118 protein-coding genes, 3 tRNA genes and 1 pseudogene (1 of these 122 cut by a window edge) are annotated in these 109,384 nt (G+C 62.9%); 54 read left to right on the forward strand and 68 right to left on the reverse strand.

From position 1 onward, the window contains the following. The 3 genes in view from fabG to ACZ1G8_RS00540 are tightly spaced (at most 40 nt apart) and all read right to left on the reverse strand, a layout consistent with a single transcriptional unit that may run on beyond the window. Positions 1-724, reverse strand: the 5' portion of a protein-coding gene (fabG, locus tag ACZ1G8_RS00530; RefSeq protein WP_472681270.1) for a 3-oxoacyl-[acyl-carrier-protein] reductase. Its footprint begins 29 nt before the window's first position; 724 of the gene's 753 nt are visible here — the first part of the coding sequence; its start codon is at positions 722-724; the stop codon falls past the left edge of the window. Then, a complete protein-coding gene (fabD, locus tag ACZ1G8_RS00535) occupies positions 724-1,662 on the reverse strand; it encodes an ACP S-malonyltransferase (protein ID WP_472679924.1) in 939 nt (312 codons plus the stop codon). The genes fabG and fabD overlap by 1 nt, the downstream gene beginning before the upstream one ends. Positions 1,663-1,702: 40 nt before the next feature. Then, positions 1,703-2,539 carry an LD-carboxypeptidase gene (locus ACZ1G8_RS00540; protein WP_472679925.1) on the reverse strand — a complete coding sequence of 279 codons (837 nt, stop codon included), beginning with the start codon at positions 2,537-2,539 and terminating at the stop codon, positions 1,703-1,705. 42 nt (positions 2,540-2,581) lie between these two features. Between ACZ1G8_RS00540 and ACZ1G8_RS00545 the strand changes: the two genes are divergently transcribed. Further along, positions 2,582-4,009 carry a glutamate ligase domain-containing protein gene (locus ACZ1G8_RS00545; protein ID WP_472679926.1) on the forward strand — a complete coding sequence of 476 codons (1,428 nt, stop codon included), beginning with the start codon at positions 2,582-2,584 and terminating at the stop codon, positions 4,007-4,009. Between the two features lie 9 nt (positions 4,010-4,018). Here the strand turns inward: ACZ1G8_RS00545 and ACZ1G8_RS00550 are convergent, their stop codons facing one another. Both ACZ1G8_RS00550 and ACZ1G8_RS00555 read right to left on the reverse strand, forming a co-directional pair. Beyond that, positions 4,019-5,695, reverse strand: coding sequence for a sensor domain-containing diguanylate cyclase (locus tag ACZ1G8_RS00550; protein WP_472679927.1), 1,677 nt, complete (start codon positions 5,693-5,695; stop codon positions 4,019-4,021). Positions 5,696-5,815: 120 nt separating this feature from the next. Then, complete coding sequence (locus tag ACZ1G8_RS00555; protein ID WP_472679928.1) at positions 5,816-6,772, reverse strand: DUF808 domain-containing protein; 957 nt, start codon at positions 6,770-6,772, stop codon at positions 5,816-5,818. A gap of 209 nt (positions 6,773-6,981) precedes the next feature. Between ACZ1G8_RS00555 and rpsF the strand changes: the two genes are divergently transcribed. The 4 genes from rpsF (at position 6,982) to ACZ1G8_RS00575 (ending at position 9,800) form a co-directional block, all read left to right on the forward strand. Beyond that, positions 6,982-7,347 carry a 30S ribosomal protein S6 gene (gene rpsF / locus ACZ1G8_RS00560; protein WP_221428258.1) on the forward strand — a complete coding sequence of 122 codons (366 nt, stop codon included), beginning with the start codon at positions 6,982-6,984 and terminating at the stop codon, positions 7,345-7,347. Continuing rightward, positions 7,347-7,571 (forward strand): 30S ribosomal protein S18, encoded by a 225-nt coding sequence (gene rpsR / locus ACZ1G8_RS00565; protein WP_006832330.1) that lies wholly within the window; start codon positions 7,347-7,349, stop codon positions 7,569-7,571. The genes rpsF and rpsR overlap by 1 nt, the downstream gene beginning before the upstream one ends. A 12-nt stretch (positions 7,572-7,583) precedes the next feature. After that, on the forward strand, positions 7,584-8,234 hold the full coding sequence (gene rplI, locus ACZ1G8_RS00570; RefSeq protein ID WP_472679929.1) for a 50S ribosomal protein L9: 651 nt from the start codon (positions 7,584-7,586) through the stop codon (positions 8,232-8,234). A gap of 126 nt (positions 8,235-8,360) precedes the next feature. After that, a complete protein-coding gene (locus tag ACZ1G8_RS00575) occupies positions 8,361-9,800 on the forward strand; it encodes an AMP nucleosidase (protein ID WP_472679930.1) in 1,440 nt (479 codons plus the stop codon). Here ACZ1G8_RS00575 and ACZ1G8_RS00580 read toward each other — a convergent pair. The 13 genes from ACZ1G8_RS00580 to ACZ1G8_RS00640 form a co-directional block, all read right to left on the reverse strand. Then, complete coding sequence (locus ACZ1G8_RS00580; protein ID WP_472679931.1) at positions 9,793-10,701, reverse strand: lysostaphin resistance A-like protein; 909 nt, start codon at positions 10,699-10,701, stop codon at positions 9,793-9,795. The two genes, ACZ1G8_RS00575 and ACZ1G8_RS00580, sit on opposite strands and share 8 nt — an antisense overlap. Positions 10,702-10,743: 42 nt before the next feature. Next, positions 10,744-11,139, reverse strand: coding sequence for a RidA family protein (locus ACZ1G8_RS00585; RefSeq protein ID WP_472679932.1), 396 nt, complete (start codon positions 11,137-11,139; stop codon positions 10,744-10,746). A gap of 23 nt (positions 11,140-11,162) precedes the next feature. Beyond that, positions 11,163-12,068, reverse strand: a complete 906-nt coding sequence (gene rimK, locus ACZ1G8_RS00590; protein WP_472679933.1) for a 30S ribosomal protein S6--L-glutamate ligase — start codon at positions 12,066-12,068, stop codon at positions 11,163-11,165. Continuing rightward, the gene (locus ACZ1G8_RS00595) at positions 12,065-12,529 is read right to left on the reverse strand and encodes an ATP-dependent zinc protease family protein (protein ID WP_472679934.1); all 465 of its coding nucleotides are present in this window, start codon (positions 12,527-12,529) and stop codon (positions 12,065-12,067) included. The genes rimK and ACZ1G8_RS00595 overlap by 4 nt, the downstream gene beginning before the upstream one ends. Next, on the reverse strand, positions 12,526-13,554 hold the full coding sequence (locus ACZ1G8_RS00600) for a YncE family protein (protein WP_472681272.1): 1,029 nt from the start codon (positions 13,552-13,554) through the stop codon (positions 12,526-12,528). The genes ACZ1G8_RS00595 and ACZ1G8_RS00600 overlap by 4 nt, the downstream gene beginning before the upstream one ends. Then, positions 13,554-15,416 carry a M2 family metallopeptidase gene (locus ACZ1G8_RS00605; protein ID WP_472679935.1) on the reverse strand — a complete coding sequence of 621 codons (1,863 nt, stop codon included), beginning with the start codon at positions 15,414-15,416 and terminating at the stop codon, positions 13,554-13,556. The genes ACZ1G8_RS00600 and ACZ1G8_RS00605 overlap by 1 nt, the downstream gene beginning before the upstream one ends. Positions 15,417-15,483: 67 nt before the next feature. Further along, positions 15,484-16,002, reverse strand: a complete 519-nt coding sequence (locus ACZ1G8_RS00610; RefSeq protein WP_472679936.1) for a hypothetical protein — start codon at positions 16,000-16,002, stop codon at positions 15,484-15,486. Then, complete coding sequence (locus ACZ1G8_RS00615) at positions 15,999-16,754, reverse strand: alpha/beta fold hydrolase (protein WP_472679937.1); 756 nt, start codon at positions 16,752-16,754, stop codon at positions 15,999-16,001. The genes ACZ1G8_RS00610 and ACZ1G8_RS00615 overlap by 4 nt, the downstream gene beginning before the upstream one ends. 1 nt (position 16,755) lies before the next feature. Next, positions 16,756-17,454 carry a hypothetical protein gene (locus ACZ1G8_RS00620; protein WP_472679938.1) on the reverse strand — a complete coding sequence of 233 codons (699 nt, stop codon included), beginning with the start codon at positions 17,452-17,454 and terminating at the stop codon, positions 16,756-16,758. Beyond that, positions 17,451-17,855: a GFA family protein gene (locus tag ACZ1G8_RS00625; RefSeq protein WP_472681273.1), complete on the reverse strand. Its 405-nt coding sequence runs from the start codon at positions 17,853-17,855 to the stop codon at positions 17,451-17,453. Before ACZ1G8_RS00625 ends, ACZ1G8_RS00620 begins: the two co-directional genes overlap by 4 nt. 33 nt (positions 17,856-17,888) lie before the next feature. Beyond that, positions 17,889-18,542 carry a DsbA family protein gene (locus ACZ1G8_RS00630; protein WP_472679939.1) on the reverse strand — a complete coding sequence of 218 codons (654 nt, stop codon included), beginning with the start codon at positions 18,540-18,542 and terminating at the stop codon, positions 17,889-17,891. 27 nt (positions 18,543-18,569) lie between these two features. Next, the gene (locus ACZ1G8_RS00635) at positions 18,570-19,121 is read right to left on the reverse strand and encodes a hypothetical protein (RefSeq protein ID WP_472679940.1); all 552 of its coding nucleotides are present in this window, start codon (positions 19,119-19,121) and stop codon (positions 18,570-18,572) included. Then, complete coding sequence (locus ACZ1G8_RS00640) at positions 19,118-20,143, reverse strand: aspartate-semialdehyde dehydrogenase (RefSeq protein WP_221425257.1); 1,026 nt, start codon at positions 20,141-20,143, stop codon at positions 19,118-19,120. The genes ACZ1G8_RS00635 and ACZ1G8_RS00640 overlap by 4 nt, the downstream gene beginning before the upstream one ends. Positions 20,144-20,238: 95 nt before the next feature. Between ACZ1G8_RS00640 and ACZ1G8_RS00645 the strand changes: the two genes are divergently transcribed. Then, the gene (locus tag ACZ1G8_RS00645; protein WP_472679941.1) at positions 20,239-21,090 is read left to right on the forward strand and encodes an alpha/beta fold hydrolase; all 852 of its coding nucleotides are present in this window, start codon (positions 20,239-20,241) and stop codon (positions 21,088-21,090) included. Positions 21,091-21,093: 3 nt separating this feature from the next. Here ACZ1G8_RS00645 and ACZ1G8_RS00650 read toward each other — a convergent pair whose 3' ends face one another. The 6 genes from ACZ1G8_RS00650 to ACZ1G8_RS00675 form a co-directional block, all read right to left on the reverse strand. After that, positions 21,094-23,340: a S9 family peptidase gene (locus tag ACZ1G8_RS00650; protein ID WP_472679942.1), complete on the reverse strand. Its 2,247-nt coding sequence runs from the start codon at positions 23,338-23,340 to the stop codon at positions 21,094-21,096. A 376-nt stretch (positions 23,341-23,716) separates the two neighbouring features. After that, on the reverse strand, positions 23,717-24,085 hold the full coding sequence (gene rplS / locus ACZ1G8_RS00655; protein ID WP_472679943.1) for a 50S ribosomal protein L19: 369 nt from the start codon (positions 24,083-24,085) through the stop codon (positions 23,717-23,719). Positions 24,086-24,097: 12 nt separating this feature from the next. After that, positions 24,098-24,823: a tRNA (guanosine(37)-N1)-methyltransferase TrmD gene (trmD, locus tag ACZ1G8_RS00660; RefSeq protein WP_472679944.1), complete on the reverse strand. Its 726-nt coding sequence runs from the start codon at positions 24,821-24,823 to the stop codon at positions 24,098-24,100. Beyond that, positions 24,820-25,242, reverse strand: a complete 423-nt coding sequence (locus ACZ1G8_RS00665; protein WP_472679945.1) for a hypothetical protein — start codon at positions 25,240-25,242, stop codon at positions 24,820-24,822. The genes trmD and ACZ1G8_RS00665 overlap by 4 nt, the downstream gene beginning before the upstream one ends. Beyond that, positions 25,239-26,189, reverse strand: coding sequence for a carbon-nitrogen hydrolase family protein (locus ACZ1G8_RS00670; protein ID WP_472679946.1), 951 nt, complete (start codon positions 26,187-26,189; stop codon positions 25,239-25,241). Before ACZ1G8_RS00670 ends, ACZ1G8_RS00665 begins: the two co-directional genes overlap by 4 nt. A 50-nt stretch (positions 26,190-26,239) precedes the next feature. Next, positions 26,240-26,536, reverse strand: a complete 297-nt coding sequence (locus tag ACZ1G8_RS00675; protein WP_472679947.1) for a hypothetical protein — start codon at positions 26,534-26,536, stop codon at positions 26,240-26,242. Positions 26,537-26,680: 144 nt separating this feature from the next. Here ACZ1G8_RS00675 and ACZ1G8_RS00680 point away from each other — a divergent pair, with 144 nt between their 5' ends. Beyond that, positions 26,681-27,595 (forward strand): NAD(P)/FAD-dependent oxidoreductase, encoded by a 915-nt coding sequence (locus ACZ1G8_RS00680; protein WP_472681274.1) that lies wholly within the window; start codon positions 26,681-26,683, stop codon positions 27,593-27,595. On the opposite strand, the gene rimM is transcribed toward ACZ1G8_RS00680, so the two are convergent. The 5 genes from rimM to ACZ1G8_RS00705 form a co-directional block, all read right to left on the reverse strand. Beyond that, complete coding sequence (gene rimM / locus ACZ1G8_RS00685; protein WP_472679948.1) at positions 27,592-28,077, reverse strand: ribosome maturation factor RimM; 486 nt, start codon at positions 28,075-28,077, stop codon at positions 27,592-27,594. The two genes, ACZ1G8_RS00680 and rimM, sit on opposite strands and share 4 nt — an antisense overlap. Before the next feature lie 8 nt (positions 28,078-28,085). Next, on the reverse strand, positions 28,086-28,586 hold the full coding sequence (gene rpsP, locus ACZ1G8_RS00690; protein WP_472679949.1) for a 30S ribosomal protein S16: 501 nt from the start codon (positions 28,584-28,586) through the stop codon (positions 28,086-28,088). A 39-nt stretch (positions 28,587-28,625) separates the two neighbouring features. Further along, complete coding sequence (gene ffh, locus ACZ1G8_RS00695; RefSeq protein ID WP_472679950.1) at positions 28,626-30,128, reverse strand: signal recognition particle protein; 1,503 nt, start codon at positions 30,126-30,128, stop codon at positions 28,626-28,628. Positions 30,129-30,305: 177 nt separating this feature from the next. Continuing rightward, positions 30,306-30,381 (reverse strand) — tRNA-Ala (locus ACZ1G8_RS00700). 91 nt (positions 30,382-30,472) lie between these two features. Further along, positions 30,473-30,817, reverse strand: a complete 345-nt coding sequence (locus ACZ1G8_RS00705) for an FYDLN acid domain-containing protein (protein ID WP_472679951.1) — start codon at positions 30,815-30,817, stop codon at positions 30,473-30,475. A gap of 122 nt (positions 30,818-30,939) precedes the next feature. On the opposite strand from ACZ1G8_RS00705, the gene aroA reads away from it, so the two are divergent. From aroA to ACZ1G8_RS00740, 7 genes are all read left to right on the forward strand, one after another. Beyond that, on the forward strand, positions 30,940-32,289 hold the full coding sequence (gene aroA, locus ACZ1G8_RS00710; protein ID WP_472679952.1) for a 3-phosphoshikimate 1-carboxyvinyltransferase: 1,350 nt from the start codon (positions 30,940-30,942) through the stop codon (positions 32,287-32,289). A 20-nt stretch (positions 32,290-32,309) separates the two neighbouring features. Then, positions 32,310-32,543 (forward strand): CBU_0592 family membrane protein, encoded by a 234-nt coding sequence (locus ACZ1G8_RS00715; protein ID WP_221548272.1) that lies wholly within the window; start codon positions 32,310-32,312, stop codon positions 32,541-32,543. Next, a complete protein-coding gene (cmk, locus tag ACZ1G8_RS00720; RefSeq protein WP_472679953.1) occupies positions 32,540-33,157 on the forward strand; it encodes a (d)CMP kinase in 618 nt (205 codons plus the stop codon). Before ACZ1G8_RS00715 ends, cmk begins: the two co-directional genes overlap by 4 nt. Positions 33,158-33,320: 163 nt before the next feature. Next, a complete protein-coding gene (locus tag ACZ1G8_RS00725; RefSeq protein WP_221428229.1) occupies positions 33,321-33,692 on the forward strand; it encodes a hypothetical protein in 372 nt (123 codons plus the stop codon). A 253-nt stretch (positions 33,693-33,945) separates the two neighbouring features. Continuing rightward, positions 33,946-35,649, forward strand: a complete 1,704-nt coding sequence (rpsA, locus tag ACZ1G8_RS00730) for a 30S ribosomal protein S1 (protein ID WP_472679954.1) — start codon at positions 33,946-33,948, stop codon at positions 35,647-35,649. A gap of 131 nt (positions 35,650-35,780) precedes the next feature. Next, positions 35,781-36,536 carry a hydroxyacylglutathione hydrolase gene (gene gloB / locus ACZ1G8_RS00735; RefSeq protein ID WP_472679955.1) on the forward strand — a complete coding sequence of 252 codons (756 nt, stop codon included), beginning with the start codon at positions 35,781-35,783 and terminating at the stop codon, positions 36,534-36,536. Positions 36,537-36,540: 4 nt separating this feature from the next. Beyond that, positions 36,541-37,515, forward strand: coding sequence for an NADPH:quinone oxidoreductase family protein (locus tag ACZ1G8_RS00740; protein WP_472679956.1), 975 nt, complete (start codon positions 36,541-36,543; stop codon positions 37,513-37,515). A gap of 55 nt (positions 37,516-37,570) precedes the next feature. Here ACZ1G8_RS00740 and ACZ1G8_RS00745 read toward each other — a convergent pair whose 3' ends face one another. The 9 genes from ACZ1G8_RS00745 to ACZ1G8_RS00785 all read right to left on the reverse strand — a co-directional run bounded on the left by ACZ1G8_RS00745 (position 37,571) and on the right by ACZ1G8_RS00785 (position 44,212). Then, positions 37,571-38,152: a F0F1 ATP synthase subunit B family protein gene (locus ACZ1G8_RS00745; protein WP_472679957.1), complete on the reverse strand. Its 582-nt coding sequence runs from the start codon at positions 38,150-38,152 to the stop codon at positions 37,571-37,573. Continuing rightward, entirely contained in the window at positions 38,145-38,639 is a 495-nt protein-coding gene (locus ACZ1G8_RS00750; RefSeq protein ID WP_472679958.1) for a F0F1 ATP synthase subunit B family protein, read from the reverse strand. The genes ACZ1G8_RS00745 and ACZ1G8_RS00750 overlap by 8 nt, the downstream gene beginning before the upstream one ends. An 80-nt stretch (positions 38,640-38,719) precedes the next feature. Continuing rightward, on the reverse strand, positions 38,720-38,947 hold the full coding sequence (locus ACZ1G8_RS00755; RefSeq protein ID WP_040964046.1) for a F0F1 ATP synthase subunit C: 228 nt from the start codon (positions 38,945-38,947) through the stop codon (positions 38,720-38,722). Between the two features lie 39 nt (positions 38,948-38,986). Then, complete coding sequence (locus ACZ1G8_RS00760) at positions 38,987-39,745, reverse strand: F0F1 ATP synthase subunit A (RefSeq protein WP_472681276.1); 759 nt, start codon at positions 39,743-39,745, stop codon at positions 38,987-38,989. A gap of 84 nt (positions 39,746-39,829) precedes the next feature. Further along, a complete protein-coding gene (locus ACZ1G8_RS00765; RefSeq protein WP_472679959.1) occupies positions 39,830-40,150 on the reverse strand; it encodes an AtpZ/AtpI family protein in 321 nt (106 codons plus the stop codon). Positions 40,151-40,337: 187 nt separating this feature from the next. Further along, on the reverse strand, positions 40,338-40,730 hold the full coding sequence (locus tag ACZ1G8_RS00770) for a YdbL family probable chaperone protein (protein ID WP_472679960.1): 393 nt from the start codon (positions 40,728-40,730) through the stop codon (positions 40,338-40,340). 11 nt (positions 40,731-40,741) lie between these two features. Further along, on the reverse strand, positions 40,742-40,996 hold the full coding sequence (locus ACZ1G8_RS00775) for a YnbE family lipoprotein (protein ID WP_472679961.1): 255 nt from the start codon (positions 40,994-40,996) through the stop codon (positions 40,742-40,744). Positions 40,997-41,001: 5 nt separating this feature from the next. Beyond that, complete coding sequence (locus tag ACZ1G8_RS00780) at positions 41,002-43,296, reverse strand: intermembrane phospholipid transport protein YdbH family protein (RefSeq protein ID WP_472681277.1); 2,295 nt, start codon at positions 43,294-43,296, stop codon at positions 41,002-41,004. Continuing rightward, entirely contained in the window at positions 43,265-44,212 is a 948-nt protein-coding gene (locus tag ACZ1G8_RS00785) for an intermembrane phospholipid transport protein YdbH family protein (RefSeq protein WP_472679962.1), read from the reverse strand. The genes ACZ1G8_RS00780 and ACZ1G8_RS00785 overlap by 32 nt, the downstream gene beginning before the upstream one ends. Positions 44,213-44,305: 93 nt before the next feature. Between ACZ1G8_RS00785 and radC the strand changes: the two genes are divergently transcribed. Next, entirely contained in the window at positions 44,306-44,983 is a 678-nt protein-coding gene (radC, locus tag ACZ1G8_RS00790; protein ID WP_472679963.1) for a RadC family protein, read from the forward strand. 10 nt (positions 44,984-44,993) lie between these two features. Here radC and ACZ1G8_RS00795 read toward each other — a convergent pair whose 3' ends face one another. The 3 genes from ACZ1G8_RS00795 to ACZ1G8_RS00805 are packed head-to-tail and all read right to left on the reverse strand — an operon-like array spanning position 44,994 to position 48,331. Continuing rightward, complete coding sequence (locus tag ACZ1G8_RS00795) at positions 44,994-46,109, reverse strand: acyltransferase (RefSeq protein WP_472679964.1); 1,116 nt, start codon at positions 46,107-46,109, stop codon at positions 44,994-44,996. Then, positions 46,106-47,428, reverse strand: a complete 1,323-nt coding sequence (locus tag ACZ1G8_RS00800; RefSeq protein ID WP_472679965.1) for a hypothetical protein — start codon at positions 47,426-47,428, stop codon at positions 46,106-46,108. Before ACZ1G8_RS00800 ends, ACZ1G8_RS00795 begins: the two co-directional genes overlap by 4 nt. Positions 47,429-47,470: 42 nt before the next feature. Then, the gene (locus tag ACZ1G8_RS00805) at positions 47,471-48,331 is read right to left on the reverse strand and encodes a UbiA family prenyltransferase (protein ID WP_472679966.1); all 861 of its coding nucleotides are present in this window, start codon (positions 48,329-48,331) and stop codon (positions 47,471-47,473) included. Between the two features lie 406 nt (positions 48,332-48,737). Here ACZ1G8_RS00805 and purB point away from each other — a divergent pair, with 406 nt between their 5' ends. Genes purB through ACZ1G8_RS00830 form a run of 5 tightly spaced genes read left to right on the forward strand, consistent with a single transcriptional unit; the run spans position 48,738 to position 52,295 of the window. Then, positions 48,738-50,048, forward strand: coding sequence for an adenylosuccinate lyase (purB, locus tag ACZ1G8_RS00810; protein WP_472679967.1), 1,311 nt, complete (start codon positions 48,738-48,740; stop codon positions 50,046-50,048). Between the two features lie 57 nt (positions 50,049-50,105). Further along, positions 50,106-50,465, forward strand: a complete 360-nt coding sequence (locus ACZ1G8_RS00815; protein ID WP_472679968.1) for a hypothetical protein — start codon at positions 50,106-50,108, stop codon at positions 50,463-50,465. After that, positions 50,462-51,136 (forward strand): orotidine-5'-phosphate decarboxylase, encoded by a 675-nt coding sequence (gene pyrF / locus ACZ1G8_RS00820; protein WP_472679969.1) that lies wholly within the window; start codon positions 50,462-50,464, stop codon positions 51,134-51,136. Before ACZ1G8_RS00815 ends, pyrF begins: the two co-directional genes overlap by 4 nt. After that, complete coding sequence (locus ACZ1G8_RS00825) at positions 51,133-51,642, forward strand: GNAT family N-acetyltransferase (RefSeq protein ID WP_472679970.1); 510 nt, start codon at positions 51,133-51,135, stop codon at positions 51,640-51,642. Before pyrF ends, ACZ1G8_RS00825 begins: the two co-directional genes overlap by 4 nt. 11 nt (positions 51,643-51,653) lie before the next feature. After that, positions 51,654-52,295: a phosphoribosylanthranilate isomerase gene (locus ACZ1G8_RS00830; protein WP_472679971.1), complete on the forward strand. Its 642-nt coding sequence runs from the start codon at positions 51,654-51,656 to the stop codon at positions 52,293-52,295. A gap of 66 nt (positions 52,296-52,361) precedes the next feature. On the opposite strand, the gene ACZ1G8_RS00835 is transcribed toward ACZ1G8_RS00830, so the two are convergent. Further along, positions 52,362-52,832: an outer membrane protein gene (locus ACZ1G8_RS00835; RefSeq protein WP_472679972.1), complete on the reverse strand. Its 471-nt coding sequence runs from the start codon at positions 52,830-52,832 to the stop codon at positions 52,362-52,364. 372 nt (positions 52,833-53,204) lie between these two features. Here ACZ1G8_RS00835 and rpsD point away from each other — a divergent pair, with 372 nt between their 5' ends. After that, positions 53,205-53,819: a 30S ribosomal protein S4 gene (gene rpsD, locus ACZ1G8_RS00840; protein ID WP_221428211.1), complete on the forward strand. Its 615-nt coding sequence runs from the start codon at positions 53,205-53,207 to the stop codon at positions 53,817-53,819. Positions 53,820-53,882: 63 nt separating this feature from the next. Here rpsD and ACZ1G8_RS00845 read toward each other — a convergent pair whose 3' ends face one another. The 12 genes and pseudogenes from ACZ1G8_RS00845 to ACZ1G8_RS00900 all read right to left on the reverse strand — a co-directional run bounded on the left by ACZ1G8_RS00845 (position 53,883) and on the right by ACZ1G8_RS00900 (position 63,143). Then, on the reverse strand, positions 53,883-54,632 hold the full coding sequence (locus ACZ1G8_RS00845; protein WP_472679973.1) for a M50 family metallopeptidase: 750 nt from the start codon (positions 54,630-54,632) through the stop codon (positions 53,883-53,885). A gap of 113 nt (positions 54,633-54,745) precedes the next feature. Then, on the reverse strand, positions 54,746-55,441 hold the full coding sequence (locus ACZ1G8_RS00850; RefSeq protein ID WP_472679974.1) for an SDR family NAD(P)-dependent oxidoreductase: 696 nt from the start codon (positions 55,439-55,441) through the stop codon (positions 54,746-54,748). Next, positions 55,441-56,574: a tRNA guanosine(34) transglycosylase Tgt gene (gene tgt, locus ACZ1G8_RS00855; protein ID WP_472679975.1), complete on the reverse strand. Its 1,134-nt coding sequence runs from the start codon at positions 56,572-56,574 to the stop codon at positions 55,441-55,443. Before tgt ends, ACZ1G8_RS00850 begins: the two co-directional genes overlap by 1 nt. Before the next feature lie 5 nt (positions 56,575-56,579). Beyond that, a complete protein-coding gene (locus ACZ1G8_RS00860) occupies positions 56,580-57,533 on the reverse strand; it encodes a DUF481 domain-containing protein (protein WP_472679976.1) in 954 nt (317 codons plus the stop codon). 18 nt (positions 57,534-57,551) lie between these two features. Further along, a complete protein-coding gene (locus ACZ1G8_RS00865) occupies positions 57,552-58,316 on the reverse strand; it encodes an ABC transporter permease (protein WP_472679977.1) in 765 nt (254 codons plus the stop codon). After that, positions 58,313-59,253 (reverse strand): annotated as a pseudogene (locus ACZ1G8_RS00870) (ABC transporter ATP-binding protein). Before ACZ1G8_RS00870 ends, ACZ1G8_RS00865 begins: the two are co-directional and overlap by 4 nt. Positions 59,254-59,262: 9 nt before the next feature. Next, complete coding sequence (queA, locus tag ACZ1G8_RS00875; protein ID WP_472679978.1) at positions 59,263-60,291, reverse strand: tRNA preQ1(34) S-adenosylmethionine ribosyltransferase-isomerase QueA; 1,029 nt, start codon at positions 60,289-60,291, stop codon at positions 59,263-59,265. Between the two features lie 37 nt (positions 60,292-60,328). Further along, positions 60,329-61,009 (reverse strand): peptidylprolyl isomerase, encoded by a 681-nt coding sequence (locus tag ACZ1G8_RS00880; protein ID WP_472681279.1) that lies wholly within the window; start codon positions 61,007-61,009, stop codon positions 60,329-60,331. Between the two features lie 96 nt (positions 61,010-61,105). After that, a complete protein-coding gene (coaD, locus tag ACZ1G8_RS00885; RefSeq protein ID WP_472679979.1) occupies positions 61,106-61,618 on the reverse strand; it encodes a pantetheine-phosphate adenylyltransferase in 513 nt (170 codons plus the stop codon). Continuing rightward, complete coding sequence (locus ACZ1G8_RS00890; RefSeq protein ID WP_472679980.1) at positions 61,615-61,980, reverse strand: hypothetical protein; 366 nt, start codon at positions 61,978-61,980, stop codon at positions 61,615-61,617. The genes coaD and ACZ1G8_RS00890 overlap by 4 nt, the downstream gene beginning before the upstream one ends. Then, on the reverse strand, positions 61,977-62,876 hold the full coding sequence (locus ACZ1G8_RS00895; protein ID WP_472681280.1) for a polyprenyl synthetase family protein: 900 nt from the start codon (positions 62,874-62,876) through the stop codon (positions 61,977-61,979). The genes ACZ1G8_RS00890 and ACZ1G8_RS00895 overlap by 4 nt, the downstream gene beginning before the upstream one ends. A gap of 12 nt (positions 62,877-62,888) precedes the next feature. Continuing rightward, the gene (locus tag ACZ1G8_RS00900; protein ID WP_472679981.1) at positions 62,889-63,143 is read right to left on the reverse strand and encodes an exodeoxyribonuclease VII small subunit; all 255 of its coding nucleotides are present in this window, start codon (positions 63,141-63,143) and stop codon (positions 62,889-62,891) included. 64 nt (positions 63,144-63,207) lie between these two features. On the opposite strand from ACZ1G8_RS00900, the gene ACZ1G8_RS00905 reads away from it, so the two are divergent. From ACZ1G8_RS00905 to ACZ1G8_RS00925, 5 genes are read left to right on the forward strand one after another with little or no spacing between them, the layout of a single operon-like run. After that, complete coding sequence (locus ACZ1G8_RS00905; protein ID WP_472679982.1) at positions 63,208-63,603, forward strand: DUF2177 family protein; 396 nt, start codon at positions 63,208-63,210, stop codon at positions 63,601-63,603. Between the two features lie 15 nt (positions 63,604-63,618). Next, positions 63,619-64,299 (forward strand): hypothetical protein, encoded by a 681-nt coding sequence (locus ACZ1G8_RS00910; RefSeq protein WP_472679983.1) that lies wholly within the window; start codon positions 63,619-63,621, stop codon positions 64,297-64,299. Between the two features lie 40 nt (positions 64,300-64,339). After that, complete coding sequence (gene purL / locus ACZ1G8_RS00915) at positions 64,340-66,574, forward strand: phosphoribosylformylglycinamidine synthase subunit PurL (RefSeq protein WP_472679984.1); 2,235 nt, start codon at positions 64,340-64,342, stop codon at positions 66,572-66,574. Positions 66,575-66,584: 10 nt separating this feature from the next. After that, the gene (locus tag ACZ1G8_RS00920; RefSeq protein ID WP_472679985.1) at positions 66,585-66,914 is read left to right on the forward strand and encodes a DUF6122 family protein; all 330 of its coding nucleotides are present in this window, start codon (positions 66,585-66,587) and stop codon (positions 66,912-66,914) included. Between the two features lie 4 nt (positions 66,915-66,918). Continuing rightward, positions 66,919-67,326: a DUF3052 family protein gene (locus ACZ1G8_RS00925; protein ID WP_472679986.1), complete on the forward strand. Its 408-nt coding sequence runs from the start codon at positions 66,919-66,921 to the stop codon at positions 67,324-67,326. A gap of 4 nt (positions 67,327-67,330) precedes the next feature. Here ACZ1G8_RS00925 and ACZ1G8_RS00930 read toward each other — a convergent pair whose 3' ends face one another. After that, complete coding sequence (locus tag ACZ1G8_RS00930; protein ID WP_472679987.1) at positions 67,331-68,122, reverse strand: Coq4 family protein; 792 nt, start codon at positions 68,120-68,122, stop codon at positions 67,331-67,333. A gap of 89 nt (positions 68,123-68,211) precedes the next feature. On the opposite strand from ACZ1G8_RS00930, the gene ACZ1G8_RS00935 reads away from it, so the two are divergent. Beyond that, positions 68,212-68,883, forward strand: coding sequence for a nitroreductase family protein (locus tag ACZ1G8_RS00935; protein ID WP_472679988.1), 672 nt, complete (start codon positions 68,212-68,214; stop codon positions 68,881-68,883). 1 nt (position 68,884) lies between these two features. On the opposite strand, the gene ACZ1G8_RS00940 is transcribed toward ACZ1G8_RS00935, so the two are convergent. After that, positions 68,885-69,703 (reverse strand): Coq4 family protein, encoded by an 819-nt coding sequence (locus ACZ1G8_RS00940; RefSeq protein ID WP_472679989.1) that lies wholly within the window; start codon positions 69,701-69,703, stop codon positions 68,885-68,887. A 90-nt stretch (positions 69,704-69,793) separates the two neighbouring features. Next, complete coding sequence (serB, locus tag ACZ1G8_RS00945; protein WP_472679990.1) at positions 69,794-70,678, reverse strand: phosphoserine phosphatase SerB; 885 nt, start codon at positions 70,676-70,678, stop codon at positions 69,794-69,796. Here serB and miaA point away from each other — a divergent pair. From miaA to ACZ1G8_RS00995, 10 genes are all read left to right on the forward strand, one after another. Next, on the forward strand, positions 70,671-71,624 hold the full coding sequence (gene miaA, locus ACZ1G8_RS00950) for a tRNA (adenosine(37)-N6)-dimethylallyltransferase MiaA (RefSeq protein ID WP_472679991.1): 954 nt from the start codon (positions 70,671-70,673) through the stop codon (positions 71,622-71,624). The genes serB and miaA overlap by 8 nt on opposite strands. Before the next feature lie 95 nt (positions 71,625-71,719). After that, positions 71,720-73,468 carry a biosynthetic-type acetolactate synthase large subunit gene (gene ilvB, locus ACZ1G8_RS00955; protein WP_472679992.1) on the forward strand — a complete coding sequence of 583 codons (1,749 nt, stop codon included), beginning with the start codon at positions 71,720-71,722 and terminating at the stop codon, positions 73,466-73,468. After that, positions 73,468-73,767, forward strand: a complete 300-nt coding sequence (locus ACZ1G8_RS00960) for a hypothetical protein (protein ID WP_472679993.1) — start codon at positions 73,468-73,470, stop codon at positions 73,765-73,767. The genes ilvB and ACZ1G8_RS00960 overlap by 1 nt, the downstream gene beginning before the upstream one ends. Next, positions 73,746-74,279 carry an acetolactate synthase small subunit gene (ilvN, locus tag ACZ1G8_RS00965; protein WP_222404567.1) on the forward strand — a complete coding sequence of 178 codons (534 nt, stop codon included), beginning with the start codon at positions 73,746-73,748 and terminating at the stop codon, positions 74,277-74,279. Before ACZ1G8_RS00960 ends, ilvN begins: the two co-directional genes overlap by 22 nt. Positions 74,280-74,291: 12 nt before the next feature. Next, a complete protein-coding gene (gene ilvC / locus ACZ1G8_RS00970; RefSeq protein WP_472679994.1) occupies positions 74,292-75,326 on the forward strand; it encodes a ketol-acid reductoisomerase in 1,035 nt (344 codons plus the stop codon). A gap of 29 nt (positions 75,327-75,355) precedes the next feature. Next, on the forward strand, positions 75,356-76,009 hold the full coding sequence (locus ACZ1G8_RS00975; RefSeq protein WP_472679995.1) for a DUF6151 family protein: 654 nt from the start codon (positions 75,356-75,358) through the stop codon (positions 76,007-76,009). Beyond that, on the forward strand, positions 76,006-76,614 hold the full coding sequence (locus ACZ1G8_RS00980; protein WP_472679996.1) for a DUF4329 domain-containing protein: 609 nt from the start codon (positions 76,006-76,008) through the stop codon (positions 76,612-76,614). Before ACZ1G8_RS00975 ends, ACZ1G8_RS00980 begins: the two co-directional genes overlap by 4 nt. Continuing rightward, on the forward strand, positions 76,611-77,759 hold the full coding sequence (locus ACZ1G8_RS00985; protein WP_472679997.1) for an alpha-hydroxy acid oxidase: 1,149 nt from the start codon (positions 76,611-76,613) through the stop codon (positions 77,757-77,759). The genes ACZ1G8_RS00980 and ACZ1G8_RS00985 overlap by 4 nt, the downstream gene beginning before the upstream one ends. 179 nt (positions 77,760-77,938) lie before the next feature. Further along, complete coding sequence (gene leuA, locus ACZ1G8_RS00990; protein WP_472679998.1) at positions 77,939-79,624, forward strand: 2-isopropylmalate synthase; 1,686 nt, start codon at positions 77,939-77,941, stop codon at positions 79,622-79,624. A gap of 87 nt (positions 79,625-79,711) precedes the next feature. Continuing rightward, positions 79,712-80,527, forward strand: coding sequence for a hypothetical protein (locus tag ACZ1G8_RS00995; protein ID WP_472679999.1), 816 nt, complete (start codon positions 79,712-79,714; stop codon positions 80,525-80,527). A 5-nt stretch (positions 80,528-80,532) separates the two neighbouring features. Here ACZ1G8_RS00995 and ACZ1G8_RS01000 read toward each other — a convergent pair whose 3' ends face one another. Then, on the reverse strand, positions 80,533-81,372 hold the full coding sequence (locus ACZ1G8_RS01000; RefSeq protein WP_472680000.1) for a M28 family metallopeptidase: 840 nt from the start codon (positions 81,370-81,372) through the stop codon (positions 80,533-80,535). A gap of 193 nt (positions 81,373-81,565) precedes the next feature. Between ACZ1G8_RS01000 and ACZ1G8_RS01005 the strand changes: the two genes are divergently transcribed. Both ACZ1G8_RS01005 and ACZ1G8_RS01010 read left to right on the forward strand, forming a co-directional pair. Then, the gene (locus ACZ1G8_RS01005) at positions 81,566-82,630 is read left to right on the forward strand and encodes an amidohydrolase family protein (RefSeq protein WP_472680001.1); all 1,065 of its coding nucleotides are present in this window, start codon (positions 81,566-81,568) and stop codon (positions 82,628-82,630) included. Between the two features lie 81 nt (positions 82,631-82,711). Further along, complete coding sequence (locus ACZ1G8_RS01010) at positions 82,712-83,638, forward strand: NAD(P)H-dependent flavin oxidoreductase (protein WP_472680002.1); 927 nt, start codon at positions 82,712-82,714, stop codon at positions 83,636-83,638. A 39-nt stretch (positions 83,639-83,677) separates the two neighbouring features. Here ACZ1G8_RS01010 and ACZ1G8_RS01015 read toward each other — a convergent pair whose 3' ends face one another. From ACZ1G8_RS01015 to ACZ1G8_RS01025, 3 genes are all read right to left on the reverse strand, one after another. Beyond that, complete coding sequence (locus ACZ1G8_RS01015) at positions 83,678-84,094, reverse strand: AHH domain-containing protein (RefSeq protein WP_472681282.1); 417 nt, start codon at positions 84,092-84,094, stop codon at positions 83,678-83,680. A gap of 117 nt (positions 84,095-84,211) precedes the next feature. Continuing rightward, complete coding sequence (locus ACZ1G8_RS01020; RefSeq protein WP_472680003.1) at positions 84,212-84,964, reverse strand: hypothetical protein; 753 nt, start codon at positions 84,962-84,964, stop codon at positions 84,212-84,214. Positions 84,965-85,122: 158 nt separating this feature from the next. Further along, the gene (locus tag ACZ1G8_RS01025; RefSeq protein ID WP_472680004.1) at positions 85,123-85,608 is read right to left on the reverse strand and encodes a flavodoxin family protein; all 486 of its coding nucleotides are present in this window, start codon (positions 85,606-85,608) and stop codon (positions 85,123-85,125) included. 83 nt (positions 85,609-85,691) lie between these two features. On the opposite strand from ACZ1G8_RS01025, the gene recJ reads away from it, so the two are divergent. The 12 genes from recJ (at position 85,692) to ACZ1G8_RS01085 (ending at position 97,100) form a co-directional block, all read left to right on the forward strand. Then, positions 85,692-87,476: a single-stranded-DNA-specific exonuclease RecJ gene (gene recJ / locus ACZ1G8_RS01030; protein ID WP_472680005.1), complete on the forward strand. Its 1,785-nt coding sequence runs from the start codon at positions 85,692-85,694 to the stop codon at positions 87,474-87,476. 84 nt (positions 87,477-87,560) lie between these two features. After that, positions 87,561-87,635, forward strand: a tRNA-Glu gene (locus ACZ1G8_RS01035). Positions 87,636-87,683: 48 nt separating this feature from the next. Beyond that, a tRNA-Glu gene (locus ACZ1G8_RS01040) sits at positions 87,684-87,758 on the forward strand. A gap of 68 nt (positions 87,759-87,826) precedes the next feature. Beyond that, complete coding sequence (locus tag ACZ1G8_RS01045) at positions 87,827-89,005, forward strand: ATP-binding protein (protein WP_472680006.1); 1,179 nt, start codon at positions 87,827-87,829, stop codon at positions 89,003-89,005. A 131-nt stretch (positions 89,006-89,136) separates the two neighbouring features. Continuing rightward, the gene (locus ACZ1G8_RS01050) at positions 89,137-90,492 is read left to right on the forward strand and encodes a porin (RefSeq protein WP_472680007.1); all 1,356 of its coding nucleotides are present in this window, start codon (positions 89,137-89,139) and stop codon (positions 90,490-90,492) included. Between the two features lie 127 nt (positions 90,493-90,619). Further along, positions 90,620-91,666: a substrate-binding domain-containing protein gene (locus ACZ1G8_RS01055; protein ID WP_472680008.1), complete on the forward strand. Its 1,047-nt coding sequence runs from the start codon at positions 90,620-90,622 to the stop codon at positions 91,664-91,666. A gap of 21 nt (positions 91,667-91,687) precedes the next feature. Continuing rightward, a complete protein-coding gene (pstC, locus tag ACZ1G8_RS01060) occupies positions 91,688-93,073 on the forward strand; it encodes a phosphate ABC transporter permease subunit PstC (RefSeq protein WP_472680009.1) in 1,386 nt (461 codons plus the stop codon). Continuing rightward, complete coding sequence (gene pstA, locus ACZ1G8_RS01065; RefSeq protein WP_472680010.1) at positions 93,066-94,316, forward strand: phosphate ABC transporter permease PstA; 1,251 nt, start codon at positions 93,066-93,068, stop codon at positions 94,314-94,316. Before pstC ends, pstA begins: the two co-directional genes overlap by 8 nt. 38 nt (positions 94,317-94,354) lie before the next feature. After that, the gene (pstB, locus tag ACZ1G8_RS01070) at positions 94,355-95,101 is read left to right on the forward strand and encodes a phosphate ABC transporter ATP-binding protein PstB (RefSeq protein ID WP_247712680.1); all 747 of its coding nucleotides are present in this window, start codon (positions 94,355-94,357) and stop codon (positions 95,099-95,101) included. 12 nt (positions 95,102-95,113) lie between these two features. After that, positions 95,114-95,785, forward strand: coding sequence for a phosphate signaling complex protein PhoU (gene phoU / locus ACZ1G8_RS01075; RefSeq protein ID WP_221428170.1), 672 nt, complete (start codon positions 95,114-95,116; stop codon positions 95,783-95,785). Between the two features lie 61 nt (positions 95,786-95,846). Further along, positions 95,847-96,536: a phosphate regulon transcriptional regulator PhoB gene (gene phoB, locus ACZ1G8_RS01080; protein ID WP_472681284.1), complete on the forward strand. Its 690-nt coding sequence runs from the start codon at positions 95,847-95,849 to the stop codon at positions 96,534-96,536. Between the two features lie 9 nt (positions 96,537-96,545). Next, the gene (locus ACZ1G8_RS01085) at positions 96,546-97,100 is read left to right on the forward strand and encodes a hypothetical protein (protein WP_472680011.1); all 555 of its coding nucleotides are present in this window, start codon (positions 96,546-96,548) and stop codon (positions 97,098-97,100) included. On the opposite strand, the gene ACZ1G8_RS01090 is transcribed toward ACZ1G8_RS01085, so the two are convergent. From ACZ1G8_RS01090 to ACZ1G8_RS01110, 5 genes are read right to left on the reverse strand one after another with little or no spacing between them, the layout of a single operon-like run. Next, positions 97,101-97,826 carry an extensin-like domain-containing protein gene (locus ACZ1G8_RS01090; protein WP_472680012.1) on the reverse strand — a complete coding sequence of 242 codons (726 nt, stop codon included), beginning with the start codon at positions 97,824-97,826 and terminating at the stop codon, positions 97,101-97,103. Continuing rightward, entirely contained in the window at positions 97,823-98,461 is a 639-nt protein-coding gene (locus ACZ1G8_RS01095) for a LysE family translocator (protein WP_472680013.1), read from the reverse strand. Before ACZ1G8_RS01095 ends, ACZ1G8_RS01090 begins: the two co-directional genes overlap by 4 nt. Before the next feature lie 22 nt (positions 98,462-98,483). Next, positions 98,484-102,023: an error-prone DNA polymerase gene (locus ACZ1G8_RS01100; RefSeq protein ID WP_472680014.1), complete on the reverse strand. Its 3,540-nt coding sequence runs from the start codon at positions 102,021-102,023 to the stop codon at positions 98,484-98,486. Between the two features lies 1 nt (position 102,024). Continuing rightward, a complete protein-coding gene (locus ACZ1G8_RS01105) occupies positions 102,025-103,461 on the reverse strand; it encodes a UdgX family uracil-DNA binding protein (protein WP_472680015.1) in 1,437 nt (478 codons plus the stop codon). Then, positions 103,458-104,702 carry a putative DNA modification/repair radical SAM protein gene (locus ACZ1G8_RS01110; protein ID WP_472680016.1) on the reverse strand — a complete coding sequence of 415 codons (1,245 nt, stop codon included), beginning with the start codon at positions 104,700-104,702 and terminating at the stop codon, positions 103,458-103,460. The genes ACZ1G8_RS01105 and ACZ1G8_RS01110 overlap by 4 nt, the downstream gene beginning before the upstream one ends. 219 nt (positions 104,703-104,921) lie before the next feature. On the opposite strand from ACZ1G8_RS01110, the gene ACZ1G8_RS01115 reads away from it, so the two are divergent. From ACZ1G8_RS01115 to ACZ1G8_RS01125, 3 genes are all read left to right on the forward strand, one after another. After that, on the forward strand, positions 104,922-105,512 hold the full coding sequence (locus ACZ1G8_RS01115) for a phosphoribosyl-AMP cyclohydrolase (protein WP_472680017.1): 591 nt from the start codon (positions 104,922-104,924) through the stop codon (positions 105,510-105,512). Between the two features lie 107 nt (positions 105,513-105,619). Next, positions 105,620-106,345, forward strand: a complete 726-nt coding sequence (locus ACZ1G8_RS01120) for a carbonic anhydrase (RefSeq protein WP_472680018.1) — start codon at positions 105,620-105,622, stop codon at positions 106,343-106,345. Between the two features lie 128 nt (positions 106,346-106,473). Beyond that, entirely contained in the window at positions 106,474-106,869 is a 396-nt protein-coding gene (locus ACZ1G8_RS01125) for a PilZ domain-containing protein (protein ID WP_472680019.1), read from the forward strand. 8 nt (positions 106,870-106,877) lie between these two features. Here ACZ1G8_RS01125 and ACZ1G8_RS01130 read toward each other — a convergent pair whose 3' ends face one another. Together ACZ1G8_RS01130 and ACZ1G8_RS01135 are read right to left on the reverse strand one after the other, a co-directional pair. After that, the gene (locus ACZ1G8_RS01130; RefSeq protein ID WP_472681285.1) at positions 106,878-108,386 is read right to left on the reverse strand and encodes a DUF6504 family protein; all 1,509 of its coding nucleotides are present in this window, start codon (positions 108,384-108,386) and stop codon (positions 106,878-106,880) included. 74 nt (positions 108,387-108,460) lie between these two features. Continuing rightward, positions 108,461-109,243: a hypothetical protein gene (locus ACZ1G8_RS01135; protein WP_472680020.1), complete on the reverse strand. Its 783-nt coding sequence runs from the start codon at positions 109,241-109,243 to the stop codon at positions 108,461-108,463. Between the last annotated feature and the right edge of the window lie 141 nt (positions 109,244-109,384).

The raw sequence follows: 109,384 nt of genomic DNA on the forward strand, positions 1-109,384 counted from the left end.
CGTGCAGCGTCTGGCCGGTGACGTAGCCAGCCTCGTCGCTGGCGAGATAGGCGACGGCAGCGCCGATCTCGTCGCCCTCGCCCATGCGGCCCATCGGAATGCGACCATTGATGGCGGCCTTCTGGTCGTCATTGAGCGCATCGGTCATCGCGGTGCGGATGAAGCCCGGCGCGACGCAGTTCACCGTGATGTTGCGGCTCGCCAGTTCCTGCGCGAGGCTCTTCGACATGGCGGTGAGGCCACCCTTGGCCGCGGTATAGTTCATCTGGCCGGGGTTGCCCGTGTGGCCGACAACGCTGGTGATCGAGATGATCCGGCCGCCCTTGGCCTTCATCATCGGACGCGCGCTGGCGCGCATCAGGCGGAAGCTCGCCTCGAGGTTGATGCGGATCACGTCGTCCCATTCCTCGTCCTTCATCCGCATCGCGAGATTGTCGCGCGTGATGCCGGCATTGTTGACGAGGATGTTCATGCTGCCCAGCGTGTCGACGGTAGCCGGGATCAGTTCTTCCACCTGCTTCGTGTCCGACAGGTTGCAGGTGATCTCGACATGGTCGTGGCCAAACTCTTCGTTCAGCTCCTCGCGGAAGGCGCGCAGCTTGGCCGCGTTCGAGCCCGAAAGCGCAAGGCGGGCGCCCTGGCTTGCCAGCGCACGGGCGATGGAGGAGCCGATGCCGCCGCTGGCACCGGTGACGAGAGCGGTCTTTCCTTCAAGGCTGAACATCACGCGTTCTCCTTCGCAAAATTCTCGAGGTCTTCCATGGTGACGAGGCTGATCGTGGTCGCTTCCTTGTCGATGCGGCCAACCATCGGGCCGAGCACCTTGCCGCCCAGTTCGACGAAGCGTTCCACGCCGCCGTCGCGCATGGCGATCACGCTTTCACGCCAGCGGACGCGGCCGGTAACCTGCTCGACGAGCAGTTCCTGCTCCTTCGAGGGATCGGTGACCTTTGCAGCGGTGACATTGGCGTAGATCGGCACGGTGAAATTGGTCGGCAACGTTTCCTCGAGCGCGATCTTCATGCGCTGCGCGGCCGGCTCCATCAGCGAGCAGTGGAAGGGCGCGGAAACCGGCAGCTTGATACCACGCTTGATACCGTGCTCCTTGGCGAGCTCGATGGCGCGGTCGATGGCCTCTGCATGGCCCGAAATCACGACCTGCGTCGGGTCGTTATCGTTGGCGACATCGCATACCTGCCCTTGCGCTGCGGCCTCAGCGAGCGCCGTTGCCTTCTCGATATCGGCACCCAGCAGCGCGGCCATGGCGCCGACGCCGATCGGAACGGCATCCTGCATGGCGATACCGCGCAGGCGCAGCAGCTTTGCAGTCTCGGCGAGGCCGAATGCACCAGCGGCACACAGAGCACTGTATTCGCCCAGCGAGTGACCGGCGACGCAATTGGCAGTGCCGCCAAGCGAAACGCCAAATTCCTTTTCGAGCACACGCAGCGTGGCAATCGAGTTCGCCATGATCGCGGGCTGAGCATTGGAGGTGAGCGTCAGTTCGCTCTCGGGTCCGTCCTTCATCACGGCGGATAGCTTCTGGTTCAGCGCGTCGTCGACTTCCTCGAATACCTCGCGTGCATGGGCGCTTGCTTCGGCAAGCTCGGTGCCCATGCCGACCTTCTGGCTGCCCTGGCCGGGGAAGATGAATGCAGTCATGAATCTCTCCTTGTCGGCTGGCGCGTTAGGCGCGCTCGCTTCAAGCCTCAAGGCCGAAAGGCACGATCCTGTTGGCAGAGCTGTGACCGATGGCGGCCCGCCCGAGGTAGGGAATGCCGTAGCGTTCGCACCAGTAGCGGAGGATTTCCTCCGGCCCTGCGCCGAATGGCCGGTCGTTCTCGGGCACCGCAGTCACTTCGCCCAGACGGATGCCCGCGACATCGTGCAGGTGCTCCATAATGTGGAAAACAAGCCGGTCGATCGCGTATTCGTACTCGCCCACTTCCTCGATCAGGATTTCGTGACCGTCGAGCGGCGGCATCAGCTGCGTGCCGACGAGCATTCCGAGGGTATAGAGGTTGAAAGCCGCGACCGGTTTCCCTGACAGTCCCTGCTCGAGCCCGGTCCTGCCATCACCGAACCATCCGAGGACACGCCGGATCGCCTCTTCGCCGCCATCACGCTTGATGTCGACCGGCATCGGCGCATGCACTGCGCGGCCGATTTTCGCGCGGTACAGGGCACCCAGCAGCGTGCCGCAGTCGGAATAGCCGAGGTAGGTCTTGCCCGCTGCCTCAGGCCCCGCCTTGCCGATGAAATCGCGCGCGATGCGGTTCGACCCGTAGCCACCTTTGGCGAACCATAGAGCGTCGACATCGGGCGCATTGGCGCATTCAAGCAGCGCATCCAGCCGCACTTCGTCGGAACCGGCGAAGTGGCCTTCCTCGATGAAGCACTGTTCGTGGAAGTCGAGCTTTATGTCGGGGAATTCGCTCGCCGCCAGCTTGCCGACGGCCTCGGCATATTCGCGCTTCAGCGGTGTCGCGGGGGCGCAAACGGCAACTTTTCGGATGGGTCGGTGCACGCACGCGACCATGCCCGCTTGTCTTCGTGCTTACAACTGCATAGCGAGGCCGCAATGACCGACTTCCCCAGCCCCGATGAACTTTTCGCGCGTCCCTTCTTCTTCGTCGGCATCGGCGGATCGGGAATGCTGCCTCTTGCGCAGATCCTGAAAGGCCGCGGCGCGACCGTCGCCGGTTCCGACCGCAGCTTCGACCAGGGCCGCACGCCCGAGAAGTTCGCCGCGCTGGAAAGGCAGGGCTTCGAGCTGCATCCGCAGGACGGGAGCGGGATCATCTCGGGCGATCAGGTCGTGGTGGCCTCGGCCGCGATCGAGGACACCGTGCCCGAGATCAGCAAGGCCAACGAGCTCGGCTGCCTGCGGCTGTCGCGCGCGGAACTCAATTCGATCCTCTTCAACACCAGCGGCGCAGGCCTCGCCGTTGCAGGGACCAGCGGCAAGTCGACGGTTACCGGCATGCTGGGCTGGATCCTCGAGGCGACCGGCCGCGAGCCGACGATCATGAACGGTGCGGTGATGAAGAACTTCGTCTCGCCCGAGCGCCCCTTTGCCAGCGCGGTGGTCGGCAGCCAGAGCCTTTATGTCAGCGAGGTCGACGAAAGCGACGGTTCGATCGCGCTCTACCGGCCCGCGGTCGGCATCCTCCTCAACGTTAGCCTCGACCACAAGAGCATGGAGGAACTGCGCCAGCTCTTCGGCGACTATCTTTCGCGCAGCCGCATCTCGGTGATCAACGCCGATGACGAGGAGGCGCTCGCGCTGCTCCCGCATGCGAAAGAGGTCATCACTTTCGGTATCGAGCAGGAAAAGGCCCAGATCGGCATCGTGCCGGGCAGCATTGCGGAAGGCCCGGTGCGCCAGGCGGCGCTCGTCGTCGACCGCCACGATGGCAGCCAGCACGCATTGCGCCTGAACATGCCGGGCCGCCACAACCTTTCGAATGCCCTCGCCGCCATTTCGGGCGCCGCAGCTGCGGGTATCCCGGTCGCGGCATCGGTAGAGGCGCTGGCAGGCTTCGAAGGCCTCGCCCGCCGGTTCGATATAGTCGGCACGAACCACGCCGCAATCACGGTGATCGACGACTTCGGCCACAATCCCGAGAAATGCGCCGCGACCCTGCGCACCCTCCGCGCGCATGAGGGCCGTGTGCTCGCATTCTTCCAGCCGCATGGCTACGGCCCCTTGCGCCAGATGGGTGCCGAACTGGCGCAGACCTTCGCCGTCGAACTCGCCGAAGAGGACATCCTGCTGATGTGCGACCCGGTCTATTTCGGAGGCACGGTCGATCGTAGCGAAGGCAGCGAGCGGATCGTGCGCCTGATCGAGGAGGCGGGCAGGACTGCCGAATATATTCCCGCGCGCAAGGCAGTGGAAGACAGGCTTACGAACTTGGCGAGACCGGGCGACCGGATCGTCGTCATGGGTGCGCGCGACGACACTTTGTCGGAGTTTGCCCGCAGCCTTTTCAAGCGACTCTCCTAGGCCGGCTGCTCAGCGCTCCCCTGCAATTACGACGCGGTTCCTGCCTGCCTGCTTGGCGCGATAGAGCGCGCCGTCCGCATCGGCATAGACATCGTGAAGCTTGCGGCCATGGCCCAGGGCACCACCGATACTGATCGTGACGGGAGCTAGATCATCGGCGCGGCGACGCTTGCCGCCGTCGACAGCGCGGCGCAGGTTTTCGGCGATCTCGCGCAGGGATATCCGGTCACTGCAAGGAACCACGACCGCGAATTCCTCACCCCCGAGACGAAAGATGTCCGCCCCGCGATAGTCGACCAGCACACGCCGCATGCGGGTCGCCGTGTCGGCGAGGACAGCGTCGCCCATCAGGTGCCCGCGTTCGTCGTTGATTGCCTTGAAGTGATCGATGTCCGCGATGACGAGCGCCTGCCCTTCGGGGATCGTTTCGAGATTATCGAAGGCCCGGCGGTTCGAAACACCGGTAAGCGCATCGCTGAGCGCCATGCGCTGCATCTTGAGCGCGTGGATATTCGCGCGGTCGCGCTCGACCCGCAGGACCATGAACCGGTCGCCCACCGCCGTGGAGGTCGCGAGAACAAGCAGGACGAGCGAGACCAGAAGGGCATCCGTCACTGCGCGCTCTGCGGTCATCATCGAAATGGCGAGCAAGAGCGCCCCTGTCCCAACGATCGCCATGGGTACGAAGGCGACGAGGAGGAAAACGGCTGCGCGGCTACGGCGCTTGAAAGCGATGCCGATGGCAACCAGCAAGGCGATACCCAGCGGGACCAAGCTCATCATGTGGAGGTTGTGCACCAGCACGCGCCAGGGTTCGAAATCGAACAGTGCCGCGAACTTGGTGCCGACCATGAAGGCCGTCAGCGCGAGCAGCACGCTACGGATCCGCTCGGAGATCACGCCTTCCTCGGCAATCTCCAGCACGAACATGACCGCACAGGCGACCGCAAAGGTCAGCGTCACGGTGTTGGCCTGATACCGCAGCTCGAGCGGCATCGCGGGAAACAGCAGGAACACCAGCCCGGAATTGAAGAACACGAAGCCTAGCGCGCCAAGCGTCATACCCGCGTGCCAGGCGATGAAGCGTGATCTCAGCATGCGCAGGAACAGAAAATCGAAAATGAACGGTGCCAGCAGCAGGCCGCAAACCAGCGCGAAGACGAGCGATCTCGAGTAATACTCTTGCCGCGCGGTCTCCACGCTAACCAGCCGAGCTGACTTGGCGACATTGAACGTACGTGGCCGCTCGATAACGGTATCGATCGCGATCAGCTTGGCGCCGGTGTCGGGCACCGGGATACTGAAGCTTGTATCGGGAGACCAGTTGCGTACCGCCATCTGGCGGTCGACATCGACAAGCCGCTGTTCGCCATTGGCATAGGTGAAGCGCACCAGCATGCTGTCGAAGCTCGCCGGATCGGTCTGCCAGACGTATTCGTGGCTTGCTGCCTCGGGGAGCGAGTACACATCGGCATGCGTTCTCACGAAATGGCTGCGGTTTGCGAACCGCATCGCGCTGCAATCGAGCGCCTGTTTGGGGATGGAGAAGGCTTCGTCCGCGCTAGCGCCTCCGCCAACGCAAATCCGTTCCTCCAGGAGGTGTCCGCGCGCAGACGCGGGTGCAGCGATGCTGCACACGGCAACGGCCAGCACGACCATCAGCCTCGCGATCTGTTTCAGGCCCACGTCTCCCCCGGCGACAGCTCAGTCTATCGCGCGGCGGAATTATCCTTGCAAGACCTGCCGGAAACCAGCGCTCTGCAGGGCCCGGTCCCGTTTCGGGACGGTACGCCGGAGATCGCCGCCTTAGTGGCTATCGCCCTCGAATTTCAGGACGTTGTGCAGGAGGAAGGCGATGGCAAAGCCCAGACCCAGCGCAATCAGGGCCGAAATGGCAGCGTAAGTCAGCCAACCGAGAAGGCCGGAAAGCGCACCGGTTGCAGCTTTGACAGCATATTCCGCGCCGTGGGCGATGTCGTAGAACAGGTCGAAACCGAGCTCATGCGTGCCGTGGACGATGATCCCGCCCCCGACCCAGAGCATCGCGATGGTCCCGACGAACGAGAGGGTCGCAAGCAGCTTCGGCATCGCCTTGAGCAGGAAACGGCCGACCGTCTTGGCAGTCGAGGAAGCCTTCTTGGTCAGGTGCAGACCGACATCGTCCATTTTCACGATCAGCGCGACCGAACCATAGACCGCGACCGTTACCCCGATCGCGACTAGGGCCAGCGTCAGGCCGCGACCCCAGACCGTCGCGGCGATCGGCTCGCTGCTGATCTCGTTGAGCACGATGGCCATGATCTCTGCCGACAGGATCAGGTCGGTCCGGATGGCGCCGCTGATGCGCTCCTTTTCGAACTTTGCCGGATCCTCGATGACGTCTTCGACGGTCTTGCCGTGCTTGGCACCGCCGAGCTTCTCCATGACCTTTTCGGCGCCTTCATAGGACAGGAAAGCCCCGCCCAGCATCAGGATGAAGATGATCGCGCCGGGCAGGAATTCGCTCAGCAGCAGCGCGCCTGGCAGCAATATCAGCAGCTTGTTCTTGAAACTGCCCTTGGTGATCGCCCAGATAATGGGCAGCTCGCGCGCCGGGGAAAGGCCCGTCACATAGCTCGGCGTTACCGCCGCATCGTCGATGACCACGCCGGCGGTCTTGGAGCCTGCCCTTCCCGCGGCAGCGGCGACATCGTCGATCGATGCTGCGGCGGTTCTGGCGATAATCGATACGTCGTCGAGCAGGGCGACTAGGCCGGAGGGCATGAACACTTCCCCTTGTGCGTTTTCAATGCAATGCGCCCTTGCCCGCCTCGTTCCATCGTCACAAGCCTGAAACGAGCTTGCATTCTCCCCGATTCCCGCTATGTGCGCGCATCCCTCGCTTCCGGGCGGCGGATATTGAAGAAAGCCGGAGGGGCCCCGCAATCCCGCGGATCAGCCAGCGATCGGCCAGCAAGTGAAAGGACAAGAGCATGGCTCTCTACGAGCATGTCTTCTTGGCGCGACAGGACCTGAGCCAGGCTCAGGTTGATCAGCTCGCCGCCACGGCGACCGAAATCGTCGAAAAGAACGACGGCAAGGTCACCAAGACCGAGACCTGGGGTCTCAAGAACCTCGCCTACAAGATCGACCGTAACCGCAAGGCGCACTTCGTGATGCTCAACATCGAGGGCCCCGGCTCCGTTGTTTCCGAGCTCGAGCGCCAGACGCGTATCAACGAAGACGTCATCCGCTACATGACCATCAAGGTCGAAGAGCACGAAGAAGGCCCTTCGGTGATGATGCGCAAGAACGAGCGCGATTCGAAGAAGCGCAAGGACCGCGAGGAGCGTAACTGATGGCACGTCCGTTTTTCCGCCGCCGCAAGACCTGCCCGTTCTCCGCGAAGAACGCGCCGGCTATCGACTACAAGGACGTTCGTCTGCTCCAGGGCTTCATGTCCGAGCGTGGCAAGATCGTCCCCAGCCGCATCACCGCCGTCAGCGCGAAGAAGCAGCGTGAACTGGCCAAGGCCATCAAGCGCGCTCGCCACATCGGCCTGCTGCCGTACATCGTGAAGTAAGGGAGAAAGAACATGGATATCATTCTCCTCCAGCGTATCGAAAAGCTCGGCACGATCGGTGACGTCGTCACCGTGAAGGACGGCTACGCACGCAACTTCCTGCTCCCGCAGAAGAAGGCGCTGCGCGCCAACGAAGCCAACAAGAAGGTCTTCGAAGCCAACCGCGAGCGTCTCGAGAAGGAAAACGCAGAACGTCGTTCCGAAGCCGAAAAGAACGGCGAAAAGGTCGACGGCGCAGAGATCGTCCTGATCCGTGCCGCTTCGAACACCGGCCAGCTCTACGGTTCGGTCAACGTCCGCGACATCGTCAACGGCCTCAACGACAAGGGTCACGAAATCGACAAGAAGCAGGTCATCATGGGCAACCCGATCAAGACGATCGGCATGCATGACGTGCGTATCGACCTCCACCCCGAGGTCTCGGTGACGATCAAGGCAAACGTCGCTCGTTCGGACGACGAAGCAGAACTGCAGACGCAGGGCGTCGACGTTCTTGCCCAGATGTTCGAAGAAGAGCAGGCCGAGATCGAGGAAATGGCGGCTGCCAATGCCGTCGATCCGACCCTCGAGCCGGGTGAAATCCCCGCGGACATGCTCGAAGAGGGCGTGGAAGTCGAAGGCGCTGCCGAAGCTTCGGAAGAAGAAGACAAGGCCGAAGGCTGATCTTCTAACCGACATACAGACATCAAGGGCGCGGCGGCTTCGGTCTCCGCGCCCTTTTTGTAACAGGCGCACTTGTGTGGCAGGAGGCGTCACGAAAACGAAAAGAGCCAGGAGAAAAAGGCCCGTATGGACACAATCGAACAGACACTCGACAAACTTCAGGCCGTCTACGACGCCGCCGTCAGCCGGCTGCGCGACGACGTCATCGCCTTCGGACGCAACCGCGACCTTCCGTCATCGGAACGGCGCAAGGACGGCAGCTATGCCTATCCCGAGCTGCGGATTCTCTTCCGCGGCGGTGTGATGCCCGATGGATCGAGCCGCGCCTTCGGGCGCCTGAACACGCCGGGCCTCTATTCGACCACCGTCACCAAACCGAGCCTGTTCCGCGACTACCTGCGCGAGCAGATCGAGCTGATCGAGAGCAATTACGAGGTCGAGATCGAAGTCGGCTCCTCGCGTCAGGAAATCCCCTTCCCCTACGTGCTCGACGGCCAGGCCGGCGCAGAGCTGGCCGGCATCGATCCCAACGAGATCGCGCGCCACTTCCCGTCGACCGACCTTGCCGATATTGGTGACGAGCTGGCCGACGGTATCGAGCTGGAAACCCCCGACGATCCGATCCCGCTTTCGCTGTTCGACGGCCTGCGCACCGACTTCAGCCTCGCGCGTCTCGCGCACTATACCGGCACGGACGTCCAGCATTTCCAGCGCTTCATCTTGTTTACGAACTATCACCGCTATGTCGATGAATTCGTTGACTGGGCAGGCTCGCAGCTCGGAAGCAATGGTTTCACCGCGCTTGCCGGTGCCGGCGGCCTGCTGCTGACCGAGACGACCGACAATGCGCGCGGCCAGCTATCCGATACGGCGTGGCGTCGCCACCAGATGCCGGCTTACCATCTCGTCGGTGAAGGACGCAGCGGCATCACGTTGGTCAACATCGGCGTCGGCCCGTCGAACGCGAAGACGATTTGCGACCACCTCGCCGTCCTCCGCCCCGAAGCATGGCTGATGATCGGCCACTGCGGCGGCCTTCGCCCGAGCCAGAAGATCGGCGACTACGTGCTCGCCCATGCGTACCTGCGCGACGACCACGTGCTCGACCCCGTCCTTCCGCCCGAAATCCCCCTCCCCGCCATTGCCGAGGTCCAGCAGGCGCTTGCAGGGGCGGCAGAGGCCGTCTCGGGCGAACACGGAAGCGACCTGAAAAAGCGGATGCGCACCGGCACCGTGGTCACCACCGACGATCGCAACTGGGAACTTCGCTATACCCAGTCGGCCAAGCGTCTAAGCCTCAGCCGCGCCGTCGGCATCGACATGGAAAGCGCCACCATCGCTGCACAGGGTTACCGCTTCCGCGTTCCCTACGGCACGCTGCTGTGCGTTTCGGACAAGCCGCTGCACGGTGAGATCAAGCTGCCCGGGCAGGCCAACAAGTTCTACGAGGAAGCCATCGCTGCCCACTTGCAGATCGGCGTTACCGCCTGCGACTTGCTGAGGCAGGAAGGCCCCAAGCTCCACAGCCGCAAGCTACGCGCTTTCAACGAGCCTCCGTTCAGGTAACCGGTTCGGCGCCCCGTCTCCTGTGCCAGAAATACCAGCTAGCCAAGATGATGACACCCAGTATCGGTTCGAAATACTTTAATAGGAACGCCGCGATGCCCGTCCCGCCGGACAAGGCAACTGCCGTAGTGTCCCCGGACTCGGGGAAGGCGCCGAGGATAGAAGTGTTGAAGATCACCGTGAAATCCCAGAGGGCATGAATGACGACAGCCGGCCAAGCCGAGTTCGCGCGCAAGGTAAGCGCCCCGTAGAGCAGACCAGAGAGCCCGGCGTGAATGACCTGCTGGGTCGTGCCGCCAAAACTCTGGCCGTTGACCCAGTTTACGTAATGCATCGCCCCAAATAGCACGGATGACGCCAGTACCGCGGTGACCGGTCCGAAACGGCGCTCGAACCCGTGCAGGACGATGCCTCGGAATAGCACTTCCTCGAAAATCCCGACGCAAATGGCTAGTAAGGCGAAGCCCTGTAACAGACCCGTGGACCAGAGGATCTGGAAAGCTTCAGGGTTTGCGAAGGCTCGCGAAACGCCCACCGACAGGATCAGCGCGATTATCGCAGCAGGGAACAGCGCAACGAGGCTTCCACCTAGTAGCGGGCGCGAGAATACACGGGCCGACTTCCCCCATCCTACCAATACGACAAGCACCAACGCGCTAAGCGCCAGCCACAGTTCTTCCAAACGTTGATTTGTGGGAGCAACATTGGGCTGCATCTGGGAATTGTGGCCAAAGGCGGTGCCGCTTCCCAACGCAGGCCAAGCAAGGATCATGAAGTAGATTGTTGCCGCGAGCAGGCTGCATCCGACCGGGTATCTGGCGAAGATGTTTGGTAGGAGCCACCTTCGCTGGTCATTACCGTCTGCTTCAGCTGTCACACCCGAACCCTTCTTTGCTTTCATCGGCTCAAAGCTGCTGGCGCGAGGCGCGTGGGGCAGCGATCCTCATGCAACTGCGGTTGCCTCGATCTCGATCATCAGGTCCGGATCGTAAAGGGCTTTCACGCCCAGCAAGGTGCTGCAGACCTGCGCCCCTGCCCCGACATGGAATTTCACGATGTGCTCGGCCTTTTCCATGAATTGCGGCACGTCGGTGGTGTAAAAGTTCAAGCGCACGAGATTGCTCGCATCCAGTCCGGCTGATGCGAGAGCATCGATCAGGTTCCCCCAGGCCGCCTCGTATTGGGCGACGAGATCTCCGGGATGCATCGCATTTCCGTCAGCATCGGAGGCTGTCTGGCCCGACAGGTAGAGCGTACGTTCCCCGCCCCTTACCTCGACGGCATGGTTCAATCCGAAATGGGTGAGCCATTCGGTTGGATTGTGCGTTTCTCTCTCCACTTTTACCTCCTGTAAGGCGACCGCTAACCCTTCCCCTTGGTCTTCGTCTTCCCGACCTTCGCATTGGCAGCCATGTAATCGATGATCATTCCGGCGATGTCCTTGCCGGTCGCCTTTTCGATCCCTTCGAGGCCGGGCGATGAGTTCACCTCCATGATGACGGGACCGTGATTGCTGCGCAGCATGTCGACGCCGCATACGTTCAGCCCCATGTGCTTGGCCGCGCGCACCGCAGTGGAGCGTTCCTCCGGCGTGATCTTGATCAGCTGGGCGCTGCCGCCGCGGTGGAGGTTGCTGCGGAAATCGTCAGCCGCGCCGGTCCGCTTCATCGCCGCGACGACCTTGCCGCCCACCACGAGGGCGCGGATGTCCGTGCCGCCCGCTTCCTTGATGAATTCCTGCACGAGGATGTTCACATTGGCGCCGCGGAAGGCCTCGATCACCGACTTGGCCGAAGACATGGTTTCGGCAAGCACCACGCCGATGCCTTGCGTGCCTTCGAGCAGCTTAATGACCACAGGAGGGCCTTTAACGGCCTTGATAATCTCTTCGGCCTGCTTGGGATCGTTGGCATAAGCCGTCAGCGGCAGGCCGAGACCATGCTTGGCGAGGATCTGCATGCTGCGCAGCTTGTCGCGGCTGCGCCCGATGGCGACGCTCTCGTTCAGCGGCCAGCAGCCGCGCATTTCGAACTGGCGCAGGATGGCGAGGCCGTAATTGGTGATTGAGGCACCGATACGCGGAATGACCGCGTCATAGCCGACACACGGCTCGCCATTGTAATAGACTTCGGGCCGGTGGCTCGCGATGTGTACGGTGCAACGGGTGGTATTGAGGATGTCGAGCTGATGCCCGCGCTCTTCCGCCGCCTCTGTCAGACGCTTGTGCGAATAGAGATTCGGGTTGCGGGCAAGCATGGCGATTTTCATGGTTTGTGGCCTTTCTTGACCTTCATTTCCGGCGTTTGCAGCCAGGAATATCCTGAATCCACGACAAAGCGGCGACGCAGCGAGGAGCGGCCGATCAGCATGGGGAATTTCATATCGCTCCGGTCGGCGAGGCTGACTTCGGCGCGGAATTCGACATCGCCGATCTTCAGCGGCGTCTTGATGACATAGCGGTACTGGGTCTCGCCGTTCGAGCTGGTGATGCCGCGCACGTCGACATGCACCGCCTCGCAGACCTGGCGGACATGCTGCTGTTCGAAATCGACTGCGAAGCGGACGTATTTCTCGCCGTCACGCTCGAATTCCTCGATCACCTCACCGTGCAGCGACGAAGTCCGAGCGCCAGTGTCGATCTTGGCGGGAATGGCGTGAAGGCCGAGCTCGGGCAGGTGGACAAGCTCGCGCCAGCCAACGACCGGTAGTATTTTCGGTGGTTTACTCATTCGATGATCGCGATCCCGTCGCCCCCGCCCTTGCCCGGCAGGCGCCGCAGCACTTCGCCGGTCTCGAAATCCACCTCGGCGATGGTGTCGTTGCGTGTCTCGGCAACGTAGATCCGCTCGCCATCGGGCGACCAGAGGATCGTCACCTGCGTCATTGCTTCGGCTTGCTCGGGGCTGGAAACCGCAATCGAACGGACTGCCTTGCGTGTCGGAATGTCGATCACGGTCAGGCCGCCATCCATCAGGTCCGACGTGACGGCGAAATCACCCTGCGGACGCATGGCGATGCGCAGGGGAAAGCGACCTGTGTCGACCTCGCGCCACACATCGAGCGTCATCGGGTCGAGCATGAAAGCCTTATCCGATCCACGCGCCGTCACCCAAAGCATGCCACCGTCGATGGACAGCGCGATGCCCTCGGGTTCGTCGCCGACCTCGACCGAAACCGGCTCGCTGGGTGACTTCAGGTCGATCCGCGTGACGGTCCTTGACCCAAGATCGGTAGTCCACGCATGCAGGCCTTGGGGCGACACGGCCAGCATATGGGTGCCGCGCTGACCGGTTTCATACTTCAGTGTCCGCTGAACGTGAGCCCGGTGAGAACCATCAGGAAGTGGGTTGATGATATGATAGACAGCTTGGTGCCCTTCTGCCGTGCTGTAGAGACTGCCATTCGGGTGCCAAACAATGCCATGTGGTCTGGCGCCTTCACCCAAATTGATACTGGTCACCTTCTGCAAGTCGCTCGTGCGGAAGATGTCGACCGTGGTCCCGCCATAGCAGGCCAGCGCGACGTGCTTGTCGTCCGGAGAGGTCGCCAGCTCGTGCGGGTTGGCACAGCTGTCGACCCGCAAAACTTCCTCGCCGGTCGCAAGATCGACCTTCGCGAGCGTGTTGCCGAATTTGCCCGCTACGAAGAGCGCACCCGAGACTTCGCTTTCGCTCAGTGCAGGGGTCGGTTCGTCGGAAACAGGGGCGCAGGCCGCCAGCAGCGGTAGCGCCAGCCAGCCTGCGCGAGCGATCATCACCAGCCCTGCTCCATGCCTTCGTTCTGCTCGTCGAGCCATGCCTTGAGCGGCGCGAAGTACTCGGCCATCGCCATGCCGCTCATCTGGCGCTCACCTGTGAAGGCCTCGAGCGCGTCCGGCCAGGGCTTGCTGGCACCCATTTCGAGCATGGCATTGAGGTTCTTGCCGACTTCCTCGTTCCCGTAGAACGAGCAGCGGTGAAGCGGCCCTTCCCAGCCGGCCTGGTCGCAGGCGGCTTTGTAGAACTGGAACTGCAGGATGCGCGCGAGGAAGTAGCGCGTGTACGGAACGTTACCCGGAATGTGGTACTTCGCGCCCGCATCGAACTGGCTTTCGTCACGCGCGACCGGCGGGGTGATGCCCTGGTATTCGAGGCGCAGGTCGTTCCAGCCGGCATTGAGGCCGTCAGCCGGGATCGACCCGTCGAACAGGCCCCAGCGATAGCGGTCGACCATGAGGCCGAAGGGCAGGAAGGCGATCTTGTCCATCGCCTGGCGCAGCAGCAGGCCGATATCCTTGTCGGCGCTCGGCACTTGATCGGGATCGAGCATGTCGATCTGGACGAGATATTCGGGCGTGATCGACAGCGCGATCATATCGCCGATGGCTTCGTGGAAGCCGTCGTTCGCGCCGTTGAGATGCAGGTAGTCCTGCTGGTTGTAGGCGCGCTGGTAGTAGTTGTGACCAAGCTCGTGGTGGATGGTGATGAAGTCATCCGCATTGCGCTTGATGCACATCTTGATGCGCAGGTCGTCGACATTGTCCACGTCCCATGCGCTGGCATGGCAGACCACTTCGCGGTCGGCCGGCTTGGTGAACTGGCTGCGCTCCCAGAAGGTCTCGGGCAGAGGCGCGAAACCCAGCGAGGAGAAGAAGTCCTCGCCAACGCGGACCATCTGCTTTTCGTCGTAACCCTTCTGCTCGATCAGTTCGGTGAGGTCATAGCCGATGTCACCAGCCCCTTCGGGCGCGACGAGCGGATAGATATTGCCCCATTCCTGCGCCCACATATTGCCGAGCAGGTCCGCACGGATCGGGCCGTTCGCAGGCTGCACGTCGTCGCCGTACTTCTCGTTGAGCTTGCCGCGGACATAGGTGTGCAGCGCCATGTAGAGCGGCTTCACTTCCTGCCACATCCGCTCGGTCTCGGCGGCGAATTGGTCGGGGTCCATGTCGTAGTTCGAACGCCACATCGCGCCGAGGTCGTCGAACCCGAGCTCCTGCGCGCCTTCGTTCGCGATGGCAATCATGCGCAGGTAGTCGGTGCGCATCGGGGCGCCGACATTGTTGTGCCAGCTCGTCCACATCTCGGCCTTCTGTTCCGGCGTCAGGTCGAGATCGCCCATCGCCGCCTCGATGTCCGAGCCGTTGATTTCCTCGCCATCAAGCGTCCCGCGGCCCTGCCCGTATTGCGAACCGAGATCGGTCGAGATGCTGGCGAGTTCGGCTGCCGCGCCATCACGCACCGGGGCGGGCATGACGATCGAATTGCGGAGCATGTCGAGCTTGCGCGAAACTTCGGGGTCGAGGCCCGGCACGCGGGCATATTCAGCGGCCTTGTTGGCGTACGTCACCGATTTCTCGGTTGCCTCTGCACCGTATTTCGCTGCGAGCATGTTGCTGTCGTGCACGATGTAGGTCGAATTGAGCCACAGCACCCGGCCGTATTCTACCGAGAAGTCGAACATGTCCTTCTCGACCATCGCCACCCAGTCGGCAGCGCCCTTCGGCGTCATCGGATAGGGATCCTCTGCAGCCACGGGTGCGGCAGGCGTGCTCGCCACGCGCTGGGTGTTTGCCGGCGAACAGGCAGCCAGCGAAACGGCGAGCGCGGACAGGGCGACAGTGGCAAGTTTCATCGTATTTCCTCTTCCCGAAAGGGGTTGTTCTGCAACGTAAGCCGATTGCACCTGCAGCGGTGCTTAATCAAGCGGAACGGCGCTGCCGCCACTCACCGAGCAACGCAGCGAGGATAGCAAGCGTGGCGGTAATCCAGCTCGCGACCTTGATGGGCCGCACGGTGGCAGCAAGGCCGGCTAGGCCATCATCGCCGTCGAAGCTGATGAGCTGGATGAACTGCGAGATGGTCTCGGCATAGTCGGTCGCCAAGAAGACGATCCCGGAAATCAGGGCGGCGCTGCCGCAATGACGCAACCAACCGCTTGCTTCGCGCCGGAAATATCGCCCGCCCAGCACGCATCCGACACCGTAAACACCGATGAAGACGAGGTCGCCCGCCATCGCGATTGCCGCCTGGTTCCAGAGCCCCGCAGAGCGCCACGCAGCCTGTATCCGGTCAACCTCAGTGGCGGTGCCTGCAGCCTGGTGATCGAGAATTCCGCCGGGCACCTCGGTGAGCACGAGCGGCATGCCCAATGCGATGACGATGGCGAAGAAGACCAGCCCGCCGACCCAGAACCACAGGAAGGCGCGGCGCAGCGTCATTTATGCGCCGCCAGCCACTCGGCGATGGCATTGCCGAGGTCAGGCTTGGTTACGCTGCCCATATGCGTGCCGGGCACCTCAACGAAATCCGCTCCCGCAATCGCTGTAGCCAGTTCGGCGGCGGAGCCGTTGTCACGATCCTCGTCGCCGCAAACCACCAGTGTCGGCATGGTAATGTTGGCGAGCATCGAAAGATCGAGATCGGGCATCGTGTCGAGCAGCAGCCGCGCCGCAACCCGGTCGACGCCCTGTGACTTCAGGAACTGCATCGAGAAATAGGCCGGATCGCCGCGCGGGATCGTGTCGAACTCGTCGATCACGCGCTTGAAATAGGCCGACCGCTTGGCCCATTCGCCGAGCCCTGCCGTGCCCATGCCGCCGATCACGAGATGGGCTGGCTCGAGAACGCCGTGAGCAACAGCGTGAAGCGAGGTCCGCGCACCCAGCGAGAACCCGCCAAGGTCGTAATCGTCGAGCGCGAGATGCTCGACCAGTGCCGCAACATCGCGCACCAGCACGTTTTGCGGATAGGCCTCCGGCTCGCGAGGCGCTTCGCTTTCGCCGTGGACGCGAAAGTCCAGCATCAGCACCTCGAACCCCTCGCGAGCGATGCGCTCGGCATGGCCGAACTTGATCCAGTTCATTTGCGCACTGGAGAACAGGCCATGGAGCAGCACGAAGGGCCGCCCCTCACCGACCCGATGGAGGGCAAGGCGCGTACCGTCGAAGCTGTCGAAATGTTCGGTTTCCATATCAGTTCATGCCCACGACAATGTCTTCAGCCGTGTCTTCGCTGCCCTCGCCGAGCTCATCAACAGTCCTGGCTGGAAGTGCGACGGGCCGTTTGCTCACAATGGACATCATCTGCAAGTCGACGATCCAGAATTCCGCCCGGTCATTCTCCGGCCATGCAATCAATGTCATCGTGGAGTTATCGATGAGGCGCGGAGAATCGACGAAGCGCAATCGTCTTGCCAAGGTGCGCTGTTCGAGGTCGGAAAAGCGCCCGATGTGGAGATCGAGCATGCCATCGGAATAGTCCTGCTCGGTTCCCGTGAGGGCAATCCAGGCTGACTTCTCGCTTTCCGAAGGTGCTGCCAGCGCTTCCCAGCAGAGTACAAGTTGGTCGGAATCTTCCGCCAGAATCATGCGCGATTTGCCCGTTCGCCTGTCCGTAAGGGAGATATTCCGCGCTTCGATCTCCAAACGCTCCTGAAGTTCGGAATTGGTCCGATAAAGCACTGCTCCGCCGCCGGTCGTCTCGAATTCCTCACCCTCGATGCCGTTATCGGGCGCTTTTGCACCATAGGGGGTGCGCACATCGCTCTCTTCCTCCCACGCCTGCATTTGGCGATACTCCCAGAGGAAGGTGATGAGTAAAAACGCGAGTATCAGGAAAATGCCGACTGCATTGATCCTACCGAGATACTTGAAAAACCTGTCGGTCGTCATTCGGGCATGCAGCCGCTGCTGTCCGTCCATCGCTTGACCAGCTGCTCGCTTTCGTCAGCCCGCTTTTGCGGCAGGTGCGAGGTATCGATCCAAGCCTCGTGCATGCGCTCGACACCGAAATGCCACTGCGGCTCGAGACCGTAGGGATCGTCGAGCGTGCCGATCGCAAGATCCATGTCTTCGCCATCGTCGAAGGCGAAGCCCAGCGGCGTTCCGCATTCCTTGCAGAAGGGACGCTTGGCGAAGGTCGAGCTCGCGTACCATTCGGGCTCGGATTCCCAGTGCAAGTCAGCCTTGGGCAGGCTCATGAAGGCGATCGAAACGCCGCCGGTGGCACGCTGGCACATGCGGCAATGGCATAGGTAGGCGCCGTCGGGATGATAGGTAGCCGTATAGCGGATGCGTCCGCACTGGCACCCTCCCCCTGCGTCCTTTTACCTGTCATCGCTTGGCAAGCCCCCTTGCTCCATGCGCCACTTAGCCATTTCGATGCGGTCCTGCCCGAAAAAGGGCTCGCCGTCGAATACCAATGTGGGCACGCCCCAGTGCCCGGCCTTCTCAAGTGCATCTTGGTTGGCCGCGATCTCCGCGTCGAGCGCTTCACCCTCGCTCTGGACTTCGGCAATGATCTCCTCGACGCCGAGGCCCGCTGCCTCGATCGCGCGCTCGAGATGGCCGCCCTCGTGCCAGTTTTCCTGGCCACCCCAGATCATGCGGCCCGCCTCATGTGCAAAGACGAGACCCGCACCGCGCCGTGCGGCGGCCTGCCCCATGCGCGTGACGCGGCGGATATAAGGCTGGTCCTCCGCAATCTGGCGCGTCGCCATGTCCTGGATGATCGGATCGGGCTTTGGTGTGCCGAAAGGTATTCCATGGAAAGCCGCCACGCGGATCATGTCGCGCATGGTGTAGCCGAGCCAGTTGGGATGGTTGCGCTCGAAGAAGTCGGGCTGGCGTATCGCGAGCGGGTAAACCGGCCTCAGCGCGATATTGAGGTCGTATTCCTCCGTCATCGCGCGATAGCGGCCCACCGAGAGATAGCTGTAGGGCGAACGGAAGCTGAAATAGAGCTCTGCGGTCAGGGTCATGGACCGCGCTTATACATTCGATGCCGCTTAACGGAAGAAGCAGCTCATTCCCGCCTGAAGCGCGGTGATGTCGTCACCCTCGCTGAAGCCACGGATCGTACCGTATTGGCTGGTCGTAAACTCGAATTCTCCGGGAAGTGTAGAATCGATTTCACGGACCTGGAATTCCCGTTTCAGATCAGACAGTTTCGTAACCCCCGGCTGCACCCCGTCGACTGTCATGACATCGCCAGTTTCGCGCAGGAACCAGCCGACGAACCTGTCGTCCTGAAACGCGACCTGAAGCGGGCCGACGCCGCTGAATTCCATGGGGCCAGCGCCGCATTCCTCGTTCGAGCTTCTCTCGGGCACCGTCTCGAACGCGATCTCAAGCAGTTTGTCCGCGGATTCCCTCGAACCTCCGAAACTGGCGACGGCCATGCCATCGCCGTAACGCTTCTGCAGGCCGTTTTCGCCGACCACCAGAGTAGCGGTCTCCCAGACATCATTGGTATCTGCTGCGGGTTCTTCGGTCTCTTCCAAAGAACCGCAAGCTGCCAGTGCGAATGGCAGGACAAAGAGAAGTACCTTCCTGATCATCCCTTCTTAAGACACTCGCGGCCAAGCAGTTCCGCAATCTGCACAGCATTGAGCGCAGCACCCTTGCGAAGGTTGTCCGATACACACCAAAGCGCGATGCCATTGTCGACCGTCGGATCGTCGCGCACGCGGCTGATGTAGGTAGCGCTGTCGCCCGCGCTCTCGACCGGGGTGACGTATCCCTCGTCCTCGCGCTTGTCGATCAGCATGATACCCGGCGCTTCGCGCAGGATTTCCTGCGCCTGCTCAGCCGAAAGCTCGTTTTCGAATTCGATATTTACGCTTTCCGAATGGCCGACGAAGACCGGCACGCGCACGCAGGTGGCGTTGAGCTTGATCTTGGGGTCGAGGATCTTCTTGGTCTCGACCACCATCTTCCACTCTTCCTTGGTCGAGCCGTCGTCCATGAACACGTCGATGTGCGGGATGACGTTAAAGGCGATCTGCTTGGTGAACTTCACCGGCTCGATCGGGTCACCGACGAAGATCGCGCGGCTCTGCTGGAACAGCTCGTCCATGCCCGCCTTGCCCGCGCCGGAAACCGACTGGTAGGTCGAGACGACGACGCGCTTGATGGTTGCCGCATCGTGCAGCGGCTTCAATGCCACCACCAGCTGCGCGGTCGAGCAGTTGGGGTTCGCGATGATGTTGCGCTTCTTGTAATCGTGGATCGCGTCAGGGTTCACCTCGGGTACGATCAGCGGCACATCGGGGTCCATGCGGTAGAGCGAGCTGTTGTCGATCACCACGCAGCCGGCCGCGGCCGCCTTTGGCGCATATTCCTTTGCCGGACCGCTACCTGCGGCGAACAGGGCGATGTCCCAGCCGGACCAGTCGAAATGCTCGATGTTCTTGCACTTAAGCATCTTGCCGGTGTCGCCGAATTCGACCTCGGTGCCGTGCGAGCGGCTGGATGCCACTGCTGCCACCTCGTCGCAGGGAAACTCGCGCTCGGCGAGGACCTGCATCATTTCGCGACCGACATTCCCGGTCGCGCCGACTACGGCAACACGATAACCCAATGTGCATCTCCAAATTCTTGTGCCGCGTGCAAATGGGCGCAGCCTTGCCTGCGTGCAAGCAAAATGGGAATGACCGCGCACAAGGGAGGCTTGGCATGAAACTGTCGGAATGGCGCGATAGGACTGAATTCTTCGAATTCGAGGGGCTGCGCATTGCCTATTGGCGTGGTGGCGAGGGAAAGCCGCTGCTGCTGGTGCACGGCTTCCCGACAAGCGCCTGGGACTGGGAGCCGGTCTGGCAGACCCTTTCCGCTCGGCACAGCCTGATAGCCTGCGACATGATTGGCTTCGGTCTCTCCGACAAGCCGCGTTCGGGATACTCAATCCACCGGCAAGCCGACATGCATGAAGCCCTGCTTGCCCATTTGGGAGTCACCGATTTCGATACGCTCGTGCACGACTATGGCGTGAGCGTGGGGCAGGAATTGCTGGCGCGCCAGCTCGACGGGTCGGGCAGCACCGGGCTGGGCAAGATGGTCTTCCTCAACGGCGGCATCTTCCCTTCGCAGCATCGCCCGCGCCCGATCCAGAAGCTGGGCGTTTCACCATTGGGATTTCTCGTCGGCCTGCTGATGAACCGGAAGGGCTTCGGCAAGAGCTTCTCAGAAGTCTTCGGGCCCGACACGCAGCCGAGCGAGCAGGAGCTCGATGACTTCTGGTCTCTGATTGCCGAGAAGGACGGCAACCGCATTACGCACAAGCTGCTGCACTACATCGGCGACCGGCGCGAGCACGAGGCACGCTGGGTCGGCGCCCTGAAACATGCGCAGGGCCGTATCGGCCTGATCAACGGCGCGCTCGATCCGGTTTCGGGCGAGCACGCCTATCGCGAATGGCGACGCGTGGTGCCCGAAGCGCGGCACCACCTGCTCCCGGACGTCGGGCACTATCCGCAGGTCGAGGCGCCCGACCGCGTGGCGGCCAAGGTGCTCGAGTGGTTGGGCTAGGCCTTATTCGGGCGGCGTTACACCGTGGCTTTCGAGGAAGCGGAACACGGTGTTGTAGCGATGCGGCGAAATCTGCTCGCCCGACACACGGTGCGTGTAGCCGGGATAGAGCATCATTTCGAACGGCACATTGGTCTCCTGCATCACCGAGATGATCTCGGTCGCATTCTCGAACACTACGTTGTCGTCTGCCATGCCGTGGATCAGGAGCAGCGGATCGACGATCTTGGTCGCTTCGGGAATGGCTGATGCTGTCTCGTAAGCTTCTGCATCATCCTGCGGCGTGCCCATGTAGCGTTCGGTATAGTGGGTGTCGTAAAGCTCCCACTTGGTCACCGGCGCACCCGAAATACCGGCAGCGTAGAGCCCCGGATCGGCCTGCAACTGCTTCAGCGTCATGTACCCGCCATAGGACCAGCCATCGATCGCGATCTTGTCCGGATCGACGAATTCGAGCGTCTTGAGGTATTCGGCGCCGGTCTTCTGGTCGCGCACCTCGACACCGCCCATGGCGCGGTAGAGTGGCTGTTCGAAAGCCACGCCGCGATTGGCACTGCCGCGATTGTCGAGCGCGAACCAGATGTAGCCCTTGTCGACGATCGCCTGGCGCAGCGCGCCGTTCCAGCCCTTGTTGACGATCTGCGGACCCGGTCCGCTGTAGTGGTAATAATAGACCGGATATTTCTTGCCCGGCTCCATCTCGGGCGTGAGCATCTCCCAGTAGAGCGGCGTGCCGTCTTCTGCGGGAATGGTGCCGTATTTCGTCGGGCGGTGGCTGGCGAGGAACGGCGCGTAAGGATGGTTACCGTCGAGCGCGTTCTCTTCGATCCACGCAAGACGCTTGCCGGTCGCATCGGCTATGTAGCTCTGCGACGGCGTATCGTCGTTCGAGCGGGAGATGAGCAGCGTCTGCCCCTTCCCGTCCATGCTGGCCGAATGGGTATAGGCCGGGTCGGTCAGTAGTTTGGCCTCGCCGGGGTTGGCCAGGTCGAGCGAATAGACATGCTGTGCGAGCACGTCGTCCCTCGTGCCCTGGAAGAAGATGCGTCCCGCCTGTTGATCTACACCGACCAGCTTGGTCACGACCCATTCGCCGCTGGTCAGCTGGGTCCAGTCGCCATCGGCAAAGCGGTATAGGTGGCCATAGCCGTCGCGCTCCGACCACCAGATGAGGCTGCCGTCGTCGAGCCACTTGTAGTCGTAGCCGAGGTTGATCCAGTAATCCTCGACCGCCGCTTTCTCGGTAAAGAGCACTTCGCTCTCGCCCGTCGCAGGATCGACCTTGAGGATATCGAGGACGGTCTGCTCGCGGTTCTGGCGCTGCACGTAGAGCGCGCTGCCATCGGGCGCCCAGTCGACACGGGCGAGATAGATGTCGGTCTCTTCGCCGAGGTTCACCTTCACGCGGTTCTGGCCGTTCGGATCCATCACGAACAGCTCGACCACGGCATTGGCGCTTCCGGCCACCGGATAGCGCTGGTCGAAGACCCGCGTGCCGGTTGCACCGATCGCCGCACGGGTGACGATGCCGACCATGCTTTCATCGAAGCGCTGGACAGCGATCCGGCTGTCGTCCGGGGCCCACCAATAGCCGGTGAGACGCGCCATTTCCTCTTGCGCAACGAATTCGGCCTCGCCCCAGCGAATGGCTTCGCCCTCTCTGGGCGTGATCGGGGCAGCCTCACCGCCGACCTCACCGACCCAGAGCTGACGGTCGCGCACGAAGGAGACGTACTTGCCCTTTTTCGACAGCGAGGGATTGAGCTCGCTTTCCTCGGTATCGGTCAACCGCACGACTTCGCCGCCAATCCGCGCGAGGTAGAGATCACCGTCGAGCGGGACGAGCACGCCGGTGCCATCGGATGTCCACTGGTAGGAGATAATGCCTTTGAGGCTGCCCACGCGCGCACGTTCACGCTGCATCTTTTCGTCTTCGGACAGCTCGCGGCCCGTGCCCAGCGCCTCGCTGTCGACCAGCATCGACCATTCGCTCGTCTCGCGATCGTATGCCCAGAGGTCATAACGCGAGAGGTCCTCTTCACGGTTGCGCAGCACGGTGAGATAGCGGCCATCAGGCGAAAGCTTCGCTTGGCGCGGGCTCGGTCCGTCGAGGTCGGGCGATGCGAAAACGCGCTCGAAGGTGAGGTCCATGGCGGCAGTCTCCTGCGAATTTGCGTGATGGTCTGCCATGGCCGGCGAGACGAGGCTGGTACCGAGCGCGAGTGCAGCGGCGAGGCGAAGCGACTTCATGTTCTCTCCCGAAAATCGTATCGCCGCCTCCTCGCAATGCCTCGCCCCGATTGCAAGACGGAGCGTGGCCGCAGAAGTTTTTATGCCTAATTTCGGGTTAAGTGCGCTTCCTTAAATCCTCTTAAGAAGCGGCTGCCAGAACAGGTCTTGTCAACGGGAGGCCCTTTCCGGCTCACAGGCTTCCCCGAGGCATCAAGAGCGGGCCAATTCCGGCCCTATCATGATCCCCACGTGACAAGGGCGGCGTTTTCAGGAACGCCGCCCTTATTTCGTTCTGGGCTTGCTTCCAGATATTCGAAACGCTGAATCGAAAAGGGCGGCCCGTGAGGACCGCCCTTCGTTTGTTCGCTGTTGCGAGAAGCTTACGCCCCGAAAATCAGGACTTCGGCGCGTTGTCGCGGCGTTCCGCGATACGCGCGCGCTTGCCGGTGCGGCCGCGCAGGTAGTAAAGCTTCGCACGACGCACGATACCGCGGCGGACCACGGTGATGCTGTCGACGATCGGCGAATACAGCGGGAACACACGCTCCACGCCTTCACCGAACGAAAGCTTGCGGACGGTGAAGTTGCTGCCCATGCCGCGGTTCGAGCGGGCAATGACAACGCCTTCGAAATTCTGAATACGCTCGCGGTTGCCTTCCTTGACCTTCACGCCGACACGAACGGTGTCGCCGGCACGAAATTCCGGAACGTCCTTACCGAGGTTCTCGATAGCTTCCGCTTCGAGCTGCTGAATGAGGTTCATCGAACCAATTCCCTAATCTTTTCGCCGCGCGCCAGAGGCAGACTGGTCCCGATCGCCACTATAGCGATCCCAAAGGTCCGGCCTGCGTAACCGAGTGTCTTCCTCGCTTCTTGCCTTGCGCCAAGCAGCGATCTTCGCATGATCCCCCGATCGCAGCACTTCAGGGATCGTGCGCCCTTCCCATTCCTGAGGTCGGGTGTATTGCGGATATTCGATGAGCCCGTTCTCGTAGGACTCCTCGACTCCGCTATCGGGCGCGCCCATTACTCCGGGAAGCAGCCGAATGCAAGCATCGAGTGTGGCAAGCGCGGCAGTCTCTCCGCCCGACAGGACGATATCGGCCAGGCTGACCTCTTCGATCTGCGGATAGTGCTCGAAAATCCGCTCGTCGAAGCCCTCGAAGCGCCCGCACAGAATGGCGACGCCGGGCCCGGCCGCGATCTCGCGAATGCGCGCCTGGCTGATGGGCTTGCCGCGCGGGGTCATGGCCAGGATCGGCCTGCCCTCGCCCACGCTTTCGATAGCCGGGCCCAGCACATCGGCCTTGAGCACCATGCCCGCCCCGCCACCAGCAGGCGTATCATCGACCGTACGATGCTTGTCAGTGGCGAAATCGCGGATCTGGACGATCTCGCACGACCAGTCCCCCCGCTCGAGCGCCTTGCCCGCAAGCGACACGCCCAGCGGCCCGGGAAACATCTCGGGGTAAAGGGTGAGGATGGTGGCGGCGAAGGTCATAGCTCAGAAAATACTTCCGAACGTTCCGCAACTTTCCTGCGTCGATCATCAATAAGACCAACTGCAGCAATTATGAGCCCGCTAATCGTCACGATGAGGGAGAGAGCATTGGACGACAAAATTACGAAAGGAATCTCAACGAGTAATTCAAAAAGAGGCCGCTCTGAGGACCAGAGAAAATACAGGAATATCGTCCAAAAAACCATTGGGAAGAGGACCGCGAGAACAATTCGGAACGCCAAGTTTAACTGAGTAGCGAAGTGGTTCAATAGGACTCCGGCGATCACACCTGGCAGTACATATCCCAGCCCCGGGAGAAGCCAATCAATCGGATTCGACGACAACGGCGCCGGATCCTCGTGCGCCAATGCTTGTGCTTCCACGCCGAAGAAGCAAAGGATGAAAATCAGCTTCTTCATTGCCAGCTGACCCCATTTTTCGACCCTGTATCGACGCTAAGCGTGAACACATCGGGCCGCGAGTAATGGCCGTCCGTATCGAGGCTGGCCAATCCCTGCCCGATCTCGCCGAGCTCTAACTCAGCAAACAGCGTCTCCTCACCCTCACCAGCCTGCGTCACGATCCGCGCATCGGGTGCGATAATCATCGAGCCGCCGCGATTGAGCGCCTCGCCCTTGATCGCCTCGATCAATTCCTTCGCCGCTGCATCACCCCCGGCACGCTCCAGTCCGTCGAAAAGATCGTCCCTCGCCTGAACCAGCCCAGCCGCCAGCACGAAGCAGCGGCCCTCCATCGCGTAGTGCCGCGAGGCGAGCGCGTATTCTTCGCGCACGGTGGGCCAGCAGGCGACGTGGACGCTCTCGCCGAGGTTGTGCATCGCTGCGCGCGCCAATGGCATCCAATGCTCCCAGCAGATAAGCGAGCCAACCTTGCCCCACTCCGCCTGATGCACGCCCAGCGTCGAGCCGTCGCCGCGCATCCAGATGAGGCGCTCGCCATGCGTGGGCACCAGCTTGCGGTGGTCCAGCACCGGCAGGCCGGGCCGGAAGGTCAGCTGGTTGTTGTAGAGGCTTTGCCGCACCCGCTCATGCGCGCCGATACTGATGACCGCGCCGCTCTCGTCGGCGAGCTCCTGCAGGGGCAGCAACCGCTCGTCATTCGCCACCACTGCCTGTTCGAGCATGATGCGATGCAGCGCCTTTGTGCCCGGATGGTCCCACAGCGCCGCGCCGGGCGCCTCGTCGAGCCACAGCGGATAACCGCCGAGGAACGTCTCTCCGAACGCCACCATCTGCGCCCCGCCCTCGATCGCTTCGCGGGCAAGGCGGACAGCCTTCTCGATCCCGTCGCCGATGGCGAGAGGAATGGGGGCAGCCTGGACGATGGCGACTTTCAAAGTGCTCATGGGCCCAAGCGGTTAGCGCGGGCAGGGCCGCTTGGCTATCCCGCTGGCGCTCAGCGTGCGGAAAGCTTCTTCCGGTCTTTGCCTTGCGTGGGAATGACCTTGCCGACCGCGCTCGATGTGATGATGCCGAGGATCAGCAGTCCCCCGGCAGAAAACAGGTCCATGCTGTCGAGCGTAGTGCTGGGGCCGCCCTCCAGCCGCATTGCGAGCAAGACGGCCAGCGGCGATGAGCCGGCAAACAAGTGGCGCATGCGCGGCCCGATGGAAGGCGAGACCTTGGCGATCATGGCGCTCATACCTGCGCTCATCGCGGCATATGATCCCATCAGGAAGGCTGCATCTAACATGGTTTCTTGTCCCTCGGCTGGCTTCGGCAATGTCCCGCGACCATGCGCGAAGGCCTGCATGAATTCCAGCGGCGTTCTATACGGGTAATACAGCGCTCTGCAAGCGGCTTCGGCACACTTGCGCGCCGCGCGCGTATGGTTGGCATGAAACCGGACGACTGCATCATCGTGGGCGCAGGCCCGGCAGGCCTGACCGCCGCGATCTACCTCGCGCGCTATCACCTCGACATCCGCCTGTTCGACTGCGGTACCAGCCGCGCCAGCTGGATCCCTAAGAGCCACAACCACGCGGGCTTTCCCGACGGTATCAACGGCAACGAACTGCTCGAACGCATGCGCGAACAGGCAGCGAAATACGGGGCGATGCGCGAGCCGAAGCGGGTGACCGACCTCGCCAAGCCCGACGAATCCTTCACCGTCACCTGCGACGAGGAGACATTTCGTGCTCGCACGGTCCTGCTGGCAACCGGCGTGGTCAATAACCGGCCCCAGGGCATCGAGGAGCAGCTCCACGATGAAGCCATGTCGCGCGGTCTCATCCGCTATTGCCCGGTCTGCGACGGCTACGAGGTGACCGACAGGAAGGTCGCGGTGATCGGCACCGGCGACCACGGCACCGCCGAGGCGCAGTTCATCCGCACCTTTACCGATGACATCACGCTGGTCTCGCCCGAGGGCGCGCATGAGCTGTCGGAGCAATGCAGCAAGGCGCTCGACGATGCGGGGATCGCCTGTGTCCAGGGGCCGTGCGGTGGCTTCGCCATCGACGGAGACCGGATCGCGTTCGACACCGCCGAGGGTCGGATGGCGTTCGATTCCATGTATCCCGCGCTCGGGTCGGTTGTTCGCTCGGGCCTTGCGAGGAAATGCGGCGCCGAGGTCAGCGATGGCGACTGTATCGAGGTCGACGACCATTACGAGACCAGCGTCCCGGGCCTTTTCGCGGCAGGCGACGTGGTGGTCGGGCTCGACCAGATCAGCGCGGCGATGGGCCAGGCCGGGATCGCCTCGACGACGATCCGCAACCGGCTCGCCGAGAAGATGCCGCTGCGTCGCTAGTCGACGAAATCGGCGTTTAGGGTCAGCTTCTCGGCATCCCAGCCGGGAACCGCCTGCTCGGTCAGCGGGACCATGAATTTCTTGCCGTCGGGCTTTTCGATCTCGACGATCTCGGTCGCGCCGAAGTTCTCGACTGCGCAGACACGGCCGACCTCGTCACCGGCATCGGTAACGACTGGCAGGCCCAGCAGGTCGGAATAGTAGAATTCGCCCTCTTCGAGCGCGGGAAGCGCGCTGCGGGGGACGGTCAGCACGGTGCCGCGCATGGCCTCGGCTGCATTGCGGTCGGCGACTTCGGCAAAGCGCGCGATGGCGCCGCCCTTGTTGTCGCTGCGGACCTTGGAGAGCGTCAGCGCACCCTCATTGAAGCTCTTGTGCGGCTTCAGGGCTTCGAAACCCTCGCCGAACAACTTCAGACGGACTTCGCCCGCCACGCCATGTGCACCGGTGACGGCGGCCAGCGTGACGGGCTTGTCCTGCATCGAAGCGATTACTCGCTCTTTGCTTCTTCAGCGATTTCCGCAGCTTCGGCTGCAGCGCCTTCTTCAGCTGCAGCTTCCTCTGCGGGAGCTTCTTCAGCAGCTGCTTCTTCAGCCGGAGCTTCGGCTTCGGCCTTGGCTTCTTCTTCAGCAGCCTTGGCAGCTTCTTCAGCTTCAGCGGCCTTGGCAGCCTTCTCTTCAGCGCGTTCCTTGGCGGCTTCGCCCGGCTCACCCTTCTTCGGGTTGTTCTTCGGTGCACGCTCGAGGATGCCGGCGGCATCGAGGAAGCGGTGGACGCGGTCCGACGGGGTCGCGCCGACCGACAGCCAGTGACGTGCACGGTCTTCGTCGAGCTTCACGCGCTCGCCCGAATCCTTCGGGAGCATCGGGTTGTAGGTGCCGATCTGCTCAAGGTACTTGCCGTCACGCGGGCTGCGCGAGTCCGACACGACGATGCGGTAGTAAGGACGCTTCTTCGCGCCACCGCGCGAGAGACGAATTGCAACTGCCATTTTACTTCACCTTTCGAATGTAAATTTCTGTAAATTAAATTATTTCTTGTTCAACATGTCACGCAGGTCGGGCGGAAGCGTGTCCGGGTCGACCGAGGGGCCGTTCCCGCCGCTTCCAAGGCCCGGAAGGCCGCCCATCGGACCCGGTCCGCCCGGTCCGCCGAGGCCCGGCATTGCAGCGCCGAGGCCGCCCTTGCCGAACAGCGCGCCGAGACCCTTGAGACCGCCCATCTTCTTGATCTGCTTCATGGCCTTGGCCATTTCCTGATGCATCTTGAGCACCTTGTTCACGTCCTGGACCTGCGTGCCCGAACCGGCTGCCACGCGCTTCTTGCGCTTGGCGTTGAGCAGCTTGGGACGCTTGCGTTCCTTGGGCGTCATCGAACCGATGATCGCGTCCATGTGGACCAGGACCTTGTCGTCCATGCCCGAAGCCTGCATCGCGGCCTTGGCCTTCTTCATGCCCGGCATCATGCCTGCGAGCGCGCCGAGGCCGCCCATGTTCTGCATCTGCTTGAGCTGCATGCGCAGGTCGTCGAGGTCGAACTCGCCCTTCGCCATCTTCTTGGCGAGAGCTTCGGCCTCCTCTTCCTTGATCGTGGCGGCAGCCTTCTCGACGAGGCTGACGACATCGCCCATGCCGAGAATACGGCCGGCGACGCGCGAAGGATCGAAAGCTTCGATCGCATCGAGCTTTTCGCCCGTACCTGCGAACTTGACCGGCTTGCCGGTGACGTAGCGCATCGAGAGCGCCGCACCGCCGCGTGCATCGCCGTCCATCCGCGTGAGGACCACGCCGGTGAGCGGCACTTCGCCAGTGAAGCTCTGCGCGACGTTGACCGCGTCCTGGCCGGTCAGGCTGTCGACCACCAGCAGCACCTCGGTGGGTGCCGACACGGTGGAAATCGCCTTCATTTCGGCCATCAGCGCTTCGTCGACGTGGAGACGGCCCGCGGTGTCGAGCAGCAGCACGTCGGCAGCCTGCAGCTTAGCGGCTTCCATCGCGCGGCGCGCGATATCGACCGGCTGCTGGCCCGGGACGATCGGCAGGGTCGCAACATCGACCTGCTCGCCCAGCACCTTGAGCTGTTCCTGCGCGGCCGGACGATTGACGTCGAGCGAAGCCATCATCGACTTCTTGCCGTGCTTCTCCTTGAGGAGCTTGCCCAGCTTGGCAGTCGTGGTCGTCTTACCCGAGCCCTGCAGGCCGACCATCATGATGACGACCGGAGGCTTGGCGTTGAGGTTCAGTTCGCGCGGTTCGGCATCTTCGCCGGTGCCGCCGAGCATCTCGACGAGCTCGTCGTTGACGATCTTGACGACCTGCTGGCCGGGCGTGACCGACTTGAGGACTTCCGAACCGATCGCCTTTTCGGTCACCGCATCGATGAAGCGGCGGACGACGGGGAGAGCGACATCGGCTTCAAGGAGCGCGATGCGGACCTCGCGCATGGCCTCGCGCACGTCGCTTTCGGTCAGCGCGCCACGGCCCTTGAGCTTGTCAAAGACGTTTCCGAGCCGGTCGGACAGATTGTCGAACATGTCTGTTCTACTCCTTCCGAACCCGATCAGGTCCGAATAAACGCGAAAAACGCCGGCGGACGAGAACTCGTCGGCCAGCGTGGGGCGTACCCCTATGGAAACCCAAGTTTTATCCCGGGTGTGGTGGAAGCAAGCCGCAGCCGTCGCCACGGCCTGCTACCATCAAATCCGGGAAAATGGTGGAGCCTAGCGGGATCGAACCGCTGACCTCTACAATGCCATTGTAGCGCTCTCCCAGCTGAGCTAAGGCCCCGAGCCATTTTCAAACCGACGCATCCTGGGGGTGCGTCGCCCTTGCGGGAGGCGCCCAATATAAGGGGCCTCGCCGCAATGCAACAGCTAAATTAGCTTTCGTCCGCGTCGTCGTCGTCGCCCTTGGACTTGGTTTCGACCCCAAGGTCGTCGTCACCGCCAAGATCGACTTCATTGTCGGGGGAATCATCGTCTTCGTCGATGTCGATATCCAGATCGTCATCGTCGTCGCCGCCCAGATCGCTATCCGCCTCAGCGTCCTTCTTCTTCTTGGCTTCGTCCTCGGCGAGGATCGGCTGCTTGGACTTGAGCACGGGCTCGGGCGTCCACTCTTCACCGCATTCGATGCAGGTGACGGGATCGTCCTTGTTAAGATCGTAGAAGCGGGTGCCGCAGTTCGGGCAGGTCCGCTTGGTGCCCCATTCAGGTTTGACCATGTGTAATCCTTGGATGCTGGCCCCGCCGGACGGGCGAGGCTGGAATTCTCGAATAAAGATGGACTCCATCGCCCTAAAGTAAAGGGGGAGGAATCGATAGCGCGCGCGCCTTGCCAGAGTGCATGGGCGCTGTCAAAGCGCAGGCCATATATGGATACGCTTTCGTGACATCGCACCGATTTTCTTTCCGTGGCCCGCTGACCGGACGCATCCGCGTGCCGGGCGACAAGTCGATCAGCCATAGATCGCTCATGTTCGGCGCCCTGGCTGTAGGACGCAGCCGCATCTCGGGCCTCCTCGAAGGCGAAGACGTGCTCGCCACGGCCGCCGCGCTGCGGGAGATGGGCGCGAAGATCGAGAAGGACGGCGGCGACTGGGTGGTCGACGGCGTGGGTGTCGGCACGCTGCTCCAGCCGCAACGGGCGCTCGACATGGGCAATTCGGGTACCTCGACCCGCCTGCTCATGGGCCTTGTCGCGAGCCACGGCATCACCGCGACTTTCACGGGCGACGCCAGCCTGTCCAAACGCCCCATGGGACGCGTCATCGATCCCCTTTCGACGATGGGTGCGAGCTTCACCCCCTCCCCCGGCGGCACGCTGCCGCTGGTTATGCAGGGGCTGCAACCAGCCGTCCCGATCAGCTACCGCCTGCCCGTCGCATCGGCGCAAGTGAAGAGCGCGGTGCTGCTCGCCGGTCTCAACACCCCGGGCACCACAACGGTGATCGAGCCGGTGCCCACGCGCGACCATACCGAGCGCATGCTGCGCGGCTTCGGTGTAGACGTTGAGGTCCAAGAGCAGGATGGCGAGCGGATCATCGAACTCACCGGCCCCTGCGACCTGCAGCCATGTGACATCACTGTGCCGGGCGATCCCTCCTCGGCAGCATTCTTCTCGGTTGCCGCGAGCATAGTTCCGGGGAGCGACCTGGTAATTGAGAATGTCGGCCTCAACCCGACGCGCGACGGCATCTTCCGGGTACTCAGGCAGATGGGCGCCAGTATCGACTATCTCGACGAGCGCGAAGTCGGCGGAGAGCCGGTTGCAGACCTTCGCGTGCGCCACGCACAGCTCAAGGGCATCGAGGTCGATCCCGCCATCGCGCCGAGCATGATCGACGAGTTTCCCGTGCTCTTCGTCGCTGCTGCGCTTGCGGAAGGTACGACCGTCACGACCGGCCTCGAGGAATTGCGCGTGAAGGAAAGCGACCGCCTCTCCGCGATGGCGGCCGCGCTCAAGCTGGCTGGTGCCGATATCGAAGAACGTGACGACGGCCTCGAAATTCGCGGCAACGGAGGCAAGGCCCTGCGCGGTGGCGGCCCTGTCACCACTCACCTCGATCACCGTATCGCGATGAGCATGGCCGTCGCAGGCCTTGCCAGCGAGGTGGGCGTGGAAGTCGACAGCACCGAACCGATCGCAACCAGCTTCCCGAACTTCACCACCCTGCTTGCCGAGGCCGCCTCGTGACCGGTCTCGACTGGGCAAGCATGGTCGGGTTCGTCGGCACGGCCTGCATTATCGGCGCCTACGCCTACCTGACATATAAGGACGAACCGAATCCCTTCATCCTGCATGGCACCAACCTCACCGGCGCGGCGCTGCTCACAGTCTCGCTACTGGTTCATACAAACTGGCCGAGCCTGGTCCTCGAAGGCTTCTGGGCAGCGATTGCCATCTGGGGCTTGGCGAAGGCACTGAAAAGCCGCAGGGAGCGCACATGATCATCGCCGTCGACGGACCGACCGCCTCGGGAAAAGGTACCATTGCCAAGGCGCTGGCCGAGCAGTTTGGGCTGCCGCATCTCGATACGGGGCTCCTCTATCGCGCGGTCGGATATCAATGTGCGCGTGACGGCGGCGAGCCCAACTCGCTCGCTGATGCGCTTGCTGCCTGCGCGTTCGATGACAGCCTGCTCGACAATCCGGAACTACGCACCGAAGAGGTCGGCGGGCTGGCAAGCCAGGTATCGGTTCATCCCGCAGTGCGGCAGGCGCTCTTCGAGCGGCAACGGGCCTTCGCAACGCAGGAAGGCGGCGCGGTCCTCGACGGACGAGACATCGGTACGGTCATCGCTCCAGAGGCCGACGCCAAGCTCTTCATCACTGCAAGCGTCGAGGCGCGGGCGCAGCGCCGATTTCTCGAAATGCGCGGGCGAGGCGTCAAAGTGACACTCATGGAGATCGAGGACGACCTGCGCCGCCGCGACGAACGCGACCGCAATCGCGAGGTCGCACCGCTTGTACCTGCAGCAGATGCGATGGTCATCGACACCAGCTCATTGAGCAAGGAAGAGGCGATCGAGGCCGCCATCGAGGCAGTGAAACAGGCGCAATAGAGCTGCCGTCCGGTCGGCCTTGCCAATCTTGCAGCAAAGGCCCAGAACACTACCGTTTCCAGCTTGGTCGCCAATAGGTCGCGCTCGGGTCGCTGCATGACAGCGAAACGCACGATGCGACAGCGCAGGCTGCGCTTCTCTGTCCATCACGAGGAGAGAAGCAATGAAGAAGACCCTTATACTTGCCGCCCTGATCGGACTGGCCGCCACTCCGGCTCAGGCCGAGCACTGGGACGTGATCGGATCGAAGCTGAAGGATGGATGCTCGATGGGCACCTACATGGCCATCGTGAAAGACTTCAACGAGTGGGGTAAGGCCCACGGGTACAAGGCGACAATTCTGACGCCGATTCAGGATCGCGATCTCGAGACCTTCTGGTGGATCGGCAGGACCAAGGATGCTGCGACGTTCGGAGCGGCATGGGACGCATGGCGCGATGCAATGGCCGACCCAAATTCGACGGAGGCAAAATTGCAGGCGCGGTTCGACAAGTGCTCGGTTGATAATTCGCGTAGCGGATACGACGCCTGGTAGGCGGCGAACGATCCGAAAAAGCGGGCGCGCCCGAAGTGCCATTTCCCTTGCTTTCCTGCGGGGTTTGGCCTAGGCGCGCGCCCGTTCACCAAATCCCCCGGATCTCGATGGACCTTCGCGGCGGCATCCGGCCTCGCGGAGATCACGGCCCTCTTGCCCCGTACGGCCCGTGCAATGGTGCGCAGGCAGACGGAGAAAGACCCCGGGAAAACCGGTGGCCGGTAGCAAACGTTAAGTCAGGACTACACAACCTATGGCAACCTCAGCCAATCCCACCCGCGACGATTTCGCCGCAATGCTCGACGAGCAGCTCGGCGGCGCCGATGACGGCGGCTTCGAAGGCCGCGTCGTCAAGGGCACCGTCACTTCCATCGAAAACGGCATGGCGCACATCGATGTCGGCCTGAAGAGCGAAGGCCGCGTCGACCTCAAGGAATTCATGCGCGGCGAAGACGAGCACGGCCTCGAAGTCGGCTCGGAAGTCGAAGTTTTCGTCGACCGCATCGAGAACGCAGACGGCGAAGCAATGCTGTCGCGCGATCGTGCACGCCGCGAAGCCGCATGGGACAAGCTTGAAAGCGAGTTCGGCGAAGGCAAGCGCGTCGACGGCCGCATCTTCGGCCGCGTCAAGGGCGGCTTCACCGTCGACCTCGACGGCGCAGTGGCCTTCCTCCCCGGCTCGCAGGTCGACATCCGCCCCGTGCGCGATGTGACCCCGCTGATGGACATGCCGCAGCCCTTCCAGATCCTGAAGATGGACCGCCGCCGCGGTAATATCGTCGTCTCGCGCCGTGCGGTCCTCGAAGAGACCCGTGCAGAACAGCGCAGCGAACTGATCGACAAGCTGGCTGAAGGCCAGGTGATCGACGGCGTCGTCAAGAACATCACCGACTACGGCGCATTCGTCGACCTCGGCGGTATCGACGGCCTGCTCCACGTCACCGACATGAGCTACAAGCGCGTCAACCACCCGAGCGAGATGATCGAGATCGGCCAGACCGTGACCGTCCAGATCATCCGCATCAACGAAGAAACCCAGCGCATCAGCCTCGGCATGAAGCAGCTGGAATCGGATCCGTGGGATGGCGTTTCGGCCAAGTACCCGGTCGGCATGAAGCTGACGGGCACTGTCACCAACATCACCGAATACGGCGCATTCGTCGAAATCGAGCCGGGCATCGAAGGCCTGGTCCACGTTTCGGAAATGAGCTGGACCAAGAAGAACGTCCACCCGGGCAAGATCGTCTCGACCTCGCAGGAAGTCGAAGTCATGGTCCTCGAAGTGGACAGCGAGAAGCGCCGCATTTCGCTCGGCCTCAAGCAGGCCCAGCGCAATCCGTGGGAAGAGTTCGCCGAGAAGCACCCGGTGGGCACGAAGGTCGAAGGCGAAGTCAAGAACGCCACCGAATTCGGCCTGTTCATCGGCCTTGATGGCGACGTCGACGGCATGGTCCACATGTCGGACATCGCATGGGGCATCTCGGGCGAAGACGCTCTGGCCCTCCACCGCAAGGGCGAGCAGGTCGAAGCCGTCGTTCTCGACGTCGATGTCGACAAGGAACGCATCAGCCTCGGCATGAAGCAGCTCGAAAAGGGCGCTCCGACCGAAGCCGGCGCACAGAGCGACCTGCGCAAGAACCAGGTTGTCACCGTCACCGTCCTCGAAGTCCGCGATGGCGGCCTCGAAGTTCAGGTTGGCGAAGACGGCGCAACCGGCTTCATCAAGCGTTCGGACCTCGGCCGTGACCGCGACGAGCAGCGTCCGGATCGCTTCCAGCCCGGTGCCAAGGTCGATGCCATGGTCACCGGTTTTGACCGCTCGAAGAAGCCGACCTTCTCGATCAAGGCGCGTCAGATCGCCGAAGAGAAGGAAGCAGTTGCACAGTTCGGCTCGTCGGACTCGGGTGCATCGCTCGGCGACATCCTCGGCGAAGCGCTGAAGAAGAAGGAAGACTAAGCTCTTCCACCCTTCTCAAGGGTAATCAGGAAGGCCCGCTTGCTCATGGGAGCAGGCGGGCCTTTCCCTTTGGCAATAGCGGGCCTAGCCTCTGTCCTGAAGCAGCGAAGCGATAGGACGGACTAAAACCCATGCTCGAAGTTCACCAGTTCCCCTGCCTGTCCGACAATTACGGATTTCTCCTCCACGATCCCGACAGCGGCGAGACTGCGGCGATCGATACACCTGACGGCAAGGAGTACCTCCGTCAGGCCGAGGCCATGGGCTGGACGATCACCCAGATCTGGAACACGCACTGGCACCCAGACCACGCGGGCGGAAACAAGGACATCGTCGAGGAGACCGCCGCGAAGGTCACCGCGCCTCAAGAGGTCGAGAAGCTCAGCCCGATCGACCGCGTCGTCGGCAATGGTGACAGCGTCTCGCTGGGCGACTGGAAAGCCCGCGTGATCGACGTGTCCGGCCACACCAATGGCCACATCGCCTATCACATCGCAGAAGCCGACACGGCCTTCGTGGGCGACAGCCTCTTCGCGCTGGGCTGCGGGCGGATGTTCGAAGGCAAGCCCGAACAGTTCTGGCACAGCCTCGAGCGGATCAGGCAGCTGCCCGAGAACACGCAGCTATACTGCGCGCATGAATATACCGAGGCGAATGCGAAGTTCGCGCTGCATGCCGATCCCGACAATGCAGAGCTGCAACTCTATGCGGCGCGGGTCGAGGAAAAGCGCGCCAAGGGCGAGCCGACGGTCCCCACCGTCCTCTCACGAGAATTGGGCACAAATCCCTTCCTGCGCGCCGACAGCGCGGACATGCGCGATCGCTGGGGTGGTACCACCCCTGCCGAAACTTTCGCGGCGCTGCGCGCTGCCAAAGACAACTTCTGATCCGATGAAAGCTCTTCGGGTCACGAGCCTCAGCCCGGATCTGTCCGGCGTGGAATTGCTCGACCTCCCGCGCCCGGTGCGCAGTGAACGCGAAGTTCTGGTCAAGGTCGCGGCCGCCTCGCTCAACTATCCCGACCTGCTGATGACGCGCGGGGACTACCAGTTCAAACCCGAGCTACCCTTCACGCTCGGGCTGGAAATGGCCGGAGAGGTCGTGGAGGCAGATGCGGACAGCGGCTTCGCAGCGGGGGACCGTGTCATGGGGGGCGCCAAGACCGGTGCCTTTGCCGAATACGTGTCCCTACCCGCCCGCTTGCTCCGCAAGGTGCCCGAAGGGCTCGACATGGCGCAGGCCGCCGCGATGGGCGCAGCCTATCACACAGCCTATGTCGCGCTGGTCGAACTTGGCGGTCTCGAGGAAGGACAGAGCGTGCTGGTGCATGGGGCGAGCGGCGGCGTTGGCCTTGCCGCCTGCGATCTCGCCCGCGCGCTTGGCGCAAAGGTGATCGCGGCCACCCACCGCGAGGACAAGCTGGATGCGCTGCGCCGCATCGCGAGGCCGGATGCCGCGATCCTCAACACGGGCCGTTTTCGCGAGGAAATCTCCGCCCTAACCGATGGCCGCCTGTGCGATCTCGTGTTCGACCCGGTTGGGGGCGATGTCTTCGACGAGAGCACGCGCTGCGTAGCCTTCGGCGGCAAGCTGCTGGTGGTGGGCTTCGTCGCCGGGCGCATTCCCGAGATCGCGGTCAACATCCCGCTCATCAAGGGCTTCTCGGTCGTCGGTGTGCGTGCGGGGGAATACGCGCGGCGCTTTCCGGACCGCGGGCGGCGCGTTGCCAAGGCGGTCGACAAACTGGCTGGCGAGGGCAGGATTACACCGCATATCGATCGCACCCTTCCCCTCGCCCAATGGCGCGAGGCACTCACGGCGATGGAGCGTGGCGAGATCGTCGGGAAGATCGTGATGACCCCCTGACACGAAAAAGGGCGACCCGCGGGCCGCCCTTCTCGTTCCCATCCAGCGGGGAAAATCAGATGCCTGCGATGACCTTGTCGGCCAGGGCCTTGTCGGCTTCGGCATCGTGCTTCTCGGCGATCAGCTTGCGGCTCGCACCGGTCGCTGCGGCAACCGCGCGATTGCGCACGTCTTCGATGGCTTCGCGCTCTGCAGCAGCGATCTTGTCTTCGGCCATGCGTTTGCGACGTTCGACCATCGCCTTGCTGTCGGCTTCAGCCTTTTCGAGGATTGCGTCAGCTTCGTGCTGAGCGTTCTCGATCATCGCTTCGGCGTCCTTCTCGGCGCCAGCGATCTTGTCGGCATATTCCTTGCGGAGAGTTTCTGCCTCGGCGCGGAGCTGCTTGGCTTCTTCGAGCTGCTCCTTGATCGCGGCGATCTTGTTGTCGAGGCCACCGGCGATGGTCTTGTGAACCTTGGCACCGAAGATGGCGATCAGCAGCAGGACCAGCATTGCGACCGAGACGATCTGGTACGGGGCGAGCAGGTCGTAAAGCTTCGGCTCGACGTATTTCGCCGCGCCTGCATCAACTTCCACAACCGCTTCGGTCTGGGCCGCGTCGGTAGCGATCACTTCAGGAAGGTTTGCGTTAGCCATGAGCCATCTGCTCCTTCACCGCCTTGGTCGCGACCGGCTTGGTCACCTTCACGCCCGCGAGCGTCTTGACGATGTCCTGCGCCGCTTCGACAGCGACGTTCTCGACTTCGGCAAGCGCCTCGGTACGGGCTTCGTCGATACGCGTTTCGGCGTCGGCCAGCTTCTTGTCGATGCGCTTCTGCGCAGCGGCGAGCTTCTTCTCGGACTTGGCGGCAGCCTCGTCCTTGGCCTTGGCGACGATCCCCTGCGCGGCAGCGCGGTTTTCGTTCTCTTTCACCCGCCAGGCCTCTTCCTGCTCGTCGGCAGCGTCACGCGCGGCCTTGGCAGCGGCGAGGTCGGCAGCGATCTGGCCGTCACGCTGGGCGACGGTGTCCATCACCTTGGGCACCATGATCTTGCCGATCACGAAGAAGGTAATGCCGAAAAAGACCAGCAGCCAGAAGACCTGGCTGGACCATGTATCGGCAAGCTGTGCTATCTGGGGCATTGCAGCTCTCGAAAAGCGGGTGCGAGAAAATTGCGGGCCGGCCGGGCATCACCCGACCGGCTCAACATGGATTTCGTCGATTAGGCGACGAAGATCAGGATCATGGCAACGACGAACGCCAGCAGGCCGAGAAGCTCGGCAGCGGCGAAGCCGATGAACAGGCGGCCCTGCTGGCCGTCTGCTGCGCCCGGGTTGCGCAGTGCGCTTTCGAGGAACGAACCGAAGACGTTACCCACACCGATGGCGGCCATGCCGGCACCGATTGCAGCGAGACCGGCACCAACCAGCTTTGCAGCTTCTACTTCCATGACAAACTCCTTTGGAAAACAGGTAATTGAATTGAAAACTTAGTGAAGGTGCTCTGCATCGTTGATGTAGAGCGAGGTAAGCAGGGCGAAGACATATGCCTGGATGCCTGCCACCAGGATTTCGAGTGCGCTGATGCCGATCATCAGCAGGAAGCTCGGAAGGCCGACCAGCGCGCCGAAACCGACGCCGGCATTGGCGCCGTCGATCACGAAGCTGGAGAGAACCTTGAGCAGCACGTGGCCTGCCATCATTGCGACGAAGAGACGCAGTGCGAGGCTGAACGGGCGCACCATGAAGGAGATGAATTCGATCGGCGCGATCACGGGCACCATCGGCAGCGGCGTACCGTGCGGCACGAACAGGCTGAAGAAGTGCAGGCCATGCTTCCAGAAACCGACGATGAGGACGATCGAGAAGCTGATGATCGCGAGCACACCGGTCACGGTGAAGTGGCTGGTGAAGGTGAACGGGTGGATGCCGACGAGACCCAGCGGCAGAAGGCCGATGAGGTTGGCGATCAGGATGAACATGAAGAGGCTGAAGACATAGGGGACGTACTTGCGCCCTTCCTTGCCGATGTTCGCTTCCAGCATGTTGTCGATGAAGCCGGTGAAGGTCTCCACCATCATCTGCCAGCGCCCGGGCACCAGTTCGCGCTTCATGCCGCCAAGCACGAAGACGAAGAGCACCACTGTGGTGATGAGCATCCACATCGCACTATTGGTGAAGGCGATGTTGAAGCCGGCAATTTCCCAGCCCTGCGTTCCGCCGATCGCTTCGATCGCGAACTGCTTCATCGGGTCGACTTTGGCCTGATCGGCTGCCACGTCTGCTAATCCCTAAAACCTAAGAACAACGCCCCGGAAACCCCTTGCGGGAGTTCATTCCTCGGGGCGTTTGTTTGCCGCACGAATAATGTTCCTGAAGGCGACCACGATTCCGAGGAACAGGCCGACCAACAGACCCCAGGGCGAGGTGCCGGCGAACCAGTCAACGGTCCAGCCAATCACCGTACCACCGAGAATTCCGCCGAGCAGATCCGCCAGTACGCGGTTGCCGGAGCGATAGTTCGCATCGGCGCCGGTACCTCGCGGCTGGTTGCGCTGGTCTTCACGCTGCTGGGCGGCTGCGAGCCGCTTCTCCAGCGCGTCGATCCGCGCATCCTCCTCGACAGGTTCTCGTACGGGTTTGTCGTCGCTCATGCCTTGCTCCTTTAAGGGGGTTGCGCGGCACGGGCACGGACTTACCCGCCGAGGGCGCCGCCCCCTTAGAAGGGGGTCATTTTAGAGTCAACACGGCAGGGGTGCAAAAGGCGGCATTCCCCTTGCAAAAATGCCTCCCCCGGCATGAAGCGCGAGGGAGGCATCCTGATTTCGTTGCAACTTGGCTCTACGGGCAGCGCGAATCCCGCATGGGCGGCGCCGTAGTGCGGGTCTGCCAGCTGCCGTCAGGCGCTTGGTACTTCTCGCCCGGTGTGGTGGCCAGGATCGCCTGGCAACCGGCGGTCAGCGCATATTCCTCGATCGTCGCGTTGGTCGCCTGCGCGCGTTCGGAATAGACCGCACGGCGCTTGATGTTGATATCGTTGACGAGACGGCGAAGTTCGGCGGTCTCCGCGCCGACGATGCCTAGATAGCCGTCCATCTTCTCGCCGACCTGGCCGGCAGCGCGCGCGGCAGCATAGGCCGGATCGCGCTGCGCATGCGCAGGCGCGGCAATCCCGCCGAGGGCGAGTGCGAAAACCGCGCCGGTCAGCGCAGCCTTGGTCAGTCCTTTGGTCATCGTGTCACCCATCAGAAAATATCCGCGTTCTCTTCAATCGTATTGCCCGCATCTTCCGCGAGCCTGTAAATAACTTCCTGCCGGATGTTCACATTGAGCTCGATCACGATCGGCTTGTCGGGTGCTTCCACCGTCACACAAGCTGCCAGCGTGAGCGAGGCCAAGGCGGCCGCCGCCAGTTTCGTCTTTCCGCGCATACCCTGCTTTCCCTGTTTGCAATCAATTGTCGCAAGGCGCTCGCGGTCCGTCAATTCGTGGCTGTTCATACGCCTCACTCGCTTTCCTGGTCCTGAATAGTGGGTTCATCCGGAATCACGTCTTCCGGATCGATATCGGGCTCCGCTTCCTCGCCCGTGATGGATCTCCTGAGCCGCGTACCGTCGTCGTCGAGCAGTCCGAGCTCACGCGGATCGCGCACTGAAGCCGGGTCGTACATCGCCTTGAGCGAGGTGAGCAGCTGGTAGAACTGTGCGCGGATATTGATGCGGAACTGGATCGGCAGGTCGGCAATCTGGCGGGTGATGAAGTTCGTTTCGGCACCCTCGCCCTGGCGCACGCCGTCGAAACGCACCCGCGTGACGATCTCGCCCGTAAGCGGGCCGTCCATGATGATGCGCATCTGGCTGTAGTCGAGGCTGCGCAGCGCATCGAAAGCGAAATTGGCGATGGCCGAGAGGTCTTCGTAGGTCAGCTCGCCGACATAGGAAATATTGCCGCCCGGCGGGCGCGACAGGAGGATGCCCTCCTCAATGAAGCCGTTGCCCTCCGCATCGAAGACGATCGGCACCGTACCGTCGAAGGTTCCGGTCGCCGAGATATTCTCCAGCTCCATCTGCGCCACGAACTGGCCCGCATCGAGGCCGACGATCTCGAAGATATAGCGCCGCTCCTCGCTGACGCCGAGGTTGAGGTCGACTTCGCGCAGGATCAACCGCCCGCCCATGAAGGGCCAGCTGCCGCCCGCAACGCTCAACAGTTCGCCATCGCGCAGTTCGAAGGAAACCTCGCCATCGAGGACCTCGATCCCCGGATTGACCGAGGCGACCTTGAGCGTCTGGTTCGGAGCCGTGGTGAGGTTCAGCAGGTCGGTGAACTCGATTGTACCGCTCGCGCCCCTCACCGGACCGAATGCCGCCGCAAAATCGATATTCTCGGACGAGAATGCGCCGGTGCTGGTAACTTCGCCATCGCTCGACCAGTCGATCCTGCCGCTGCCCGTAATCACGCCATCGGCATTGGCGATCACGCCGAGGGCGAGCTGGCTGACGTCTTCGGGCTGCAATGCCTCGTCGAATCGAAGGCCTTCGATGTCGAGATTTGCATAGCCGGCGCCGGTCTCGAGGTTGTGCCGGATGTCCGCGAGCGTGACGATGCGGTCGCTTGCCGGGTTGCGCAGTGCAGCCTCGGCATCGATCACATTGTCGACGAGCGTCAGGCTCGCATTGCGCCCGACCAGCGGCTCGAAACGGTCCGGCTCCTCGCGATCGGTCAGCCGGAAAGCCCCATCGCCGACTGCGAGCCTGCCATCGGCAAAGGAGAATTCGCCGGCAATCTCGGTGAGGTCCATCGGCACGGCAGCAAGCGAAGCCGCGCCGCCCTCGAACTTCCCGGAAATCGTGTCGCCGAACTCTGCATCTATCCGCGCAAAAGCGAAGCGGCTCGCATCGCCAACGGTGCCAAGCGTGATGTCCACTTCGTTTGCGACCAGCTCTCCTGGATAGCTCATGGTGAGTGTATCCGTTTCGAGCGCGAGCGGCGTGTCTCCTAGCGAGCCTTGCAGGTTGAGCGGGCCGGTTTCGGCCGCGAAACGCAGGCCTGCCTCCCCGTAGCGAAAGATCGGCGAACCTCCCGAGGGACATATTGTCAGCCCGGGTCCGGCAAGGTTGAGCGACGCAAGTGCAAGCCTGCGGAAGCCCACGCGCGTGCATTCGCGCCACAGGGCAAGCTCTCCGCCGGGTTCCCACCGGCCTTTAACGGGCATGGACAACCCATCGACCGCTCCGCCGGGAAGCGGCCCGCTCGCTTCGATCTCTCCGGCGAAGCCCAACGCGCCGCTATCGGCTTGGGCGATAGTAATTCCCGGGATCGCAATGCGTGATCCGCCCGCTTCATAAGGTGCCATGGAGAAGCGGAAGACCGCATCGTCTCCGCCACTGCGCTCCATGCGTCCGCTGATGCGCGGAATGCCCGGCCCGCCGGTGGCAATATTGCCGGACAGACGCGTGGGCTCGTCGGCCAAAGTGCTGATCTCGAAGCGCGAGAGCGAGAGGAGGCGCGCGCCGCTTCCTCCGACGAGCTCCGCTTCGGGAAGCAGGATGAGCGATCCGCCTTCATCAGAACGATAGGTGATGCGTGCACCGAGCGAGCTGCCCCGCGTTTCGGCCTGCAGCGCCGACCCGATGCGGCGGGCGATTGGCTCCACCAAGGTGCCCTCGCCCGATGCCGCGAGCGATTGGATTGTGCCGATCGACGCGCTGCCGAGCCGCAAGCCATTCCCTTCGACATCGCTCTCGATTTCGAGGCGCGCAAAACCGTCACGAGCGCGCAGAACGCCTTCGGCAGTGATGACCGCGGCGAGCGCTTGCGGGCTCTCTGCTCCGCGAAGCGCAAAGCTGTAGCGGGCGGTCGCGTCTCCGTCGCGGAGTTGTGCCCGGACCGTTCCTGCAAGCGACTGCGCGGCCACTGACCCGTAGCGCGCACTGTCCGATCTCGATGCGTGCGGTGAAGGAAGGGTTGGTCAGTGCAGCATCGATGGCCGCATCGACCTCCGCAACAAGCCCGGAAAGGCTCGTCTCGCTGTCTGGACAGGCCATTTCCGTGGCGCGCAGAGGACCGGAGAACGATGGCTCACCGTCATCTGTCTCGATCTTTCCGAACAGGGTCGCCGCTTCCGCGCGACAATCTCCAAATGTCAGCTGCGGAGCGCTCGCCGCGAGAATGCCCGCGAAACCGTCGGACAAAGGTCCCTCGCCTTCCACCTTGAGGCCGATCGGGCCGTAATCGCTTTCGACAAGGCCCCTGCCATCCACAAGTTTCAGGTAGAAGTCGGGAAGGCCCGGAGCCGCATCACTTTCGCCGAAGACCAGCGGGTCGAGCGAACCGAAGCTCAATTCACCGTCGACGAGTGTGCCGTAGAGGCGCGGCTGCTCGAGAGTTACCGCTGAAATCTGTGGCAGGCCAAGGCGATAACGAAGGCTGACGATGACCCTCTCGGCAGTGAAATCGGGCGCTTCGGGATCGCCGAGAACGAGATTCGAGATGATCTGTGTGCGCCCGCCCACACGCTGCAGGTCGTAACTCGCCGGAATATCGTAGCCGGCGAGTTCCTCGCGGATCAGGTCGTCGACAATGCTTTCGCGGCTCGCCCATGCCGTCAGGCCGACTGCCAGCAGGACGAGGATCGACAGCCCGGGGATCGCCCAGCGCTTCTTGCGCCAGCGCGGCCGGTGAGGCTGAGCAAACTGATCGTCGGACCCTTCCATCGAACCTCACACTTGCGCCCATCGCCAGTGGAAGGCAATGCAAGGTATTGAAACGGCTTGGGGGATTATGGGTTGCCGGAGGTCGCAAAAAAGGTGCCGGGGCACGCCGGCACGGGGCACCGCGAACGCTTGCGCCAGCGGCTGCTGAAGGGCGGCACCGAAGCGCTCGCCGACTACGAGCTACTGGAATTCCTCCTGTTTTCGGCGATCAGGCAGGGCGATACGAAGCCGCTCGCCAAGCGGCTGATCGATCGTTTCGGATCGTTTTCTGCAGTGCTCGGCGCGGAGCCCGGCGCTCTCGCGCAGGTCAAGGGAATGGGAGAGGCAAGCGCGGCGGCGCTCCATGCAGTCGCCCTCGCCGCCCGACGGATGGCACGCGGTGAGGTCGAAAAGCAGCCCGTTCTCGGCAGCTGGCAATCGCTGCTCGATTATCTCGCTATCGACATGGGGCATTTGAAGCACGAGCGCGTGCGGGTGCTCTATCTCGACACGCGCAACCGGCTAATCGACGATCACCTCGCGGCAGAAGGCTCGATCGACGAAGCGGCAATCCACCCGCGCGAAGTCATCCGCCGCGCGTTCGACAAGGGCGCGAGCGCGCTGATCCTCGTCCACAACCATCCCAGCGGCGATCCCGAGCCCAGCCGGGCCGACATCCAGATCACGAACCGGATCGCCGAAGCAGGCCGCCTGTTGGGCATCACCGTGCACGACCATGTCATCGTGGGGCGCGGCAAGCATGTCTCGCTGCGCGCCAAGGGGTTGATCTAGGTTCGCCCGCTTAGCTGCCGATTGCGTATTTGGAGTATGATCCGGTCACCAGCTTGATGACCGCAACCACCAGATAGGAAACCGCCAGCGCGATCAGGAAGGCGGCTATCACAGCGAGGAGCAGCGCCCAGGCCGGATTGCTTTCAGGCACGAGCTGACCGACCAGCTTGGCGATCGGGCGCAGCAGTGGTCCATGCAGGAAGTATATCCCGAAGGAATAAGTCGCCACCTTCGTGAGGAAGCTCTTGGTGGTTTGCGACATGCTCGCGCTGGTCTTCATCAGCGCAACCAGCATAAGGGCCGCGAGTGAAAGCCGCAAAATGTAGAAGGCGCTTTCGCGAGGTATCATCGGGCCGAACTGGCCCACCCCAGTGATGTCGATGAAGATGATTGCCGCAGCTGCAAGCAAGGCCAGCGCCGCAACCTCGTATTTCCGCCGCGAGAAGAACTCGACGCTGGCGTTGGGATCACGGCCTATTACGAGACCGACTACGTATACGCCGCCAAAAAATGTCACCATCGCCGGGGTCACCTCGGTATCGGTCCGCGAGATGAAGAGCGGCAGGATCATCAGCACGAGGGCGAGCGCGAAAAGGGATTTCTGTGTCACGATCCTGAGCAGCACGGGGCTGATCACGTAGAGGATCATGATGACCGGGATGTACCAGAGCGTGTTCCACGCCTCCCCCATGAGGACATTGAATGCGATCTCGCCGAGCGCACTACTGACCGAGGGCACTACTCCGGTCCGCAGGTAATCTTGCGTGAGGAAAAGCAGGGTCAGCCCCGTGCTCACCAGCGCAAAGGGAATCCAGACGAACTCCACGCGCGAGCGCAGGAAACTACCATGCGGCTTGCGGTGTAGCCGGTAAGCGTAAAGTATCCCGCTGATCAGTGCGAAATAGACTGTCGCATCGTGCGACACGATATGCACCAGCGTGCGCACAGGGGAGAATCCCACCTCGAGTCCCGATACACCGCGCAGCAGGACCGCATTGCCCGAGTGGATCATGACCACGAACAGGATCGCTACGCCCCGGAACAGGTCGAGATAGTCGAGGTAAGGCGGCGGCGACTTAGGAGCGTCCGACGCATTCCGTTCTTTGAGCGGTGTCTCCACGTTCATTGCTGCGCGCCCCCTCTCGTATTGTGCCGCGAGCCTTCCCTGATCAGGACGCTCGGCAATTCGCGTTCCATCATCGATCCGGGAGGGTGGGGACAACAGACATCCGGATCTGAGGTTTTCTCGTGGTGCAGGGTCGGGACGTTGACGAGAAGGCCCAGTATCGCTGCTAGCCAGACCCAAATCGCGATGCGCGGAACGCCGGGTGCGGCTGCGAAGAACAGTGCGATGAGCCACTGCGGACTGTAAAGCAGCGCCTCGTCGGGATTGAAGTAGAGGTAGAAGAGCAAGATCGCGCTGGCTGCGGCAAGCAGGGCGAAAGTTTCCGTGCGTTCGCTCGAACGTATCGCCCGTACCAGCGAGGCGACAAGCAGCGAAGCCATAGCCAGATAGGCTGCAAGATGGAGCGGACGTGCTCCGAACTGTACGAGGTCGGCAAAGATGAACCTGCAGCGCAGGAACTCGTAAGGTGCGACAAAGGAAAACACGAAACTCGTGGCGAGGAAGTCGGCGAGAACCTGCGGGTCGGTGAAATGGGAGAAGCTTGCGAAGCGCTCCAGGTAGTCTCCGTGCCAAAGGAGCCCGTCTTCGCCCTCTGCCGCCACTGCCGGCGCTACGACGGCGAGTAGGACAAGGGCGAGAGGCACAATAATGCAGAGGGCAAATTTGCGGAGATCGGCGACCACCTCTGCCTTCCTGAGAAGGCATGCGAAATACACGAGGAGGAAAGCCGCTGCCGGTGCGTTTGCGAGAGCGAGTCCGGCACCGACGACACCGGCAACGCTGGCGCTGATGAGGGAATTCGCCCGCGCCTTCTCGGCAGCAATCGGCAGCAGTAGGCAGGCAATGCAAATCGCAAGGAGCGTGACGCCATAGCTCTCGGCCATGCCGAAATGCGTCGCAACTCCCAGCGTGGAGAGCACGAGGAGGGTCAGGCCCGCCGCAACCGCCTTGGCGTTACCCGCCCTGCGGAAGTAGGCGAAGGCCAGCACCGCCGCGCAAGCCTGGACAAGCGATAGCGCAAGAGTGGCGGCAAGAGCCTGCGAAATGCCCAGCCAGATGAGGGGCTGCGCCAAGATCGCAATCATTACCACCGCCAGCGCGTGCTTGTGCACCCTGAGGCCGAGGAAATTCCCTTCTTCGAGATAGCGCCAGATCGACACGGTGTCGGCGCCAAGCACGCAATTGTTGACCGTGATTGCGTCGCGGCTGACCTCGATCCGAAAGACCGATACCGCCATCACGACCATGCCAAGCGCGAGTGCCAGAATAATGTCACGGCGTTCAATGGCGGAAAAATCCCGCCGCAAGAGGAAGGCCATGCCTCCCTCACCCGAAGTTGGTTGGTCGCCCGCCAAGCGCGGCTACCAGGCCAGCAAGGACACGAGGAACACGCCGACACCGCACAACTGGCTCATCGGGTCGCGCAACGTATAAACGACCGGATCGGTGTGGATCTTGCCGCGGTTCGCCAGCAGCAACATACGGATCAGCCAGAAGATCAGCAGCGGAACGATCACCCACAAGATGCGGGGCTGGCTGAAGTTCTGCGTGACGTCAGGCGATCCGATGAAACGCATCAGGATGGCCATAGAGCTCAATCCCGCGGCAGCCGCGATTGCCAGCATTACCGGATAGTCGCCGACTGTATAGGAGCGCCCCAGTAATCTCTGCTGCGGCCCGTTTCCGAGGCGAGCGAGCTCTGAACAGCGCTTTACCGTAGCCAGCGAGAGGAACAGCAGGCACGAGAACGCGAGGATCCAGTCGGAGGAATCGAGCCCCTCGAACTGCGCGCCTATCGCTTCGTCGCCAGCTATGACGCGCAGCACGTAAAGACATGCGATGACGACGATATCGAGACCGAGCATCCGCTTGAGGCGTAGGGTATAGGCGATCGACACAAGGACGTACGCAGCCAGCACCATGCCGAAAGCGATGGGCAATAGTGCGGCGAGCCCTGCCCCAAACAGGAGAAGCGGCACAATCACGAACCAGCCGGTCGATGGCTGCAAGTCACCGCTCGCGAAGGGCCGGAGCCGCTTCGTCTCGTGCAGTTCGTCGACCTCGCGGTCGAGGATGTCGTTGAAGATGTATGTGGCCGAGGCGACGAGACTGAAGGAAAAGAACGCGATTGCTGCGTCGCGAATGTCGGCGAGATCAAACTCGTGCGAAATGATCAGCGGAACGAAGATCAGGAAGTTCTTGGACCATTGGTGCAGCCTCATGGCCGATATGATCGAGCCCGCAAGCGAGGTCGCCGCCGCGGGTCGTTCGCGCGCCATCTCTCTCCTCACACCCGAATCCGAATTGCTCGTCATCCCGGCCCTCCGGATGGACGCGAGGATGAGGCAGCGGGAGCGCCATTTTCGAAATCGGTAGTTGCCACTTGCCGGAGCTCCCCGCCTGCGGCCAGCTCACTCCCCTCACGAAGCCGACCTTCCAGCGAAGCTTACGCCGCACAAAATCCAGTATAAATTACCCTTAAAGCTGGAACTGACCATTACGGGACCCTCTTTCGAGTAGGGTTGATCCTTCCCCGGCCCTCAATTGCGCCCGCACTTGAATTGCGACCACTACCGCTCTAGCGGCGCAGGCAATTCCCTCACGCCCAATTCCAGTCCGGAGTCTCACATGGTCCCCCGCTACGCCCGCCCCGCAATGACCGCGATCTGGGAGCCGGAAGCGAAGTATCGCATCTGGTTCGAAATCGAGGCGCATGCGACCGAGAAACTGGGCGAGTTGGGCGTTGTCCCGAAGAGCGCCGCCAAGGCGCTGTGGGACTGGTGGGCCACGAACCCGAAAATCGACGTCGAGGCCATCGACGCGATTGAAGCAGTGACCAAGCACGACGTCATCGCCTTCCTAACCTGGGTGGCAGAAAACGTCGGCGAGGAAGCGCGCTTCATGCACCAGGGCATGACCAGCTCGGACGTGCTCGACACGACGCTGGCCGTCCAGCTCGCCCGCTCGACCGACCTTCTGCTCGAAGACCTCGACGACCTGCTCGCCGCGATCAAGCGCCGTGCTGAAGAGCACAAGTACACGCCAACCATCGGCCGCAGCCACGGTATCCACGCAGAACCAGTGACCTTCGGTCTGAAGCTCGCGCAGGCCTATGCCGAATTCGACCGCTGCAAGACCCGCCTGATCGCTGCGCGCGAGGAAATCGCGACCTGTGCGATCTCGGGCGCGGTAGGCACCTTCGCCAATATCGACCCGAGCGTGGAGGAATATGTCGCCGAAAAGCTGGGCCTGAAGCCCGAACCGGTCTCGACACAGGTCATCCCGCGCGACCGCCACGCGATGTATTTCGCAACGCTCGCCGTGATCGCAGGCTCGATCGAGCGCGTTGCCGTCGAAGTCCGCCATCTCCAGCGCACCGAAGTGCTCGAAGCGGAAGAGTTCTTCTCCAAGGGCCAGAAGGGTTCGAGCGCGATGCCGCACAAGCGCAACCCGATCCTCACCGAGAACCTCACCGGCCAGGCGCGCATGATCCGCGCCTATGCCATGCCCGCGCTGGAAAACGTCGCGCTGTGGCACGAGCGCGACATTTCGCACTCCTCGGTCGAGCGCTTCATCGGTCCGGATGCGACGATCACGCTCGATTTCGCCCTCGCCCGCCTTACCGGCGTCGTCGACAAGCTGCTCGTATACCCCGAGCGCATGCAGGCGAACATGGACCGCATGGGCGGCCTCATCCACTCGCAGCGCGTCCTGCTCGCCCTCACCCAGAACGGCGTGAGCCGCGAGGATGCCTATCGCCTCGTGCAGCGCAACGCGATGAAGGTGTGGGAATCGGACGGCAAACTCATGCTGCTCGACCTGCTGAAGCAGGACGAGGAAGTGACCGCCGCGCTGACGAACGAACAGCTCGAGGAACGCTTCGACCTCGATTACCACTTCAAGCAGGTGGACACGATCTTCGAGCGCGTGTTCGGCTAGACGCAAGGCTTTTCGCCGCCTAGCATCGCGCAAACAGAAGACGGGAGCTGTGTGCCAATGCAAATCGTAAGAACGGTCCTGTGGATCCTGCTGCTGGTGGGCGTACTCGCCTTCTCCTTCGGCAATTGGGACCGCCAGATCGACGTGCGCATCTGGCCCGGCATCGTGTGGGACACGCGCGTTCCGGCGCTCGTGATCGTATCCTTCATTCTCGGCCTGCTGCCGATGTGGATATACCACCGCGGTGTACGCTGGCGCCAGAGCCGCCGGATTACGGCGCTCGAGACTGCGACGCAGAAAATGGCTTCGCCCAAGCCAGACGCCGATACCACGGCGGCGCGCCCCTACCCACCCAAGCAGGCCGTGCCCGCAGAACCTGCAAACCCGGTCGATCCGGAACCCGCGCCGAAGTCATGAGCAATCCCATCTTCCTTGCTCTCGACGTCCCGCGGCTGGACGATGCGGTAGCGCTTGCCGAGAAGGTCAAGCAGCATGTCGGCGGCATCAAGCTGGGTCTTGAGTTCTTCAACGCTCACGGCGCACACGGCGTGCACATGGTCTCGCAGCTAGGACTGCCCATCTTCCTCGACCTGAAGCTCCACGACATTCCGAACACGGTTGCCGGGGCCATGCAGGCAATCCACGTGCTCGAACCGGCCATCGTCACGATCCATGCAAGCGGAGGGCGCGCGATGATGGAAGACGCGAAGGCCGCCGCTGGAGAGAACACCAAGGTCGTCGCGGTCACCATGCTGACCAGCCTCGACGAGCGCGATCTCAAGTCGATGGGCGTCGGCGGTACGCCGCACGATCACGTCATGCGGTTGGCCGACCTCGCGCATACGTCCGGCCTCGACGGCGTCGTGTGCTCGGGCCACGAAATCAAGGCAGTGCACGACCAGTGGAAGGACGGCTTCTTCGTCGTCCCCGGCCTACGCCCCGAAGGCAGCACTACGGGCGACCAGAAGCGCGTCGTCACTCCCCGCCAGGCCCGCGATGACGGCGCCAGCGTACTTGTGATCGGCCGACCAATCAGCCGCGCGGAAGACCCTGCACAGGCCGCCCGCGCTATCGAGGCGACGCTTTGACGGCATTCGGGACGGCGTCTCCTACAGATGCCCGCGAATTCAAGGACCTGATCGAGAGCGCCTATCGCGGCGACAGTGCACGTCAGGGCTGGAATCACGAAGCCGACATCCTCGACGACGAGCGGACCTCGATTGAAGACATCGAGCGGGTACTGGCCGACCCGAAAGTTACCTTCACAATTGCCCGCAGCGATGCAGGAGCGATCATCGGCTGTGTTGCCGTGACGCGAAAGGACGACAGGCTCGGCTACCTCGGCATGCTCTGCGTGTTGCCAACGCTGCAGTCGGGCGGTTTCGGCAGCGGCCTGCTGGCTGCTGCGGAAGGCAGCGCACGGGATATCGGGCTCGGCGCCATGGAAATGACCGTCATCTCGCAGCGCAGCTCGCTCATCGAACGGTATAAGCGGCGCGCCTATGCGGACACGGGCGAAAGACGCCCCTTTCCCGTCCCTCGCGATCCGCCGCTCGAGTTCGTGGTGCTGGAAAAGAGCCTCACGGCTTCATAGATGGCAGCTGCATGATGAGCAAAATCAAGATCTGCGGCATATCGACGCCCGAAACGCTCGACGCGGTCATTGACGCGCGAGCCGAGTTCGTAGGCTTCAACTTCTACCCGCCGAGCCCGCGCCACGTATCCCTGCAGGACCTCTCGGCGCTCGCCGCCCGCGCCGGCTCGCGTGTCGCCAAGGTCGGCGTCTTCGTGAATGCCGATGACGTGTTGATCGGTGCGGCGGTCGAGGCGGGCCAGCTCGACGCAATCCAGCTCCATGGTGAAGAAACTCCCGCCCGCGCTGCCGAGCTCAAGCAACGCTTCGGAATTCCCGTCTGGAAAGTTATCCCGGTCGCAACCTCGGCCGATATCGCCAGAAGTGCCGAGTATCGTGGGGCCGTCGACTTCATGCTCTTCGATGCGAAGACCCCGAAGGACGCCGTACTTCCCGGCGGCATGGGCCTGCGGTTCGACTGGACGCTGCTGTCCGGCCTCGATGCCGGCATGCCCTGGGGGCTCGCCGGTGGGCTTACTCCTGCCAATGTCGCCGACGCCATCGAGCGGACGGGAGCGCCGCTGGTCGACACCTCTTCGGGCGTCGAAACCGGCCCGGGCGAGAAGGATCCCGATGCCATAGCGGCCTTCTGCGCGGCGGTCCGGAAGGCCTGACGCGTAAAGAAAAAGGGGCGGTACCGCATTTGCGGCCCGCCCCTCGCAATCGCTTTGCTCCAGACCTTAGAAGGTCAGGCCGACAACTGCGTTCAGTGCGTCTGCGTCGACGAAATCGTCGAAGTAGTGACGGTATTCCGCACCGAGGTAGAGGCTGTCACCCAGATTGTGGTGGTAGCCGGCACCAAGGTGCCATGCGTCGCCGCCATCGTCGGTCAGCGTGAAGTTGTAACCACCGGTTGCAAAGAGCTTGCCGTCTTCACCGACCTTGAGGCCGAGGCGTGCGGTCGTGCCAATGAGGACTTCCGCGCCGTCGACGAGGATCTTGTCGCCCGACAGCTCGACGCCGGCGAAAGCGGTCTCGCCGAGATCGAAGTCGTAGCCGACAGCTGCGCCGAGGGTGGCTTCGCTGAAATCTTCGACCCAGATCACACCGCCGCGTACTTCGGCGCGGACTTCGCCGCCTTCATCTTCGGCTGCTGCCGGGGTGGCGACAGCAGCGGCTGCCACTGCGGCGAGGAGTGCGAGCTTACGCATAATCAGTATTTCCCTTTTTGGTTTTTTGCTCCCGCATCGGCGGGGGCGCGGCCCATTGCCGCCCTCCCTGATTGGTTCAACCGATTGTAACATCAGGTGAACCACACTGGACTAACCTGTTGCCAATACGCGATTTTTTGCGCCTTGAGCATGTCATTTGTTACATGCCACAGAAAGGAAACTTCCAAGCTCACCGGATCGCTTGGCCGACTCCGCTTGACGCAGTGCAATATCCTGCTATTCGCGCGCTTCGCTAATTGGCCCCGCACCCCGGTGAAGCGGTGGCCGCGTCGAATTCCTCGGAAATCGGCGGTGCGATGCCGGGTTGGATGGCCGCCGATGGGGTGGCTCAGCAAATTGAAGGAAAGACTTATGTCGAAGCGCAAGAGCGCCAAGTACAAACTCGACCGCCGGATGGGCGAAAACATCTGGGGTCGTCCGAATTCGCCGGTCAACAAGCGTTCCTACGGCCCGGGCCAGCACGGTCAGCGCCGCAAGGGCAAGATGAGCGACTTCGGTCTGCAGCTCCGCGCCAAGCAGAAGCTCAAGGGCTACTACGGCGACGTTACCGAGAAGCAGTTCAAGCGCACCTACACCGAAGCTTCGAAGATGAAGGGCGACACCGGTCAGAACCTGATCGGCCTGCTCGAGCAGCGTCTCGACATGGTCGTCTACCGCGCCAAGTTCGCACCGACCATCTTCGCTGCCCGCCAGATCGTGAGCCACGGCCACATCTACCTGAACGGCGTGAAGACCAACATCGCATCGGCACGTGTCCGCGTCGGCGACGTCGTCAGCCTCGGCAGCAAGGCCAAGGAAATGGCTCTCGTCATCGAAGCCCAGAGCCTGCCCGAGCGTGAAATTCCCGACTACGTCGCTCCCGACGGCAACGACAAGGTGACCTTCACTCGCGTGCCGAAGCTCGACGAAGTGCCCTATCCGGTCACCATGGAACCGAACCTCGTGGTCGAGTTCTACTCGCGCTAAGAGATCGGGAAACCGAACATGAAAGGGCGGTCCTTCGGGGCCGCCCTTTTCGTTTGTGGCCGGTCAGGAATGGGCGCGCCTGAGCGACCAGAACACCATGGCGCAGATCATCGCGGTGATCAGCCCGCCCCAGAACCAGTAGGGCAGGAACAGCGCCTGCGAGATCACGCCAGTGTCGGACAGCTGCGCCTGGCCTCCGCGCACGAAGCCTTCGCTGAAGAGATAGCCGAAGTCGCGGTAGATGCTGATGCAGCCCTGGACGCCGAGGAATTGCACGGCGAACCGGCGCCACTGCTCGCGCCCCTTGAATGCGATCGCGAGGCTCGCCACGCCCAGGAGCGGAAGCACGATCCAGCCGGTCATCGACCTCACCCAGATCAGCGTCGACCCGATCAGGACGAGGCCCAGGATCACCAGCGCCGATCGTGTTGCTGCACGCCGTGCTGAAGCGAGGATCAGGAGGCATCCGGCAATCGTGGGACCAAGCAGCCCCGCCCCCGCAATCATCGCCTGCGAAAACCTCGATGGCGAATCCGTTGTGGTGTAAAGCGCGTAGCCCGAGCCGTTCTGGAAGATCACCAGCCGCTCGAAATCGTAACCGAAAGCCAATGCCGCCAGCCCGTGCCCCATCTCGTGGAACCAGGTGGCGAGGATGCTGAAGGGATAAAGCAGGTAACCGCCATAGGGCGAACCCCACAGCAGGATCGAACACGCGCCCATGACGACCAGCAGGGTGATTTCACGTCGCCCTGCCTCGCTGCGATAGGAAGGCGGTCGGTAGCCGTTGTTCACTCTCGGCCGCCATTCAGCCATGCTGTCGCTCCCGTATTCGCCTCAAGCGGCGGCTTCCTTACCGTTTTCGAGGTAGGGATCGAGACTGCCGAAATCCAGTCGCTCCTTGCCATGCAGCTCCAGCGACTTTTCGGCTAAGGCACGATCTCCTCGCCATCCCACGCGAATTGCCGCCCGCTTTGTTCAGGGCCGATGCCGTCCAGCACATCGAGCAGGCTGGATGCGGAGAATTCCGGCGTGAACAGCTTGCCTTCGGGCACGTTGCGCTGGAACGGCTCGCTCAGCTGCGTGTCAACCGTGCCGGGATGGAGCGTGACGCAGAAAGCATCGGGCTTCTTGCGGGCCAGTTCGACCGAATAGGTGCGCATGAGCATGACCAGCGCCGCCTTGCTCGCCCGGTAGGAATACCAGCCGCCCAGCCGGTTGTCGCCGATGCTGCCGACGCGGGCCGCAAGCGCTGCAAAGCCGGCCCTCCCTTCGTCGGGTAGAAGCGGGAGGAAGTGCTTGGCGACCAGCGCCGGGCCAATGCTGTTGATCGCGAAATTTCGCGCAAGCATCTCGGCATCTATCTGCCGCCAGTCCTTCTCCGGGCCGGATTTGCCCTCGTGCAGGAAACCGGTCGCGACGAGGACAAGGTCTACGTCCCCTGCCGCCCCGATGCGTTTCGCGGCCTCTGCGATGCTCTGTTCGTTTTCAAGGTCGAGATGCGCCTCGCCAGAGGCGCTGCGCGAGAGGCGGTGGACCTCAACCCCGCCCTGCTCGAGCCGGTCGGCAAGCGCGGCACCGATGCCTCCGGAGGCACCGACGACGACCGCTCGCCGCCAGCCCATCAGTCGCCCTGCCCGAGGTAATCGCGCCGGAAATCGGCGGCGAAGGCTGCAAAGCGTCCTTCGGAGATTGCGTCGCGCATCGCCTGCATCAGTTGCTGGTAGAAGGCGATATTGTGCTCGGTCATGAGCATCGCGCCGAGTATTTCCTGCGATTTCACGAGGTGATGCAGATAAGCGCGGCTGTAAGTGCCGCAGGTATCGCATCTGCAACGCGCGTCGAGCGGCTCCTGGTCCTCGGCGAAACGAGCGTTGCGAAGGTTCAGCGGCCCATCCCAGGTGAAGGCTTGCCCGTTACGGCCCGAACGGCTCGGCAGCACGCAATCGAACATGTCGACCCCGCGTTCGACTGCGCCGACGAGATCGTCGGGCTTGCCGACGCCCATCAGGTAGCGCGGACGGTCTTCGAGAAGCTGCCCGGGCGCGAAATCGAGCGTGGCGAACATCGCCTCCTGCCCCTCGCCCACGGCAAGGCCGCCGATCGCATAACCGTCGAAACCGATATCGGTGAGTTTCTCGGCGCTGATCCTACGCAGCTCCTCGTCGAGTGCGCCCTGCTGGATGCCGAAGAGAGCCGAGCGCTCGGCGTGCTCGCCACCGGCATCGAACCCGTCGCGACTGCGCTTCGCCCAGCGCATCGACATTTCCATGCTCGCGGCGATCTCGTTACGCGGGCGGTCGGCACGAGGGCATTCGTCGAAGGCCATCACGATATCGCTGCCGAGCAGGCGCTGGATCTCCATGCTTCGCTCGGGCGTGAGCATGTGCTTCGAGCCGTCGATATGGCTGCGAAACTCGACACCCTTCTCGGTCAGCTTCCTCAGGTCCGAAAGGCTCATCACCTGGTAGCCGCCGCTATCGGTGAGGATCGGCCGCTTCCAGTTCATGAACTTGTGCAGTCCGCCCAGCTTGGCGACGCGCTCGGCACCGGGGCGGAGCATCAGGTGATAGGTATTGCCGAGGATTATATCGGCGCCGGTCTTGCGCACGGTCTCGGGCTTCATCGCCTTGACCGTTGCCGCCGTGCCGACGGGCATGAAGGCCGGCGTGCGGATATCGCCGCGCATCATGCGGATCGTGCCCGTTCGGGCAGCACCATCGCGGGCGTGAATGTCGAAAGCGAAACGAGTGCCCATGGAGGTCAGAATCCGTAGATCACGGTGAAACGCGTGAGCGTGTCGGTCGACACTGCGCCAGCCGGCGGATTGCTGTCGTAATCGACGGCGTATGACAGGCGGCTGCGCAGGCTGTCGGAGATCTTGAAATCGAGCCCGCTGACGAGGTTGATGCTGGTGTTCGATCCGTCGACCAGCACCTGCACTTCGCCGCCACCTTCGGCCACGGCATTCGCATCCTGCGTGAAGGTCAGGCCCTTGAAAATCTCCCAGTCGAAATCGGCACCGAAGAGCCCCGCGATGCGGCTGTTGCTGGTTCCGTCGCTGAACTCGGTAACGCGCCATGCGGGACCGGCCTTGATCGAGAGCTTGAGCCCCTCGTTGTCGACCAGCTTGTAGCCAAGGCCACCGGACAGCGCGTAGCGGGCGTCGAAGCCCTGAAGCTCGTCGCGCTCGAACTGGGCAAGGCCATAAACGAACATGCTTTCGTTGAACTGCCAGCGCGGTTCGTAGGCGGCGAGGAACTGTTCGCGGCTGGTGACGCCGTTCTGGCGCTGGTAATCGACGCGGGCGCGCAGTCGGTGACTCCAGTCGATGCCTTCGCGCTTGAGCTTGAGCCCCGCTGCGATGCCGACCGAGTCCGTGTTGCCGCTCGACTGGAACGCCCCGACTTCGCCCTCGCCGCTCCAGAGCTCGAAAATGCCCGCTTCACGGATCGCCAGCTCCTTGGCGGCCGCAGCTTCGGCGGCGGCGACCTGCTGGGCAGCCTTCCATTCGGCCTCGATCGCATCGAGAGTTTCGGCTTCTTCGGGGTTGGTCGTGCGGGCCAATTCCAGCACCGTCGCGACCTTCTGCGCATCGCCGGTGGCGATCGCAGCATCGATCATGGCCAGAACGCCTTCGGGAAGCTCTGCGGCAGCGGGTATGGCAGCCGCTAGCAGGGCCGGGGCGAGGAGATAGCGATAAGTCCTGATACGCATGTCGCGCCGCCTAGCGTGTCAGGCGCGCAGTCGCCAGCCCGTCTTGAAGATATAGGCGATCACGCCGGTGCATGCGGCAAGGAATGCCAGCGTGATCCCGAAGCTGATCCAGATGTTCACGTCGCTGCTGCCGTAGAAGGTCCAGCGCAGGCCACTCACGAGATAGACGATCGGGTTGGCAAGCGCGATCTTGTCCCAGGGTTCGGGCAGCATATCGATCGAGTAGAAGGTGCCGCCAAGGAAAGTCAGCGGGGTGAGGAACAGCAGCGGGATGATGCCCAGTTTCTCGAAATTGTCCGCCCATATGCCTAGGATGAAGCCGAACAGGCTGAAGGCGGCTGCCACCAGCATAATGTAGAACATCGCGAGCAGCGGATAGGCGATCGAGTAATCAACGAAGAGCCGCGCGGTCAGGAGGATGATCGCAGCGAGGATCAGGCTCTTGGTCATCGCCGCGCCCACGAATCCGATCAGCGTCTCGGCCACGCCCACGGGCGCGCTCAGCAGCTCGTAGATCGTGCCGGTGAAGCGCGGCATGTAGATGCCGAAACTCGAATTGCTGGTGGTCTCGCCGAGCAGTGTCAGCATCAGCAGGCCGGGGATAATGAAGGCTCCGTAGTCGACTCCGCCGAGGTCGGGCATGCGCCCGCCGATCGCCGCACCGAAAACGATGAAATAGAGCGAGGTCGTGAGCACCGGCGCGAGCACCGACTGGAAAGCCGTGCGCAGGAAGCGCATCAGCTCGCGCTTGTAGATGGACCAGGTGGATCTCCAACCGATCATGCCGCTTCCTCCTCGCCCAGCAGCGATACGAAGATTTCCTCGAGGCTGCTCTCACGCACATCGATGCCTGTGTAGTCGATCCCTGCCGCGATCAGCGCCTTGGTGAGCTCAGCCACTTCGGCCTTGCCGCGTCCCGTGCCGTCACCGCCGCGATAGCAGAGAGATGCGCCCCCTGCTCGATCTCGACCGGGAATTGCAAAAGCGATGGCGGCAGTTCGCTAATCGGACTGGCGAGCGTGATATGCGCTTCGGTCCGTCCCAGCCGCGACATCATCGCGTCTTTCTCGTCGACCATCAGGAGCTTGCCGCGATTGATGATGCCCACACGGTCGGCCATCAGCTCGGCCTCTTCGATGTAGTGCGTGGTCAGGATGATCGTGACGCCGCGGTCGCGCATCTGGTCGACGATTGCCCACATGCCCTTGCGCAGCTCGACATCGACGCCTGCGGTCGGCTCGTCGAGAAACAGGAGGTCGGGTTCGTGCGCGAGCGCCTTTGCGATCAGAACGCGCCGCTTCATGCCTCCCGAGAGCGCCATGATACGCTCGTCTTTCTTGTCCCACAGGCTGAGCGAGCGGAGGATTTCCTCGATGCGCGCAGGATCGGGCGCGAGGCCGAACAGACCGCGCGAATAGGAGACCGCGCGATGTACCGGCTCGAACATGTCGGTCGAGAGTTCCTGCGGAACCAGACCGATCCGCGCCCTCGCCTTGCGCCAGTCGCTCGCCATGTCGTGACCGAATGCGCGGATGGTGCCGCCGCTCGGACGCACCAGACCGCAAACTGCGCCGATCAGCGTGGTCTTCCCGGCGCCATTGGGCCCGAGCAGCGCGAAAATCTCGCCCTTACGGATTGTCAGGTCGACATTGTCGAGGGCCTTGAGCCCGCCCGGATAGACCTTCGAGAGGCCTTCAAGCTCGAGGATCGGTTCGTTCATGAAACCGAGCTAGGGCAGCAGGAGCGATGAGTCACCATAGGAATAGAAACGGTACTCTTTCGCGATGGCATGCGCATAGGCATCCTGCATCCGCTCGCGGCCCATCAGCGCGCTCACCAGCATGAAGAGCGTCGATTTCGGCAGGTGGAAATTGGTCATCAAGCCGTCGATCGCGCGGAAGGTATAGCCGGGCGTGATGAAGATGTCGGTGTCGCCCGCGAAGGGCCGGATGATCTTGTCCTCGCCGGTCGCGCTTTCGAGCAGGCGCAGGCTGGTAGTACCGACCGAGATGACGCGGTTGCCCGCAGCGCGCGCGGCGTTGAGGCGGTCGCAGACGTCCTGCTCAAGCCGGCCGAACTCGGCGTGCATCTTGTGGTCTTGAGTATCGTCCGCCTTCACCGGCAGAAATGTGCCCGCGCCAACGTGCAGCGTGAGCGTTTCGGTCTTGATGCCGCGCTCTGCCAGCGCAGCCATCAGCCGATCAGTGAAGTGGAGCGCAGCAGTGGGAGCGGCGACTGCGCCGTCCTCCTTGGCGAACATGGTCTGGTAGTCCTCGCGATCCCGCTCGTCGGTCGGGCGCTTGCCTGCAATATAAGGCGGAAGCGGCATGGTACCGGCACGGTCGAGCAGGACCTCAACCGGCTCGTCGCCCTCGAAGAACAGGACGAAGCTGCCATCCTCAAGCCGCTCTTCGGCAATCGCGGTCACACCGCCGCCGAAAGTTGCGACATCGCCCACGCGCAGGCGCTTCGCATTGCGGACGAAGGCCTGCCAGCGACGCAGGTCGATCTGCTTGTGCAGCGTAGCGCCGATCTTGGCCTCGCCGCGCCGGCCTTCGAGATGCGCAGGGATTACGCGCGTGTTGTTGAAGACGAGCACGTCGCCCGGTTCGAGGAGGTCCGGCAGGTCCATGACCGTGCGATCGCCGAACGCACCCTCGCCCGGCACGACAAGCATACGCGCGGCATCGCGCGGCCGCGCGGGGCGCAGGGCAATGCGTTCGTTGGGAAGTTCGAAGTCGAAAAGGTCTACGCGCATGGCGGCGCCCTTAGACGCTCGACATGGCGATGAAAACTCAGTTTTCGATAGGTGCGTTCAGCTCGTCGAGACCGATCACCGGTTCCGCCTCGATACGCGGGGCGGTGGGAACGGGCTTGTTCTCGCTGGCGATCGACGCCTGCAGGATGCGCGTCGGGTTCGCAGGCGGCTCGCCTCGGGTGATCGCATCGACTGCCGGCATGTTCGAGATCACACGGCCGAAGTTTGTGTAGCGCTTGTCGAGGTTGAAGCGCGGGTAGAACACGATGAAGAACTGGCTGTTCGCACTGTCTTCGCTCTGCGCGCGGGCCATCGAGACCGTGCCGCGAACGTGCGGCATCGGGTTGAACTCTTCCTCGAGGTCGGGAAGCTCCGAGCCGCCCTGGCCGGTGCCGGTCGGATCGCCGGTCTGCGCCATGAAGCCGTCGATCACGCGGTGGAAGATCACACCGTCGTAAAAGCCCTGCTTGGCGAGGGTCTTCACGCGCTCGACATGGTCGGGCGCCCATTCGGGCATGAGACGGATCGCCACCCGCTCACCCGTCGACAGGTCGAGCAGGAGGATGTTGTCGCGGTCCTCGTTCGCATCGTAATTGATCGGCACGAAGACGCGGCGCGGCTGTTCCACAGGCGCGGCTTCGGCTTCCTGGGCACTGGCGGCAACCGGAGCAATTGCGGTCATGGCCGCGGCAGCAAGGGCAAGCGAAGACTTGAGCATCATTTTTCCGTCGAAATATCCTGTACGGACCACGCCCTAGCGAGGCTGCGCTGTCGGTTCAATGAATGGTTTGGGCTATTCCCAAGCGGCGTGCTCTCAGTAATCGCCGAGGCGGCCCTTTTCCTCGACCCGTGCGATCACGTCCTCGCAGACTTCCTTGCTCACGAAGGGCGTGATGTCGCCGCCGAAAAGCGCGATTTCCTTGACCAGCTTGGAGGCAATCGGCTGCAAAGAAACATCGGCCATGAGGAACACGGTCTCGATGTCGTCATCGAGCTGCTGGTTCATGCCGGCCATCTGGTATTCGTACTCGAAGTCGGCGACCGCGCGAAGGCCGCGGATGAGGACATTGGCGCCCATCTTCTGCGCGAACTTGACCAGCAGCGCGTTGAAGCCCTCGACCACGACATTGTCGAGCCCCATGCCCGCGATCTCGCGTTCGACCATGCGGAAGCGCTCTTCGGTCGAGAACATCGGGTTCTTCGACGGGTTGGTGGTCACGCCGATGATCAGCTTGTCGACCAGCTTGCTGCCGCGCCGGATGATGTCGGCATGGCCCAGGGTGATGGGGTCGAAAGTGCCCGGATAGATGCCGATACGCTGGGTCATGGGTTAACTTCCTCCCAAACTACGTTGGCTTTGGATGCACCGTCCTGTCGACCAATGACAAGGGTCTCGGTCCAGCCCTGTGTCCTGCGCGCAATGAAGGTACCGGCAATTTCTTCTTGGAATTCCAGGCCGAGCGCGGCCTCTTCCAGAGCCGATGTGCAGCCTGCATCCGCGGAATACTCGCGACGGACCTTGTGATCGTCCCCTTCGCGCAAGCCCTCCATCTTGAGAGGCCTGACGCTCGTGCATTCGGGAACGTCGAAGCGCTCTACAAGCATGGTGTCGAATGAAGGTTGGTCCGGGCCGCTGCAGGCAGCAACCAGCCCGCAGGCTATCGTCACGGCGAATGGTCCGGACTTCACCGGTCCCGATCCACGATAAAGCGAGCTAGGTCGATAAGCACCCGCGCATCTTCGCCATAGCTAGCAAGATGCTCTCCTGCCTGATCGACGAGCATCTCAGCCTGCGTGCGGGCCTTGTCGCGGCCCATCAGCGTGACGAAGGTTTGCTTGCCCTGCCCTTCGTCCTTGCGCAGCGCCTTGCCGGCCTTTTCCTCGTCGCCTTCCACGTCGAGCAGGTCGTCGGCGATCTGGAAAGCGAGACCGATATCGCGGGCATAGGCGCGCAGGTGGGTGCGGCCCTCAGGCGGCACCTTGCCGAGGATTGCGCCCATTTCGACGCTGGCCGCCAGCAGCGCGCCGGTTTTCAGCTGCTGCAGGCGCGTCACCTGTCGGATGTCGTATTCCTCCTCGTCGGAGACGATATCCATCATCTGGCCGCCTGCCATGCCTTCATGGCCGCTCGCTTTCGCGAGAGTGGCCACCAATTCGGCACGGACGAAAGGATCGTTGCTCGTGCCGGACATGGTGAGGATGTCGAATGCAAGCGCGTGGAGGCAATCGCCCGCCAGCACTGCCGTCGCTTCGTCATAGACCTTGTGCAACGTAGGTTTGCCGTGACGCATGTCGTCATCGTCCATGCAGGGAAGGTCGTCATGGATCAGCGAATAGGCGTGGATCGCCTCGGCCGCACAGCCCGCAGCAACTGCGGCATCGCGGTCCACCCCGAAGAGCCTGGCGGTCGAGCAAACCAGCAGCGGCCGCACCCGCTTGCCGCCGCCGATTACCGCATATCGCATCGCCTCGACCAGCCGGGCTCGCGTGTCCTGCGGCACCGGCAAATAGGCATCGAAAGCCGCGTCGACATCTTCCTGCACCCGCGCGAAAGCTTCGGCGAGCGTTTCGGGCATCGGGTTCATCGCGTTCACGCCCTAGCTGTCCGCATCGAAAGGTGCGGTGCCCGTTGCCGTGCCGTCTGCGCCCGCAACGATCTTCTCGATCTTGGCCTGGGCTGCATCGAGACGTGCCTGGCACGCCTTGCGCAATTCCTCGCCGCGTTCGTAGAGCGCGATGCTTTCGTCGAGCGGAACGTCACCGCTTTCGAGACTTCGGACGACGGCTTCAAGCGCGCGCAGCGCCTCTTCGAAACTCATGTCCGTGATCGGTTTGTCTTGACCCTCTGTCATATGGAGCGAGCATTGACGGGGCGCAGCCGCGCGGTCAAGAAGGCGAAAACAGTGGGGAGCTGATATGACGTGGATTGTCGCATTTGTTGCAGCGGCGCTGGCCTTCGGCGTGCTCGATGCAATCTGGCTTGGCTGGGCAGGTGAGAATTTCTACCGGCCGCGCCTTGGAGAAGTCCTTGCCGACAGCTTCCGAATGGGTCCTGCCCTCGTATTCTATGCCGCCTATGTCGCCGCGATGGTGTGGTTCGCCGTACGCCCCGGGCTTGCCGGCGGGCTTGGCGCAGCAGCGCTCAACGGCGCTCTCCTCGGAGCGATCTGTTATGCGACTTACGACCTGACGAACCAGGCGACGCTCAAGCAGTGGTCGACCACAGTCACGGTCACCGACATCATCTGGGGCGCCTTCGCCACGTCGGTGGCTGCGACTATCGCTACTTTCGCCGCCAGCAAGATCGCCTGAGGCGAGCAAGCACGCATGTTCATCGGACACTTCGCACCGGCCCTTGCCGCGCGCGCCGTCACCGCGGAAGCGCCCAAGCTCGGCACACTCTTTATTGCTGCCCAGCTGACGGACTGGGCATTCTTCCTCTTTGCTCTGGGCGGGATAGAACACCTACGGCTGGTGCCGGGCATCACAGCGATGAACCCGCTCGACTTCTATGACTACCCGATAACCCACAGCCTGGTGGGAACGGCGGGTTTCGCTCTCGCCATGGCTGTCGCGGTCTGGCTGCTCCTGCGCAATGCTGTGGCCGCCACATGGGCCGCGATCGTCGTCATGTCGCACTGGGTGCTCGACTGGATTTCGCACCGCCCCGACCTCACAATCGCGGGCGGCGAGCACAAGATCGGGCTGGGCCTGTGGAATTATCCCCTCGCAGCGATGGGCGTTGAGCTGGCGCTCGTGGGGCTGGCAGTATGGTGGTACCTGCGCCGCACCAAGGGACCGATCGGACCTGTCGCCATTCTCGTTGCCGTGATGCTGGTTTTCCAGGCGATCAACTGGTTCGGACCAGAACCGCAGGACGTCGGCGCGCCCTTCCTGCTGCTCGGCATGTTTGCCTTCGGCGTCCTCACCTTCCTCGCTTTCTGGGTCGGGAAGACGCGCTGGCATCGCAATGAAATCGGCCTCGGGGTGGCGAGTCCGCCGCGCTAGATATTGCGCCCGCGCTCCGCGCGCCGTAAGGGCGCGGGCCATGAGCGAAATTACCCCCGAAATCGTCGCCCAGCACGGCCTCTCCGAAGAAGAATACGACCGCGTCCTCCACGCACTCGGTCGCGAGCCCAACCTCGTGGAACTGGGCATCTTCTCGGTCATGTGGAGCGAGCACTGCTCCTACAAGTCCTCGCGACTCCACCTGAAGAAGCTGCCGACCGAGGCACCGTGGGTCATCTGCGGTCCGGGCGAGAATGCGGGCGTGATCGATATCGGTGACGGGCAGGCCGCCATCTTCAAGATGGAGAGCCACAACCACCCGAGCTACATCGAGCCGTACCAGGGCGCAGCGACGGGTGTCGGCGGCATCCTGCGCGATGTCTTCACCATGGGCGCGCGCCCGGTGGCGAATGCCAATGCGCTGCGCTTCGGCCGTCCCGAGCACCCCAAGATGAAGCACCTCGTACAGGGTGTGGTCGCGGGCATCGGCGGCTACGGCAATTGCGTGGGCGTGCCGACCGTGTGCGGCGAAACCAACTTCAGCCCGGCCTATGACGGCAACATCCTCGTAAACGCGATGACGGTCGGCGTCGCCGATGCCGACAAGATCTTCTATTCGGCTGCGACCGGCGTCGGGAACCCGATCGTCTATGTCGGCTCCAAGACCGGCCGCGACGGCATCCATGGCGCGACCATGGCCTCTGCCGATTTCGAGGAAGACGCGGACGCCAAGCGCCCCACGGTGCAGGTCGGCGACCCTTTCACCGAGAAACTGCTGATCGAAGCCTGCCTCGAACTCATGGCGACCGATGCGATCGTCGCGATCCAGGACATGGGCGCAGCGGGCCTCACCTCCTCCAGCGTCGAAATGGCGACCAACGGCAAGGCCGGCATCCGCCTCGACATGGACAAGGTGCCGTGCCGCGAAGAGGGTATGACGCCCTACGAAATGATGCTGAGCGAAAGCCAGGAGCGCATGCTCATGGTGCTGAAGCCGGGCAAGGAAGAGATGGCTGCGGCCATCTTCGAGAAGTGGGAACTGGATTTCGCAGTCATTGGTGAAGTCACCGATACGCGCCACATGGTCCTCGAATTCGGCGGCGAAGTCGTGTGCGACATTCCGCTCGGCCCCCTCGCGGCCGATGCGCCGGAATACGACCGTCCGTACCTCTCGAAGGAAGAATACACCGCCTGGGCCGGCATCAAGCCGATGACCGAGCGCCCGGACACCGACGATGTCGGCGGCGACCTGATGAAGCTGCTCGCCTCGCCCAACCTGTCGTCGCGCAAGTGGATTAGCGAGCAGTACGACAGCCAGGTCGGCGCGGACACGCTCCAGACAGGCGGCGATGCGGGCGTGGTCCGCGTGCACGGCACCAAGAAGGCGCTGGCGATCAGCACCGACTGCACCCCGCGCTATGTCCATGCCGATCCCTATGAAGGCGGCAAGCAGGCGATTGCCGAGGCCTATCGCAACCTTTGCGCAGTGGGCGCGCGCCCGCTGGCGGTCACCAACTGCCTCAACTTCGCCAACCCGCAGCGCCCCGAGATCATGGCGCAGTTCGTCCACGCGCTGGAAGGCATGGGCCGTGCCTGCCGCGTGCTCGACTTCCCGATCGTGAGCGGCAACGTCAGCCTCTATAACGAGAGCAAGGCGACGGGCGGCGGCAGCGCCATCCTGCCCACGCCTGCCATCGGCGGCGTCGGCCTGATCGACGATTACGATCACATGATGACGATGCCGTTCAAGGCCGACGGCGAGGCGATCTACCTCATCCACGCCGAGGAATGGGCAACCGCAGACCCCGAGCGTTCGCATCTCGGTAAGTCGCTGTGGCTTTCCGAAATCCACGGCCGCGACGAAGGGCGCACCCCGCCGACCGACCTGACGGTCGAAAAGAACGCGGGCAAGATCGTGCTCCAGCTGATTGCCGACGGTCTCGTCAGCGCGGTTCACGACGTCTCCGACGGCGGCCTCGCTATCGCGCTTGCCGAAATGGCGATGGCAGGCGGCATTGGCGCCGATGTCGAGTGGAACGAGGAATATTCCAAGGCCGCATGGTGGTTCGGCGAAGACCAGGGCCGCTACGTGGTCACGGTCCGCGATACGCAGGCGCTCAACGAAGCGCTCGCCAAGGGCACCGAGAACGACGAGACCGCCTCGATCGGTTTCCGCCGCATCGGCAAGACCGGTGGCAATACGCTGTTCGGCAAGTCGATCGACGAGATGCGCGCGGCACACCGCAGCTTCTTCGACGAATGGATGGAAGCCTGAGGCGTAGCTGATGGCGATGATCCAGTTCGCGCTGCACTATGGCGCGCACTGGCTCGCCCCGCTTCTCGTCGCGCGGCTGCTGTGGGCCGAGAACTGGCTGCGCGCCGGCCTCGTGATGCTGGCCGCGAACCTGATCGACCTCGACCACCTTCTTGCCGATCCGATCTTCGATCCGAACCGCTGCAGCATCGGGTTCCACCCGCTCCACGACTGGATTGCGGCGCTCGTATATCTCGCCATGTTGCTGGTCCCGCGCTGGTGGGTTCGCGCCTTCGGGCTCGGTGCGCTATGGCATCTCGCGGTCGATTGGGGTGATTGCATGATGCAGGGCTGGATTTGAAATCATGAGCACAGGCTATTCGGGCACACCGCTCGCAAAGAAGCTCAACCTGCGCGACGGCCAGCGGGTGTGGTTCGACGCCATGCCCGAACACGTGATCGACGAAATCGACGAATATGCGCTGGAGCTGACCTTCGTGGCCGGACCGAAGGACAATCCCGACGCAAGCCATATCTTCGTGACCGAGCGCGCGCCGCTCGAAGCGAAACTCGCTGCACTACGCGACACGATGGCGAAGGACGGTCACGTCTGGGTCAGCTGGCCCAAGAAGACCTCGGGCGTGCCGAGCGAGATCACCGAGGACACGATCCGCGAAATCGCCTTACCCATGGGCCTCGTCGACACCAAAGTTTGCGCGGTGGACGAGACCTGGTCGGGCCTCAAGCTGGTGATCCGCAAGGAACTGCGCTGAAGCCTCAGGCCGCCTGCGCTTCGGGCGGCATGAAGTCCTCTTCGTTCAGGCCTTCGCTCTTCATGATCTCGAGGCAGCGGAAGTAGGTTTCCGGCTTGCCCACGCCGAGGCGTTCGCGTGCGGCTGAAAGGTCTTCGCGCATGACCTTCTCGACATCCATATGCGCGAGCTTCTTCGCTGCCTTGCCCAGCCTGCGCCCTTCGTTGATCGCAGCGAAGATCGGCGCAGACGTGCCGGTTTCCTTCTTGATCTGGCGCGCGCCGGCATAGGCGATGAAGAGGATCCCGGGATTGTGGTTCTGCTCGTAGCTGAAGCCGAGCAGCGAAGCCTCTCCCAGCGCATCGCGCCCATAGCCGGTCAGGATATGGAACAGGTCGTGCGTGTCGCGCAGACGGTTGAAGTACCATTCGGTGAGGTCTTCGTGGCGCTTTTCGAGCGGAAGGAACTTGTAGCTTTCGGCGACCAGTCCCGCCGCCGACAGGCCTTCGCGCTTCATGAAGGACATATAGGTTGCCGCGACCGTATCGGGGCCGCAATCTGCCCAGCGATCGTGATCGTCGAGCATGGCCGGGATATTGGTGCCGTCCGTCAGGAATGCCTGCCCCTGCTCCGACCGGATGAAATCCCACGCCTGCTGATGGCTGCGCTTGCCCTTCATTGATTCGATGATGTGGAAGACCTGTGCGGTGTCCTCCTTGTCGGCGACGAGCTTGCGGAAATGCTGCCACGCCTTGAGCGGCCGCATGCGGCTGGTTTTGCGGTCGGGATGAACGAGCGGAAGATCGGTAATGGACATGGCTCAGCTCCGTAGCTCAACGCAACTTACACATATGTTAATACGCTGTCCATCTTGCGGTTCCGTGCCGGCAGGTTAGGAGGGCGGCCATGAGAGATCACGAGACCGTTCCCTACTCGTTGGAAAGGCTGTCCGACGCTGAGAGCATCAGCCGCGCCGAGGCGCTGCGCGACCGCCTGAAACAGCGCCGCACCTGCCGCTATTTTTCTAATGAGGCCGTGCCGCGCGAAGTCATAGAGGCAGCAATCGAGGCAGCGGGTACAGCGCCCAATGGCGCAAACCACCAGCCCTGGCACTTCGCCGTGATCTCGTCGCCCGACAAGAAGAAGGCGATCCGCGAGGCTGCAGAAGCGGAGGAACGCAATTTCTATGCGGGCAAGGCTAGCGACGAATGGCTCGACGCCCTCGCCCCGCTCGGCACCGACGAGGACAAGCCTTTCCTCGAAACGGCACCCTGGCTGATCGTTGTCTTCGCCCAGCGCAAGGGCGGGATCGAAGAAAACGGGAAGACGCAGAACTACTACGTCAACGAGAGTGTCGGAATCGCCTGCGGTATGCTGATTGCCACCTTGCACGAAGCGGGCCTTGCGACCCTGACGCACACTCCCTCGCCAATGGGATTCCTGCGCGAGCTATGCGGAAGGCCCGAGCATGAGAAACCGCTCATGGTAGTGGTCGTCGGCCACCCCGAAGAAGGTGCGACCGTTCCGGCACATGCACTGAAGAAGAAGCCGCTGAGCCAGATCGCCAGCTGGCTCTGAATTAGGCGGCCTTGGGCGCCAGCAGGTCGTAGGGGTCGTATCCCTCGATGCGCCAGGTGCCGTGGCAGCGCTCGTAGAATCGCGGCCTCGCGATACCGAGCGCCTCGCGCGCATCCTCTAGGTTCAGTTCGAGCAGCTCGCGGATCGACAGCCGAACCAGCGGCGGACAATTGCGCCCCAGTCTGTGCGCTTCGCGAACGGCGCGCATAACCGGTGCCTTGCTCTTCACGCGTTTCTTCATGTTGATCGCACCGGCATAGCCGAGCAGCAGGTGCCCGGGGCTCGGGCTCTGGCCATGGGTAAACAGCAGCACGCATTGTTCGCCGAGCGCATCGCGGCCGTATCCGGTCAGGACATGCATGAGATCGTGCGTGTCGCGCTGGCGGAAACCGAACCATTCGATCAGGTCGCCATACTCCGGGCGGCCCATCTTCTTCGCTTCGGCGACCAGACCTGCGGCCGTCAGGCCTTCGTTTTCCATGAAATCGCAATAGGCATGCGCGACCGAGCCTTTCGGCGTCTTGCGCAGCGTTTCGTGATCATCGAGCAGGTCGGGCAGGTAGCCTTCGGTAAGGCGCAGCCTCTCGCCCCGCTCGCTCAGTGTCAGCGAGCGTGCGCGCGGAATGAAGCTCTTCGACGGAAGCGCATCGTAGATATGGAAGACCTGTTCGGTGTCTTCCTTGTCCTCGATCAGCTTGCGGAAGTGATGGATCGCGCGGCGGATATTGCGCTTGGCGACCGGCCGAGCGGGATCGCGGAACAGCGTTCCGTCACGGGCGCACTCGGCGCCATCCCTTATATCGATCCTGTACCCCTGCATAACCGCCTGTGCCTTGCTTTCCGACAAAGCATAGGGGATCTGCCTGAGGGGCGATTGTAAGCTTTCGCCAAAGCGCCAGAGGCTTCGCGATCAGCCTTCGACCCACTCGCTTTTGGGGATGGCAAAGAGCGAAAGGATCGCTGTCAGGTCCTCGCTGACGATGCGACCATTCGCGGCATCGCGGGCCTTGGGCTTGGCGCGATAGGCGATGCCGTAGTCGGCCGCCTCGATCATCGGGATGTCGTTTGCGCCGTCGCCAGTCGCGAGGACGCGGGCGCCCTCACCCAAGTTCGCACGCTCCTCTTCGAGTGTAGCGAGCTTGGTGGAGGCGTCGCTGACAGGGCCGGCAAGCTTGCCGGTCAGGTGCCCGTTCAGCACCGCGAGCCGGTTGCCGACGACGCGTTCGAATCCGAGCTGCTCCGCCACACGATCCGCGAAATGATGGAAGCCGCCGGTGACGAGGACCGTTCGGCAACCCTTCGACTTGAGCGTCTCCACCAGCGTCCGCGCGCCAGCCACGGGACCGATACGCTCCACAAGGCAGCGATCGATGGCGTGCTCACCCAGACCTTCCAGCAGGCCCACGCGTTCGCGCAGCGCGCTTTCGAACTCAAGTTCGCCGCGCATCGCGCGCTCGGTAATGTCGGCAACCTTGTCCTTGATGCCGGCGAAATCGGCCAGTTCGTCGATGCATTCCTGCCCGATCATGGTCGAATCCATGTCGGAGACGAACAGGCGGGGCACCTCGATATCGTGATCGGCGACCAGCATGTCGCATTTGCCGAAATGCTCGGTGAGCATGGCTGCGACCTGCCTCGCATCGCCATGCGGAAGCGATATCTGCAGCACGTCCCCGCAGAAATCGAGCATGGTTGCGGCCGCTACCGGCATCCCCGCAGCATCGAGCGCGGCACTCGCCGCATCGAGCCGGGTTTCCAGACCTGTCGCCTCTGCTATCAGCCGGGCGATGAGCATCGATAATTCCCCTGATCTGCCACCACTCGCGCTCATTGCAGGGCCGACGGCGAGCGGCAAGAGCGATCTCGCAGTCAGGCTGGGACAAAGGCTGGAAGCGCAGGGGAAACGCGCGGTCGTGCTCAATGCCGACAGCGCGCAGGTCTATGCCGATCTTTGCGTACTGTCCGCGCGCCCGTCCGAAGATGAGATGGGCGGGATCGAGCACCGCCTTTTCGGTGCATGGGACGGCGCGCAAGCCTGCTCGGCCGCGGATTGGGCGGAAGCTGCGAAGCGCGAGATCGTGGCGCTGCACGAAGAGGACGCCGTGCCCATCCTGTGCGGCGGGACAGGCCTCTACATGCGCACCTTGCTCGAAGGTATCGCACCTGTGCCCGCCATCGATCCGGAGGTGCGCGAGGAAGTACGCAGCCTTTCGCAAGGGGAAGCTCGCGCAGCACTTGAGAAGGAAGACCCCGAAGCCGCATCACGCCTCGCCCCTGCCGACACGGCGAGAACCGCACGCGCGCTCGAGGTCGTGCGTTCGACCGGGCGCACTCTGAAGGACTGGCAGGCCCACAAGACGGGAGGGATCGGCGATGCGGTTGCGCTCTATCCGCTTGTCCTCCTGCCCGACCGCGAGTGGCTTTACGAGCGCTGCGACCGCCGCTTCCTCATGATAATGGATGGCGGCGCGATCGAGGAAGTCGAAGCTCTGCTAGCCCGCAATCTGGACCCTGCCCTGCCAGTCATGCGGGCCATCGGCGTGCCCGAGATCGCCGGCATGCTCCAAGGCGATCTATCGCGGGATCAAGCCATCGTCGCTGGCCAGACCGCTACGCGTCGCTACGCCAAGCGACAGTACACCTGGTTCAGGCACCAGCCGCCGGGATCGTGGCCGCGCAGTGACAACAAAACTATCGATGAATACGATATTTTTGTATCATTGTTGCGCAAAGCAGGTTGACAGAGCACTTTTCGTTTCGCATACGGAAGCTCCTGTCGGCCCGGCGCTACGACCCCAGCGCCGGGCCGATTTGTGCCTAACATGCGGAGGAAACAGTGTCGGAAGAGCGCAGCGGAGCTGCCATATTGATCGAGTGCCTCAAGCGGCAGGGCGTCGAATTTGTGTTCGGCTACCCCGGTGGCGCGGTCCTGCCGATCTATGACGAACTCTTTGCCGATGACGACATCCGCCATATCCTCGTCCGCCACGAAGCAGGCGCGGCGCATGCGGCGGAAGGCTATGCCCGCGCGACCGGTAAGCCCGGCGTCGTCCTCGTTACCTCGGGCCCCGGTGCGACCAATGCGGTGACCGGCATTGCCGATGCCTACATGGATTCGATCCCGATGGTGGTGATCACCGGGCAGGTCCCCACGGGCCTGATCGGAACCGACGCCTTCCAGGAAGCTGACACGGTCGGCCTCACCCGTCACTGCTCGAAGCACAATTATCTTGTGAAGGACCCCGAGCGGCTGGGCGCCACGATCGAGGAAGCTTTCCGCATCGCCACGACCGGTCGCCCCGGCCCCGTGGTCGTCGACATTCCCAAGGACGTGCAGATTGCGATGGCCGGATGGAGCGAGCGGGACGAAGCCCCCCTGCCCTCGCACCGTTACCAGCCGCGCATGGTCGGCGCGGCAGACGAGATCGCCGAAGCAGTCGAGATGCTCGCGGCGGCAGAGCGCCCCGTTCTCTATACCGGCGGCGGCGTGATCAATGCCGGTCCGCGCGCCAGCGAGCTCCTGCGCAAGCTCCAGCACGCAACCGGCGCGCCGGTCACCAGCACCCTGATGGGTCTCGGTGCTTTTCCTGCCGACCATCCCGACTGGCTGGGCATGCTGGGAATGCACGGCACCTATGAAGCCAATATGGCGATGAACCGCGCGGACCTGATCGTGGCCGTCGGCGCCCGCTTCGACGACCGGGTGACCGGGCGCCTCGATGCCTTCGCGCCCGAGGCCAAGAAGATACACATCGATATCGACCGCGCGCAGATCAACAAGATCGTGCCCGTCGATCTCGGCATCGTGGGCGATTGCGGACACGTGCTCGAGCAGCTCCTGCATGGATGGGGTGAGCGCAAGGGCCGCGACTTGAGCGAATGGAAGGCCCGCATCCTCGGCTGGAAGGCACGCGACTGCCTCGCCTATCCCGAGCGCAGCGATATGATCATGCCGCAGAAGAGCATCGAACGGCTGTTCGCGATGACCAAGGACCGCGATCCTATCATCACCACCGAAGTCGGCCAGCACCAGATGTGGGCGGCTCAGTATTTCGGCTTCATGGGTCCGAACAAGTGGCTCACCAGCGGCGGCCTCGGCACGATGGGTTACGGCCTGCCCGCAGCCATTGGCGCGCAGCTTGGCAATCCGGACAGCCTCGTCATCGATATCGCGGGCGAAGCGAGCATCCAGATGAATATCCAGGAGCTCGGCACGGCGAGCCAGTTCCGCCTGCCGGTGAAGGTGTTCATCCTCAACAACGAATACATGGGCATGGTCCGCCAGTGGCAGGAACTGACCTATGAAAGCCGCTATTCGAACAGCTATTCCGACAGCCTGCCCGACTTCGTGAAGCTCGCCGAAGCCTACGGCTGGAAAGGCATCCGCATCGAGGACGAAAGCCAGCTCGACGCAGGTATCGAAGCCATGCTCGCACACGACGGGCCGGTCATGGTCGATTGTCAGGTGGCCAAGGAAGCCAACTGCTTCCCGATGATCCCGAGCGGCGCGGCGCATACCGACATGCTGCTCTACGGCGACCAGGTGGGCGGCACGATGGACGATGAAGCAAAGGCATTGGTGTGATGGTTGTCTCGAAAGAACTTCCCGAAAGCCTCGCAGCGAAGGCTCAGCGCCGTAACTGGTACGCGCGTGCGGAGGCCGACAAGGTGCTCGACTGGATTGAAGACAGCGGCCAGCGCTTCCTCGGCGTCGAAGTCGCGCAGAAGCAGGGCGACGGCACCTGGCTGCTGATCGACGAAGGCCTCGACCTCCACCGCCAGACCGAGAATTTCGAAGCGGTGCGCCGCGGTCGTCAGTTCATCGACGAAAACGATGGCGACGGACGGATGTTCGCCCCCGTATGGCAGGATCGCGGCGAGTGAAGATCGCAAAGGAAGCGAGCGAACGACACGTCCTCAACGTGATTGTCGACAATGAGGCGGGTATCCTTGCGAAGATATCCGGCCTTTTCACCGCGCGCGGCTACAATATCGACAGCCTGACAGTGGCCGACATTTCGGAAGACCACGCGATCAGCCGCATCACCATCGTGACCAAGGGGCCGGAGCCTGTGATCGACCAGATCCGCGCCCAGCTCGAACGGCTGGTGCCCGTGCACCGCGTGATCGACCTCACCGAAAGCGGCGCGCATGTCGAGCGCGAGCTGGCACTGGTGAAGGTCGCCGGAAAAGGAGACGCGCGCGTCGAGGCGCTACGCATCGCGGAGCTTTTCCGCGCCAATGTCGTCGACACAACCACCGAAAGCTTCGTGTTCGAGCTAACGGGCTCGCCCGACAAGGTGGACAGTTTCATCGCCCTGATGCGCGAACTCGGCCTCGTCGAGGTCGGCCGCTCGGGGATCGTGGGTATGATGCGCGGGCCTTCCGCGGAGTAAGTGAGGAATTCAATGCAAGTCTATTACGATGCCGATTGCGACCAGCAGCTGATCAAGGACAAGAAGGTCGCCATCGTCGGCTATGGCAGCCAGGGTCACGCCCATGCCCAGAACCTGCGCGATAGCGGCGTCGGCGAAGTCGTCATCGCTCTGCGCGAAGGCTCGGCCACAGCGAAGAAGGCGGAAGGCGCTGGCTTCACCGTGAAGACCGTGTCGGAAGCTGCCGAATGGGCCGACGTGCTCATGATCCTCGCCCCAGACGAGCATCAGGCTTCGATCTATGCGGGCGAGATCGCCGGCAAGATGAAGCCGGGCAGCGCCCTTGCCTTCGCCCACGGCCTCAATATCCACTTCGGCCTGATCGACCCGCCCGCCGATGTCGACGTGATCATGATCGCGCCCAAGGGTCCGGGTCACACCGTGCGCGGCGAATACATCAAGGGCGGCGGCGTGCCCTGCCTCATCGCTGTCCATCAGGAGAGCAACCAGTCGGGCGGCAATGGCTTCGCCAAGCAGCTCGCCCTCTCCTACGCCAGCGCCGTCGGCGGCGGCCGCAGCGGCATCATCGAAACCGATTTCAAGGAAGAGTGCGAAACCGACCTCTTCGGCGAACAGGCGGTGCTGTGTGGCGGTATCACCCACCTCATCCAGGCAGGCTTCGAAACGCTGGTCGAGGCCGGATACGCCCCCGAAATGGCCTATTTCGAGTGCCTCCACGAGACCAAGCTGATCGTCGACCTGCTCTATGAAGGCGGCATCGCCAACATGCGTTACTCGATCTCGAACACCGCCGAGTACGGTGACATCAAGACCGGCCCACGCATCATCACCGAAGAGACCAAGGCCGAAATGGGCCGCGTCTTGAAAGACATCCAGTCGGGCCGCTTCGTGAAGGACTTCGTGCTCGACAACCAGGCCGGCCAGCCCGAACTCAAGGCCAGCCGCAAGGCCGCTGCCGCGCACCCGATCGAGAAGACCGGCGCGCAGCTTCGCGCCATGATGCCCTGGATCGGCGCCAACAAGCTGGTCGACAAGGACAAGAACTGAGTTAAAGTCGCGCCCACGGGAGATTTCTCATGGGTGCGACTTCAGACCTTCCCTTCAGCTGCACCTGCGGCAATTTCCGCGCGGTCCTGCACGATGTCGGTCCCGGTGAAGGCGACCGGCTGACCTGCTATTGCTCGGACTGCCGCGACTTCGTGCGAGTGATCGGGCGGGCGGAATTGCTCGATGCCAACGGCGGAAACGCGGTCTACCAGACGCGCGTGGCCAAGCTCGAAATTATCGAGGGCGCGGAGCTCCTTGCGACGCTTCACATGACCGACAAGCCGACGATGCGCTGGTATTCGACCTGCTGCAACACGCCGCTGTTCAACACTCTGCCCAAGGCAAAACCTGCGTTTCTTAGCGTCAACACCTCCGCATTCGATCGGGCGAAGGTCGATGCGGCTTTGGGCCCCTCCAAGGGCGATTTCCTCGCGCAAGAGGCTGTGCCGCCGCTCGAAGATGTCAGGCCGGTCTCGCAGTTCAAGCTCGCACTCGGTTTCATCCCGCGCCTGTTCAAGGATACGTTCTTCGGCGGCTGGAAGAAGTCGCCATTGTTCGATCCCGAGACGCGCGAGCCGCTGGCGAAACCGCGAAGGGTGAGTGCCGAGGAACGGGCCGCCGCTGCAGGAAGCTGGCAAGGCCATCGACAAGCCTCTGCGGAGGCTCCATGCCTGATCGAATGACGGGTAAAATGGATCGCAACAAACTACTCTACGGGCTCTGCGCTGTCGCTTTTGCGGTGGTGATGCTCAACATGCTGACACAGGGCCGCCCCGAAGCACGCGAACGGATCGTCAGCACCTCCGAGCTGACCGACTATGCGCGCGAAACGCTTGCGGACATCCAGACACGCTCGATCCGCAACAACCAGGAGTATTGCGGCGTGATCTTCGAGGACGAGCAGGGCAATCTCCAGACCTCGACCATCTATCCCGGCGAACGCGCGGCCTGCGCGCTCGATTGGGGCGTCCCGCTCGGCAATCACGTGGTTGCCAGCTTCCATTCGCACGGCGGTTTCGACACGCAATATGCTTCCGAAATCCCCTCCAGCCTCGATCTCGCCACCGACATCGACGCGCGCATCGACGGTTTCGTCGGCACGCCCGGCGGACGCATCTGGCACAACCAGTGGCAGGAAGAGGCGACCGAGCTGCTTTGCGGCGAAGGCTGCCTCGAAACCGATCCGCGCTATACTCAATTCAAACGTAGCACGGGCGCGCGCAGCAACATCGCGCGGCGCTATACGATGGGTGAATTGAACGCGATCTTCGGTACGAGTGGTCCATGAAGCTGAGCGACTGTCACAATATCGACGATTTCAGGAAGCTGGCGAAGGCGCGGCTCCCTTGGCCGGTGTTCGACTATATCGACGGTGCGGCGGACGACGAGCTGACCAAGGCACGCAACACCAGCGCCTTCGACGAGGTAGATCTCGTGCCCGACGTGCTCGCGGGCGTGGAGACCATCGACACCAGCTGCACGATCATGGGCTGTCGCAGCGAGCTTCCCCTGATGCTCAGCCCCACCGCGCTGCAACGCGCCTTCCACCGCGATGGCGAGCGGGCCGTGGCCCAGGCGGCAGAGAAGTTCGGCGTTTGGTTCGGCATCTCCAGCCTCGCAACCCATTCGATCGAGGAGATCGCTGCGCTGACCAGCGCGCCCAAGCTGTTCCAGCTCTACGTTCACAAGGACAAGGGGCTGAACGCCAGCATGATCGAGCGCTGCAAGGCCGCCGACTTCGACGCGTTGGCTCTCACAGTGGACACGATCGTTTCGGGCAAGCGAGAGCGCTGCCTGCGTTCGGGTTTCACCACCCCGCCGCGTTTCTCAGCCAGTTCGCTCTGGAGCTACGCAACCCGGCCGCGCTGGACGCTGGACTATGTCTTCGGACCGAAGTTCCGCCTGCCCAATCTCGACAGCTACGTGGCCGAAGGCTCGGGCAAGGCAGTGAGCATCCAGGAATATTTCAACACCATGCTCGACACCGGGATGGACTGGGATACCGCCGCGCGCATCCGGCAGGACTGGGGCGGCACATTCGCCCTAAAGGGCGTGATGAGTGTGGCTGACGCCCGCCGCGCGGTCGATATCGGTGCCGATGCGATCTGGATCTCGAACCATGGCGGCAGGCAACTGGACGGCAGCCGCGCGCCTTTCGACCAGCTGAAAGAGATCGTCGACGAGGTGGGCGGCGAGATCGAGATCATTCTCGACGGCGGTGTGCGGCGCGGAACGCATGTGATCAAAAGCCTCGCCACGGGCGCCACGGCGGCCTCCGGCGGCCGGCTCTACCTCTACGCTCTAGCCGCTGCAGGCCAGGAAGGCGTCGAACGCGCCCTAAGCATCCTCAAAGAAGAGATCGAGCGCTCGATGCGCCTCATGGGCGTCACCAGCGTGCAACAATTGAACCGGGAACGCTTGCGCTTCCGGTAATTATGCAAAGTCCCGCTTGAACTGGCTGCAATATTGCGCAATGCAGCATGACATGACCCGCATCGGACTAATTCTGCGACTTACCCGCCCTTGGGCGTGACCTTGGCGTGCCAATAGGGTGCGCCTCGCACCCAAGGGACCAAACCCGACCAGCAGCCACCGATACGAGTACTCCAGAAATGCCCATGCTCTCCGACCCGAGCGCCAAATATTCGCCTTTCCCGCAGGTCCCACTGACCGACCGGCAATGGCCCACACGTACGATCACCGCTCCGCCCCGCTGGCTCTCGACCGACCTTCGCGACGGCAACCAGGCGATCGTCGACCCGATGGATGCGCACAAGAAAAACCGCTTTTTCGACCTGCTGGTCGAGATCGGCGTGAAGGAGATCGAGGTCGGCTTCCCCAGCGCTGGCGCGACCGAGTTCGATTTCATTTCCGGCCTCGTGCAGTCGGGCCGCATCCCAGATGATGTGATGGTGCAGGTCCTCACGCAGAGCCGCGAAGACCTGATCCGCACCAGCTTCAAGAGCCTGACCGGCGCACGCGCGGCCATCGTCCACCTCTATAATGCTGTCAGCCCGGCATGGCGCGAGGTCGTCTTCGGCATGACCAAGGGCCAGGTGCGCGACATCGCGGTCCACGGCGCCAAGGTCATGCGTGACGAGGCGGCGAAGCAGCCCCATACCTGTTGGCATTTCGAATATTCGCCCGAGACATTCTCGACCGCCGAACTCGATTTCAGCCTCGAGGTCTGCGAGGCTGTGATGGAAGTGCTGGCTCCCACGCCCGAGCACCCGATCATCTTCAACCTGCCGGCGACGGTCGAGGCGGCGACGCCCAATATCTACGCTGATCAGGTCGAATACTTCATCCGCAACCTGCCCAATCGCGATAGCGCGGTGATCTCGCTTCACACCCACAACGACCGTGGCACCGGCGTGGCAGCAGCCGAGCTCGCGCTCATGGCAGGCGCGGACCGCGTCGAGGGCTGCCTGTTCGGCAATGGCGAGCGTACGGGCAATTGCTGCCTCGTGACCATGGCGCTGAACATGTACACGCAGGGCGTCGATCCGAAGCTGGACTTCTCCGACATCGACCGCGTGATCGAGACGGTCGAATATTGCAACGAACTGCCCGTCCACCAGCGCCACCCCTATGGCGGCGAGCTGGTCTACACGGCCTTTTCGGGCAGCCATCAGGACGCGATCAAGAAGGGCTTTTCCGCGCACGAGGTGCAAAACGACCCGCACTGGCGCGTGCCCTACCTGCCGATCGACCCCGCCGATCTCGGCCGCAGCTACGAGGCGGTCATCCGCGTCAATTCGCAGTCCGGCAAGGGCGGCTTCGCATGGGTGCTCGAACAGGACCAGGGCCTCAAGCTGCCCAAGAAGATGCAAGCCGACTTCAGCCCGCACGTGCAGCGCATGGCGGACGAGGTGGGACGCGAACTCAATGCCTTGGACATATGGGAAGCCTTCAAGGCCGCCTATCACGTTCAGACCGAGGACAAACACTTCCAGCTGGTCGATTACGAGGAACGCCGCGCCACCGACGGAACGCGCCTGTTCAGCGGCACCATCGCCGTTCAGGGGCAGGAACAGAGCGTATCGGGACGTGGCAACGGCCTGATCTCCAGCGTGCTGTCCACGATCGAGCAAAGCTTCGGCCTCAGTCTCGAAATCTTGGACTATACCGAACATGCCCTGTCGACCGGAAGGGACAGCCGGGCTGCTGCCTATCTCGAATGCCGCATGCCCGACGGTCGGACGATCTGGGGCGTAGGTATCGACGAAGACGTCGCGACGGCCAGCGTGCGTGCCGTCCTCAGCGCTGCCAATTCGGCCATCGCATTTAGCGAGTGAGCAAGACAAGCGAAGCAATGCGGCGCTGAAGAGCGGCGAATCTATCCTTTTTTGGCAATTGGTTAATTATGATGTATTTGTCCTCGCATGGGGCAAGAAGGGGCAACCGTTCACGCGTTCGTGGTGAAGGCAGAAGAACTGCCTGCGCTTTACTACATGGACGAGGCGCACCCTCGCCCGATCGAGCTGGAATGGATCAACCGCGGCACCGACCAGCCGCTGCGCCGGACCACGGTCGAGATGCTGCTACGCACGCTTTTCGGCGAGGTAAGGACACCCAGCGTCAAGAAGCTCCACCGATCTGCGGGCCTGCGCGTCAGCTTCCGCAGCGAGCGCGACCGCTCGCGCTTCGCAAAGGCTTTCTCCGAAGCGGTTGAGGACATGCACCGCTCCCGCGAACATGTCGTGACGGCGGTCTTCGAGAAACAGGAAACGGCCCGCAAGGCCGTCGGCAGGCTAACGATCGAGGGTGTTCCGGAAGACGCGATCTCGATGGTCTGGCGAGCAAGCGAATACCTCGCCGAGAAGTACGAGCCGATCGAAGGGCACTCGCCCCCGGGTATCGCTGGAGCCATTGCCGGCGCGGGCCTCGCCGGTGCGGTACTGGGTGTCGCCATCCTCGTGATCCCCGGGATCGGCCCGGTCGCGGTTGCAGGAGCAATGGCTTCGCAGGCCATCCCCTCCGTCGCGGCTGTCAGCAGCGCGATCGGTGCGACAGGCGGCGCAGTCGCGAAGATGTTGACCGATGCTGATGTCGACGGGGTCTCTGCGACCCTCTACGAACGCGAAATCCAGCGCGGCAAGATCTTCCTTTCGGTCAATACCGGTGGCGTCGACATCGATACCGACAAGATCGAACGCATTCTCTGGAACGAGGGCGGCAAGGGATCATCGACAGCCTGACCCTGTCAGGGCACGAGCAGTCGCTTCATCACACCCGAGACAAGGTCGATTCCGCTTTCCATGTAAACGCGGTCGATCTCGACATCCGTGTGGCGGTGCCAGTCGGGATTGGTGTCCTTGTTCGAAAAGTCCTGCGAAAGGCAGACGGCGAGAAATCCCAGCCTCCTGAAACTCGCATGGTCCGATCCGTTGAATGTGTCGCGCGCAATCGGAATGCCCAGCCTGTCTGCCTCGGCGAGGTAGACTTCCGCCAATTCGCCATCGGGAACATCGAGATCGAAACGCCCGTCACCGTTCCCGTCGAAACCGATCATGTCGATATTGTGCATCGAGTGCAGGGTCTCGCCGCTGCGCTTCCAGCTCTTGGCAAAGACGCGGCTTCCCACGAGACCCACTTCCTCCTGGTCGAACCAGACGAAGACCACATGGTGCTTGCGCCGGGGCATCTCCGCCACCCGTTCCGCCAGCCTTAGGACGGCGTATGCTCCGCTCGCATTGTCGTCCGCGCCGGGGCTACCGGCGACCGTATCGTAATGGGCGCCGATCACGATGGTTTGCGCATCCTTCACGGTCGCGTCCACCTTGGCGACGATGTTGATGCCCCTGCGATCGAGGATGCTGCCCTCTTCCCTGCGGATGGCGCCAAGGTCGTACGCCATGCGCCTGCCTTCGATCCCGACACGGTTCAGCTGCGCCATGAGCGTGTCGGCTGCCTCGGCCCTCTGCTCCGCGCTCGCCCGCTCCCCGACAAGGATGCCCGGGTCGCTGGCATAGGCGGAGGCCGACAGGGCGAGCACGAGCAGGCACGCCATGCACCTTCCGAGAATCTCGCGGATCGTTGTCATTTCCTACTCCCCGTGCTTCACACTAGGCAGACGCAATGAACGCGCAAGCAAACACTTCACGATTGGGGGAAACGGAAAGGACCTGGGGCACTGCAGGATTTGTTGCCAGGACCGTGTTCCACATGTTCCAGCCTGTAGTGACCAGCAGCGCCGTTCCTACTTCCGTCCAACATGCGCTGAGGGGAGAGACAGCATGACCAGCGAAGCGATACTCGAACCCGATCTGCCGATCATCGATCCGCACCACCACCTGTGGGACCTGCGCCCGATGCTGCCTGCATTTCCCGAACCGCGGCATGACTTCATCGAAGCGATCGTGGGTGCGGCCTACTACACCTTCGACGAGTTGCAGCAGGACACGCGCGGCGGGCTCGAAGGCGGCCACAACATCGTCGGCACCGTCTTCATGGAATGCGGCGCATTCTACGATGCCAGCCGCGGTGAAGAATTGAAGACCGTCGGCGAAGTCGAGTTCGTGAACGGTGTCGCAGCACAAGGCGCGAGCGGCCTCTACGGCGACTATCGCCCCTGTGCAGGCATCGTGGGCCACGCGGACTTGACGCTTGGCGACAAGGTCAAGCCGGTGATCGAGGCGCTGGTTGCAGCGGGCAACGGGCGATTCCGCGGCATCCGCCACGCGGCAGCATGGGATGCCGATCCGGAGGTTCTCGGACCTCCCTTCCACGCGCCCGAAGGTCTCTACAAATCGGACGCCTTTCGCGAAGGCTTTGCCGCTTACGCAAAGCACGGGCTAACCTTCGATGCCTGGCTGCTCGAACCGCAACTCGGCGATGTGCTCGACCTCGCCAAGGCTTTTCCGGACCAGACGATCGTGCTCGACCATTGCGGAACCCCGCTCAATATCGCGAGCTATCGCGGCAAGCTGCACGAGAATTTCGACCGCTGGCGCCACTCGATCCACGCGCTGGCAGAATGCGAGAACGTGCATGTGAAGCTTGGCGGCCTGGCCATGGCATTCTGCGGCCTGCCCGAGGATGGCCCGATGAATGGCCACTCATCCGAGCACCTTGCGGGCCTCTGGCGGCCTTATGTCGAGACCTGCATCGAAAGCTTCGGAGCGGAGCGCGCCATGTTCGAATCGAACTATCCGGTCGACCGTTGGGGCGCGAGTTACGAGGTGTTGTGGAACGCATTCAAACGGCTCGCAGCCTCGCATTCCGCGGACGAGAAACACGCACTGTTCGCCGGCACCGCCGCTCGGGTCTACGGCGTTGAGCACGTGCTTCCGGCAAGCTGACCCTTACGTAACGTCACCCTCGACAAGCGCGCACACGCGCCATACGCCGCTGCCACCAAAAGTGAGAGGAGCCCTTTGCCCATGAGCCTGCCCGCACCCTTCGACAAACTGCGCATCCCCGTCATCGGCTCGCCGCTGTTCATTGTGTCGGGACCCGAGCTGGTCATCGCGCAGTGCAAGGCAGGCATCGTCGGCAGCTTCCCCGCCCTGAACGCCCGCCCGCAGAGCGAGCTCGACGAATGGCTCCATCGGATCACCGAGGAATTGGCCGCGCACAACCGCGACAATCCGGACAATCCCGCAGCACCTTTCGCAGTCAACCAGATCGTCCACCGTTCGAACGACCGCATCGAGGCCGATATGGCGACCTGCGCAAAGTGGCAGGTGCCGCTGGTGATCACCTCTCTGGGTGCGCGTGAAGAGATCTTCGACGCGGTGCGCGGCTGGGGCGGCATCACCATGCACGACGTGATCAACAACCGCTTCGCGCACAAGGCTATCGAAAAGGGTGCCGACGGCCTCATCCCGGTCGCGGCAGGCGCAGGCGGCCACGCCGGTACGCTGAGCCCCTTCGCGCTGATGCAGGAAATCCGAGAGTGGTTCGACGGGTTGGTCGCGCTCTCGGGCTCGATCGCGCATGGCCGTTCCATCCTCGCCGCACAGGCGCTGGGCGCGGACTTCGCATATATCGGTTCCCCCTGGATCGCGACCGAAGAGGCCAATGCCGTCGAGGGGTACAAGCAGGGCATCGTCGAAGGCAGCGCCGACGGAGATCGTCTACTCCAATCTCTTCACCGGCGTGCACGGCAACTACCTGCGCTCGAGCATCGAGAATGCAGGTCTCGACCCGGAAAACCTGCCCGAAAGCGATCCGTCGAAGATGAACTTCGGCAGCGGCGGCAACACCAAGGCCAAGGCATGGAAGGACATCTGGGGTTCGGGCCAAGGCATCGGCACGGTCAAGAAGGTCGGCCCGGTCGAAGACATGGTTGCGCGCCTTCAGGATGAATACGAAGCGGCAAAGGCCGCGCTGGCCGAGGCTACCGCCTAGGTCGCCCTCCAGAGCTCCTCGGCAAGCGCGTCGAGGTCCGAGAAGTCGACTTCGCGCGCAGCCGGGTCCTTGCGGCTCAAAAGGAACGGGCGGGCCTCGTCCAACAGGCGGCGGCGCAATGCCGTCTGCAGCAATCCCAGCCGCATGAGCGCCTCGGTACCCGCGCTTTCGCTGTCACGGACTCGGCCGCGTGCCCAGCAACTCTCGATATGACCCACCCGCTCGATAACCATGGCGTTGTATTCGCGGTGCGGTCCCCGGTGGAGCGGTAAGGCCATGCGCATCGCCGCATCCTCGCGCGCGGGCAGGAGCATTCCATTGCGCCTGAAATCGTCGAACCCGATCCGCGCCTTGCCGACTTCCTCGAACATCGCACCAAAGCATCGCCTGTGCAGGAGCTGGCAAGGGAGCAGGTGGTGCCTCTGGAGATGTGGCTGGTAGCCGGGAGCATTGCGGCGATTGACCGCACGAAAGGCCAGCCGCTCGCGGCCGGACAAGTGTAAGATGCCCCCCTGCAACCCCAAACACGCCTACATCGGCGACACCTCGATTGTTTCGCCGGAAGCGCCAGGTGAAAGCTTCACCAGCGTTCCTTCCTGCGTCTCGAATTCGCGGGGCTTATCGAGCCGGCCACTTGCGACGAGGTCGTGAATAATCCTCGCCCCGAGCCTGGTCGCGGCCACGGGATCGGCAGCGAGGCTGCTGTCCAGCAAAAGCTCCTGTCCGGTAAAGTGGGCCAGCCCCTCGCTCGCCATGGAACCGTCATCAGTCAGAGCGAAGCCTGCAAGGCCGAGCGAGGGAAAGGCACCGCCGCCGAGCCAGCTTTCGATCGAGCGGGCAAAAACCGCCACTCCCATGGCGGAACGGGCCGGAGACCAGATCACCGCGAGAACACCTTCCAGCCCCTGCGCCAGCCCCGCCCCGAGGTCGAGCATAGCCCGCACAATCGGCAGACTGTACGCACCGTTTGCAATGTGCGGTCCGGGCACGATGGCAATGGCTTCTGCTGCGGTGATATCTACGTCACAGCCGAAACGATAGGCGACATCCGGAACGGCCACTCCCGGTCCAGGGCCCATGCCGAGAAGATCGAAAGTGATGCCCCACTGGAGCAGTTCGAGCCAGTCGCCGGAACGCCGGGGATCAATGTTCTCGGCCTTTTCGTTACCCCGCTGACCTTTCAGCGATGGATCATGGCTGACAGAGACGCCTGAGATATCGGCGATCGCGGAATGGACCTGCGTTCGCTCCGGCCTGCGACCTTCTTCGAAGAGAAGGAACAACCCCTGGGGCGGACCGGTAGAGCCAGTCTCTTCGCCATCCCAAGATGCTTGCTCCATCACCTAACCGATGTCCCCCCTTGGCAAATGAACTTGCCGCACTCCCATGCATTCGTCGAGTCTGCTTCGACAAGAAATATCCGTTTCGGACCTGAATTTGTTCAGAAAATTCCGCTTTCTAGACCTTCGGCAAGGGCCGCACCCATGTCCCTCGCTTCGGATAGCCAGTCTTCCGGCACAGTCTTTTCCGCGAGAATTTCCTCCGGAGTTTGGGCGTGCATCGGAACAATTACTTGCTCGGCGACGCGCTTGAGGCGCCAACCCTTGGCGATACGGTCGATCTGGCGCTGTGCACCCTCACCATCCGAACCTGCGGCAATGATCGTCGCATAGGCCCTCCCCTCGATCCGGCCGAGGACGGGGTAGTAGAGGCGGTCGAACATCTCCTTCATCATCCCGCTCATGGCGGCGAGATTTTCGGGGCAGACGAAAAGATAGCCGTCACAAGACAGCGCATCCTCGGGTTCGACATCATCAGCTGCCTTGAGCAGGCAACCTTCTCCCGCGCCCTGTGCCGCTGCCCGCGCAAGTGCCTCGCTCGCGCCCGTTCGGCTGTGCCATGCAATGAGGAGTTTGCGTGTTGCCATCGCCCGCGTTCATCGCAAGCGGCTGTCGATTGTCAACGTCGATGCGCTTGTCGCAGCGTAACAAGGCGCTGTAGTATCATCCGATGGCAACCTCCGCCCTTCCCCACGTCTATGGTGTTTCGCAATCGATGACCGGCCGCGCATGGCGCTGGCGCGGCGGCAATATGGACCTGGGCCAGGGACATTTCGGCAATGATGAAGGCATCGTACGGCAATTGCTGCTCGCACGCGGCGTGGCGCCGGAAGACGTCCAGCGGCATCTATCGCCGACATTACGCGAATTCCTGCCTGATCCTTCCGAATTCAACGACATGGATGCGGCCGCCGACCGGATCGCACAGGCTGTCCTGACGGGCGAGAAGATCACCGTCTACGGCGACTACGACGTCGACGGAGCCACAAGCTCCGCGCTCCTCATTCGCCTGCTGCGGGAACTCGGCGTCGAGGCTGAATACTACATTCCCGACCGGCTGCTCGAGGGGTACGGTCCTTCCGGCGAAGCGCTGGTCAAACTCGGGGAGACGGGCTCCAGCCTGATCGTGACTGTCGATTGCGGCGCCATGGCCCACGAAGCCCTGGCCATGGCGAGCGACGCGGGCATCGATGTCATCGTTGTCGACCATCACAAGTGCTCGCCGGAGCTCCCTCGCGCTGCCGCGCTGGTCAATCCGAACCGGCTCGACGAGAACGATCTTGCTGCCGCTCACGGGCACCTGGCGGCAGTGGGCGTCGCCTTCCTGCTTGGCATAGCCTTGGTGAGGACCCTGCGGGCACAGGACTACTTCGCCTCGCGCAAGGAGCCCAACCTCATGGCCCTGCTCGACCTGGTGGCGCTCGGCACGGTTGCCGACGTGGCTGCGCTGCATGGTCTCAACCGCGCATTCGTCGCGCAAGGTCTCAAAGTCATGGGGCGGCGCGACAATATTGGGATGGCGGCCCTGATCGATGCAAGTCGGCTCAAGCGCGCACCGATATGTTCGGACCTCGGATTCGCGCTCGGCCCTCGCATCAACGCCGGCGGACGTGTCGGCGAATCGACGCTGGGTGTCAGGCTGCTCACGACCGAGGATCCGGAAGAAGCCGCCGCGATTGCGGCTCAGCTCTCCGCGCTCAACGAAGAACGCCGTGCGATCGAAGCCGAGGTCCAGCAAGCGGCCGAAGACCAGCTGGCGGCACAGCACAATCGCGCGGTCCATGTCGTTGCGGCGCGCGGCTGGCATCCTGGCGTGATCGGCATCGTCGCCGGACGTATCAAGGAGAAGACGGGCAAGCCCTCGCTGGTCATCGCCCTCGACGAGCATGGCGAAGGCAAGGGTTCGGGCCGGTCCATCCCGGGCGTCGACCTTGGTGCTGCGATCATCCGTGCACGCGAAGAGGGACTGCTGGTTAAGGGCGGCGGGCACGCGATGGCAGCCGGACTGACCGTTGCCGAAGACCGCCTCGACGCCTTTTCCGACTGGCTCGATGCGCATCTGGAAGGCGCTGTCGCGCGGGCTGATGCGAACCGCGAGATGCTGCTCGACCTTGCAGTTGCCCCGGGCGGGCTGACACCTGACCTCGTCAACGCATTGGACGGCGGCGGACCCTACGGCGTCGGCTGGCCCGGCCCGCGTGTGGCGGTGGGGCCGGTACGCCTCGTCAAATGCGATATCGTCGGCACCGACCACGTGCGCATCATTGCGAGCGGAGACGACGGCAAGAGCTTCAAGGGCATCGCTTTCCGCGCAGCCGACAGCGACATGGGGCAAGCGCTGCTCCATTCCTCGCGCGGGCGCAGGCTGTGGCTCGCGGGCCGCGTCAAGATCGACGACTGGGGCAGCCGTCCGCAGGCCGAACTCCATCTGGAAGACGCCGCTTTCGCCGATTGATCGCAAAATGGCGAATTGGAGGGTTGACGCTTCCGGCGACCACGCCTAATTGCGCCGCCACGCCACCGACCCCGCATGGGGTGTGGCCCGTTCGTCTAGCGGTTAGGACGCGGCCCTTTCACGGCTGAAACACGGGTTCGATTCCCGTACGGGTCACCATCGGTGGCGTTATTGCATTCGCAATCCGCGCAAAGCGCCACTTCGTGTGGCCCGTTCGTCTAGCGGTTAGGACGCGGCCCTTTCACGGCTGAAACACGGGTTCGATTCCCGTACGGGTCACCACTTCTTGCATGACAATTTGATCACTGCACTAGCGCGGCACCCGTCGCCTCGCTAAGCGCGTTTGCGCAATGAGCGAGCGCCCCTTCCCCTGGCACGGCTTTGCCCTGGCGATCGCGACGGCCATCGGGCTCATGGTCCTTGGCATGCCGGTATTGCCGATTCTCCTGATGTTGCTGGTCTGGGCGGGTTCCCTTTGGCTCGTCGGCGCTGCACCGCCGCCGCCCGCGGAGAAGAACGGTAACGGTGTCATCTCGCGTGACACGATGGGCGACCTGTTCGAGCATTCCGAAGCCCCCGTCATCGTCACCGATGCGGGACGCGTGATCATCGCCAACCTTGCCGCGCGCCGCCTCCTGGGCGCGCATATCCTCGGACAGGACGTCAGGATGGCGCTGCGCCAGCCTGAAGCCGTGCGCCTACTCGAAAGCGGTGAGGATGGTGTCGCGGTTATCCGCGGGATTGCCCGGCGCCGCGATATCTGGCGGATCGCGCGCAAGAAGATGGATGGCGGGCTCGCCATCATCGAATTCGTCAACCGGACCGCGGAAGCGGACATCAGCCGGGCTCACACCGATTTCGTCGCCAATGCGAGTCACGAGCTGCGCACGCCGCTCGCATCGATTCTCGGTTACGTCGAGACGCTGCGCGAAGACGTGGATGATCTCGATCCCAAGATGGCCGACAAGTTCCTCGGGACGATCCAGAAGGAAGGGCAGCGGCTGCAGCAGCTGATCAGCGACCTCATGTCGTTGTCGCGCATCGAGGCCGAGAAGCACGACCTCCCCGACGAGACTATCGACTTTTCCAAACTGGTCGACCGTGCGGCGCGCGACGCGGCGGGAAACCGCGCGGACCGCCTTGACATCGAATCGCATGGCGATTTCTCGGTCACGGGCGATGCCCAGCAGCTGGAGCAGTTGGTTCGTAACCTCGTCGACAACGGCCTCAAATACGGGGCTGCCGACCAGCAGGTGACGATCCGTCTCCAGCCACAGGGCGGCAAGCGTGTCCTATTGTCGGTGCAGGATCGGGGCGAAGGAATTCCGCCAGAACACCTGCCCCACCTGACCCGTCGCTTCTATCGCACCGATCCCGGCCGCAGCCGCGCTTCGGGCGGTACGGGTCTCGGCCTCGCCATCGTGAAACATATCGTCGAGCGCCATCGCGGCAGGCTCGCGATCGAAAGCACGGTGGGCGAAGGAACGAGGGTCAAGGTCACGCTCCCGCTCGCCGACCAGGACGAGTAATTTTATTATACATTCGTGAAATCAGCGCGTTGGCGGTGCGCAACGTAATTCCGTCGCAATGCGTCACATAGCTGTAACAGAGCCGTCATATCCGCGTCTCCGGATCGTAACTCTGTAAAGGATCTCGACACATGAAATCCGCATTCCGGCTCTCGGTAGTCGCAGCGGCCCTGAGCTGCACCATCGCTACTCCTGTTTTCGCGCAAGATGCTGCTCCTACCGCCGAGGAAGAGCTCGCGGAAATGCGCGCCCAGCTTCAGGCTCTCGTGTCGCGTATCGACCAGCTCGAAGGCGAGCTTGCCGCCACCAAGGCAGAGAACGAAGCGCAGGACGCAGTCATCGCGGCAAACACCGAAGCAGCCGCAAAGCCCGCGCCTGCTCCCGATCCTGTTGCAGAGCTCGAGAAGAAGGACGGTTGGAGCTTCAAGCCCCGTGGTCGCTTCATGTTCGATGCGGGCACGATCGGCGCACCCGAATCGGCCGGCGCTGATGATGGTTTCGGCAATGAAGTCCGCCGTGCTCGTCTCGGCGCTTCGGGCGACCTTCCCGGCGGCTTCGGCTACAAGTTCGAATTCGACCTCGCCGGCGACGAAATCGACGTCAACGATGCGTATTTCTCCTACGAGACCGGCAATGCCGAAATCGCGATCGGCCAGCACAACACCTTCCAGTCGCTGGAGGAGCTGACCAGCTCGCTGCACTCGAGCTTCATCGAGCGTGCAGCCTTCACCGACGCGTTCGGTTTCGAGCGCCGCATCGGTGCCTCGGTCACTTATTCGAGCGGTATCTTCCTCGGCCAAGCCGGTGTCTTCACCGACAACTTCGCCGACACCGGTACCGACAACCGCAGCATCGACGGCCGCGTGGTGCTGATGCCGAAGATGGGCGACACCCAACTGCATTTCGGTGGTTCGCTTCACTACAACGATCTCGGCCAGGATGACGCGACCGTTCGCTATCGCCAGCGTCCGTTCGTCCACTTCACCTCGACGCGTTTTGTGAATACCGATCGACTCGATGCCGACAGCGAGTTCGGTGCCGGTCTCGAAGCGGCAGTAATTTCCGGCCCGTTCCACGCCTCGGCCGAGGGATACTGGCAGAGCGTCGACATGCCGATGGCAGCCGACAATCCGACCTTCTTCGGCGGCTATGTCGAAGCTGGCTACTTCCTCACCAAGGGCGACAGCCGCGGCTACAAGGGCGGCAAGTTCGACCGCGTGAAGCCGGAAAACCCGCTGGGTGACGGCGGCATCGGCTCGGTGCAGGTCAACATCCGATACGATCACCTCGATCTGAACGATGCCGGCATCCTCGGCGGCGTGCAGAACGGCTACCAAGCCTCGCTGATCTGGAAGCCCGCATCACACACTCTGTTCGGCATCAACTACGGCCGGATGGACTACACGGACGCAGTCTTGCCGTCGGCGACCGGCGACACCGATTACGGTGTGGATGCCTTCGGAATTCGCGCGCAGGTCGATTTCTGATCTGAATGCCGTTATGGGGCCGCCAGAAGATTCGTGCGGCCCCATAGCGAAAGTCACACTCTTGTCGTCAACACGTAACAATTTCGCGCTTCTGCGCGGCTAGTGGACACCTAAGGGGTACTTACTCATGACCAAGACTTTCAAATTCGCAATCGCCACCGCTTCGGCCCTGGCTCTCGCCGCTTGCGGCGGCAACGAAGCTGGTGGCGGCGCTGCCCGCGACCAGATCAAGGCCGTCGGCTCGTCGACTGTTTATCCGTTCGCCAAGTCGGTTTCCGAAACCTTCGCCCGCTCGAACCCCGACTTCAAGTCGCCGATCATCGAATCGACCGGCACTGGCGGCGGCATGAAGCTGTTCTGCGCCGGCATCGGCCCCGAAACCCCTGACATCTCGGGCGCATCGCGCCGCATGAAGGCCAGCGAATTCGCTGACTGCCAGGAGAACGGCGTCACCGAGATCATCGAGATCCAGGTTGGCCTCGACGGTATCGCGCTGGCTTCGGCACAGGGCGGCATCACCATGAACCTGACGCCGAAGATGGTTTACGAAGCGCTGGCCGCTTCGCCCTACGGCGGTGAGCAGACCAACGAAACCTGGTCGGACGTCGATCCCTCGCTCCCGAACCAGCCGATCCTCGTTTACGGTCCGCCGAGCACCTCGGGCACCCGCGACGCTCTCAAGGAGCTGATCCTCGAAGCCGGTTGTAAGACCAACGAAGACATGAGCGCGCTCAAGGAAAGCGACGAAGACCGCTACGACCAGATCTGCACCGAAGTTCGCAGCGACGGCCGCTATGTCGACCAGGGCGAGCAGGACAACCTCATCGTCCAGAAGATCGAAGGCAACCCGAACGCTGTGGGAATCTTTGGCTACTCCTATCTTGAGGAAAATGCCGACAAGGTGCAGGGCCTCAACATGAACGGTGTTGCTCCGACCTACGAAAACATCGCCAACTTCGAATACCCGGGCGCCCGTCCGCTCTACGTTTACGTCAAGAAGGCCCACCTCGATGCCATCCCCGGCCTCAAGGAATTCCTCGGCCAGTGGACGAAGATGTGGGACCGTGACGGCGAACTCGCCAAGATCGGCCTCGTTGCCAACCCCGACGACGTAAGGGAGCGCGCTCTTTCGGCCGCGACCAACTACGACACGCTCGACGGCTCCGAGCTCTAATAGGGATTACATGCACTCACGATGTCGCTGACCATTCTGCTCCTCCTGGCCCTCGGGCTCGGGCTCGCCGGATGGTTGGCGGCTCGTGCGCGTGCATGGACCTTCAGGCGCGCGAGCCCCGACGGGCGGCTCGCGAGCCTTCCCACATATCACGCTTGGTATGTCGCGCTGTGGATCGTTTTGCCCGTCCTAATCTTCATCGGGGCCTGGAGTGCCATCGCGCCCGGCCTCGTTACGCAGTCGGTGCTGGCTAGTCCGGCAGCGGACCAGCTTCCCGAATTCGGATTCCAGCGCCAGACGATCCTCAACGAGGCTCGCGCTGTCGCCACGGGCGCGGCCCAGGGCGTCTTCAACCCGCTCGCCAGCGAGTTCGTCGAACCCTATCGCCAAGCTATAAGCCGCTACAACTGGATCGGCATCATCACGACGCTGCTCATCGCCTTCCTCGGCGGCGTGTACAGCTTCCTGCGGTTGAAGCCCGATTTCGCGGCACGCAACCGCGTGGAAAAGATCGTCATGTCGATCCTCCTCGCCGCCTCGCTTGTCGCGATCCTCACCACGCTCGGCATCTTTGCAAGCCTCGTGTTCGAAACGATCCGCTTCTTCGGCATGGTATCGCCCATCGACTTCCTGTTCGGTACCCACTGGGGTCCGGACCCGATGGCCAATCCGGAAAATCCGGATGCCAGCCGTTATGGCGCCGTTCCGCTGTTCTGGGGCACGCTGTTCATCGGCGCGATCATCGCGATGATCGTTGCGATCCCGCTCGGCCTGATGAGCGCGATCTACCTTACGCAATATGCCAATCCGCGCATTCGTGCATGGGTGAAGCCTGCACTCGAAATCCTCGCCGGTGTTCCGACTGTGGTCTACGGCTATTTCGCCGCTCTTACGATTGCTCCCGCGATCCGCGATTTCGCCATCTCGCTCGGTATCTCGAATGCTTCGAGCGAAAGCGCTCTCGCGGCGGGTCTCATCATGGGTGTGATGATCATTCCGTTCGTATCTTCCATGGCCGACGACAGCATTGCAGCCGTTCCGCAGGCGATGCGCGATGGCAGCCTCGCCATGGGTGCGACCACCAACGAGACCATCCGCCGCGTCCTGATCCCGGCCGCCCTTCCCGGCATCGTTGCCGGCATCATGCTCGCAATCAGCCGCGCGATTGGCGAAACCATGATCGTGGTGATGGCTGCCTCGACTGCGGCAAACCTGAGCGCCAACCCGCTCGACCGAATGACCACGGTGACGGTCCAGATCGTCAAGATGCTGACCGGTGAAGGCAGCTTCGACCATCCAGCGACGCTGAGCGCATTTGCGCTGGGCTTCGTGCTGTTCCTCGTCACCCTCGGGCTCAACTTCATCGCCTTGCGCGTCGTGAAAAGGTTCCGCGAAGCTTATGAGTGAGCATATCGCCCCCACGCGCACGCCCGCTTTCGAAGCGCGGCTCAAGAAGCGTTACGCAGCCGAGAAGCGGTTCAAGGCCATCGGCCTTGGCGCGATCGTGTTCTCGATCGCCGTGCTCATCTACCTGCTCGGGTCGATGACGCTCAACGGCATTGGCGGCTTCCAGCGCGCCGAAGTCGAAGTGCAGATCGACTTTACCCAGGCCGGTATCTCCGCCGACCCCGCCCTGATGGGCACCCAAGAAGGCGTTCGCTCTCTCGAATCGCAGGGTCTTCCGGACGTGGTCGACTACTTCGCCTCGGAATCGCTTGGTGACAAAGGTGCCGGGGAAATCAGTAGCCAGGCGTGGCGCGAGGTCGCTGCAGAGATTGCGGAAGATCCGGGCATTCTCGAGCGGCAGGCGACATTCTGGCTGCCCGCAAGCGCAGACCTCGCCTCCGGCTATGCCGGCGAGGGATCGCAGGACATGCGCGATCTTGCCGCGCAGCTCGCTTCCGAAGGTAAGCTCGAAAAGAACTTCGACGGCGGCTTCTTCACCCGTGCGGACGCGACCAATCCCCAGGAGGTCGGTATCTGGGGTGCGCTCATGGGCTCGATCCTGACGATGATCGTGACGCTGGCACTGGCATTCCCGATCGGTGTCCTCGCGGCGCTCTACCTTGAAGAGTATGCGCCCAAGAACAAGTGGACCGACCTGATCGAACTGTCGATCAACAACCTTGCAGCGGTGCCTTCGATCATCTTCGGCCTTCTCGGCCTCGCGGTGTTCCTGACGATCTTCCCGAGCTATCGATCGGCCCCGCTGATCGGCGGTATGACGCTGGCCTTGATGACGATGCCGGTCATCGTCATCGCCGGACGCAACGCCATCAAGGCTGTCCCGCCGAGCATTCGCGACGGTGCCCTCGCCATTGGCGCAAGCCCCGTGCAGGTGGTGTTCCACCATGTCCTGCCGCTCGCGCTGCCTGGTATCCTGACCGGGACCATCATCGGCATGGCCCGCGCGCTCGGTGAAACCGCTCCGCTGTTGATGATCGGCATGCGTGCATTTGTGGCATCGCCGCCCGATAGCTTCACTGCCCCGGCTACCGTATTGCCGATGCAGATCTTCCTGTGGTCCGATGAGATCGACCGCGGCTTCGTGGAACGCACGAGCGCTGCTATCATCGTGCTATTGGCCTTCCTCCTCGTGATGAATGGCCTCGCCATATACCTGCGCAACAAGTTCGAGAAAAAGTGGTGACTGTAGTTCACGAAAACCTTGAGAACACCGACGCCAAGATGAGTGCGCGGGACGTCTCCGTATTCTACGGAGACAAGAAGGCGATCGACAACGTGTCGATCGATATCCCGACCGAATACGTCACTGCGTTCATCGGCCCCTCGGGCTGCGGCAAGTCGACCTTCCTGCGTTCATTGAACCGCATGAACGACACGATCCCCTCGGCCCGTGTCGAAGGCACGATCATGCTCGACGGCGAAGACATTCACAGTCCGAGCCTCGATGTGGTTCAGCTTCGCGCACGTGTCGGCATGGTGTTCCAGAAGCCCAATCCCTTCCCGAAGTCGATATACGAGAACATCGCCTACGGTCCGAAAATCCATGGCCTCGCCGAAGGCAAGGACGAGCTCGATGCGGTCGTCGAGAAGTCGCTTCGCCGCGCCGGCCTGTGGGAGGAGGTGAAGGATCGCCTACAGGACAGCGGAACCGCGCTGTCGGGCGGCCAGCAGCAGCGCCTGTGCATCGCTCGCGCCATCGCGGTCGATCCGGAAGTGATCCTTATGGACGAGCCTTGCTCGGCTCTCGACCCCATCGCGACCGCGAAGATCGAGGAATTGATCGACGAACTCAACGGTCGCTATGCGATCGTCATCGTCACCCACTCGATGCAGCAGGCCGCGCGCGTCAGCCAGCGCACCGCGTTCTTCCACCTCGGAAAGATGGTGGAATATGGTCGCACATCTGACATATTTACCAATCCGATCGAACAGCGCACCCAGGATTACATTACTGGTCGCTACGGATAAGGCTTTGAGAACATGAACGAACATACCGTAAAAGCCTTCGACGAAGACATCACTCGCCTGCGCGGCCTCATCGCGGAAATGGGCGGGCTCGCCGAGGTGGCCATCCAGGAATCGCTCGACGCCCTCGTGAAGGGTGACGACGCGCTCGCCAAGAAAGTGGTCAAGGGCGACAAGAAGATTGATGCGCTCGAAAGCGAGATCGACAAGCTTGCCGTACGCATCATCGCGCTGCGCGCTCCCATGGCCGACGACCTTCGCGAAGTCATCGCGGCACTCAAGATCGCAGGCGTGGTCGAGCGGATCGGCGACTATTCGAAGAACATCGCCAAGGCGAGCCGCGAGATCGGCGACAACCGCAAGCAGTTCGAACCGCTCACGCTCCTGCCCGCCATGGCCGAAGTCGCCAGCGAGATGGTCCACGACGTGCTGACCGCTTACGCTGCGCGCGATCCCGAACTGGCCAAGGAAGTCATCGCGGCCGACGAGAAGGTCGACGCCTTCTATAACTCGATCTTCCGCAACCTCGTCAGCCACATGGTCGAAAGCCCCGCGACGATCTCCAGCGCTGCCCAGCTGCTGTTCGTGGCCCGCAACCTCGAACGCATCGGCGACCATGCAACCAATGTTGCCGAAATGGTGCACTTCGCCGCGACGGGCACTTATCCGCCCGACGAGGACGGCTGACACATTACTGTAGCTTGAGGGTCATACTGCCGTGGCGAACACAAAGCAGGAAGGCGCGAAAGTGCAGGCAGGCAAGCTACTTCTGGTGGAGGACGATCCCTCCCTCTCCGAACTTCTCGAGTATCGTTTCACCAACGAGGGCTATGACGTCCGTGCGACTGCGGATGGCGACGAGGCACTGCTCCTCGCCTCGGAGGAAGTGCCCGATCTCGTCATCCTCGACTGGATGATCGAGGGCACCAGCGGAATCGAGGTCTGCCGCCGTCTCCGCCGTGAAAAGTCCACCGCACATGTCCCGATCATCATGCTGACGGCACGTGAGGCCGAGGATGATCGCATTCGCGGGCTCGAGACAGGCGCGGACGATTACCTCACCAAGCCGTTCTCGCCGCGCGAACTGCTCGCACGCGTTGCCGCGGTGATGCGCCGCATCCGCCCGGTCCTTGCCGGTGAAGCGATCGAGGTCGGCGATCTCAAGCTCGATCCCGTTGCGCACAAGGTCACGCGGCGTGGCCAGCCGATGAAGCTGGGCCCGACCGAGTATCGCCTCCTGAAATTCCTAATGGAAAGCCCCGGCCGCGTATTCAGCCGCAACCAGCTGCTCGACGGCGTCTGGGGTACCGAGAGTGACATCGAACTGCGCACAGTCGACGTGCACATTCGCCGCCTGCGCAAGGCGATCGAGCTGGAAGGCGCCAGAGACCCTGTCCGCACCGTGCGCAGCGCCGGATACTCGCTCGAGGCAGCCTGACGACACTACATGGGCGCAATCCTGGCCATAGTGATTGGCGCCCTCTTCTTCGGCGGCGCGCTCTGGGCTGGCGATGCCCTGAATAAGCACAGGCCTGTGCAGGACCAAACAGTTGAACTGGTCCCCGGAGACCAATTCACCCTGAGATCACACGGTTGGTCAGGCCCCGAATTGCGCGCGATCTTTGCCGACTTCACGGCGATGTATGACATCGAAGAGCCGCGGGTCGTCGAAGGTCCAGGACGTATCTTCTCGATCGACTGGCCCCAAGGTTTGACCGAGGCGCATATTCTCTTCGCAGTAAATTACCTGCATTATCCGCGGAACTTCGATCTCACCGGTCGCGGCATCGTGGCTGCGGCCCAGGTAAAGCAGGGCCGGTTGAGCGGCATTCCCGAAGGCCTAGGGGCAAAGGTTTTCGTACCGTCCGATGATACCCACTACGACCGTGTTCACGCTGTCGACGAAGCCGGACAGGCCTATCTCGGTGATTTCGGCAGCGTCTCGTTCGTCCCAATCGACGATGCGCGAATGCCTCGCGACGTGGAGAATCTCTTCCGCTGATCAGCGGCAGACGCTGGTCCAGCGATCATCCATGTCGAAGTGGAAATGGTCGGCGTGCGCGGCGTTGTAATCGGGTGAAAGCACGGTTGCGAAGACCGTGCATGCCCCGTCCCTCGCTTCGCGCAGGAAGCGCTGCTTATCGCCCTCACCTGGCCAGTCGCCCAGCACGGAAATCCTCGTGCCGTCCTCGAGGAAGAAGCCGCCGATATCGAGCGCATTTGCAGTCGCATGTTCGCTCCACCGCCCTTCATCGCGGCCGTACATCCGGCGGCACGAGTAAGCCCCCAAATGCTCGATGCGCTCTATACGGCTTCCGAAGATCTCCTCGGCGACGGGGTCGAGGCTGTCGCGCTTCCACAACTCCATGGCCACTGCGACCGGACAGGTCGTGGCGGGCGTGTCGGGGCTCAGCGGGTAGGCTGCAAGCTGTGTGCGGTCGTCCCGCCTGCATTCGCCCTCGCCGACCGGGTCCAATGCGTTGAAGGCGACATCGCTGCGTTCAAGCACGGCGCGGCACGCAGGGATATCGTTGCGCAGGGCGAGCAGCTTGCGCTCGGTCGCCCAGCCGCTCGGGTGTTCCAGATCCAGCGGTGCCCAAGGGTTATGCTCGGGGTGATCGGCAAGCCAGCTACGCCCCGCGACGAGCAATCCCAGCACGACAAGTAACGCCACCATCCGCCGGTCGAAGACGAACTTGCCGATCCGGCGCGATATGGTGAAGTTCACAGCTGCGTCCCGTAAAGATCGATCGCGATAAACAGGGCGATCAGGATGAATACGATCCCGATGCCCCGATCGATCCAGCGACGCGTGGCGGCGCGCTCCATTGCCCGGGCCATCTGCTTGCCCGCAGCGATGTAGAGCCATCCGATGAGCAGGTCGATGATCAGCGCGATGGCTGCAAGAATGGCGATTTGCCACCCGATTGAACCGGCCGGATCGACGAATGGCGGGATGATCGCCACGACGTATATCAGCGACTTCGGATTCCCGATCGCAACGGCAATTCCGTCGCGAAAGGCGTTGGTCGAAAGCTTGCGTTTTGGTTGGTCTGCCTCATCCTCGCCCGCATGAAACGAGTGCCGGATTGCCTGCACGCCCAGCCATGCAAGATAGAGCACTCCTGCTACTGCGAGCCCCTTGAAGGCTACGGGATAGGCCGAGGCCAGCGTGGCAAGGCCAAGCGCGGCGGCGATCCACCAGACGATATAGCCGATCTGCATGCCCATCAGCGCGGCCCATCCGGCGCGCGGTCCGCGCCAGATCGCCTGCCCCATGACGAACATCATGGAGGGGCCCGGCACGATGCTGGTGAGCGCGGTTACCCAGGCAAAGGCAATGAGGCGTTCCGGATCGAACATCGCCGCGCCCCTAACGCGAGTGTCAGTGGAAGTCGCGCGATTTCGGGATGATGCGCACGTCGCGCGGATGACCCTGATGCCAGCCGCATTCGCGATTGCCCGGCGGCGGCTCCTGCCACGGCTCCACAGGCTGGTAGGGATCGTCTGCACCCTCGCGCAGATTGTCGCGCGGATTGAACTTGTCGGGTAGCGGATTGCTGACATGGTCGGCACGCGCGAGCGGGGCGTTGAGCATGTCGTCGGAGAGCTTGTGCAGCTCGCCTGTCGCATCGGTCATGTGCTGGGCAATCACATGGATCACTTCGTCGTCATATTCGACGCGGCCCCTCACCTCCATCAGGCGTGATCCCATGACCACGCGGCGCTGTTTTTCCTTGAGGTCCGGCCAGACGACAAGGTTGATGACGCCGGTCTCGTCCTCCAGCGTGATGAAGCACACGCCCTTTGCACTGCCCGGTCGCTGGCGGATCAGCACCACGCCCGCGACATGGACCATGCTCCGGAACTTGCGGGCGCGAAGGTCGCAGGCGCGCACAAAGCCGCGCTCGGCCAAACTGGCGCGAAGGAAAGCCATCGGATGCGCCTTCAGGCTGAGACGCGTGGTCTGGTAATCGGCCACGACTTCCTCGGAGAGCGGCATCTGCGGCAGCTGCGTGACCTGCTTCTCCGCCCCCTCGTCGCGCGCGGCAGCGGCGGCGAAGAGCGGCAGGTCAGGCCCCCCGACAAGGCTGCGCGCATCCCACAGCGCCTGCCTGCGGGTGAGGCTCATCGACCCGAAGGCATCGGCACTGGCGAGCCGCTCGACATGCGCGGGCCCGATCCGCGCGCGGTCGCGCAGGGCGCGGACATCCCCGTAGGCGCCATTCTCCTCGCGCTCGGCGATCAACTGCGCGGCAACCGCCTCGGGCAGTCCGTCGATCTGGCGCAGGCCGAGCCGCAGCGCGATATGCTTGTCGAGACGCCCGCTGTCGCCATGGTCCGCCCCGCCCTTGCCGACCTCCTCCAGCGTGCAATCCCACTGCGAGAGGTTCACATCCGCCGGCAGCACGCGCACCCCGTGTTCGGCCGCATCGCGCACGATCTGGGCGGGCGCGTAGAAGCCCATGGGCTGCGAATTGAGCAGAGCGCAGGCGAAGGCGGCGGGGAAGTGGCACTTGAGCCAGCTCGACACGTAGACGAGATGCGCGAAGCTCGCCGCGTGGCTTTCGGGAAAGCCGTACTCGCCGAAGCCACGGATCTGGTTGAAGCATCGCTGCGCGAAGTCGCGGTCGTAACCGCGCGTAACCATGCGCTCGACCATCATGTCCTGAAGCTCGTCGACCATGCCACGGCTGCGGAAGGTAGCCATGGCCTTCCTGAGCCGGTTCGCTTCCTTGGAAGAGAACTTCGCCGCATCGAGCGCGATCTTCATCGCCTGCTCCTGGAAGATCGGAACGCCCAGCGTGCGCTCGAGAATGCTCGACAGCTCGTCCGGCGGCCCGTGCTGCGGCGATGGTGCGGGGATCACCACCGGCTCCGCCCCGCGTCGGCGCTTGAGATAGGGATGCACCATGTCGCCCTGGATCGGGCCGGGGCGCACAATGGCGACCTGGATCACGAGATCGTAGAACTCGCGCGGGCGCAGGCGGGGCAGCATATTCATCTGCGCGCGGCTTTCGACCTGGAAGACACCCAGCGAGTCGCCGGCGCGCAGCATGGCATAGGTTTCCGGGTCCTCGCGCGGGACCGATGCGAGGGTCAGCGTGCGCCCGTGATGGTCGTCGAGCAGGTCGAGGCATTTCTTGATGCAGGTCAGCATGCCAAGCGCCAGCACGTCGACCTTGAGGATGCCGAGCGCCTCGATATCGTCCTTGTCCCACTCGATGAAACTGCGATCGGGCATGGCGCCATTGCCCACCGGCACCGTCTCGGTCAGCGCGCCTTCGGTGAGGATGAACCCACCGACGTGCTGCGACAAATGGCGCGGCATTCCAATCATTTGCTCGGTCAGTTTCAGAACACGCTTCAAATGAGGATCGCTCACGTCCATGCCCGTTTCGGCGGCATGCTGCTCGCTGATCTCGCGGCCCCATCCGCCCCACACCGTCTTGGCAAGCGCGGCGGTGACATCCTCGGTCAGCCCCATCGCCTTGCCCACCTCGCGGATCGCCATGCGCGGGCGGTAGTGGATCACCGTGGCGCATAGCCCGGCGCGGTGGCGGCCGTACTTGCGGTAGAGATACTGGATCACCTCCTCGCGCCGCTCATGCTCGAAATCGACGTCGATATCGGGCGGCTCCTTGCGGTCTTCGGAGATGAAGCGGTCGAACAGGAGCTGGTGCTGCGCCGGGTCGACACTAGTGATACCAAGGCAATAGCAGACGGCTGAATTCGCAGCGCTACCGCGCCCTTGGCACAGGATCGGCGGGTCGACCTTGTTGCGCGCAAAATCGACGATGTCCTTGATGGTCAGGAAATAGCGCGCGAGATCCATCTTGCCGATCAGCGCCAGTTCCTTGTGCAGCGTCTCGCGCACGCTGTCGGGAATGCCTGCGGGGTAACGCCACTCGGCCCCCTTCCATGTCTCGCTCTCGAGATAGTCCTGCGGTTCGGCGCCACCGGGATAGAGTTCTTCCGGGTACTCGTATTTCAGCTCGTCGAGGCTGAAGTCGCAGGCATCGGCCACCTCGCGTGCAGCGGAAATGGCATGCGGCCAGCGCTCGAACAGGCGGCACATGGTCTCGGGCGGCTTGAGGTAGCGCTCGGCATTGCCGTGGAGCAGGTGCCCTGCGCGCGCCACGATGGTCTTGTGGCGGATCGCGGTCATCACATCCTGTAGCGGACGCTTGTCGGGCGTGGCGTAATGCACATTGTTGGTGGCGAGGATGGAGAGGCCGTTCGTCTTAGCGAGCGTATCCAGCCGCTCGATCCGCGCAACGTCGCTGTCGGTGTAGAGAAACGCCGCGGCGATATGGCGCATGGTGGGCAGCCCTGCGGCGAGTTGCGGCACGATATCTTCGAAGGGTGCGGCGACCAGTTCCTGCACCTTCTCGCCGCCGATCCCCACGACATTGCTCGCCCATGCCGGGACCGTGAATTCGCACGCGAGGTCGCGCGGCGGCACGAGGATCAGCTGCACACCCTCGCTATGCCGTGCGAGCATGGGAAGCGAGATGTCGCACTCTCCCTTCTCCTGCCACTCGCCCGACAGCGTGCGCATGCGTCCGGCAGAGATCAGGCGGCAGATGCGGCCATAGGCCTTGCGGCTCTTGGGATAGGCGAGGAAGGCCAGTCCCTCGACCGTCTCGATCCGGCAGCCGATGCAGGGCTTCAGCTTGAGCGTCTTGGCCTCGGTATGCACGCGCACCACGCCCGCCATGGTGTTGGCATCGGCGATCCCGATCGCGTCATAGCCCAGCGCGCGCGCCTGCAGCACGAGGTCCACCGCATCCGACGCGCCGCGCAGGAAGCTGAAACAGGAAACGAGGCCGAGTTCGACGAAGGGCGCGCGCGCCGGGGCGTCTATGCCGGCAGGATCGAGCTCGATGGTGCGCTTGGGTATCTGGAGGTCGTTCTCGGGCATGTCACGTGAGGTCCTCCAGCCGCTCCCTCACCGCGGCGAGATCGGCATCGAACAGCCGCGCCTGCTCCTCGCGCGCGGGGCCATCGAGACGGAGGAGATAGGAGGGATGCGCGGTGACCCAAAGCTCGCTGCCATCCTCCAGCGGAATGGGCGCGCCGCGAACCTTGGAGATGCTCACCGTCTTGCCGAGCAGACTGCGCGCCGCACTGGCCCCCATGGCGAGCACCAGTTTCGGCTGCACGATCGCGCGCTCGCTCTCGATCCACCAGCGGCAGGTGTCGATCTCCTTCGCCCCCGGGTTCTGGTGGAGCCGCCGCTTGCCGCGCTGGACATATTTGAAATGCTTCACCGCATTGGTGACATAGGCCGCACGGCGGTCGATGCCGACCTTCTCCAGATGCGCATCAAGCAGTTGCCCTGCCGGACCCACGAAGGGGCGGCCTGCCAAATCTTCCTGGTCGCCGGGCTGTTCGCCGACAATCATGAGCGCGGCATCCTGCGGTCCCTCCCCCATGACGGCGTGGTTATCGAGTTGGCCGATGGGGCACTTGCGGCAGCCATGAATCGCCCTGTCGATCGCCTTGAGCGTCTCCGGCCGCTCCTCGAACTCCAGCGCGCCCTTCTCGACCATCTTCGCCTCGCGCCCTTGCGCGCCCGCGATGAGGTCGGGAATGAGCGCGGCCTCTGGCATGTTCTTCCAGTATTTCTTCGGCATCTCCTTCAGCATTGCGCCGACTTTCAGCCGCGCGGGATTGAAGATGGAGGCGTAATAGCTGCGCCAGAGGTCCTCCATCGGGTCGCCGCCGGGCGCATCACTGCGCTCTGCCGGAGGGCCTTCGGACATGGTCTTCGTATCCCAATGCAGGCTTCCGCGCGGGGTCAGGATCGACCAGCGCATGTTGGAAAAACGCCGCATGAAGAAGCCCGCATTGGCGCGCAGGATATGGTGCTCGGGTTCGAACCAGGCGACGTAATGCTCGCCCACCTGCTCGTCCTCACTCTCGACCAGCCGGAAGCGAACGAAGGCGTGCATTTTGTGGCTGTCGCGTCGGACGTTCTTGTCGAGCTCTTCCACGCGGCGCACGTCGAGGTCGGCCTTGTCCTCCATCATGCGTGGATTGGACTGCAGCCGCCACAGCAGGCGGTAGAGCAGCGCGAACCGCTCGGGATCGGAATGGAGGATAGCGTTCCTCGCAAGACTCACGAAGCGACGGTTGGCGCGCACCGGCCTTGCGTCCATCGGCGGCACGGGCATGCGCCGTTCCCCGTGAGCGAACAGGTCGCCGCTACCGCCCGGCTCCACCCAGGCTATACGGTCGGGCGGTACATCGCACTGGACGAGCGCGCGCGCCCGCTCGCGCCAGAAATCGAAGTCGTCGGCTTCGGGCAAATGCACCACGTAATAGGTGCCGAGTTTGACGTGCTGGAGTGCGGTCATGCGGCGAACAGCTCCAGCTGCTCGGACTTGGGCGCGAGCAAGCTGCGCAGGTCCGCGCGGTCGGTCAGCGTGATGGGGCGCCAGTCGACGGTCACGATGAAGGGCCGCACCTTGGTGATCGACTGGGTGAGCAGCGCCACGTCGTCGAGCCGCAGCGCGCGGTGGCGACGGCTCGCCAGAATCTTGCCCACCGCCTTCACGCCGAGGCCGGGGACGCGCAGCAATTGCTCCTTGCTCGCACGGTTCACATCGACCGGAAAGGCCTCGCGGAATTTCAGCGCCCATGCGAGCTTCGGGTCGATATCGAGCGGCAAATTCCCGTCCGCCTCGGTCGCCTGCATCACGTCGGCAGGCTTGTAGCCATAAAAGCGCATCAGCCAGTCGGACTGATAGAGCCGGTGTTCGCGGATCAACGGCGGGCGCTTCAGCGGCAGCACCGCGCTCGCATCGGGAATGGGCGAGAAGGCGCTGTAATAGACGCGGCGCAGGCGAAAATTGTCGTAGAGCCGGCTCGCCTTGCCCACGATATCGGCATCGGTCGCGGCATCGGCACCGACGATCATCTGCGTCGACTGGCCGGCGGGCGCGAAACGCGGGGCGTGCTTGAAACGCTTCCTTGCATCCTTTGCCTCGACGAGGTCGGCCTTCACCTTGCCCATCGCACCTTCGATCTGGCGCGCGTCCTTGTCGGGCGCGAGGCGGGTAAGGCCGCTGTCGGTCGGCAGTTCGACATTGATGGAAACACGGTCGGCATAAAGCCCCGCCTGATGGACGATTTCCGGGTCCGCCTCGGGGATGGTCTTCAGATGAATGTAGCCACGAAAATCATGCTCCTCGCGTAGGATCCGCGCGACCTCGACGATCTGCTCCATCGTGTGGTTAGAGCTCTTCACGATGCCCGAGGACAGGAACAACCCCTCGATATAATTGCGCCGGTAGAAGGCGAGCGTGAGGTCGACCACTTCCTGAGGGCTGAAGCGCGCCCGCGCCACGTTCGAGCTCTTGCGGTTGACGCAGTAATGGCAGTCGAAAATGCAGTGGTTGGTCAGCAGTATCTTGAGCAGCGAGATACACCGGCCATCGGGCGCATAGGCGTGGCAGATGCCCATTCCCTCGGTCGAGCCGATGCCCTTCCCGCCCAGGCTGTTCTTCTTCGCCGTCCCGGACGACGCGCAGGAAGCATCGTATTTCGCCGCATCGGCGAGGATTTCGAGCTTCTGGAGGACAGTCTGCGCGGCCATTTGTTCACTATACGTTCCAACCTAGGATTCGCCAATATCAAAAGACATGGGCCCTGCGGGAACCCAATCCTGCCTTTCGCGTAGTAGCGGCACGGACCGGGCCCCTCTGACGTGCGCATTCCAGTGCACGTGATGTCGGACGTATTTAGAGGGGCATGAGAATCTGTGCCCTCGCATGCACTCACGAAGAGTGCGGAATATCTACGGAAGGGTAACAGAATGTCGAAATTTTTCACCGTCCCAGCAGTCGCAGCCAGTGCTCTTGTCCTGGCAGCCTGTGGTGAAACAGCAAGTGATACCACCACCGCCACCACTACCGATGGCGACACGACGGCAGCTGCGCCGATCACCGCAGCAGAAGTCGAAGCTGCCCAGCAAGCCTGGGGCGAAGGCATTGTCGCGATCGGCAACACCTTCACCGAAGAAGGTGACTATCGCGCTCGCGCACAGGAACACATCGCGACCCACTACGCTTATGGCGATGGCCAGACGATCCTCTTCAAGCCGACCCTGGCTGCTGAAGACCAGTTCCGCGAGAGCAACGAGGAGGCCCTGAGCTACTTCGTCGGCACCGAGGGCACCGAAGACGGCGGCTTCGCCATCGCGCCCTACACCGCGGTTCGCTGGGAAAACAACGGCACCGTGATCTCCGAGAGCGGCGACATGGCCGTTGCCATGGGCAACTACTACTTCACCGGAACCGACGGCAACGAGACAAAGGTAGAGTACTCCTTCGCCTACGAGCGCGGCGATGACGGTGAACTGGACATTGTCCTTCACCATAGTTCGCTGCCCTACAGCGCGAACTAAGCTGAATCTTTGAAAGGCGGGCCGGTTCGGTCCGCCTTTCTTATTTGGAGGCTTCGCCGCCGCAGTTGCGGACCGGCAGTAGGTCTCCCCCTCAACAGGAGACATACATGAAGCCCCTCGTTTATCTCGCGCTAGCAAGCCTTGCCGTGGTGCCCGCATCGGCACAGGAAAAGGACTGGAATTTCGGTGACGGTGTCACGCCCGAGCGCTGGTCCACCATCAATACCGATTACGCAATCTGCGATGCCGGCCTCAACCAGTCGCCGATCGACCTCGGTGCAGCCAACGCCCGCGGCGATGTCGAGCTGACCACCAATTTCGGCAACAGCACCGGCACGATCGATCTCGGCACCGAGAAGGTGCAGGTGAACTTCCCTGCCGGCTTCGGAATGAATTCGGGCGGCAAGGAGTTCAACCTCCTCCAGGTGCACTTCCACACGCCTTCCGAGCACGCAGTCTCGGGCAAGCGCTACCCGCTCGTCGCCCACTTCGTCCACGCGACCGATGAAGGCGAACTCGGCGTGCTCGGCGTGATGTACGAAGAAGGTGCCGCCAATTCCGCCCTGTCGGAAATCGTCGAAGGTGTCGGCGAAGGCAAAGGCGCAACGGTAGAGTTCGACATCAACGACATGGTACCGACCGGTTCGGACGTTTATCGCTACATGGGCTCGCTTACCACGCCGCCGTGCAGCGAAGGTGTGAACTGGCACGTGGCCAACACTGTGCTCACCGCCAGCGCAGAGCAGATCGCTGCGATGGAAGCCAATCTCGGCCCGTCCGCACGCTCGCTGCAGCCGCTCGGCTCGCGCCTGCTCGTGGCGCCTTCCGAGTAATCGGATCTTTCCACGGGGACCGGCCAATGCTGCCGGTCCCCGTGGTTAAAATCCCGCTAAGGCTGCTTGGAAGTCCAGCCTTAACCAACGTGGGTGAATGTGGGCGCGACAACAACAGGGGTTTGTTCGTGGCGCTTTTCCAGAAACTTCCGAGTTCCCAGCCCGACCGGCGTTCGGCCCAGCGATACAAGGTCGATTGTCCCGCCAGGCTCAAGATGCTCGGCGGCGACCGCGAAGGCCGTCTGTCGGACCTTTCCGAAGCTGGCGCACGTTTCGATACCGACAATCCTCCCAGCGAAGGGGTATCCGGCCTTCTCTCTTGGAAAGGCCACGAATTCTTCGGGAAGATCGTCTGGGCGAACGAGAACAGCTGCGGCCTCCTTTTCGAACGCAATATTCCCATAAGCGTAGTCGACGACACCGCGCACGCGATCGAGGTCCAGAACGGTCCGGTCGCGAATTTCGGCAATATCCCTGTCGCAAGGCGCGGACGCCGTGCCTCGCTGGTATCGAGCTCCGAGTAATTACCGCGTCAGGCGCATAATCCCTGCAGGTACCAATCGGGCGCACCGCCGCGCCCGTCCCCGACAATGCCGAGCCGGTAGATCCAGTAGCGCCGCCCGCGCTGGTCCTCGATCCGGTAGTAGTCGCGTAGCCGCGTCGCCCCGCGCTCGCGCCACCACTCGGGTGCAATACGCTCAGGCCCCTCGACGCGCGCGACCTCGTGTACCTCACCGCGCCAGCGGAAGCGCTGGGGATAACCATCGGGCGTTGCGTAGAGCACCGCGATCCTCTCGGCCTTGTCGAGCAGCTTGAGCGGGCGCTTGTGGAAGGCCAGCTGACCTTGGCTCGCAGCCTCGGGCTCCAGCGGTTTCTGCCAGCGCTGCGCCCGTTCCGGGATATGGCTGGCGAAGGGAACTGGGCGGCTGACTGCCCCCTCCCCCAAACGCACGCTCAGCCGGTCGACCAGTGCCGAAAGCGCGATGCCGTGGTTCTCCGCCGCAGCCTCGATATCGCCCTGGTCGAGCGCGAGCGGTTCGGCCCAGCTGGCGCGCAGCCGCAGCATCTCGATCCCGAAACCCGCGTCGATATCATCGAGCTTGGCAGCGAAAAGCCGCACGATATGGCCTGCCTCGCGCGTGGCGGCTGCCAGTTCGAGGCGGCGCACCGCAACCTCGCCATCGACGCGCCACAGCCCCAGTTCGAGCCTGCGAGCCCCCTCACCCCTGCTTTCGAGTTCGCGGGCCATGTCCTCGGCGAGATCCTCCACCACCTGGTCGAGCAATTGCCGGTGGCGGATGGGCTCGAGCAGGCGGCGCTGCACGAGCGGCATTTGCTGCGGGACCACGGGCAGTAGGGGTTCGGGCACGCGGCCGAGCAGCTGGTCGAGGCGGATCAGCGGGTTGGCGGCGGGCGACTTGCGATTGCGGAAACGCCGCTGGATTGCATCGCGGCCAATCGTGGTGAGTTCGCCCAGCTTCTTGAGACCGAGGCGGCGCAGCACGGTGATGACATCCTGGTCCAGCCTCAGCGCAGCGACGGGAAGCTCGCCCAGCCGTGCTTCGGCATCTTCGTCACCGCCAAGGATCATGCCGGGGGCCGCATAATGCGACAGCGCCCATGCCGCGCCTGCCGTCGGGGCAATGGCACAGCGCACATTGAGCTCGCGCCGCGCAAAGGCGGCGGCGACATCGGCGACCAGCCCCTGCTCACCGCCGAAAAGGTGCGGCACGGCCGTGACATCGACCAGCAAGCCGTCGGGCGCGTCCATCGCCGACCACGGCCCCCAGCGCTGCGCCCAGACGGCGAGCTTCTCGAGGAAGGCCAGGTCGCCAGCGGGATCGTATGGCGCGGTCGCGATCTCGGGGCAAAGCGTGCGTGCATCGGCCAGCATCATGCCCTTGCGCGCGCCTGCCGCAGCGGCAGCGCGGTTGGTCGCCTCGATCCGCGGCCCATGCGCGGTGTCGGCGATCAGGACGAGCGGTGTTTCGTCGAGCTTGCGGCGTTCAGGCGCGCCCTGTCGCCAGCGGTCCATCGCCATGGCGGGCAGCCAGATCGAGAGAATACGGCGGAACTGGGACGGCGGCGGCCGTGAAAGGTCCGCCGCATGCTCGGTCACGCGCGGCGGGGCGTGCGACGATGCTGCAGCCCCGCTGTCCAGTTCGCCACTGCCCGATCCGCTTCACCGCGTGCCTTGCTCGCGGCAAGCTCTCCGCCCTTCTCCGACAAGAGCCATTCGCCCGGCGCGTGGCTGCGCGCACGGAAGAGCTCTGCCTTCCATGCCGGATTGCCCGGTGCCTGCGCATTCCATTCGGGAGCGGCGGAAGGCGCCGAGGTGACATCCCAGCGCATCCGTGCCGAGGACAGGTCGCGCGCTGCATCCACCCGCACCATGAACAGCGGCACGCCGTGCTTCTGCGCGGTCAGCGTCAGCCGGCGCGAGGCAGTAAAGTCGAGTGCCTTGGCATTGCCCGCCACTTCACCGATGACGAAGGCCAGCTCGCGGCAGCGCAGCCCCTCCTCAAGCGCGAAGAGCGCGTCTTCGGGCTTGTCCGCCAGCACATGGATCACGCGCGTCTGAAGTTCCGCCGGAAGCCCGGCGCGATAGGGCCTGCCCGTAAGCCTTGCCGCATCGCGTGTCTGCACCCACAGGATGCTGCGCCGGTCCTCGCTCTCCTGCCCTTCTCCGCGCGGTGTGTTGCGCCAGTCGTCGAGCGCCAGGGCAAGCGCAGCGCCCGCACCTGCCGCCTCGCGCGAAGTCGCGAAAACCTCGCTATGGAGCGCCTTGCCCTGCACCTTCGCCAGCCCCGGGCGCCAGCGTGCACTGCGCCGCGCGGACAGCGTGGCGACATCTTCGAAAGCCGTGGTCGGCAGGGTGGAGAGATCGGTGTGGGACATGCAGGAACGACTCGCTTGTTCCCATTATGTTCCAATCTGGGAGGATCTCGCAATTCATCCTTTCGCAGCCTCGCTCCGGCGCATGGAGCGGAACATGCGCGGCAAGCAAGCCGTTGATCGGGCAAACGCAGTTCGAAAGAG

It is taken from the genome of Qipengyuania sp. BR81-2 (assembly GCF_055693895.1).

Excerpts from the sequence above, each read along its gene's own strand:
- fabD (WP_472679924.1), bottom strand. The coding sequence starts at position 1,662 with ATGACTGCATTCATCTTCCCCGGCCAGGGCAGCCAGAAGGTCGGCATG.
- ACZ1G8_RS00540 (WP_472679925.1), bottom strand. The coding sequence starts at position 2,539 with ATGGTCGCGTGCGTGCACCGACCCATCCGAAAAGTTGCCGTTTGCGCC.
- ACZ1G8_RS00545 (WP_472679926.1), top strand. The coding sequence starts at position 2,582 with ATGACCGACTTCCCCAGCCCCGATGAACTTTTCGCGCGTCCCTTCTTC.
- ACZ1G8_RS00555 (WP_472679928.1), bottom strand. The coding sequence starts at position 6,772 with ATGCCCTCCGGCCTAGTCGCCCTGCTCGACGACGTATCGATTATCGCC.
- rpsF (WP_221428258.1), top strand. The coding sequence starts at position 6,982 with ATGGCTCTCTACGAGCATGTCTTCTTGGCGCGACAGGACCTGAGCCAG.
- rpsR (WP_006832330.1), top strand. The coding sequence starts at position 7,347 with ATGGCACGTCCGTTTTTCCGCCGCCGCAAGACCTGCCCGTTCTCCGCG.
- rplI (WP_472679929.1), top strand. The coding sequence starts at position 7,584 with ATGGATATCATTCTCCTCCAGCGTATCGAAAAGCTCGGCACGATCGGT.
- ACZ1G8_RS00575 (WP_472679930.1), top strand. The coding sequence starts at position 8,361 with ATGGACACAATCGAACAGACACTCGACAAACTTCAGGCCGTCTACGAC.
- ACZ1G8_RS00580 (WP_472679931.1), bottom strand. The coding sequence starts at position 10,701 with ATGAAAGCAAAGAAGGGTTCGGGTGTGACAGCTGAAGCAGACGGTAAT.
- rimK (WP_472679933.1), bottom strand. The coding sequence starts at position 12,068 with ATGAAAATCGCCATGCTTGCCCGCAACCCGAATCTCTATTCGCACAAG.
- ACZ1G8_RS00595 (WP_472679934.1), bottom strand. The coding sequence starts at position 12,529 with ATGAGTAAACCACCGAAAATACTACCGGTCGTTGGCTGGCGCGAGCTT.
- ACZ1G8_RS00600 (WP_472681272.1), bottom strand. The coding sequence starts at position 13,554 with ATGATCGCTCGCGCAGGCTGGCTGGCGCTACCGCTGCTGGCGGCCTGC.
- ACZ1G8_RS00605 (WP_472679935.1), bottom strand. The coding sequence starts at position 15,416 with ATGAAACTTGCCACTGTCGCCCTGTCCGCGCTCGCCGTTTCGCTGGCT.
- ACZ1G8_RS00610 (WP_472679936.1), bottom strand. The coding sequence starts at position 16,002 with ATGACGCTGCGCCGCGCCTTCCTGTGGTTCTGGGTCGGCGGGCTGGTC.
- ACZ1G8_RS00615 (WP_472679937.1), bottom strand. The coding sequence starts at position 16,754 with ATGGAAACCGAACATTTCGACAGCTTCGACGGTACGCGCCTTGCCCTC.
- ACZ1G8_RS00620 (WP_472679938.1), bottom strand. The coding sequence starts at position 17,454 with ATGACGACCGACAGGTTTTTCAAGTATCTCGGTAGGATCAATGCAGTC.
- ACZ1G8_RS00630 (WP_472679939.1), bottom strand. The coding sequence starts at position 18,542 with ATGACCCTGACCGCAGAGCTCTATTTCAGCTTCCGTTCGCCCTACAGC.
- ACZ1G8_RS00635 (WP_472679940.1), bottom strand. The coding sequence starts at position 19,121 with ATGATCAGGAAGGTACTTCTCTTTGTCCTGCCATTCGCACTGGCAGCT.
- ACZ1G8_RS00645 (WP_472679941.1), top strand. The coding sequence starts at position 20,239 with ATGAAACTGTCGGAATGGCGCGATAGGACTGAATTCTTCGAATTCGAG.
- ACZ1G8_RS00650 (WP_472679942.1), bottom strand. The coding sequence starts at position 23,340 with ATGAAGTCGCTTCGCCTCGCCGCTGCACTCGCGCTCGGTACCAGCCTC.
- rplS (WP_472679943.1), bottom strand. The coding sequence starts at position 24,085 with ATGAACCTCATTCAGCAGCTCGAAGCGGAAGCTATCGAGAACCTCGGT.
- trmD (WP_472679944.1), bottom strand. The coding sequence starts at position 24,823 with ATGACCTTCGCCGCCACCATCCTCACCCTTTACCCCGAGATGTTTCCC.
- ACZ1G8_RS00665 (WP_472679945.1), bottom strand. The coding sequence starts at position 25,242 with ATGAAGAAGCTGATTTTCATCCTTTGCTTCTTCGGCGTGGAAGCACAA.
- ACZ1G8_RS00670 (WP_472679946.1), bottom strand. The coding sequence starts at position 26,189 with ATGAGCACTTTGAAAGTCGCCATCGTCCAGGCTGCCCCCATTCCTCTC.
- ACZ1G8_RS00675 (WP_472679947.1), bottom strand. The coding sequence starts at position 26,536 with ATGTTAGATGCAGCCTTCCTGATGGGATCATATGCCGCGATGAGCGCA.
- ACZ1G8_RS00680 (WP_472681274.1), top strand. The coding sequence starts at position 26,681 with ATGAAACCGGACGACTGCATCATCGTGGGCGCAGGCCCGGCAGGCCTG.
- rimM (WP_472679948.1), bottom strand. The coding sequence starts at position 28,077 with ATGCAGGACAAGCCCGTCACGCTGGCCGCCGTCACCGGTGCACATGGC.
- rpsP (WP_472679949.1), bottom strand. The coding sequence starts at position 28,586 with ATGGCAGTTGCAATTCGTCTCTCGCGCGGTGGCGCGAAGAAGCGTCCT.
- ffh (WP_472679950.1), bottom strand. The coding sequence starts at position 30,128 with ATGTTCGACAATCTGTCCGACCGGCTCGGAAACGTCTTTGACAAGCTC.
- ACZ1G8_RS00705 (WP_472679951.1), bottom strand. The coding sequence starts at position 30,817 with ATGGTCAAACCTGAATGGGGCACCAAGCGGACCTGCCCGAACTGCGGC.
- aroA (WP_472679952.1), top strand. The coding sequence starts at position 30,940 with ATGGGCGCTGTCAAAGCGCAGGCCATATATGGATACGCTTTCGTGACA.
- ACZ1G8_RS00715 (WP_221548272.1), top strand. The coding sequence starts at position 32,310 with ATGGTCGGGTTCGTCGGCACGGCCTGCATTATCGGCGCCTACGCCTAC.
- cmk (WP_472679953.1), top strand. The coding sequence starts at position 32,540 with ATGATCATCGCCGTCGACGGACCGACCGCCTCGGGAAAAGGTACCATT.
- ACZ1G8_RS00725 (WP_221428229.1), top strand. The coding sequence starts at position 33,321 with ATGAAGAAGACCCTTATACTTGCCGCCCTGATCGGACTGGCCGCCACT.
- rpsA (WP_472679954.1), top strand. The coding sequence starts at position 33,946 with ATGGCAACCTCAGCCAATCCCACCCGCGACGATTTCGCCGCAATGCTC.
- gloB (WP_472679955.1), top strand. The coding sequence starts at position 35,781 with ATGCTCGAAGTTCACCAGTTCCCCTGCCTGTCCGACAATTACGGATTT.
- ACZ1G8_RS00740 (WP_472679956.1), top strand. The coding sequence starts at position 36,541 with ATGAAAGCTCTTCGGGTCACGAGCCTCAGCCCGGATCTGTCCGGCGTG.
- ACZ1G8_RS00745 (WP_472679957.1), bottom strand. The coding sequence starts at position 38,152 with ATGGCTAACGCAAACCTTCCTGAAGTGATCGCTACCGACGCGGCCCAG.
- ACZ1G8_RS00750 (WP_472679958.1), bottom strand. The coding sequence starts at position 38,639 with ATGCCCCAGATAGCACAGCTTGCCGATACATGGTCCAGCCAGGTCTTC.
- ACZ1G8_RS00755 (WP_040964046.1), bottom strand. The coding sequence starts at position 38,947 with ATGGAAGTAGAAGCTGCAAAGCTGGTTGGTGCCGGTCTCGCTGCAATC.
- ACZ1G8_RS00760 (WP_472681276.1), bottom strand. The coding sequence starts at position 39,745 with ATGAAGCAGTTCGCGATCGAAGCGATCGGCGGAACGCAGGGCTGGGAA.
- ACZ1G8_RS00765 (WP_472679959.1), bottom strand. The coding sequence starts at position 40,150 with ATGAGCGACGACAAACCCGTACGAGAACCTGTCGAGGAGGATGCGCGG.
- ACZ1G8_RS00770 (WP_472679960.1), bottom strand. The coding sequence starts at position 40,730 with ATGACCAAAGGACTGACCAAGGCTGCGCTGACCGGCGCGGTTTTCGCA.
- ACZ1G8_RS00775 (WP_472679961.1), bottom strand. The coding sequence starts at position 40,996 with ATGAACAGCCACGAATTGACGGACCGCGAGCGCCTTGCGACAATTGAT.
- ACZ1G8_RS00785 (WP_472679962.1), bottom strand. The coding sequence starts at position 44,212 with ATGGAAGGGTCCGACGATCAGTTTGCTCAGCCTCACCGGCCGCGCTGG.
- ACZ1G8_RS00795 (WP_472679964.1), bottom strand. The coding sequence starts at position 46,109 with ATGAACGTGGAGACACCGCTCAAAGAACGGAATGCGTCGGACGCTCCT.
- ACZ1G8_RS00800 (WP_472679965.1), bottom strand. The coding sequence starts at position 47,428 with ATGGCCTTCCTCTTGCGGCGGGATTTTTCCGCCATTGAACGCCGTGAC.
- ACZ1G8_RS00805 (WP_472679966.1), bottom strand. The coding sequence starts at position 48,331 with ATGAGGCTGCACCAATGGTCCAAGAACTTCCTGATCTTCGTTCCGCTG.
- purB (WP_472679967.1), top strand. The coding sequence starts at position 48,738 with ATGGTCCCCCGCTACGCCCGCCCCGCAATGACCGCGATCTGGGAGCCG.
- ACZ1G8_RS00815 (WP_472679968.1), top strand. The coding sequence starts at position 50,106 with ATGCAAATCGTAAGAACGGTCCTGTGGATCCTGCTGCTGGTGGGCGTA.
- pyrF (WP_472679969.1), top strand. The coding sequence starts at position 50,462 with ATGAGCAATCCCATCTTCCTTGCTCTCGACGTCCCGCGGCTGGACGAT.
- ACZ1G8_RS00830 (WP_472679971.1), top strand. The coding sequence starts at position 51,654 with ATGATGAGCAAAATCAAGATCTGCGGCATATCGACGCCCGAAACGCTC.
- ACZ1G8_RS00835 (WP_472679972.1), bottom strand. The coding sequence starts at position 52,832 with ATGCGTAAGCTCGCACTCCTCGCCGCAGTGGCAGCCGCTGCTGTCGCC.
- rpsD (WP_221428211.1), top strand. The coding sequence starts at position 53,205 with ATGTCGAAGCGCAAGAGCGCCAAGTACAAACTCGACCGCCGGATGGGC.
- ACZ1G8_RS00845 (WP_472679973.1), bottom strand. The coding sequence starts at position 54,632 with ATGGCTGAATGGCGGCCGAGAGTGAACAACGGCTACCGACCGCCTTCC.
- ACZ1G8_RS00850 (WP_472679974.1), bottom strand. The coding sequence starts at position 55,441 with ATGGGCTGGCGGCGAGCGGTCGTCGTCGGTGCCTCCGGAGGCATCGGT.
- tgt (WP_472679975.1), bottom strand. The coding sequence starts at position 56,574 with ATGGGCACTCGTTTCGCTTTCGACATTCACGCCCGCGATGGTGCTGCC.
- ACZ1G8_RS00860 (WP_472679976.1), bottom strand. The coding sequence starts at position 57,533 with ATGCGTATCAGGACTTATCGCTATCTCCTCGCCCCGGCCCTGCTAGCG.
- ACZ1G8_RS00865 (WP_472679977.1), bottom strand. The coding sequence starts at position 58,316 with ATGATCGGTTGGAGATCCACCTGGTCCATCTACAAGCGCGAGCTGATG.
- queA (WP_472679978.1), bottom strand. The coding sequence starts at position 60,291 with ATGCGCGTAGACCTTTTCGACTTCGAACTTCCCAACGAACGCATTGCC.
- ACZ1G8_RS00880 (WP_472681279.1), bottom strand. The coding sequence starts at position 61,009 with ATGCTCAAGTCTTCGCTTGCCCTTGCTGCCGCGGCCATGACCGCAATT.
- coaD (WP_472679979.1), bottom strand. The coding sequence starts at position 61,618 with ATGACCCAGCGTATCGGCATCTATCCGGGCACTTTCGACCCCATCACC.
- ACZ1G8_RS00895 (WP_472681280.1), bottom strand. The coding sequence starts at position 62,876 with ATGAACCCGATGCCCGAAACGCTCGCCGAAGCTTTCGCGCGGGTGCAG.
- ACZ1G8_RS00900 (WP_472679981.1), bottom strand. The coding sequence starts at position 63,143 with ATGACAGAGGGTCAAGACAAACCGATCACGGACATGAGTTTCGAAGAG.
- ACZ1G8_RS00905 (WP_472679982.1), top strand. The coding sequence starts at position 63,208 with ATGACGTGGATTGTCGCATTTGTTGCAGCGGCGCTGGCCTTCGGCGTG.
- ACZ1G8_RS00910 (WP_472679983.1), top strand. The coding sequence starts at position 63,619 with ATGTTCATCGGACACTTCGCACCGGCCCTTGCCGCGCGCGCCGTCACC.
- purL (WP_472679984.1), top strand. The coding sequence starts at position 64,340 with ATGAGCGAAATTACCCCCGAAATCGTCGCCCAGCACGGCCTCTCCGAA.
- ACZ1G8_RS00920 (WP_472679985.1), top strand. The coding sequence starts at position 66,585 with ATGGCGATGATCCAGTTCGCGCTGCACTATGGCGCGCACTGGCTCGCC.
- ACZ1G8_RS00925 (WP_472679986.1), top strand. The coding sequence starts at position 66,919 with ATGAGCACAGGCTATTCGGGCACACCGCTCGCAAAGAAGCTCAACCTG.
- ACZ1G8_RS00930 (WP_472679987.1), bottom strand. The coding sequence starts at position 68,122 with ATGTCCATTACCGATCTTCCGCTCGTTCATCCCGACCGCAAAACCAGC.
- ACZ1G8_RS00935 (WP_472679988.1), top strand. The coding sequence starts at position 68,212 with ATGAGAGATCACGAGACCGTTCCCTACTCGTTGGAAAGGCTGTCCGAC.
- ACZ1G8_RS00940 (WP_472679989.1), bottom strand. The coding sequence starts at position 69,703 with ATGCAGGGGTACAGGATCGATATAAGGGATGGCGCCGAGTGCGCCCGT.
- miaA (WP_472679991.1), top strand. The coding sequence starts at position 70,671 with ATGAGCATCGATAATTCCCCTGATCTGCCACCACTCGCGCTCATTGCA.
- serB (WP_472679990.1), bottom strand. The coding sequence starts at position 70,678 with ATGCTCATCGCCCGGCTGATAGCAGAGGCGACAGGTCTGGAAACCCGG.
- ACZ1G8_RS00960 (WP_472679993.1), top strand. The coding sequence starts at position 73,468 with ATGGTTGTCTCGAAAGAACTTCCCGAAAGCCTCGCAGCGAAGGCTCAG.
- ilvN (WP_222404567.1), top strand. The coding sequence starts at position 73,746 with ATGGCAGGATCGCGGCGAGTGAAGATCGCAAAGGAAGCGAGCGAACGA.
- ilvC (WP_472679994.1), top strand. The coding sequence starts at position 74,292 with ATGCAAGTCTATTACGATGCCGATTGCGACCAGCAGCTGATCAAGGAC.
- ACZ1G8_RS00975 (WP_472679995.1), top strand. The coding sequence starts at position 75,356 with ATGGGTGCGACTTCAGACCTTCCCTTCAGCTGCACCTGCGGCAATTTC.
- ACZ1G8_RS00980 (WP_472679996.1), top strand. The coding sequence starts at position 76,006 with ATGACGGGTAAAATGGATCGCAACAAACTACTCTACGGGCTCTGCGCT.
- ACZ1G8_RS00985 (WP_472679997.1), top strand. The coding sequence starts at position 76,611 with ATGAAGCTGAGCGACTGTCACAATATCGACGATTTCAGGAAGCTGGCG.
- leuA (WP_472679998.1), top strand. The coding sequence starts at position 77,939 with ATGCCCATGCTCTCCGACCCGAGCGCCAAATATTCGCCTTTCCCGCAG.
- ACZ1G8_RS00995 (WP_472679999.1), top strand. The coding sequence starts at position 79,712 with ATGGGGCAAGAAGGGGCAACCGTTCACGCGTTCGTGGTGAAGGCAGAA.
- ACZ1G8_RS01000 (WP_472680000.1), bottom strand. The coding sequence starts at position 81,372 with ATGACAACGATCCGCGAGATTCTCGGAAGGTGCATGGCGTGCCTGCTC.
- ACZ1G8_RS01005 (WP_472680001.1), top strand. The coding sequence starts at position 81,566 with ATGACCAGCGAAGCGATACTCGAACCCGATCTGCCGATCATCGATCCG.
- ACZ1G8_RS01010 (WP_472680002.1), top strand. The coding sequence starts at position 82,712 with ATGAGCCTGCCCGCACCCTTCGACAAACTGCGCATCCCCGTCATCGGC.
- ACZ1G8_RS01025 (WP_472680004.1), bottom strand. The coding sequence starts at position 85,608 with ATGGCAACACGCAAACTCCTCATTGCATGGCACAGCCGAACGGGCGCG.
- recJ (WP_472680005.1), top strand. The coding sequence starts at position 85,692 with ATGGCAACCTCCGCCCTTCCCCACGTCTATGGTGTTTCGCAATCGATG.
- ACZ1G8_RS01045 (WP_472680006.1), top strand. The coding sequence starts at position 87,827 with ATGAGCGAGCGCCCCTTCCCCTGGCACGGCTTTGCCCTGGCGATCGCG.
- ACZ1G8_RS01050 (WP_472680007.1), top strand. The coding sequence starts at position 89,137 with ATGAAATCCGCATTCCGGCTCTCGGTAGTCGCAGCGGCCCTGAGCTGC.
- ACZ1G8_RS01055 (WP_472680008.1), top strand. The coding sequence starts at position 90,620 with ATGACCAAGACTTTCAAATTCGCAATCGCCACCGCTTCGGCCCTGGCT.
- pstC (WP_472680009.1), top strand. The coding sequence starts at position 91,688 with ATGTCGCTGACCATTCTGCTCCTCCTGGCCCTCGGGCTCGGGCTCGCC.
- pstA (WP_472680010.1), top strand. The coding sequence starts at position 93,066 with ATGAGTGAGCATATCGCCCCCACGCGCACGCCCGCTTTCGAAGCGCGG.
- pstB (WP_247712680.1), top strand. The coding sequence starts at position 94,355 with ATGAGTGCGCGGGACGTCTCCGTATTCTACGGAGACAAGAAGGCGATC.
- phoU (WP_221428170.1), top strand. The coding sequence starts at position 95,114 with ATGAACGAACATACCGTAAAAGCCTTCGACGAAGACATCACTCGCCTG.
- ACZ1G8_RS01085 (WP_472680011.1), top strand. The coding sequence starts at position 96,546 with ATGGGCGCAATCCTGGCCATAGTGATTGGCGCCCTCTTCTTCGGCGGC.
- ACZ1G8_RS01095 (WP_472680013.1), bottom strand. The coding sequence starts at position 98,461 with ATGTTCGATCCGGAACGCCTCATTGCCTTTGCCTGGGTAACCGCGCTC.
- ACZ1G8_RS01100 (WP_472680014.1), bottom strand. The coding sequence starts at position 102,023 with ATGCCCGAGAACGACCTCCAGATACCCAAGCGCACCATCGAGCTCGAT.
- ACZ1G8_RS01105 (WP_472680015.1), bottom strand. The coding sequence starts at position 103,461 with ATGACCGCACTCCAGCACGTCAAACTCGGCACCTATTACGTGGTGCAT.
- ACZ1G8_RS01110 (WP_472680016.1), bottom strand. The coding sequence starts at position 104,702 with ATGGCCGCGCAGACTGTCCTCCAGAAGCTCGAAATCCTCGCCGATGCG.
- ACZ1G8_RS01115 (WP_472680017.1), top strand. The coding sequence starts at position 104,922 with ATGTCGAAATTTTTCACCGTCCCAGCAGTCGCAGCCAGTGCTCTTGTC.
- ACZ1G8_RS01120 (WP_472680018.1), top strand. The coding sequence starts at position 105,620 with ATGAAGCCCCTCGTTTATCTCGCGCTAGCAAGCCTTGCCGTGGTGCCC.
- ACZ1G8_RS01130 (WP_472681285.1), bottom strand. The coding sequence starts at position 108,386 with ATGGCGATGGACCGCTGGCGACAGGGCGCGCCTGAACGCCGCAAGCTC.
- ACZ1G8_RS01135 (WP_472680020.1), bottom strand. The coding sequence starts at position 109,243 with ATGTCCCACACCGATCTCTCCACCCTGCCGACCACGGCTTTCGAAGAT.